Origin of the sequence: Actinomadura luteofluorescens, from assembly GCF_013409365.1 — a bacterium.
GTDB classification, from domain to species: domain Bacteria; phylum Actinomycetota; class Actinomycetes; order Streptosporangiales; family Streptosporangiaceae; genus Spirillospora; species Spirillospora luteofluorescens.
Genome location: NZ_JACCBA010000001.1, coordinates 1,934,350 through 2,048,044 on the forward strand (window position 1 = coordinate 1,934,350; position 113,695 = coordinate 2,048,044).

Annotated in this window: 101 protein-coding genes and 1 pseudogene (2 of these 102 running past the window's edge); 41 read left to right on the plus strand and 61 right to left on the minus strand. The window is 72.3% G+C overall.

The genetic code is table 11. The features are described from left to right. On the plus strand, window positions 1-372 hold the 3' portion of the coding sequence (locus BJY14_RS08820) for a nuclear transport factor 2 family protein (RefSeq protein WP_218905222.1). Its footprint begins 33 nt before the window's first position; 372 of the gene's 405 nt are visible here — the last part of the coding sequence; its start codon lies off the left edge, out of view; it ends in the stop codon at window positions 370-372. Between the two features lie 502 nt (window positions 373-874). Here the strand turns inward: BJY14_RS08820 and holA are convergent. The 4 genes from holA to BJY14_RS08840 form a co-directional block, all read right to left on the minus strand. Further along, window positions 875-1,828 carry a DNA polymerase III subunit delta gene (gene holA, locus BJY14_RS08825; RefSeq protein WP_179843158.1) on the minus strand — a complete coding sequence of 318 codons (954 nt, stop codon included), beginning with the start codon at window positions 1,826-1,828 and terminating at the stop codon, window positions 875-877. Window positions 1,829-1,950: 122 nt separating this feature from the next. Next, window positions 1,951-3,879, minus strand: coding sequence for a ComEC/Rec2 family competence protein (locus tag BJY14_RS08830; protein WP_246395850.1), 1,929 nt, complete (start codon window positions 3,877-3,879; stop codon window positions 1,951-1,953). A gap of 713 nt (window positions 3,880-4,592) precedes the next feature. Beyond that, complete coding sequence (locus BJY14_RS08835; protein WP_179843160.1) at window positions 4,593-5,306, minus strand: ComEA family DNA-binding protein; 714 nt, start codon at window positions 5,304-5,306, stop codon at window positions 4,593-4,595. A 67-nt stretch (window positions 5,307-5,373) separates the two neighbouring features. Beyond that, window positions 5,374-6,663 carry an MFS transporter gene (locus tag BJY14_RS08840; RefSeq protein WP_312879078.1) on the minus strand — a complete coding sequence of 430 codons (1,290 nt, stop codon included), beginning with the start codon at window positions 6,661-6,663 and terminating at the stop codon, window positions 5,374-5,376. An 89-nt stretch (window positions 6,664-6,752) separates the two neighbouring features. Here BJY14_RS08840 and BJY14_RS08845 point away from each other — a divergent pair, with 89 nt between their 5' ends. Then, window positions 6,753-7,502 (plus strand): helix-turn-helix domain-containing protein, encoded by a 750-nt coding sequence (locus BJY14_RS08845; protein ID WP_179843162.1) that lies wholly within the window; start codon window positions 6,753-6,755, stop codon window positions 7,500-7,502. Window positions 7,503-7,514: 12 nt separating this feature from the next. Here the strand turns inward: BJY14_RS08845 and BJY14_RS08850 are convergent, their stop codons facing one another. The 3 genes from BJY14_RS08850 to hflX form a co-directional block, all read right to left on the minus strand. Beyond that, complete coding sequence (locus BJY14_RS08850; RefSeq protein WP_179843163.1) at window positions 7,515-8,360, minus strand: DegV family protein; 846 nt, start codon at window positions 8,358-8,360, stop codon at window positions 7,515-7,517. A 35-nt stretch (window positions 8,361-8,395) separates the two neighbouring features. Beyond that, window positions 8,396-9,610 carry an imidazolonepropionase gene (hutI, locus tag BJY14_RS08855; RefSeq protein WP_141577361.1) on the minus strand — a complete coding sequence of 405 codons (1,215 nt, stop codon included), beginning with the start codon at window positions 9,608-9,610 and terminating at the stop codon, window positions 8,396-8,398. Between the two features lie 453 nt (window positions 9,611-10,063). Further along, a complete protein-coding gene (gene hflX, locus BJY14_RS08860; protein ID WP_179843164.1) occupies window positions 10,064-11,500 on the minus strand; it encodes a GTPase HflX in 1,437 nt (478 codons plus the stop codon). Window positions 11,501-11,719: 219 nt separating this feature from the next. Between hflX and aceB the strand changes: the two genes are divergently transcribed. From aceB to BJY14_RS08880, 4 genes are all read left to right on the plus strand, one after another. After that, complete coding sequence (aceB, locus tag BJY14_RS08865; protein WP_179843165.1) at window positions 11,720-13,327, plus strand: malate synthase A; 1,608 nt, start codon at window positions 11,720-11,722, stop codon at window positions 13,325-13,327. 110 nt (window positions 13,328-13,437) lie between these two features. Continuing rightward, complete coding sequence (locus BJY14_RS08870) at window positions 13,438-14,877, plus strand: FAD-linked oxidase C-terminal domain-containing protein (protein WP_179843166.1); 1,440 nt, start codon at window positions 13,438-13,440, stop codon at window positions 14,875-14,877. Then, window positions 14,877-16,073, plus strand: a complete 1,197-nt coding sequence (locus BJY14_RS08875; RefSeq protein ID WP_179843167.1) for an FAD-binding oxidoreductase — start codon at window positions 14,877-14,879, stop codon at window positions 16,071-16,073. Before BJY14_RS08870 ends, BJY14_RS08875 begins: the two co-directional genes overlap by 1 nt. After that, entirely contained in the window at window positions 16,073-17,359 is a 1,287-nt protein-coding gene (locus BJY14_RS08880) for a (Fe-S)-binding protein (protein ID WP_179843168.1), read from the plus strand. The genes BJY14_RS08875 and BJY14_RS08880 overlap by 1 nt, the downstream gene beginning before the upstream one ends. On the opposite strand, the gene BJY14_RS44995 is transcribed toward BJY14_RS08880, so the two are convergent. Further along, complete coding sequence (locus BJY14_RS44995) at window positions 17,340-17,717, minus strand: hypothetical protein (protein ID WP_246395852.1); 378 nt, start codon at window positions 17,715-17,717, stop codon at window positions 17,340-17,342. The genes BJY14_RS08880 and BJY14_RS44995 overlap by 20 nt on opposite strands. 173 nt (window positions 17,718-17,890) lie before the next feature. On the opposite strand from BJY14_RS44995, the gene BJY14_RS45000 reads away from it, so the two are divergent. Beyond that, the gene (locus tag BJY14_RS45000; RefSeq protein ID WP_246395854.1) at window positions 17,891-18,187 is read left to right on the plus strand and encodes a hypothetical protein; all 297 of its coding nucleotides are present in this window, start codon (window positions 17,891-17,893) and stop codon (window positions 18,185-18,187) included. A gap of 3 nt (window positions 18,188-18,190) precedes the next feature. On the opposite strand, the gene BJY14_RS08890 is transcribed toward BJY14_RS45000, so the two are convergent. The 5 genes from BJY14_RS08890 to BJY14_RS08910 form a co-directional block, all read right to left on the minus strand. Further along, on the minus strand, window positions 18,191-19,864 hold the full coding sequence (locus tag BJY14_RS08890; RefSeq protein WP_179843169.1) for an ABC transporter family substrate-binding protein: 1,674 nt from the start codon (window positions 19,862-19,864) through the stop codon (window positions 18,191-18,193). Next, window positions 19,861-21,663 carry a dipeptide ABC transporter ATP-binding protein gene (locus tag BJY14_RS08895; protein ID WP_179843170.1) on the minus strand — a complete coding sequence of 601 codons (1,803 nt, stop codon included), beginning with the start codon at window positions 21,661-21,663 and terminating at the stop codon, window positions 19,861-19,863. The genes BJY14_RS08890 and BJY14_RS08895 overlap by 4 nt, the downstream gene beginning before the upstream one ends. Beyond that, entirely contained in the window at window positions 21,660-22,469 is an 810-nt protein-coding gene (locus BJY14_RS08900) for an ABC transporter permease (RefSeq protein WP_179843171.1), read from the minus strand. Before BJY14_RS08900 ends, BJY14_RS08895 begins: the two co-directional genes overlap by 4 nt. After that, window positions 22,466-23,458: an ABC transporter permease gene (locus BJY14_RS08905; RefSeq protein WP_179843172.1), complete on the minus strand. Its 993-nt coding sequence runs from the start codon at window positions 23,456-23,458 to the stop codon at window positions 22,466-22,468. The genes BJY14_RS08900 and BJY14_RS08905 overlap by 4 nt, the downstream gene beginning before the upstream one ends. Window positions 23,459-23,551: 93 nt before the next feature. Then, the gene (locus tag BJY14_RS08910) at window positions 23,552-24,535 is read right to left on the minus strand and encodes a hypothetical protein (RefSeq protein WP_312879080.1); all 984 of its coding nucleotides are present in this window, start codon (window positions 24,533-24,535) and stop codon (window positions 23,552-23,554) included. Window positions 24,536-24,634: 99 nt separating this feature from the next. On the opposite strand from BJY14_RS08910, the gene BJY14_RS08915 reads away from it, so the two are divergent. Both BJY14_RS08915 and BJY14_RS08920 read left to right on the plus strand, forming a co-directional pair. After that, entirely contained in the window at window positions 24,635-25,246 is a 612-nt protein-coding gene (locus tag BJY14_RS08915; RefSeq protein WP_179843173.1) for a TetR/AcrR family transcriptional regulator, read from the plus strand. Window positions 25,247-25,492: 246 nt separating this feature from the next. Continuing rightward, the gene (locus tag BJY14_RS08920; protein ID WP_179843174.1) at window positions 25,493-27,454 is read left to right on the plus strand and encodes a sensor histidine kinase; all 1,962 of its coding nucleotides are present in this window, start codon (window positions 25,493-25,495) and stop codon (window positions 27,452-27,454) included. A 233-nt stretch (window positions 27,455-27,687) separates the two neighbouring features. Here the strand turns inward: BJY14_RS08920 and dapF are convergent, their stop codons facing one another. Both dapF and miaA read right to left on the minus strand, forming a co-directional pair. Beyond that, window positions 27,688-28,488 carry a diaminopimelate epimerase gene (dapF, locus tag BJY14_RS08925; RefSeq protein WP_179843175.1) on the minus strand — a complete coding sequence of 267 codons (801 nt, stop codon included), beginning with the start codon at window positions 28,486-28,488 and terminating at the stop codon, window positions 27,688-27,690. An 8-nt stretch (window positions 28,489-28,496) separates the two neighbouring features. Then, window positions 28,497-29,408: a tRNA (adenosine(37)-N6)-dimethylallyltransferase MiaA gene (gene miaA, locus BJY14_RS08930; protein ID WP_179849255.1), complete on the minus strand. Its 912-nt coding sequence runs from the start codon at window positions 29,406-29,408 to the stop codon at window positions 28,497-28,499. Between the two features lie 121 nt (window positions 29,409-29,529). Between miaA and BJY14_RS46430 the strand changes: the two genes are divergently transcribed. Beyond that, the gene (locus BJY14_RS46430) at window positions 29,530-29,862 is read left to right on the plus strand and encodes an antitoxin (protein ID WP_218905231.1); all 333 of its coding nucleotides are present in this window, start codon (window positions 29,530-29,532) and stop codon (window positions 29,860-29,862) included. Between the two features lie 210 nt (window positions 29,863-30,072). On the opposite strand, the gene miaB is transcribed toward BJY14_RS46430, so the two are convergent. Then, window positions 30,073-31,614: a tRNA (N6-isopentenyl adenosine(37)-C2)-methylthiotransferase MiaB gene (gene miaB / locus BJY14_RS08940; RefSeq protein ID WP_179843176.1), complete on the minus strand. Its 1,542-nt coding sequence runs from the start codon at window positions 31,612-31,614 to the stop codon at window positions 30,073-30,075. A gap of 271 nt (window positions 31,615-31,885) precedes the next feature. Between miaB and BJY14_RS08945 the strand changes: the two genes are divergently transcribed. The 5 genes from BJY14_RS08945 to BJY14_RS08965 all read left to right on the plus strand — a co-directional run bounded on the left by BJY14_RS08945 (window position 31,886) and on the right by BJY14_RS08965 (window position 37,476). Continuing rightward, entirely contained in the window at window positions 31,886-32,608 is a 723-nt protein-coding gene (locus tag BJY14_RS08945) for an amino acid ABC transporter ATP-binding protein (protein WP_258939152.1), read from the plus strand. Window positions 32,609-32,646: 38 nt separating this feature from the next. Then, the gene (locus BJY14_RS08950; RefSeq protein ID WP_179843178.1) at window positions 32,647-33,516 is read left to right on the plus strand and encodes a glutamate ABC transporter substrate-binding protein; all 870 of its coding nucleotides are present in this window, start codon (window positions 32,647-32,649) and stop codon (window positions 33,514-33,516) included. Window positions 33,517-33,625: 109 nt separating this feature from the next. Further along, entirely contained in the window at window positions 33,626-34,309 is a 684-nt protein-coding gene (locus tag BJY14_RS08955; protein ID WP_179843179.1) for an amino acid ABC transporter permease, read from the plus strand. Then, on the plus strand, window positions 34,306-35,289 hold the full coding sequence (locus BJY14_RS08960) for an amino acid ABC transporter permease (RefSeq protein ID WP_179843180.1): 984 nt from the start codon (window positions 34,306-34,308) through the stop codon (window positions 35,287-35,289). The genes BJY14_RS08955 and BJY14_RS08960 overlap by 4 nt, the downstream gene beginning before the upstream one ends. 174 nt (window positions 35,290-35,463) lie before the next feature. Next, complete coding sequence (locus tag BJY14_RS08965; protein ID WP_179843181.1) at window positions 35,464-37,476, plus strand: S9 family peptidase; 2,013 nt, start codon at window positions 35,464-35,466, stop codon at window positions 37,474-37,476. On the opposite strand, the gene BJY14_RS08970 is transcribed toward BJY14_RS08965, so the two are convergent. From BJY14_RS08970 to recA, 4 genes are all read right to left on the minus strand, one after another. Next, window positions 37,477-38,709, minus strand: a complete 1,233-nt coding sequence (locus BJY14_RS08970) for a glycerophosphodiester phosphodiesterase family protein (protein ID WP_179843182.1) — start codon at window positions 38,707-38,709, stop codon at window positions 37,477-37,479. 117 nt (window positions 38,710-38,826) lie between these two features. After that, entirely contained in the window at window positions 38,827-40,398 is a 1,572-nt protein-coding gene (gene rny / locus BJY14_RS08975; RefSeq protein WP_179843183.1) for a ribonuclease Y, read from the minus strand. A 562-nt stretch (window positions 40,399-40,960) separates the two neighbouring features. Then, window positions 40,961-41,479, minus strand: a complete 519-nt coding sequence (locus tag BJY14_RS08980) for a regulatory protein RecX (RefSeq protein WP_179843184.1) — start codon at window positions 41,477-41,479, stop codon at window positions 40,961-40,963. 154 nt (window positions 41,480-41,633) lie between these two features. Further along, window positions 41,634-42,752, minus strand: coding sequence for a recombinase RecA (recA, locus tag BJY14_RS08985; RefSeq protein ID WP_179843185.1), 1,119 nt, complete (start codon window positions 42,750-42,752; stop codon window positions 41,634-41,636). A gap of 243 nt (window positions 42,753-42,995) precedes the next feature. Here recA and BJY14_RS08990 point away from each other — a divergent pair, with 243 nt between their 5' ends. The 3 genes from BJY14_RS08990 (at window position 42,996) to BJY14_RS09000 (ending at window position 45,507) form a co-directional block, all read left to right on the plus strand. Further along, entirely contained in the window at window positions 42,996-43,865 is an 870-nt protein-coding gene (locus BJY14_RS08990; protein ID WP_179843186.1) for an ATP-grasp domain-containing protein, read from the plus strand. Window positions 43,866-44,031: 166 nt separating this feature from the next. Further along, the gene (locus BJY14_RS08995) at window positions 44,032-44,346 is read left to right on the plus strand and encodes a hypothetical protein (RefSeq protein ID WP_179849256.1); all 315 of its coding nucleotides are present in this window, start codon (window positions 44,032-44,034) and stop codon (window positions 44,344-44,346) included. A gap of 3 nt (window positions 44,347-44,349) precedes the next feature. After that, complete coding sequence (locus BJY14_RS09000) at window positions 44,350-45,507, plus strand: glutathionylspermidine synthase family protein (RefSeq protein ID WP_179843187.1); 1,158 nt, start codon at window positions 44,350-44,352, stop codon at window positions 45,505-45,507. A 7-nt stretch (window positions 45,508-45,514) separates the two neighbouring features. Here the strand turns inward: BJY14_RS09000 and BJY14_RS09005 are convergent, their stop codons facing one another. Next, on the minus strand, window positions 45,515-45,709 hold the full coding sequence (locus tag BJY14_RS09005; RefSeq protein WP_179843188.1) for a DUF3046 domain-containing protein: 195 nt from the start codon (window positions 45,707-45,709) through the stop codon (window positions 45,515-45,517). A gap of 10 nt (window positions 45,710-45,719) precedes the next feature. Continuing rightward, the gene (locus BJY14_RS09010; protein ID WP_179843189.1) at window positions 45,720-46,997 is read right to left on the minus strand and encodes an alpha/beta hydrolase; all 1,278 of its coding nucleotides are present in this window, start codon (window positions 46,995-46,997) and stop codon (window positions 45,720-45,722) included. A gap of 162 nt (window positions 46,998-47,159) precedes the next feature. Here BJY14_RS09010 and BJY14_RS09015 point away from each other — a divergent pair, with 162 nt between their 5' ends. Further along, a complete protein-coding gene (locus BJY14_RS09015) occupies window positions 47,160-51,803 on the plus strand; it encodes an ATP-dependent helicase (RefSeq protein WP_179843190.1) in 4,644 nt (1,547 codons plus the stop codon). 77 nt (window positions 51,804-51,880) lie between these two features. Here BJY14_RS09015 and BJY14_RS09020 read toward each other — a convergent pair. Next, window positions 51,881-52,618 (minus strand): annotated as a pseudogene (locus tag BJY14_RS09020) (DMT family transporter); the annotation flags it as partial. 137 nt (window positions 52,619-52,755) lie between these two features. Here BJY14_RS09020 and BJY14_RS09025 point away from each other — a divergent pair. Beyond that, window positions 52,756-53,328 (plus strand): TetR/AcrR family transcriptional regulator, encoded by a 573-nt coding sequence (locus tag BJY14_RS09025; RefSeq protein ID WP_179843191.1) that lies wholly within the window; start codon window positions 52,756-52,758, stop codon window positions 53,326-53,328. Here BJY14_RS09025 and secA2 read toward each other — a convergent pair. Then, window positions 53,309-55,642 carry an accessory Sec system translocase SecA2 gene (gene secA2 / locus BJY14_RS09030; protein WP_179843192.1) on the minus strand — a complete coding sequence of 778 codons (2,334 nt, stop codon included), beginning with the start codon at window positions 55,640-55,642 and terminating at the stop codon, window positions 53,309-53,311. The genes BJY14_RS09025 and secA2 overlap by 20 nt on opposite strands. Window positions 55,643-55,877: 235 nt before the next feature. Here secA2 and BJY14_RS46435 point away from each other — a divergent pair, with 235 nt between their 5' ends. Continuing rightward, window positions 55,878-56,012 (plus strand): hypothetical protein, encoded by a 135-nt coding sequence (locus BJY14_RS46435; protein ID WP_258938661.1) that lies wholly within the window; start codon window positions 55,878-55,880, stop codon window positions 56,010-56,012. A gap of 79 nt (window positions 56,013-56,091) precedes the next feature. On the opposite strand, the gene BJY14_RS09035 is transcribed toward BJY14_RS46435, so the two are convergent. Next, on the minus strand, window positions 56,092-57,315 hold the full coding sequence (locus BJY14_RS09035; protein ID WP_179843193.1) for an ROK family transcriptional regulator: 1,224 nt from the start codon (window positions 57,313-57,315) through the stop codon (window positions 56,092-56,094). Window positions 57,316-57,568: 253 nt separating this feature from the next. Between BJY14_RS09035 and BJY14_RS09040 the strand changes: the two genes are divergently transcribed. From BJY14_RS09040 to BJY14_RS09055, 4 genes are read left to right on the plus strand one after another with little or no spacing between them, the layout of a single operon-like run. After that, window positions 57,569-58,840 (plus strand): extracellular solute-binding protein, encoded by a 1,272-nt coding sequence (locus BJY14_RS09040; RefSeq protein ID WP_179843194.1) that lies wholly within the window; start codon window positions 57,569-57,571, stop codon window positions 58,838-58,840. A 22-nt stretch (window positions 58,841-58,862) separates the two neighbouring features. Further along, window positions 58,863-59,834, plus strand: a complete 972-nt coding sequence (locus tag BJY14_RS09045; protein ID WP_179843195.1) for a carbohydrate ABC transporter permease — start codon at window positions 58,863-58,865, stop codon at window positions 59,832-59,834. Continuing rightward, window positions 59,831-60,670, plus strand: coding sequence for a carbohydrate ABC transporter permease (locus BJY14_RS09050; protein WP_179843196.1), 840 nt, complete (start codon window positions 59,831-59,833; stop codon window positions 60,668-60,670). The genes BJY14_RS09045 and BJY14_RS09050 overlap by 4 nt, the downstream gene beginning before the upstream one ends. Beyond that, window positions 60,667-62,124 carry a glycoside hydrolase family 3 protein gene (locus tag BJY14_RS09055; RefSeq protein ID WP_312879082.1) on the plus strand — a complete coding sequence of 486 codons (1,458 nt, stop codon included), beginning with the start codon at window positions 60,667-60,669 and terminating at the stop codon, window positions 62,122-62,124. The genes BJY14_RS09050 and BJY14_RS09055 overlap by 4 nt, the downstream gene beginning before the upstream one ends. Window positions 62,125-62,805: 681 nt before the next feature. On the opposite strand, the gene BJY14_RS09060 is transcribed toward BJY14_RS09055, so the two are convergent. Next, window positions 62,806-63,189 carry a tautomerase family protein gene (locus tag BJY14_RS09060; protein WP_179843197.1) on the minus strand — a complete coding sequence of 128 codons (384 nt, stop codon included), beginning with the start codon at window positions 63,187-63,189 and terminating at the stop codon, window positions 62,806-62,808. A gap of 97 nt (window positions 63,190-63,286) precedes the next feature. Here BJY14_RS09060 and BJY14_RS09065 point away from each other — a divergent pair, with 97 nt between their 5' ends. The 3 genes from BJY14_RS09065 to BJY14_RS09075 all read left to right on the plus strand — a co-directional run bounded on the left by BJY14_RS09065 (window position 63,287) and on the right by BJY14_RS09075 (window position 65,552). Further along, window positions 63,287-63,751, plus strand: a complete 465-nt coding sequence (locus BJY14_RS09065; RefSeq protein WP_179843198.1) for an RrF2 family transcriptional regulator — start codon at window positions 63,287-63,289, stop codon at window positions 63,749-63,751. 1 nt (window position 63,752) lies between these two features. After that, entirely contained in the window at window positions 63,753-64,544 is a 792-nt protein-coding gene (locus tag BJY14_RS09070) for a DNA-formamidopyrimidine glycosylase family protein (protein WP_179843199.1), read from the plus strand. A gap of 129 nt (window positions 64,545-64,673) precedes the next feature. Then, window positions 64,674-65,552 (plus strand): LysR family transcriptional regulator, encoded by an 879-nt coding sequence (locus BJY14_RS09075; protein WP_179843200.1) that lies wholly within the window; start codon window positions 64,674-64,676, stop codon window positions 65,550-65,552. Here the strand turns inward: BJY14_RS09075 and BJY14_RS09080 are convergent, their stop codons facing one another. The 5 genes from BJY14_RS09080 to BJY14_RS09100 all read right to left on the minus strand — a co-directional run bounded on the left by BJY14_RS09080 (window position 65,553) and on the right by BJY14_RS09100 (window position 69,460). Beyond that, complete coding sequence (locus tag BJY14_RS09080; RefSeq protein WP_179843201.1) at window positions 65,553-66,053, minus strand: hypothetical protein; 501 nt, start codon at window positions 66,051-66,053, stop codon at window positions 65,553-65,555. Window positions 66,054-66,138: 85 nt separating this feature from the next. After that, window positions 66,139-66,606 carry a Dps family protein gene (locus BJY14_RS09085; protein WP_179843202.1) on the minus strand — a complete coding sequence of 156 codons (468 nt, stop codon included), beginning with the start codon at window positions 66,604-66,606 and terminating at the stop codon, window positions 66,139-66,141. A 127-nt stretch (window positions 66,607-66,733) separates the two neighbouring features. Further along, a complete protein-coding gene (locus BJY14_RS09090) occupies window positions 66,734-67,087 on the minus strand; it encodes a helix-turn-helix domain-containing protein (RefSeq protein WP_089313015.1) in 354 nt (117 codons plus the stop codon). Between the two features lie 111 nt (window positions 67,088-67,198). Further along, a complete protein-coding gene (locus BJY14_RS09095; RefSeq protein WP_179843203.1) occupies window positions 67,199-68,494 on the minus strand; it encodes a CinA family nicotinamide mononucleotide deamidase-related protein in 1,296 nt (431 codons plus the stop codon). A 453-nt stretch (window positions 68,495-68,947) separates the two neighbouring features. After that, window positions 68,948-69,460 (minus strand): DUF1990 domain-containing protein, encoded by a 513-nt coding sequence (locus BJY14_RS09100; RefSeq protein ID WP_179843204.1) that lies wholly within the window; start codon window positions 69,458-69,460, stop codon window positions 68,948-68,950. Between the two features lie 87 nt (window positions 69,461-69,547). Between BJY14_RS09100 and BJY14_RS09105 the strand changes: the two genes are divergently transcribed. Then, entirely contained in the window at window positions 69,548-70,333 is a 786-nt protein-coding gene (locus BJY14_RS09105; protein WP_179843205.1) for an MOSC domain-containing protein, read from the plus strand. 21 nt (window positions 70,334-70,354) lie between these two features. On the opposite strand, the gene pgsA is transcribed toward BJY14_RS09105, so the two are convergent. The 8 genes from pgsA to BJY14_RS09145 form a co-directional block, all read right to left on the minus strand. After that, window positions 70,355-70,948 carry a CDP-diacylglycerol--glycerol-3-phosphate 3-phosphatidyltransferase gene (pgsA, locus tag BJY14_RS09110; RefSeq protein WP_179843206.1) on the minus strand — a complete coding sequence of 198 codons (594 nt, stop codon included), beginning with the start codon at window positions 70,946-70,948 and terminating at the stop codon, window positions 70,355-70,357. Then, entirely contained in the window at window positions 70,945-72,393 is a 1,449-nt protein-coding gene (gene rimO, locus BJY14_RS09115) for a 30S ribosomal protein S12 methylthiotransferase RimO (protein ID WP_179843207.1), read from the minus strand. The genes pgsA and rimO overlap by 4 nt, the downstream gene beginning before the upstream one ends. Before the next feature lie 101 nt (window positions 72,394-72,494). Continuing rightward, entirely contained in the window at window positions 72,495-73,247 is a 753-nt protein-coding gene (locus tag BJY14_RS09120; protein WP_179843208.1) for a helix-turn-helix domain-containing protein, read from the minus strand. A gap of 143 nt (window positions 73,248-73,390) precedes the next feature. Then, the gene (locus BJY14_RS09125) at window positions 73,391-76,045 is read right to left on the minus strand and encodes a DNA translocase FtsK (protein WP_179843209.1); all 2,655 of its coding nucleotides are present in this window, start codon (window positions 76,043-76,045) and stop codon (window positions 73,391-73,393) included. Window positions 76,046-76,135: 90 nt separating this feature from the next. Continuing rightward, complete coding sequence (locus BJY14_RS09130; protein ID WP_179843210.1) at window positions 76,136-77,821, minus strand: ribonuclease J; 1,686 nt, start codon at window positions 77,819-77,821, stop codon at window positions 76,136-76,138. Continuing rightward, complete coding sequence (gene dapA, locus BJY14_RS09135) at window positions 77,818-78,756, minus strand: 4-hydroxy-tetrahydrodipicolinate synthase (RefSeq protein WP_179843211.1); 939 nt, start codon at window positions 78,754-78,756, stop codon at window positions 77,818-77,820. The genes BJY14_RS09130 and dapA overlap by 4 nt, the downstream gene beginning before the upstream one ends. A gap of 155 nt (window positions 78,757-78,911) precedes the next feature. Next, window positions 78,912-79,133, minus strand: coding sequence for a hypothetical protein (locus tag BJY14_RS09140; protein WP_179843212.1), 222 nt, complete (start codon window positions 79,131-79,133; stop codon window positions 78,912-78,914). Window positions 79,134-79,271: 138 nt separating this feature from the next. After that, entirely contained in the window at window positions 79,272-80,306 is a 1,035-nt protein-coding gene (locus tag BJY14_RS09145; RefSeq protein ID WP_179843213.1) for a glycoside hydrolase family 18 protein, read from the minus strand. A gap of 238 nt (window positions 80,307-80,544) precedes the next feature. Here BJY14_RS09145 and BJY14_RS09150 point away from each other — a divergent pair, with 238 nt between their 5' ends. Continuing rightward, on the plus strand, window positions 80,545-80,721 hold the full coding sequence (locus BJY14_RS09150; RefSeq protein ID WP_179278875.1) for a hypothetical protein: 177 nt from the start codon (window positions 80,545-80,547) through the stop codon (window positions 80,719-80,721). On the opposite strand, the gene BJY14_RS09155 is transcribed toward BJY14_RS09150, so the two are convergent. After that, on the minus strand, window positions 80,711-81,700 hold the full coding sequence (locus tag BJY14_RS09155) for a DMT family transporter (protein WP_179843214.1): 990 nt from the start codon (window positions 81,698-81,700) through the stop codon (window positions 80,711-80,713). The genes BJY14_RS09150 and BJY14_RS09155 overlap by 11 nt on opposite strands. On the opposite strand from BJY14_RS09155, the gene BJY14_RS09160 reads away from it, so the two are divergent. After that, window positions 81,699-83,090: an aminotransferase-like domain-containing protein gene (locus BJY14_RS09160; protein ID WP_179843215.1), complete on the plus strand. Its 1,392-nt coding sequence runs from the start codon at window positions 81,699-81,701 to the stop codon at window positions 83,088-83,090. The genes BJY14_RS09155 and BJY14_RS09160 overlap by 2 nt on opposite strands. A gap of 34 nt (window positions 83,091-83,124) precedes the next feature. Here the strand turns inward: BJY14_RS09160 and BJY14_RS09165 are convergent, their stop codons facing one another. After that, entirely contained in the window at window positions 83,125-83,478 is a 354-nt protein-coding gene (locus tag BJY14_RS09165) for a VOC family protein (RefSeq protein WP_179843216.1), read from the minus strand. After that, window positions 83,475-83,723: a hypothetical protein gene (locus BJY14_RS09170; protein ID WP_179843217.1), complete on the minus strand. Its 249-nt coding sequence runs from the start codon at window positions 83,721-83,723 to the stop codon at window positions 83,475-83,477. Before BJY14_RS09170 ends, BJY14_RS09165 begins: the two co-directional genes overlap by 4 nt. Before the next feature lie 106 nt (window positions 83,724-83,829). Between BJY14_RS09170 and BJY14_RS09175 the strand changes: the two genes are divergently transcribed. Genes BJY14_RS09175 through BJY14_RS09190 form a run of 4 tightly spaced genes read left to right on the plus strand, consistent with a single transcriptional unit; the run spans window position 83,830 to window position 87,635 of the window. Then, window positions 83,830-84,423, plus strand: coding sequence for a CGNR zinc finger domain-containing protein (locus tag BJY14_RS09175; protein WP_246395856.1), 594 nt, complete (start codon window positions 83,830-83,832; stop codon window positions 84,421-84,423). Window positions 84,424-84,475: 52 nt separating this feature from the next. Continuing rightward, a complete protein-coding gene (locus tag BJY14_RS09180; protein ID WP_179843218.1) occupies window positions 84,476-85,036 on the plus strand; it encodes a GNAT family N-acetyltransferase in 561 nt (186 codons plus the stop codon). A 48-nt stretch (window positions 85,037-85,084) separates the two neighbouring features. After that, window positions 85,085-86,734 (plus strand): MFS transporter, encoded by a 1,650-nt coding sequence (locus BJY14_RS09185; RefSeq protein ID WP_312879084.1) that lies wholly within the window; start codon window positions 85,085-85,087, stop codon window positions 86,732-86,734. A 34-nt stretch (window positions 86,735-86,768) separates the two neighbouring features. Continuing rightward, window positions 86,769-87,635: a 1,4-dihydroxy-2-naphthoate polyprenyltransferase gene (locus tag BJY14_RS09190; protein ID WP_179849260.1), complete on the plus strand. Its 867-nt coding sequence runs from the start codon at window positions 86,769-86,771 to the stop codon at window positions 87,633-87,635. Here the strand turns inward: BJY14_RS09190 and BJY14_RS09195 are convergent. Beyond that, window positions 87,599-88,630 (minus strand): hypothetical protein, encoded by a 1,032-nt coding sequence (locus BJY14_RS09195; RefSeq protein ID WP_179843219.1) that lies wholly within the window; start codon window positions 88,628-88,630, stop codon window positions 87,599-87,601. The two genes, BJY14_RS09190 and BJY14_RS09195, sit on opposite strands and share 37 nt — an antisense overlap. A gap of 300 nt (window positions 88,631-88,930) precedes the next feature. Continuing rightward, complete coding sequence (locus tag BJY14_RS09200; protein ID WP_179843220.1) at window positions 88,931-89,605, minus strand: uracil-DNA glycosylase; 675 nt, start codon at window positions 89,603-89,605, stop codon at window positions 88,931-88,933. Window positions 89,606-89,718: 113 nt separating this feature from the next. Between BJY14_RS09200 and modA the strand changes: the two genes are divergently transcribed. Together modA and ftsH are read left to right on the plus strand one after the other, a co-directional pair. Then, on the plus strand, window positions 89,719-90,498 hold the full coding sequence (modA, locus tag BJY14_RS09205; RefSeq protein ID WP_179843221.1) for a molybdate ABC transporter substrate-binding protein: 780 nt from the start codon (window positions 89,719-89,721) through the stop codon (window positions 90,496-90,498). Between the two features lie 114 nt (window positions 90,499-90,612). Then, complete coding sequence (gene ftsH, locus BJY14_RS09210; RefSeq protein ID WP_312879085.1) at window positions 90,613-92,676, plus strand: ATP-dependent zinc metalloprotease FtsH; 2,064 nt, start codon at window positions 90,613-90,615, stop codon at window positions 92,674-92,676. Window positions 92,677-92,863: 187 nt separating this feature from the next. Here the strand turns inward: ftsH and BJY14_RS09215 are convergent, their stop codons facing one another. Then, window positions 92,864-93,703, minus strand: coding sequence for an SCO6745 family protein (locus BJY14_RS09215; RefSeq protein WP_179843223.1), 840 nt, complete (start codon window positions 93,701-93,703; stop codon window positions 92,864-92,866). 101 nt (window positions 93,704-93,804) lie between these two features. Here BJY14_RS09215 and BJY14_RS09220 point away from each other — a divergent pair, with 101 nt between their 5' ends. Further along, window positions 93,805-94,683, plus strand: a complete 879-nt coding sequence (locus tag BJY14_RS09220; protein WP_179843224.1) for a sigma-70 family RNA polymerase sigma factor — start codon at window positions 93,805-93,807, stop codon at window positions 94,681-94,683. On the opposite strand, the gene BJY14_RS09225 is transcribed toward BJY14_RS09220, so the two are convergent. From BJY14_RS09225 to rimP, 16 genes are all read right to left on the minus strand, one after another. Continuing rightward, complete coding sequence (locus BJY14_RS09225; RefSeq protein ID WP_179849261.1) at window positions 94,671-95,210, minus strand: transglutaminase-like domain-containing protein; 540 nt, start codon at window positions 95,208-95,210, stop codon at window positions 94,671-94,673. The genes BJY14_RS09220 and BJY14_RS09225 overlap by 13 nt on opposite strands. Then, the gene (dapB, locus tag BJY14_RS09230) at window positions 95,210-95,947 is read right to left on the minus strand and encodes a 4-hydroxy-tetrahydrodipicolinate reductase (protein ID WP_179843225.1); all 738 of its coding nucleotides are present in this window, start codon (window positions 95,945-95,947) and stop codon (window positions 95,210-95,212) included. The genes BJY14_RS09225 and dapB overlap by 1 nt, the downstream gene beginning before the upstream one ends. A gap of 36 nt (window positions 95,948-95,983) precedes the next feature. Continuing rightward, a complete protein-coding gene (locus tag BJY14_RS09235) occupies window positions 95,984-96,607 on the minus strand; it encodes an FMN-dependent NADH-azoreductase (protein ID WP_179843226.1) in 624 nt (207 codons plus the stop codon). 91 nt (window positions 96,608-96,698) lie between these two features. Continuing rightward, on the minus strand, window positions 96,699-98,015 hold the full coding sequence (locus tag BJY14_RS09240; RefSeq protein WP_179843227.1) for a M16 family metallopeptidase: 1,317 nt from the start codon (window positions 98,013-98,015) through the stop codon (window positions 96,699-96,701). Window positions 98,016-98,106: 91 nt separating this feature from the next. Continuing rightward, a complete protein-coding gene (locus tag BJY14_RS09245) occupies window positions 98,107-100,443 on the minus strand; it encodes a polyribonucleotide nucleotidyltransferase (protein ID WP_179849262.1) in 2,337 nt (778 codons plus the stop codon). A gap of 270 nt (window positions 100,444-100,713) precedes the next feature. Beyond that, on the minus strand, window positions 100,714-100,983 hold the full coding sequence (gene rpsO, locus BJY14_RS09250) for a 30S ribosomal protein S15 (protein WP_021599383.1): 270 nt from the start codon (window positions 100,981-100,983) through the stop codon (window positions 100,714-100,716). A 191-nt stretch (window positions 100,984-101,174) separates the two neighbouring features. Then, window positions 101,175-102,116, minus strand: a complete 942-nt coding sequence (locus BJY14_RS09255) for a bifunctional riboflavin kinase/FAD synthetase (protein ID WP_179843228.1) — start codon at window positions 102,114-102,116, stop codon at window positions 101,175-101,177. A gap of 136 nt (window positions 102,117-102,252) precedes the next feature. After that, the gene (gene trhA, locus BJY14_RS09260; RefSeq protein WP_308206455.1) at window positions 102,253-102,921 is read right to left on the minus strand and encodes a PAQR family membrane homeostasis protein TrhA; all 669 of its coding nucleotides are present in this window, start codon (window positions 102,919-102,921) and stop codon (window positions 102,253-102,255) included. A gap of 126 nt (window positions 102,922-103,047) precedes the next feature. After that, on the minus strand, window positions 103,048-103,917 hold the full coding sequence (truB, locus tag BJY14_RS09265) for a tRNA pseudouridine(55) synthase TruB (protein WP_179843229.1): 870 nt from the start codon (window positions 103,915-103,917) through the stop codon (window positions 103,048-103,050). A gap of 103 nt (window positions 103,918-104,020) precedes the next feature. Further along, entirely contained in the window at window positions 104,021-105,271 is a 1,251-nt protein-coding gene (locus tag BJY14_RS09270) for a DHH family phosphoesterase (protein ID WP_312879086.1), read from the minus strand. Next, window positions 105,268-105,786 carry a 30S ribosome-binding factor RbfA gene (rbfA, locus tag BJY14_RS09275; RefSeq protein WP_179843230.1) on the minus strand — a complete coding sequence of 173 codons (519 nt, stop codon included), beginning with the start codon at window positions 105,784-105,786 and terminating at the stop codon, window positions 105,268-105,270. Before rbfA ends, BJY14_RS09270 begins: the two co-directional genes overlap by 4 nt. An 82-nt stretch (window positions 105,787-105,868) precedes the next feature. Then, entirely contained in the window at window positions 105,869-106,165 is a 297-nt protein-coding gene (locus BJY14_RS09280; protein ID WP_376770038.1) for a DUF503 domain-containing protein, read from the minus strand. Window positions 106,166-106,394: 229 nt separating this feature from the next. Then, window positions 106,395-109,502 (minus strand): translation initiation factor IF-2, encoded by a 3,108-nt coding sequence (infB, locus tag BJY14_RS09285; protein WP_179843232.1) that lies wholly within the window; start codon window positions 109,500-109,502, stop codon window positions 106,395-106,397. A gap of 108 nt (window positions 109,503-109,610) precedes the next feature. Then, entirely contained in the window at window positions 109,611-109,952 is a 342-nt protein-coding gene (locus tag BJY14_RS09290) for a YlxR family protein (RefSeq protein WP_312879089.1), read from the minus strand. Next, window positions 109,918-110,967, minus strand: coding sequence for a transcription termination factor NusA (gene nusA, locus BJY14_RS09295; protein ID WP_179843234.1), 1,050 nt, complete (start codon window positions 110,965-110,967; stop codon window positions 109,918-109,920). Before nusA ends, BJY14_RS09290 begins: the two co-directional genes overlap by 35 nt. Window positions 110,968-110,992: 25 nt before the next feature. Next, complete coding sequence (gene rimP / locus BJY14_RS09300; RefSeq protein ID WP_179843235.1) at window positions 110,993-111,715, minus strand: ribosome maturation factor RimP; 723 nt, start codon at window positions 111,713-111,715, stop codon at window positions 110,993-110,995. A gap of 267 nt (window positions 111,716-111,982) precedes the next feature. Between rimP and BJY14_RS45010 the strand changes: the two genes are divergently transcribed. The 3 genes from BJY14_RS45010 to BJY14_RS09315 form a co-directional block, all read left to right on the plus strand. Continuing rightward, on the plus strand, window positions 111,983-112,957 hold the full coding sequence (locus BJY14_RS45010) for a ferritin-like domain-containing protein (RefSeq protein WP_246395858.1): 975 nt from the start codon (window positions 111,983-111,985) through the stop codon (window positions 112,955-112,957). Window positions 112,958-113,036: 79 nt separating this feature from the next. Beyond that, window positions 113,037-113,396 carry a hypothetical protein gene (locus BJY14_RS09310; protein ID WP_179843236.1) on the plus strand — a complete coding sequence of 120 codons (360 nt, stop codon included), beginning with the start codon at window positions 113,037-113,039 and terminating at the stop codon, window positions 113,394-113,396. Window positions 113,397-113,491: 95 nt separating this feature from the next. Further along, window positions 113,492-113,695, plus strand: the 5' end (the start) of a protein-coding gene (locus tag BJY14_RS09315) for a TRM11 family SAM-dependent methyltransferase (RefSeq protein WP_179843237.1). The gene runs 861 nt beyond the window's last position; the window shows 204 of its 1,065 coding nt (coding positions 1-204); its start codon is at window positions 113,492-113,494; its stop codon lies off the right edge, out of view.

Consider the following 113,695-nt stretch of genomic DNA (forward strand, 5'->3'; position numbering starts at 1 on the left):
ATGCAGCAGCGTTGGCTCGGCCACCCGACCGCTCACATCGGCGATCTCCTCGCCGACGACGCCGTCATCGAAACCCCGTTCGCACCCCCGGGCCAGCCGACCAGATTCGAGAGCAAGCGACAGTTCCTGGAGCTCACCGCCCCGCAGCGGACCGCGTTCCCCGTCCGGTTCGACGACTGCCGCACCATCGCCGTCCACGACACCCGCGACCCGAACACGATCGTGGTGGAGTACGAACTGACCGGCACGAACACCAACACGGCCAAGCAGTCCACGGCCACATTCATAGCCGTCCTCACAGCACGCCAAGGCAAGGTGGCCCTATGGCGCGAATACCAAAACACCCTGGCCATCATGCAGGCCCTCACCTAACCCAGCCAGACCCTCAACCCCCCGCCCCCACCAAAACAAGCCACGCAGATCGCACCAAAACCATTAACACTCACACGATCACGCCGGCCGTCAAAACCACCTCTAAAGCCCCCGGCCCCGGCGCCCGCACCAGAACGGGCCACCCCCCTCAGAGAACAACGAACCGTCGGCACCCATCCCGATCGCCCCAGCATCAAAGCCGCCCCGAAGCCATGGACTCGGTGCCATCCACCATGGCAAACCCGCCGAACTCCAGCATCCAGCGAAGTCAGCCCGCTCTCCCACCCAGGGCGCGCCGGAACGCCCATTCCGCGCTTGACCCCTTCAACGACCTAAGCGACAGCGGTCAACGCCCACGCGACCGACCAAAGCCGCGACTTCCCTAGCACCCGATCGGCCTTCCAAAGGCGCGTGCCGGACACACAGAACTTGGGACGCTCCGCGGAACCACCTGCGCTAAAGGGCGGCAACACAACTTCGCTCGCCAGACCAGATCAGCAGGTCAACCGCGGGCGGCGACAATCCGCGCGACAGTCTTCTCCAGAGCGTAGGCGGGGTCGGCGGCACCGCCCTTAACCTCCTCGTCGGCCTCAGCGACAGCGGTCAACGCCCGCGCAACTCCATCACCGGACCAGCCCCGCAACTGCCTCTGCACCCGATCGATCTTCCACGGCGGCATGCCCAGATCCTTGGCCAGGGCCGCTCCTCGCGCGCCGCGGGGTGCACCGCCGACCTTCGCCAGTCCGCGCACGCCCTGGGCGAGCGCGCTGACGATCAGGACGGGCGCCACGCCCGTCGCGAGGGCCCAACGGAGCTGCTCGAGGGCCTCGGCGAGCTGCCCCTCGATCGCCTTGTCCGCCACGGTGAAGCCGCTGACCTCCGCGCGTCCCCGGTAGTAGCGGGCGATGGCCGCATCGTCGATCTTGCCGCCGGTGTCGGCGACGAGCTGGCTGCAGGCCGCGGCCAGCTCGCGCAGGTCGTTGCCGACGGCCTCGATCAGCCCCCGCGCGCCGTCCGCCGAGATCTTCCCGCCCGCCTTGCGGATCTCGCTCCGGACGAAGTCGACCCGCTCGCCGGCCTTGGTGACCTTCGGGCACGCGATCTTGCGCGCCTTGAGCTTCGTCAGCCCGTCCACCAGTGCCTTCCCCTTGGCGCCGCCGGGATGGACGGCGACGAGCACGACGTCCTCCGCCGGAGCCTTGGCGTACTTCAGCACCTCGGCCGTCAGGTCCTTGCCCAGATCCTGCGCCGACCGCAGCACCAGCACCTTCCCGCTGCCGAACAGCGACGGCGACGTCAGCTCCGAGATGCGACCGGGCTCCAGCGCACCGGGCGCCAGATCGATGACCTCGATCTCCGGATCCCCCGCTCGCACGGACGCGACGACGTCCCCGATCGCCCGCTCCACGAGCAGCTCTTCGTCACCGACGACCAGAATGATGGACTCAACCGACACCCCTGCAGCATGCCACGCCCCACTCACCCCTGCGCCCAACCGCAAGGATCGCCCGCAGCAGCTGACGGGCGGGCGGTGGAGCGTTGATGTCCAGGATTACCTGGGCTCGCGTATTTGGCGGGTCAGTGGCGGGGGATGGTGGTGAGGCCGGATGGGGTGCGGGCTATGGCTATGTCGCCTTCCTTGTCGGTGCGGTGAGTTTGGATGTGGAGGCGGTGCAGGAGGGCGAGGGTGGTGGCGGACGGGTGGCCGTAGTCGTTGTGGGCGCCGACCGAGATCAGGGCGATGGACGCGTGGGCGGCGGCCAGGAAGGCGGGGTCCTGGCTGCGTGAGCCGTGGTGGGGGACCTTCAGCACCTGAACGCGGGGGACGCTCCCTTCGAGGACGCGTTGTGCCTCCAGTTCCACGTCGCCGGAGAGGAGGGCGCTGAAGCCCGGTTTGCGGGCGACGAGGACGACGCTCGCGTTGTTGATCGTGGTGCCGTCGTCCTCGGGCGACAGGGCGGGGGCGGTGGTCAGCGGGGCGAGGACGGAGAGGGTGAGGTCTCCGACGCGCCACTGCTGGCCGGTCGCGGCGGGATCGATCCGGAGGCCGGAGGTGTGGCGCGCCTCGCGGCCCGAGGTGCGGGGCGTGATCAGCACCTCGCGGACGGTGCGGCCGTGGCGCACGCCGGAGATGCCGTTGATGTGGTCGGCGTGCGGGTGGGTCAGGACGAGGAGCGGGACGTCGGTCACGCCGAGGCGGTGAAGGCAGCGGTCCACCGGAGTGGCGTCGGGGCCCGCGTCCACTACGACGGCTTGGCCGGGGCCCGCCGACAGGGCCAGGGCGTCGCCTTGCCCGACGTCGCAGGCGACCATCTGCCAACCGGGCGGCGGCCATGAAGGGGCGATGACGCGCAGGGCGACGACCCCGACGAGGACACCGATCATGGCTGCGGCCGCGAGGAGGCGGAGGCGGTGGCTGCGCAGGGCCAGGGCCGCTGCCCCTGCGCCGAGGAGGAGCGTGGTGCCCAGGGCACCGCTGGCCCAGGGGATCGTCGCGTAGGGCAGCGAAGCGGCGGTGCGCGCGACCCAGATGATCCAGCCGACGGCCAGGCCGGCGGGCCACACGATCACGCGCGCGAGCGGCAGGGAGAGCGGCGCGGTGACCGTGGCGAGGGCGCCCAGGATGGTGGCGGGGGCGACGGCCGGGGCCGCGAGCAGGTTCGCGAACACGGAGACGACGCCGACCTCTCCGGACAGCATCACCAGGACGGGTGCGACGGCGACCTGGGCGGCGGCCGCGACGGCGAGGGCCGCCGCGAGCGGGCCCGGCATCCGTCGGGCGAGCCGCTCGCGCCAGGGCGGGGCCAGGACGAGCAGACCGGCCGTCGCGAGGGCCGACAGCGCGAACCCGTAGGAGCGCGCCAGTTCCGGGTCGATGAGGACGAGGAGCAGCACCGCCGCGGCCAGGACGGGGAGGCCCTGGCGCTGCCGTCCGGTGAACAGCGCCAGGAGGCCGATCAGGCCCATGACGGTGGCCCGGAGGACGCTCGGTTCGGGGCGGGCGACGACCACGAACGCGCACACCGCGAGGACGGCTACGGGTGGGGCGCGGCGCCGTCCGAGCCCGGCGAGGCGGCACAGCCCGAGCACCGCCCCGATGACGATCGCCAGGTTCGCGCCGGAGACCACGAGGAGGTGGGTGAGCCCGGCGGTCCGGAACTCCTCCGCGAGTTCCGGGTCGAGGCGCGAGGTGTCGCCGACGACCATCCCCGGAAGTACGGCGCGCTTGTCGGGCGGAAGCCGCGCCACGGCCGCTCGCAGCTTCGCCCGCACGTGCTCCGCGGCGCGCTGGATCTTGGACGGCGGCCCGAGGAAGGTCGGCGGCCCGCGCACGATCACGACCGCGGCGAGCAGATCGGGGCCCCTGGGCGGCACGAAACGGCCGCGGAGCCGCACGCGCATGCTGGGAATCGAGCGGAGCCAGCGGGGATCCGCGGCGATCAGAAGCACCGGGACCCGGACCTTGCTCCGCTCGACGGCCTCCGCGCGGGCGCGAATGATGATCATCGGTCGGCCGTTCCCCGGCTTCGCCTGCGGGTCCCCGGTCACCACGGCCTCGGCGGTTGCGGACCGCTCTGCACGGGCCAGGTCGCGCACGGGTCCCGTGCCGACCGCGGTCGTCCGCAGCGCCACCCCGCAGGCCGACGCCGCAGCACATGCCAGCGCCGCCCCCGCAAGAAGCCGCCACGCACCACCCGATCGCCGCGCCAAGCCGCCCTCCAGCCGCCACGCGGCTGGAAGACGGCCGAGAAAGCGTCCGCTCCGGTCCATGATCGCCCGCCGTCCACCACCTCCATCCAGCCGACGCGTGGGCGCAGAAGGCTGGCTGAAGAAGCGTCCACGCCGACGAACGGTCGTCCGGCCCGCGGTGCCGCCATTTGGGTGGTGGTTGGGTGCAGAGTGCGGGTTGTAGGGGCTTCCAGGGCGGCTGGTGTTTGTGTGCTGGGTGGGGCTTGTTTGTGGGCTTTGTGTGGGGGTGGGAGGCTCGTCGGGAGGGCCTTCTTGATGGCTCGCGCTTGCGGTTCGGGGTGTGCTGTCGTTCGGGGGGTGCGTCGCGGGTGGGGGGCTTGCGGGGGTTAGTCGGTGGGTGGTCAGGAGGTAGAGGGACGCGGCGGCGGTGGTGGCTGCCAGGACGTAGATGAGGGGCTGGGGCAATCCCAGGGTCGCGGCGGCGGCTAGCCAGGTGGCGAGGGCCGGGGCCAGGAGGCGGAGGTCGTGGCTCATACGCGCACCATCGTCTTCAGGTCGGCGAAGCGGTGGGCGCCGATGCCGCTGACGTCCTGGAGTTGCTCGACGGAGCGGAAGCCGCCGTGCTGGGTGCGGTAGGCGACGATGCGCTGGGCGAGGACGGGCCCCACGCCGGGAAGGTCGTCCAGTTGGTCGGGGGTGGCGGCGTTGAGGTCGAGCGGGGCGCCGGGCGCCCCCGGGACGGTCGTGGTCGCGGCGCCGGGCGGCGGTGGCGGCGGTGACGGTGCGCGGACGCCGACCGGGATCTGTTCGCCGTCGACCAGGGGGCGGGCCAGGTTGAGGGTGCCGGTGTTCGCCCCCGGAAGGACGCCGCCCGCGGCCTTGATGGCCTCGGCGACGCGGGAGCCGGGCGGCAGGGTGACCACGCCCGGGTGCCTGACCTTGCCGAGAACGTGGACGAGCACCGGGGAGGACGCCGCGGCCGCCGGACTGGCCGACAGGGTGGGGCGCGGTTCGCTGAGGGAGGCGGTCGCCGCGGGGGCCGCCGGTTGGGGGCGCGGGCGGGCGAGCCAGAGATATCCGGCGGCGACCAGGGCGGCGAGCACGCCGACGAGGATGAGCATGCGGACGTGGGAGCGGTCGGGCGTCGCGCGTAACCGGGCCGCCGGCGGAGCGTCGTCCGGGGCGGCGGCCGGCTTCCACCGGCCCGTGAGGGTGTGCAGGCGGTCTTCGGTGTCGGGTCTCATGGAGCTTGACGTTAAGGAGGCCGGGCGGGCGGGAGTGTGGGGTTGGGAAAGTGTGGATAACTCTGGGTCAGCGGCGCCGAGACGCTGCGGCGGCGAGGACGAGCAAAAGCGCCAGCAGGGCCGTGACGTGGGTCAACGTGCCGGGCGATGAGAGGTAGACCCCGCCGAAGACGGCGATCGCGAGGACGTTCGACAGCAGCACGCCCGTGTTGGTCAGGGCGGAGACGGACGAGGCCTGGGCCGGACCCACGGCTCCGGTGATCCGATCGACCAGGGGGCTGAAGCCTGCGGCGTGACCGAATCCGGCGGCGTACAGGAGGGGGAGCGACGAGAGCGTCGGCCAGCCGTCCTGGGTCAGGAAGGCCAGTGCGGACGCGGCGGCGGCGAACGTGAGCAGTCCCCAGGCCGGAAGATTCGTCCTCATCGGAAGGGGCAGGCGTGTCCATCCCAGGCCCGCCGTCGCGAAGCCCGCCGTGTACGGGAGGAACGTGAGCCCGGCGTGGAGCGGTGAGAAACCAAGGACGTTCTGTAGGTAAAGCGCGAGCGCGAAGAGGAAGCCGCTGTAGGCGCCCATCACCGCGCAGGAGGCGAAGAGGCCGGATTTGATGAAGGGTCTGCGCAGCACCGAGAGGTCCAGAAGCGGTGACGCCGTTCTCAACTCGTAGACACAGAAGATGGTGAGCACGACGCATCCCGTCGCCATGGACGGCCACGTCCACGGCGGCCAATGCTGCTCCCTGCCGAGTACCAGCGGGACGACGAGCGCGACCATGCCGCAGGAGAGGAGTACGACGCCGGGCAGGTCCAGGCGGACGGCCTTCCTGTGCTCCGGCGGCATCAGACGTGGTCCGATGGCGAGAAGCGCGGCCCCCACAGGGACGTTCACCAGGAAGATGGGGCGCCAACTGCCGCCCAGGGTCACGATGACGCCTCCTGCCACCTGGCCCAAGGCAACACCCAACGCTAGGACCATCGAGTAGAGGCCGAGTGCACGCGCCCTGGCCGCCCCCTCGAAGGACAGCTGAATCAAGGACAGAACCTGCGGCAGCAGGAGTGCGGCGGCGGCGCCCTGGCAGACCCTTGCGGCGACGAGGACGGCACCGGTCGGCGCCAGCCCGCATGCCAGCGATGAGGCTGTGAAGCCGAACAACCCAAGGAAGAACATCGTGCGGTGGCCGTAACTGTCGCCCAGCCGCGCGCCCGTGACCACGAGGACTGCCAAGGCGAAGACGTAACCGCCCGTGACGAGTTGCAGTAGAGAACCGGACGCGTGCAGCCCTTCCGCGATGTCGGGCATCGCCACCGCCACGATGGAGCCGTCCATCGAGACCATCGTCTGCCCCGTGAGCAGCACCACCAGGAGCCATCGTCTGACCATTCCGCGAGTGTGCGGGGCGGCCGCAGAGCGGCGCTTGAAGATGTTTGCCCCTGCGTACGATGGCGGGCATGCGCGAATCGACCACCGTGGCGGAGACGGACGATTTCGCCGTCCACGCGGTGCGTTGCACGGGGCACCGGCCCGGATGGTCGGAGCCCGAGCCCTTCACCGGGGATCAGATCGTCCTGGTGCGGGCGGGACGGTTCCGCATGCGGTCGCGTCACGGACGCGCTGTCATCGACCCCACCCTGGGCTACACCCAGATCGTGAATGAGGAGGGCCAGTTCGCGCATCCCGCAGGCGGCGACGTGTGCACGGCCATCACGCTCTCCCCCGGCCTGTGGCGCCGCCCGTCCGGGACGGTCAGGGTCAGCGCGCGCGCAGACGTGGCGCATCGCCTCCTCCTGCGTTCTGGTTCCGATGTCGCCTTCGAGACGGCGGAGCGGCTCATGGAGCTTCTCGCGCACCTCGCCGTGGACGAGCAGAGCGGGAAGCGACGCGCCCTGGTCGACGAAGCACGCGAGGCCATGGCGAGCGGCCATCGGGAGGCGTCCGGGCTCGTCTCGCTGGCGCGCCTCCTGGAGGTCTCCCCCTCCCACCTGAGCCGGACGTTCCGCCGCGAGACCGGCATGTCCGTCACCCGGTACCGGAACAGGATCCGGGTCGGGCGCGCCCTGGACCGCCTGGAGCGGGGCGAACGGGACCTGTCCGGGCTCGCCGCCGATCTCGGCTTCGCCGACCACGCGCATCTCACCCGGACGGTCAGGGAGGAGACCGGTCGCACGCCGACCGTCCTCCGCCGCCTCCTGCGGCCCTGACGCTCTCGCGGGTCAGAGCTGCGGTGCGATGACGACGCCCAGCATGCCGGGGCCGACGTGGGCGCCGATGACGGGGCCGACCTCGCCGACGTAGACGTCCACGACGTGCGGGACGCGTTCGCGCAGCCGGGCGGCGAGCGCCTCGGCGCGGGCGGCTGCGGCGAGGTGCTGGACGCCGAGGTCGACGCGCCGGCCGCCGGCCTCGGCCACGGCCAGTTCCTCCAGCCGGGCCAGCGCCCGCGAGGACGTGCGGACCTTCTCCAGCGGCGCGATGAGGCCGTCGTTGATCTCCAGGAGCGGTTTCACCATCAGCGCGGAGCCCCACAGGGTCGCGGCGGCGCCGATCCGGCCGCCCCTCCGCAGGTGCTCCAGGGTGTCGACGTAGATGAGGGAGCGGGTGAGCCCGGCCCGGCGGGTGGCGGCGGACACGGCGTCGGCGGCGGACCCGCCCGCCATCGCGGCGGCCGCCGCGGAGAGGGCGGCGAATCCGAGGCCCATGCCGATGGTCCCGCTGTCGACGATCCGGACGGGCACGGCGGCGTCCTCGGCGGCGAGCCGCGCCGCCTCGACCGTCCCCGACATGGCGGAGGCCAGGTGCACGGAGACCACCTCGCGCGCGCCCGCGGCGGCGGCGGCCTTGTAGGCGTCCGCGAACCGCTGGGGCGCGGGACGGGACGTGGTGACGGGGTGCCATTCCTTCAGCGCCCGGGCGGCTTCGGCGGGGCTGATGTCGCCTTCGTCCCGGGTGGTGCCGCCGACGGCGATCTGCAGGGGGACGACGGTCAGCCCGTGCCGTTCGGCGAGCCCGGGGGGAAGGTAGGCGGTGGAATCGGTGACGACCGCGACCGCGCTGCCCATGCCGGCGACACTACCCGCGGCCGCGCCGTCCTCCGTCAGGGCTGGACGGGGACGCCGCCGCGCCAGATGCGCAGGGCGCGGAGCCCGAACGCCCAGGCGAAGGCGCCCTCGTGGTCGGCGTCCCACAGGACGATGTCGGCGAGCATGCCCGGGGCGAGGGAGCCGCGGTCGCCGACGCGCAGCGCGGCGGCTCCGCCGAGCGTGGCGGCGCGCAGGGCCTCGGTCACGCTGAGCCCGAACATCGCGACCGACAGCCCGATGACGAGGGGCATGGAGGTGATGCCGCACTGGCCGGGGTTGTGGTCGGTGCCGAGGGCGACGGTGACGCCGCGGTCGAGCATCTGCCGGACGGGCGCGGGGGCGCGGCTGCTGTTGAGGGAGCTGCCGGGGCAGACGGTGGCGGTGACGCCGGCGTGGGCGAGGGCCTTGATGTCGTCGTCGTTGGCCTGGGTGAGCAGGTCGGCGGACGCGCAGCCGACCTCGGCGGCGACCTGCGCGGCGCCGATGCGCTCGTTGGCGCAGGCGTGCATGCGGGCCTTGAGGCCGGCGCGCTTGCCGGTGAGCAGGAGGGCGCGGGCCTCCTCGGCGGTGAAGTGGCCCTCGTCGCAGTAGACGTCGATGGAGTCGGCGCCGGCGACGGCGGCGTCGCCGGCCCACAGGCGGACGGCCTCGATGTAGTCGCGGCGGCGCCCGAAGAACTCGGGCGGGAGGATGTGCGCGGCGAGGAACGTGGCGTGGATGCGGGGCATGGAGGGCTCGCCCTCCAGCGACCGCAGCATCCGGATGTCGGCGAGCTCGCCGTCGCGGGTGAGGTGGTAGCCGGTCTTGGCCTCGACGGTGGTGGTGCCGGCGAGGATCCACTGGCGGAGCCGTTCGCGGACGCCGTTGCAGAGCGTCCAGGGGTCGGTCCCTCGGGTGACGGTCACGGTGGAGTTGACGCCGCCGCCCGCCGCGGTGATGGCCGAGTGGGACGAGCCGCTGGTGCGCATGGCGAGCTCGGCCCAGCGGTTGCCCGCGTAGACGGGGTGGGAGTGGGCGTCGATGAGACCGGGGGTGACGAGGCCGCCGCCGAGGTTCTCGACATGGTCGACGTCGACGATGTCGTCGATGATGCCGGGGACGCTCTGCGGGAGGTCGGAGGCGGGCCCGGCCCAGACGACGCGGTCGTCGTGGATGAGCACCGCGGCGTTGCTGCAGACGTCGGTGCCCGTCCAGAGCCTGCCGATGTTCGTCAACAGCCGTACCGTCATAGGGTCACCGACCTGGATGGGGCCATGCGCACGTGAGCGCGGTGCAGGATGCCGTGGGGCGACGGCGCGGGCCGCGGGCCCTCGGTCGAGCGTTCGGACCTGCCATGGTTGGGCCACCTGCTCTCGATCCGAAACGCCGGCTGGGTGCCGGCGACTCCACCGTGGGAGGGTCGGGTGGCCGGGGGGCCACCGTTGGCAACGAGACCGGAGATATCGGTTTCGTCACGGTAGTGCACGGAACGTCCGTCCGACAACCTCTGATCGCAGCACATCGACACCCATCACCCCGCCCCTTAGCTCTACGACGGTACGGATTTCAACCGCACCGTCAAGCGGATTGGACAAGCTGTCACCGTTCGGCGACCAGTAGGGGTCTTCGGACGTCCCCGAACCGGCTGCTCGACCCGTCCCAAACCCACCGGGCCCTGTGGAGGCACCCGGTGGGTCAGAGACTCACGCGGTCGGGGAGACGGTCTCGTACCGGGCCAGTTCGCCCGCGAGGTCGGCGGGCATGCGAGCGTGCAGGACGGTGCCCTCGGCGACGTGCTCCTGCTTGAGCACCTCGCCGCGCTCGTGCACGCGCGCGACGAGGTCGCCGCGCTCGTAGGGCACCACGACGTGCAGTTCGCTCTCCAGGCCCGGCAGGTCGGCCTCGATCGCGGCGCGCAGCTCCTCGATGCCGAACCCGGTGCGGGCCGACACGACGACGCTGTGCGGCTCGCGGCGCTGCAGGCGGGCGATCGCGAGCTCGTCGGCCGCGTCCGCCTTGTTGATCACGATGATCTCGGGGATGCGGTCGGCGCCGATCTCGCGCAGCACCTCGCGGACGGCGTCGATCTGCGCCTCGGGATCGGCGTCGGAGCCGTCGACGACGTGCAGGACGAGCCCGGCGTCGGTGACCTCCTCCAGCGTCGAGCGGAACGCCTCGACGAGCTGGTGCGGCAGGTGCCGGACGAACCCGACGGTGTCGGCCAGGGTGAAGGCGCGGCCGCCCGGCGTCTCGGCGCGCCGGACGGTGGGGTCGAGGGTGGCGAACAGCGCGTCCTCCACCAGCACCCCGGCGCCGGTGAGCCGGTTGAGCAGGGACGACTTGCCCGCGTTGGTGTAGCCGGCGATGGCGACGGCGGGCACCTGGTGGCGGCGCCGCTCGCCGCGCTTGGTGTCGCGGGCCTTGGACATCTCGGCGATCTGGCGGCGCAGCTTGGCCATCCGGGTGCGGATCCGCCGCCGGTCCAGCTCGATCTTGGTCTCGCCGGGGCCGCGGCCGCCGATGCCGACGCCGCCCGCGGCGCGCCCGCCGACCTGCCGGGACAGGTTGCCGCCCCAGCCGCGCAGCCGCGGCATCAGGTAGTCGAGCTGCGCGAGCTCCACCTGCGCCTTGCCCTCGCGGCTCTTGGCGTGCTGGGCGAAGATGTCCAGGATCAGCGCGGTCCGGTCGATCACCTTGACCTGGACGGTCTCCTCCAGGTGCCGCAGCTGGCTGGGCGCCAGCTCGCCGTCGCAGATGACGGTGTCCGCACCGGTGGAGATCACGATGTCGCGCAGCTCCGCGGCCTTGCCGGAGCCGATGTAGGTCGCCGGGTCGGGGCGGGACCGGCGCTGGGAGAGCCCCTCGAGCACCTGCGAGCCCGCGGTCTCGGCGAGCAGCGCCAGCTCGCGCAGGGAGTTCTCGGCCTCCTCGGCCGTCCCCTCCGTCCAGACGCCGACGAGCACGACCCGCTCCAGCCGGAGGGACCGGTACTCGACCTCGGTGACGTCGGTCAGTTCGGTGGACAGGCCCGCGACACGGCGCAGTGCCCGCCGGTCCTCTAGGTCGAGCTCGCCCGTCAGGGGCTCGTACTCGATGTCGTCAGGAGTCTGGGTCTGGTCTGCAGAGAAAGGTTGCGTCATATGTCCTCGTAGAACGCCGCTTCGCGGCCGTATCTTCCCCGCGATCGTCTCACGCGCCGTCCCCCGAGGTCACCTGGTTATCACCCGGTTTCCCCTTGGGTTGACGCAAGCGCGCGCGGGGAGGTCTGCAGGGGACCCTGCTTTGACCGGCCTCCGTACCGGCGAGTACCGTTCTCCACACAACAGAAGTCGAATTTCGCTATACGAAAGGGCGGGCAGATGGCTGGACTGGAAGGCATCGAGGTCACCGGACCCCTCGGCGAGCGGTACGAGGAGATCCTGACCCCCGAGGCGCTCGGCCTGCTCGCCGCCCTGCAGCGCGAGTTGGGCGCCCGCCGCAAGGAGCTGCTGGAGGCGCGCGCGGAACGCCAGCGCAAGCTGTCCGCGGGCGGGACCCTCGACTTCCTGCCCGAGACCGCCGGCGTCCGCGGCGACGACGCCTGGCGCGTCGCCGCGCCCGCGCCGGGCCTGGAGGACCGCCGCGTCGAGATCACCGGCCCGACCGACCGGAAGATGACGATCAACGCCCTGAACTCGGGCGCCAAGGTGTGGCTGGCCGACTTCGAGGACGCCAACACCCCGCTGTGGAACAACATGGTCGAGGGGCAGCTCAACCTGCGCGACGCCCTCGACCGCACCATCGACTTCACCGACGCGAAGAGCGGCAAGTCCTACGCGCTGAAGGACGACGGGGAGCTCGCGACGATCGTCGTCCGGCCGCGCGGGTGGCACATGGAGGAGAAGCACCTGCTCGTCGACGGCGAGCCCATGTCGGGGTCGCTGTTCGACTTCGGCCTCTACTTCTTCCACTGCGGCCGCAGGCAGCTGGAGAAGGGCAAGGGCCCCTACTTCTACCTGCCGAAGATGGAGAGCCACCTCGAGGCGCGGCTCTGGAACGACGCGTTCAACCTCGCCCAGGACGCCCTGGAGATCCCGCGCGGCACCATCCGCGCGACCGTGCTGATCGAGACGATCCCGGCCGCGTTCGAGATGGAGGAGATCCTCTACGAGCTGCGCGACCACTCCGCCGGCCTGAACGCGGGCCGCTGGGACTACCTCTTCTCGGTGATCAAGAAGTTCCGGGACCGGGGCACCGACTTCGTGCTGCCCGAGCGCAACGCGATCACGATGACGGCGCCGTTCATGCGGGCCTACACCGAGCTGCTCGTCCGGACGTGCCACAAGCGGGGCGCGCACGCGATCGGCGGCATGGCGGCGTTCATCCCGTCCCGCCGCGACGAGGAGGTCAACCGGGTCGCGCTGGAGAAGGTCCGCGCCGACAAGACCCGCGAGTCCGGCGACGGCTTCGACGGCTCCTGGGTCGCCCACCCCGACCTCGTCCCGGTCTGCCGCGAGGTGTTCGACGGCGTCCTCGGCGACCGGCCGAACCAGCGCGACCGGCTCCGCGAGGACGTGCACGTCTCCGCCGCCGACCTGCTAAACGTCAGGGCCACCCCCGGCGAGATCACCGAGGCGGGCCTGCGCAACAACATCGACGTGGCGCTGCGCTACCTGGCCACCTGGCTGGACGGCGCCGGCGCGGTCGCGATCCACAACCTGATGGAGGACGCGGCCACCGCGGAGATCTCCCGCTCCCAGGTGTGGCAGTGGATCTACAACGGCGTCGCCACCGCGGAGGGCCAGAAGATCACCAAGGAGTGGGTGGAGCAGCTCCTGGACGAGGAGCTCGGCAAGATCCGCGAGGAGCTGGGGCAGGCGTACAACGAGCCCCGCTACGACCAGGCCGTGGAGCTCTTCAAGGAGGTCACGCTGGCCGACGAGTACTCCGAGTTCCTCACCACCCCGGCCTACCAGCAGTTCCCGTAGGGAGTCCGGCTCCGGAGGCGTTCGCGGACCGTCCGGGAAAGGTGTTCCGGACGGTCCGCCGGGCCTTGCGGCGGGTCGGCGGGCGGGGGATCGTGGAGAGGATGGAGAGCATGCTCACGACGCTCGGGCCCCGGCTGGAGGCGCTGCTCGGAGCCGACCGGGTGATCACCGATCCGGTGCGGCTGCGCACCTACGAGTGCGACGGCCTCACCAACCACCGGTCCACGCCCGGCGTCGTGGTGCTGCCCGACACGGCCGAGCAGATCGCCGCGATCGTGCGGGAGTGCGCGGCGGCCGGGATCCCCTACGTCGCGCGCGGTTCGGGCACGGGCCTGTCGGGCGGCGCGCTCCCCCGCGCGGACGGCGTGCTGATCGTCACGTCCCGGATGAACCGGATCCTGGAGATCGACATCCCGGGGCAGCGGGCCGTGGTGGAGCCCGGCGTGATCAACCTGGACGTGACGCGGGCCGTCCGCCGGCACGGTTACTACTTCGCGCCCGACCCGTCCAGCCAGCAGATCTGCTCGGTGGGCGGGAACGTCGCGGAGAACTCCGGCGGCGCGCACTGCCTGAAGTACGGCTTCACCGCCCACCACGTGCTGGCCTGCGAGGTCGTCACGCCGGACGGCGAACTGGTGGAGCTGACGGCGGACGGGCCCGGCTACGACCTGCTCGGCGTGTTCGTCGGGGCGGAGGGCACGCTCGGCATCACCACCAAGATCACGGTGCGGCTGACGCGGGTCCCCGAGACCGTGCAGACGCTGCTGGCCGCCTTCGGCTCGATCGAGGCGGGCGGCGCCGCGGTGTCGGCGATCATCGGCGCGGGCGTCGTCCCGGCCGCGATCGAGATGATGGACGCCCTGGCGATCGAGGCGGCCGAGGCGGCAGTGCGCTGCGAGTACCCGCCGGGGGCCGGCGCGGTGCTGATCGTGGAGCTGGACGGCCCGGAGGCCGAGGTCGCCGCCCAGTTCGCCGAGGTGGAGCGAATGTGCCGGGACGCGGGCGCCTTCGAGATCCGCATCGCCGCCGACGACGCGCAGCGGGCGCTGATCTGGAAGGGGCGCAAGTCGGCGTTCGCGGCCGTGGGCCGGATCAGCCCGGCCTACCTCGTCCAGGACGGCGTCATCCCCCGGACGGTGCTGCCGGACGTGCTGGCCCGGATCGACGCCCTGTCGGCCGAGTCGGGCGTGCGGGTCGCGAACGTGTTCCACGCGGGGGACGGCAACCTGCATCCGCTCGTGCTGTTCGACGACGCCGAGCCGGGCGCGGAGGAGCGCGCGGAGGAGGTCTCGGGCGCGATCCTCGACCTGTGCATCGAGCACGGCGGCTCCATCACGGGCGAGCACGGGGTCGGTGTGGACAAGGCCCGCTACATGCCGCGCATGTTCACCGACGCCGACCTGGACACGATGCAGATGGTCCGCTGCGGCTTCGACCCCGCGGGGCTGTGCAACCCGGGCAAGGTCTTCCCCACCCCGCGGCTGTGCGGGGAGGTGCCCGGCAAGCGCAAGGGCCCGCACCCGTACGAGGGAAAGGCGGACATCTTCTGATGCGGCCCCTGGACGCCCTGGCGAAGGTCTGCGGCGACGTACGGCCCGGTGAGCCCGCCGAAGGCGTGCTCGGCGTGGAACCCGCGCTCGTCGCGGCGCCGAAGAACGTGACCGAAGCCGCCGACGTCATGCGCGTGGCCGCCGAGAACGGTCTCGCCGTCGTCCCGCGTGGGGCCGAGACACGCCTGGACTGGGGCGAGCCCCCGGAACGCTGCGATCTGCTCATCGACACCCATCGGCTCGACGAACTCGTCGAGCACACGGCCGGGGACCTCGTCGCCAAGGCGGAGGCCGGGCTCCCGATGGAGGAGTTCGCCGAGAGACTGGCGGAACGGGGGCAGCGGCTCGCGCTCGACGTCCCGCTGCCGGGTTCGACGGTCGGCGGGACGATCGCCACGAGCGCCGCCGGTCCCCTGCGCACGCTCTACGGGACGCCCAGGAACCTCGTCATCGGGCTCACGGTCGTCCGGGCGGACGGCCAGGTCGCGCGCTCGGGCGGCAAGGTCGTCAAGAACGTCGCCGGGTACGACCTGGGGCGGCTCTTCTGCGGCTCCTACGGAACGCTCGGCCTGATCGTGGACGCCACGTTCCGCCTGCACCCGACCCCGGATGCGACCGCTTACGTGACGTGCGCCGTCGACGGGCCGGAGGACACGCACGACGCGGTCCAGACCGTCCTCCACTCCCCCGTTGCCCCAAGCGCGGTCGAATACATCGGTCCAGGGACGGTCGCGGTCTTCCTCGAAGGCGTTCCCGACGGTGTCACCACGCGCGCTCGGCAGATCGCAGAACTCCTAGGCGACAAGGCCGAGATCTCCGATACCGCACCGGACGGCTGGGGCCTCTACCCGGACGGCACCACCCTCATCGACATCGGCGCACCGCCGCCCTCGCTCCGGGACGTCATCACCACGCTAGGGCCGGAAGCCGCCGCCACCTGGAGCGCCAGCGGGCACGGGCACGTGGGTCTTCCCGCCGAACTCGGCCCGAACGAGGTGGCCGACGTCCTCGGCCGTCTACGGGACGTGCTGAAGCGGCACCGCGGTCACGCCGTCGTCCGCTACGCGCCGCAAGAGGTGCGCGACGAGATCGACCTGTGGGGGCCGGTTCCGGCGCTGACACTGATGCGGCGGGTCAAGGACCAGTTCGACCCGGATCACCGGCTGTCCCCGGGCCGTTTCGTGGGAGGGATCTGATGAGCGACCAGGACGACCTCCCGAAGCTGCTCGACGACTGCGTGCACTGCGGGTTCTGCCTTCCGACGTGCCCCACCTACGTGCTGTGGGGCGAGGAGATGGACTCTCCCCGGGGCCGCATCCATCTGATGCAGCAGCACGCTGACGGCGAGCCGCTCAGCGGGCCCATGGTCGAGCACTTCGACCGCTGCCTGGGATGCATGGCGTGCGTGACGTCCTGCCCGTCCGGTGTGCAGTACGACCGGCTCATCGAGATGACCCGCGCCGACGTCGAACGTGAACACCCCCGTTCCCTGAAAGAACGCGCCATACGGGAGATGGTCTTCCGGCTGTTCCCGTACAAGCGGAGGCTCCGCGCCCTGCGAGGCCCCCTCCGCGCCTACCAGAAGTCGGGTCTGGACCGACTTGTAAGGCTCAGCGGCGTTCTGGAACGGATCTCGCCGTCCCTGGCGGCGATGGAACGGCTCGCGCCGCCCCTCGGCAAGGCGCCGAGGCTGCCCGAGCGGGTCGCCGCACGCGGGGAGCGCCGCGCCACGGTCGGGATGCTGACCGGATGCGTCCAGGGCGAGTTCTTCCCGGGCGTCAACGCCGCCACGGCCCGCGTGCTGGCGATGGAGGGCTGCGACGTCGTCATCCCCAAGGGCCAGGGGTGCTGCGGCGCGCTGTCCCTGCACTCCGGGCGGGAGGAGGAGGCCCGCGCCTTCGCCCGCCGGACGGTCGAGACCTTCGAGTCCGTCGACGTGATCGTGGTGAACTCCGCGGGCTGCGGGTCCGCGATGAAGGAGTACCGGACGCTGCTCGCCGACGACCCGGAATGGTCCGCGCGGGCGGAGGCGCTCTCGGCCAGGACCCGGGATCTGGCCGAGTACCTGGTGGAACTCGGGCCGCGGGCGGAGCGGCGGCCGCTTCCGGTCACGATCGCCTACCACGACGCCTGCCACCTCGCCCACGCCCAGGGCGTGCGGAGCCAGCCCCGCGAACTGCTCGCCGCGATCCCCGGGCTGACCGTCCGCGAGATCGCCGACCCCGACATCTGCTGCGGTTCGGCCGGTACCTATAACCTGTTCCAGCCGGAGGCCGCCGGAGAACTCGGCGACCGCAAGGCGGTGAACGTGGACGCCACCGGAGCCGAACTGCTGGTCGCCGCCAACCCCGGCTGCTCGATGCAGATCGCGACGGCGCTGCGCCGGCGCGGGGCCGCCATCGCGGTCGCGCACACCGCGCAGGTGCTGGACGCCTCCCTGCGGGGACTTGGCCGCGACGCCCTCACCGCGCGCGGTTCGTAGCCCGCAGACCGGGACCGCCGACGATCCGGCCGTCGGGTATCGTGACCTGCCCGCCGTGGGCAGGGACACGCCGACCGAGCCGGAGAGGGCCCGAAGGAGCACCGACGACCATGTCCGACAGCCGCCAGCCGTACCGCTCGCACCGCCGCAGGAAGAAGAGCCACGCGGGGAGGCTCGGGCTCGCGGGCGCCCTGACCGGTGCGGTCGGGATCGCCGCGGTGGCCGGGGCGATCGTGGTCCTGAGGCCCGGCGACGGCGACGGCGCGGGCTCCGCGCCGCCCAGCCTCGCCAGCCAGGGCGACGGCGCGGTGGGCTCGTCCGTGCCCGCTCCGAAGGCCGGCCCGCCGGTCGGCTTCACGACCCCGGAGGGCTACGGCTACAGCCTCGCCGCCGTCATGGCGGGGACGTCCCGGCAGCCGCTCGGCGCCACGCAGGCCCCCGCCGTCCGGGACGACCTACGCCTACGCCGACTACGTCCTCACCAACAGCCGGCGGCGGCCGGTCCTGCTGGACTTCCCCGCCGACCTGTTCATGCCGAAGTCGCAGGTCCCGTCGTCGGCGCAGGAGCGCTGCATGCCGCAGGCGGGCATCCCGGACGACATGTGCACCCTCCCCAACCACAGCAAGATCACCGCGCGGATCGGCGCGTCGAAGGCGCCGGTCGAGGACGGCGGCGACACGATGATTCCGGCGGGCGCCTCCTACGTGGTCCGCATCGCCTCCGACCTTCCGGTCAAGGAGGACCTCTCCGCCGACGACCTGCGCCTCTACGTGTGGAACGCCCGTTTCACCAGCGACCGCAAGGGCGTCCGGCTCGCCTTCCCGTGAGTTTCACCGGCCGGTGAAACCGATGTCCTGATAAGCGGGCTTCAGGAAGCCGCCGGCCCCCACGTTGGCGAGGTCCGCGCGCACTGCGACGAGCTGGGGCCGCTGATACAGCGGCAAGACCGACGCCTGCTGCCAGATGAGCCGGTCGGTTCTGTTCACCAAAACCTTGGCCCTTTCCGGGGCGATCTCAGCGATGGCCTTGTCCATCGCCGCGTCGATGGCGGCACTGCCGATCCGCGAGTAGTTCTGCTGAACGTTCCGTCCGCGCGGCCGTGCGAATACCGCTTTCATCTGTGAGACGGGGAACGAGGTACCGAGCCAGGAGAACGAAACGATGTCCATGTTCCCCGGCGTGACGTACCGCTCGAAGACGTCGTCTGCGGGAACTACCTCGATGTCCACTCGGACGCCTATGCGTTCGAGCAGCGCGCGCGTCAACTCTCCTTCCCGCCTGCTGATGGGGACCCCTGAGGGGACCACGAACCGAAGCGCGAGCGTGCGTCCCGCTTTGGCGCGGTACTTGCCTCGCGGCATCCAGCCCGCCTCGGCCAGGAGCCGTCCGGCCCGCGCCGGGTCGTACGTGCCGAATCCGCTGGAGTTGTCCTGGTAGCCGGCCTGGGTGTTGACGTAGAAGTGGTTGCCGAGCGTCTGGACAGGTACGCCGAGGCCTGACAGGTCGGATCGCGCGATCACGCGCCGGTCGATGCCGAGCATGACCGCCCGACGCACCCGGACGTCGGACAGGACGGGTCCGGCCGCGTTGAACGTGAAGTTCCGCCAGTCCGGCCCGCCGGCTCTCCGCACGGCGGCGCCGCCGACTCCCTGGACGCGCTGCAACGCATCCGCGTCGAGGCCGATGTCCATCAGGTCGATCTCGCCGTTGGCAAAGGCGCCGGGCATCGCGCTGGTGTCCATGGTGCGATACACGATCCGGTCGAGTTTCGCTGGCGCGCCCCACCAGGCCGGGTTCCGCACCAGGGTCACCGTCTTGGCCGTCTGGTCGATCCGCTGAAATCTGAACGGCCCGGCTGTGACGGGTAAGCGGCCCATCCAGCCCATGTTGAACGCGCGTGGGCTCGCGTAAGCGGCGGCCGGGTAAAGGGGACTGAACAGGCTCTGCCAGTCCGAGTACTTATGGGAGAACGTCACCTCGACCGCATGTTCATCGGCGCCGCGTTGGACTCGCTCGATCTGCCGGTATCCGGTGACGGTCGAGACCTCGTAGCGCGGGTCGCGTCCAGACAGGGCATGGGCCTGCGCCCGAAAGTCGGCATAACCGAGTGGCCTGCCGTCGGACCATTTAGCGCGCGGGTTGAGCCTGTAGGTCACGGTCTGCCCGTGCCTGGTCGGCTTCAACGTGGCCGACTCCAGATACTCCGGCACGGGATGCGGGACGGCCTTCTCGTCGGCACGCATCAGATACGGAAGAACGCCCTGGATGACGTGCTCGACCGCGCCCTTGGCGCCGTTGACGTGGTTGGTGTTCCACTGGGACGGGAACTCGGGGAGCGGCCAGCGGAGCGTCCCGCCGTTCACGACGCGGTCGCGCGGAGTCGGATTCACATCCGCCGCGGGCAGCGCCCGGGACGCATCGGAAGTCGACGCCTCCGGGGCACGGCACCCGGCGCCGGTCAGGAGCACGATCCCAAGAAGGGCTGCGGTGAGAACCTGTTTCATCGCTCTGCCTTCGCCTGAACGAGCGGGTGGTGGCAGGCGACGGAGTGATCCGCCGCCATGGCACGCGGCATCGGGTCGTGGTCTTCGCATAAGCGCCTGTCGTCGGGGGCGAGCGTGGCGTAGTGCGGGCAGCGAGGGCGGAGCCTGCATCCCAAGTGCCCGACCGTGGGGTCGGACGGGTCACCGTCCAGAAGGAAGAAGCGAGACCGTTTCCGTTCTGGGCAGGGCGAGGGCATCGCGTCCAGCAGTGCCTGCGTGTAGGGATGCGCTGGAGCCCCATACACATCGGCGACTGACCCGATCTCAACTACGCGACCCATCTGCATCACAGCGATCCGGTCGGCGAAGCCTCGGACCAGCCCGAGGTCGTGGGTCACGAAGACGCACGCCAGGCCCAGCCGCACCCGAAGGTCGCTCAGCAGTTCCATGACGTCCGCTCGCACGGCGGCGTCCAACGCAGACACAGGCTCGTCCAGAAGCAGAAGACGCGGTTCCAAGGCGAGCGCTCTGGCCAGGGCTACGCGCTGCCGTTGCCCGCCCGAGAGCGCATGCGGGAAGCGCCTCGCATGGCCGTGCTCCAAGCCCACCAGTGCGAGGAGTTCCTCCACACGACCACCGCTCGGCATGCGATGCGTGATGAGCGGTTCGGCGATGATGTCGGCCACCCGCATACGCGGGTTCAGCGAGGCGTACGGGTCTTGGAACACGACCTGGACCTCCTTGCGCAAAGCCTTCCGATCGCAGGCGCGCAAGGCGGCCGTGTCCTTCCCCAAGACGGTGACGCGTCCTTCTTGCGGACGCGACAACCGCAGAATCTCCATCAACGTCGTGGTCTTGCCGGACCCCGACTCCCCCACCAGCGCGAGCGTCTCGCCCTCACGGACGTCGAAGCTCACACCGTCCACGGCACGCGCCTCCCCGGCCCGCCGCCTTAGCAGCGTCCCCTTGAAGAGGGGATGGTGACGGACCAGGCCGTCCACCTGGAGAACCACTGGCCGCCCTGGCCGAGCACGAGGAACCAGCGCATCACCCGTTCGCGGCCACGAACTCAGCAGGCGGCTCGTATACGGCATCTGGGGGCGAAGAAGAACCTGCTCCACTGGGCCCGTCTCCACCACTTGTCCTTCGTGCATCACCATCACGCGGTCCGCGAAGCCGGCGACGACGCCCAGATCGTGGCTGATCAGCAGGATCGCGGCTCCGGTCGCCTCCCGGACGCCCCGCAGGACGTCCAGCACCTGCGCCTGGACGGTCGCGTCGAGGGCCGACGTGGGCTCGTCCGCCACGATCACGACCGGGTCGTTGGCGATGGCCATGGCGATCGCCACGCGCTGCCGCATCCCGCCGGAGAGCTCGTGCGGGTAGGAGCGCGCCCGCCGGGCCGCGTCCGGAACGCCGGCCAGTTCGAGCAGGTCCACGGCACGCGAGCGCGCCGCCGCACGGCTCACCGCCGAGTGGATCCGGACGGCCTCGGCCACCTGCCGGCCCACCGTGCGGACGGGCGAGAGCGCCGACAGCGGATCCTGGAAGATCATCGCCAGCTCGTCGCCGCGCACCCGCGAGAGCTCCGCGTCGGTCCGGCCCAGCAGTTCCCGGCCGCGCAACCGCACAGAGCCCGTCACACGCGCCCCCTCCGGCGGCAGCCCCATCAGCGCGAGCGCGAGCGCGGTCTTGCCGGCGCCCGACTCGCCGACGATCCCGAGCACCTCCCCTGCCCCGACCGAGAAGCTCACACCGCGCAGGGCGAACGCGCCCGCCGCGTAACCCACCGCCAGGTCGGCGACCCGCAGAACCGTCAACGCCCGGCCTCCGGGTCGAGCGCGTCCCGCACCCCGTCACCGAGCAGGTTCACCGCGACGACGATCAGGACGAGCAGCCCGGCGGCGAACCCGAACGCCCACGGATGCGCGGTCGCCCCGCCCTGGCCGTCGGCGATGACCGTGCCGAGCGAGACGTCCGGCGGCCGCACCCCGAACCCGAGGTAGGACAGCCCGCTCTCGGCGACGATCGCGACGCTCACGTTCAGGCTCGCGTCCACGGCCAGCAGCGACGCCAGCCCGGGCGCCACATGCCGCGCGACCAGCCGCGGCGCGCCGACGCCGAGGAACCGCGCGGCCAGCACGTGCTCGCGCTCCCGCAGGCGGAGCGTCGCGGCCCGCACCGCGCGGGCGGTGACCATCCACATGAACGCGGCCAGTGCCGCCGCGAGCACCGGCCACCCTCCGGTGACCCGCGGCGCCAGGACGGTCACGATCAGGAAGGACGGGAGCACCAGCAGCAGATCGGCGCCCCACATCAGCACCTGGTCGACGCGTCCGCGCAGGAACCCGGCCGCGGTCCCGACGGCGGCGGCGAGTCCGGTCGACAGGAGGGCGGCGGTCAGGCCGACCAGGAGCGAGTTCTGCGCACCGCGCAGGGTGAAGGCGAAGACGTCCCGCCCGCTCTGGGTCGTGCCGAGCCAGTGGCCGCTGGACGGCCCCTGCCGGAACGCCGCGAAATCCGTCTCGTCCCATCCGCGCGACGACACGAGCGGCCCGCCGAAAGCCAGGAGGAACAGCAGCACGAGCAGGATCGCCCCGGTCACCATCCGAAGACCGGCTCTCATGGCATGCCTCCCGCGCGGACGCGGGGGTCCAGCGCCGCGGCCAGCACGTCGGACGCGAGGGCTGCCAGGAGGACGGCGCAGGCGGCGAGGCCTTCGATGGCGGCGACCGCGTTGACGTCGCCGCGCGAGATGGAGTCGACGAGCCACTCCCCCAGCCCGTGCCGCCCGAAGGCCGTCTCGGTGAACACGCCGCCGAGGAGCACCAGACCGGTCGCGTAGGCGAGATAGGCCGTCATCGGGACGAGCGCGATCCGGAGGCCGTGCCGCAGCAGCGCGTCCCGCCGCCGGAGCCCCCTGGCCCGCGCGGCGAGCACGTGATCGGCGTGCAGCACGTCCAGCATCAGGCCGCGCTGGTAGCGGGCGTGGAAAGCGAGCTGGCCGAGCGCGATCGTGGCCGTCGGCAGCAGCAGGCGGCGACCCCGATCCGCGAGATCCCAGAGCGCGCCGCGGGACGCCTCCGGCGCGGATTCGCCCACCCAGACGAACACCCGCATCCCCAGGGCGTCGTTGGCCTCACCGGCAACGATCTGTAGGAGCACCGCCAGGACGAACACGGGAACGGCCAGCAGCAGATAGGAGCCGCCGGAGATCAGCCTGTCGGCCGCCCTGCCGTGCCGGATCGCGGCGTGGGCGCCCAGGGCGACCCCCATGACGCCTCCCAGGACGGCCCCCGGAACGACCAGGCGCAGGCTCACTCCGAGCCGGCGCCACAACTCGGCGTCGACCGGCTCGCCGTCGAACGTCCGGCCTAAGTCACCGTGCGCGACGCCGCCGGCCCAGGTGAGATACCGCTCGGCCAGGGGCGTCCGGTCATCCAGGTTGAGCGCGCCGAGCCGCGCGTCGATGACGGACTCCGGCGGACGGGGCGCGCGGTCTTCAAGACCGGCCCGCGGATCGAGCGCCGCGGCGGCGAGCAGGTAGCCGAGGCTGGCGGCCAGCACGGCCAGCGCCGCATGGTTCGCCAGCCGCCGCACCATGAACGTCGCCACCCTCTGCCCTCCGCACACCACCCAGAAGTCACCGAATGCTATTGATCGACCACGGAACGCGCATAGGTTTCGGCAGGAGTCACGCCTCGGAGGTCATGCGAGCGCGGGTTCGCGGCCGTGCTCGGCTTCGCCGGCCGAACGCCCCCGCAGACCGCCGACGACCACGAGCACGAGACCGGCGGCGGCCCAGGCGGCCAGGACGGTGAGCGGGCCGGCGCCTCCGGCGCCGTCGAAGAACGCCGCCGACCGCAGGAGGGTGGCCGAGGCACCCGGCGGCAGGTACTGGCCGATCGCACCCCAGGGCTGCGGCAGCAGCTCGGGTGCCGATGTCGCCCCCGACAGAGGGTTTCCGAGCAGCAGCAGCGTGAGCGCGCCGAGGCCGAATCCGGCGCGGCCGATGGCGGCGGCCAAGCCGACCACGGTTCCGCTCACCGCGAGGACGGTCAGCGCCATGACCCCGGCGAGCGTGATGTAGGAGCCGGGAAGCAGCGAAAGCCAGCCCTGCGCGATCCAGGCGACGTCCAGCCCGCCCAGCACGGCGAAGATCGCCGTACCTGCTGTACGCCAGGCGAGGGACGGGATGGCGAACGTCAGCAGCACCGCGCCCGCGAGCCCCGACATGACCAGCGGGAGCGCGAGAGCGCCGAAACCGGCCCCACGGGGGTCGTCGGAGTCCGCGGCGACCACGTCCTGGACGGGCGAGGACACCGGGGCGCCCCCGGGACGGAGCTGTGCCGCCATCGCGCCGAGCTGCTGGGCGACCAGCGGGGAGGCGGCGGAGGCGGTGAGCACCTTCGGGCCGGACGGCGCCGTGACGACGGCGCCGTAGGCCTCGCGATCCGCGATCGCCGCGCGCGCGGCGGCCTCGTCCGGAGCGGTCCGGACGTCGAAGGCCCCCGGCCGCTCACGGTCGAGCAGGCCGGCGACCACGGCGGCCTGCGGACCGGTCACGACGATCGGGACGTCACGCGGCGCCGTCCGCGCGGCGGGCCACGAGAAGGCGACGACCATGACGAGCTGCAGCAGCGCCGCGCCGAGGGCCACGCCGACGGCGCGCGCGAAGGGGGAAGTCCGCACGATCTCCTCCAAAAAACGAATGTCCGTTCTCTTTAGCGGGGAGCCTCGCACCCTCCTCCGGAACTTGTCAAAAATGAACGTTCGTTTTAGATTGGCTCCATGCCGAGAGTCAGCGCGGAGCACCTGGAGCGCCGCCGCCGCCAGATCCTCGAATCGGCGCGCACCTGCTTCATCCGCAAGGGCATCCACGCGACGTCCATGCAGGACATCTTCGCCGAGGCCGGGCTCTCCGCCGGTGCCGTCTACCGGTACTTCAAGAGCAAGAACGAGATCATCGAGGCGAACATCGCGACCGTGATCGGCGACCTGCGCGCGTTCTTCACCGCGCTCGCCGACAGCGACCCGCTGCTCCCGGTCGACGAGATGGCCGAGCGGTTCGCCTCCCGGGTCGTCGCCCTGTCCGGCGAGGACGGCCCGCTCCGGCTCGCGCCGCAGGCCTGGGCGCTCGCCACGCACGATCCGGAGATCGCCGCGTACGTCGCCGACAACGTGGCCGCACTGCGCGACACCTGGACCCGCTACATCCGCCGGCTGGTCGACGCCGGGCACCTCCCCGCCGACACCGACGCCGTGGCCGCCGGGAAGACGCTGTTCGCGCTCTTCCCCGGCTTCCTGATACAGCGCCTGCTGCTCGCGGACTTCACCCCCGAGGACCTGAGGCGCGGCGTGAAGGCGCTGACGCGCGAGAGCATGTTGACTCGGGCGTCCTGACCCGCGCCCTCCCCGCAGCCCGACACGCCCGGGAGTCCGGGGCGCGGCCATGACTGGCCGCTGACCTGCACCTTCCGTTCATCTCGGACGTTTCCCCGGCTACCATCACGGCACGCCCGCAGGCACCGCGACCGGAAAGCTCTCCGCCCGACCGGTTCGGCGGTGTCCTGAGGCGGACGCGGTTTGGACTGCGCCACAGGGAGCTGGGCGTTTTAGCATTCCATTACTTTCGGGCGGGGAGTGTGCATGGGGACGGAAGAGCACGACCGCGGAGCGGGGCGCGTGGGCGCCCTCCTCGCGCTGACCGCGGTCGCGTCCGTCGCCGCGTCGCTGGTCATCGGCGCCCGGCTGCCGCCCGACCTCCGGATGGTGTGGTGGCATCCCGAGATCCTGGTCGCCCTGGCCTGGACGCCCGTGGGCGCCGTCCTGCTGCGGCACCGGCCGGGGCTGACGGTCGCCTGGCTCATGGTCGGCGCGGGTTTCAGCGCGTCGCTGTACGTGCTGGCGCTCAACCTCGGCCCCTGGTCGGAGCTCCACCACTGGCCCGGAGCCGGATTCGTCCAGTGGCTCGCCGTCTGGCTGTGGGCCGTTGACACCTACGCCCTGACACTCGTGCTGCCGCTGATCTTCCCGGACGGCCGGCTGGTGTCGCGCTGGTTCCGGCCCGCCCTCGCCCTCGCCTGCCTCGTCCCGGTCGTCGTCTGCGTGCACCTGACGATCGACCCGGACGTGCGCCGCTGGCACAACGGGGTCTCGGTCTACCCGTTCGAGCGGATCCCGGTCCCGATCAGCGCGGTCATCGTCATCGCCCTGGCCGCGGGCCTGTTCTCGGTGGCCGTGCGGTTCGTGCAGGCGCCGCCGGACGTCCGCCGGCAGATCGCCTGGGTGGTCTACCCGGGCCTCATCGCCGAGGCGATCATCTTCGCGGGCGAGAACAGCCCGATCGGCGACCCGCTGCGCGACCTCACGATCGTCGCCGTCCCCATCTGCATCGCGATCGCGATCACCCGCTACCGGCTGTACGACATCGACCTCGTGGTCAGCCGCACCCTGGTGTACGCGGGCCTCGTCGTCGTCATCACGGGCGTGTACTTCGCGCTCGTCGGCACCGCGAGCCTGCTGGCCCACGGCCGGGGCACCCTCGCCGGGCTCGCCGGGGCGATCGTCGCCGGCGCGGTGTTCGAACCCGTCCGGCGGCGGCTGCAGCGCATGGTGGACGGGTTCATCCATGGCGAGCGCGACCCGTACCGGATCGCCGACCGGCTGAACCGGCGGCTGCAGACCGCCGCGAACCCGGGCGCCGCGCTCGCCGTCGCCGCCGAGGTGGCGCGCTCGGCCCTGCACGCGACCGGCGTCACGATCGAGGTGCTGGACCGCGACGGCCGGACGGTCTCGGCGGAGGACGGCGTGCTCGGCGAGCGCCCGCAGCTCATCCCGCTGGTGTGGCACGGGGAACCGGTGGGGCGCCTGCTGTTCGGCGTCACCCGCACCCCCGACGCGCGCCTGTCGAACGTCCTCGCCCGCAACCTCGCCGAACTGGCGAACGCGGCGCGGCTCTCCGCGGACGTCCAGCGCTCCCGGGAGCACATCCTGCGCACGCGGGAGGAGGAACGGCGGCGGCTGCGCCGCGACCTGCACGACGGGCTCGGGCCGACGCTGGCCAGCCTCGCCATGACGGTGGACGCCGCGCGCATCACGCTGAGGACCGACCCGGAGGCGGTCGACGGGCTGCTGGAGGAGTTGCGCGCCACCATGGGGCGCACCATCGGCGACATCAGGGAACTCGTGTACGGCCTGCGTCCGCCCGCCCTGGACGACCTCGGGCTGGAGGGCGCGATCCAGGCGCTCGGCGGCGTCGTCGCCGCCGGTGACGGCCCGCAGGTGGACGTGCGCGTCGAGGGCGACCTCAAAGGGCTGCCGGCCGCCGCTGAGGTCGCCGCGTACCGGATCGTCCAGGAGGCGCTGACGAACGTCCATCGGCACGCCAACGCGGGCTGCGCCGAAGTGCGGCTGCATCTGAACGGGGATCTGCACGTGACCGTGGACGACGACGGCGTGGGGCTTCCCGACCATGTGCGTTCGGGCATCGGCATGTCGTCCATGCGCGAGCGTGCGGCCGAACTCGGCGGGTCCTGCACGGTCGGGCCCGGTGCCAAGGGCGGGACGCTGGTGCGCGCCCGGCTGCCGGTCAACGGCGTCTCCCCCTGAGCCGCCCCCTCCCGGTGGGAGGGCCGGTGACCGCCCCCCGCCAAGAAGGTCGCCACCGGCCCTCAGGCTCCGTACGGGCCCGGGGCTCCCATCCCGGTCCATACGGGCCATTCACCAGAGGGTGTGCAAGAGAGAAGTTATGCGGCGGAAGGTCCCGCCGGAGAGGGACAGTTGTCCCGTCTGTGCCGGGACCGCTCCGGGACCGGAACAACCCCAGGTAAGGCGCCCGTCCCCTAGAGCCAGCCGGGCCGCGTCTCGCCCTCGGCGACCAGGACGGCCGGGCCCTTCAGGTAACTGGTCTCGCGGTCGAGGACGACGGTCACCCGGCCGCCTGGGACGTCCACGGTCCATTCGGAGCCGTCGGCAGCGCCCCGGGCGGCAGCCGCGGCCACCGCGACGGTCCCGGTGCCGCAGGACCGGGTCTCGCCGGAGCCCCGCTCGTACACCCGCATCTCGACGTGCCGCTCTCCGACGCTGCGGAAGAACTCGACGTTCACCCCCGCGGGGAAGACGGCCGGGTCGAAGTCAGGTGCGCGCGACAGGTCCAGGGCGGCTACGGGCTCGGTGACGCGGCACGCCAGGTGGGGGTTGCCGACGCTGACCCGCTCCCCCGCGAAGCTCGCGCCCGCCAGGCTCGCCTCCGCCTGACCGAGAAGCTCCGGCCGGCCCATCTCCACGCTGACGTCCCCGGACGGGCCGAGCATCACGCGGCGCAGGCCCGCGCGGGTGGCGAGGTCCCACTCCCCGGGCGGGGCGAGGCCCGCGTTGACCAGGTAGCGGGCGAAGACGCGCACCCCGTTGCCGCACATCTCGGCGATGCTGCCGTCGGCGTTGCGGTAGTCCATGAACCACTCGGCGTCGGCGTCGACATCGGTGGCCTTCGTCCGGACCGCGCGCAGGACGCCGTCGGCGCCGATCCCCGCCCGCCGGTCGCAGAGCCGCACGACGGCCTCCGCGGTGAGGTCCAGGACGCCGTCCGGATCGGGGAGGATCACGAAGTCGTTCTCGGTGCCATGCCCCTTGACGAACCGCATGCCCCCGATCATAGGGGGTCCGGGGCCTCCCGGCTCACGAGGGCCAGAGCACGATCGACCAGGTCGGGGGCATCGTAGGGCAGCCAGTGCACGCGCTTGTCGCGGCGGAACCAGGACTCCTGGCGGCGGGCGAAACGCCGCGTCGTCCGGACGGTGTCCTCCCGCGCCCGCTCCTGCGTCCACTCCCCCGCCAGGAACCGCAGCACCTGCGCGTAGCCGAGGGCGCGCCCGGCGGTCAGGCCGTCCCGCAGGCCCCGCTTCTCCAGCTCCCGGACCTCGTCGACCAGGCCCGCCTCCCACATCCGCTCCACCCGCAGGGCGATGCGCTCGTCGAGCTCCTCGCGGGGCACGCCGAGCCCGATCTGCACGACGTCGTCGTAGCGGTACCGGTGCTCGGGCAGGGTCGCGGTGAACGGGCGCCCGGAGATCTCGATGACCTCCAGGGCCCGGACGATCCGGCGGCCGTTGCTCGGCAGGATCGCCTCCGCCGCCGCGGGGTCCAGGCCGCGCAGCCGCTCGTGCAGCGGGCCTGGCCCGACCCGCGCCAGCTCCTCCTCCAGTCGCCCCCGCACTGCCGGGTCCGTCCCCGGGAACTCCAGGAGGTCGAGGGCGGCGCGCACGTACAGCCCGGACCCGCCGACCAGCACGGGCAGCCGCCCCCGGCTCCTGATCCCGGCGATGGCCTCGGCGCTCAGCCGCTGGTACTCGGCGACGCTCGCGGTGACCGTGACGTCCCAGACGTCCAGCAGATGGTGCGGGACCCCGCGCATCTCCGCAGCGGAGAGCTTCGCGGTACCGATGTCCATACCGCGGTACAGCTGCATCGAGTCGGCGTTGACCGCCTCGCCGTCCAGCCGGAGGGCCAGCTCGACGGCCAGGTCGGACTTGCCGGCCGCCGTGGGCCCGACGACCGCGATCACATGCGGGGCATTGGAAGAGGTCACGGGATTGATTGTGGCAACAGAACGGGTATGGCCGGAATGAACGGGTGCCGCGCCGTGCCCGCGGCGCCGAAGCGGCCGAGGGATCCGGGGGGATTCGATGTCGATCGTCGACAAGGTCAAGCAGATGCTCGGGCAGCACTCCGACAAGGCCAAGCAGGGCGTCGAGAAGGCCGGTGACATGTTCGACCAGCGCACCGGGGGCAAGCACGCCGAGAAGGTCGACCGGATCCAGGAGCAGGCCGGCAGGTACATCGACCGCGAGAGCGGCCAGCCCGGCGGCACGGGCGGTCCGCACGGCGAGACCGGCGACCAGCCCGGCCAGCCCGGCGGCACGGGCGGTCAGGCCGAGGGACCGGGCGGCCAGCCCGGCGGAACAGGCGGCCACCCCGAAGGACCGGGCGGCCAGCCCGGCGGCGGAACAGGCGCCTAGGGCCCGTCCCGAAGTGGCCTCGGCCACGCGCGCGAACGCGTGACCTGGCCGGTGGAGCGACGCCGGAGGCGAGCGGAACCGGGCAGATCGCGAAGCGATGCCGCGTTCGCCCAGTACCGGTCACGCAGCGAGCCGCAAGGCGAGCGCAGTGGGCCGCAAGGCGAGCGCAGTGGGCCGGGACTTGGAAACACAGCCGGGTGACGTTGGGGTTCAGGGGCAGGTCGAGCAGCCTGGCGCGGACGCGGCGGGCTGGGCCGGACGCCCGATCGACGGCATGCCCAGCGACACGCCCGCTGCGCCGCCGCTCCCGCCCTGCCGGGCCTCCCACGCGTCGCCGGCGCGCGTCCGGCGGACGCCCAGCGCGGGCTTGTCGGCGACCAGGTGGTGCGGCGCGGCGTAGGTGATCTCGACGGTGACCATGTCGCCGGGGCGGACCGGCTCCTCCGGCACGCCGAAGTGGACCAGGCGGTTGTCGGGCGCCCGCCCCGACAGGCGGCGCGTCGCCTCGTCCTTGCGGCCCTCGCCCTCGGCCACCAGGACCTCCAGCGTCCGGCCGAGCTGCGCGCGGTTCTCCGCCCAGGAGATCTCCTCCTGGAGCTCGATCAGCCGCTCGTACCGCTCCTGGACGACCTCCTTCGGCAGCTGGCCGTCCATGGTCGCCGCCGGGGTGCCCGGGCGCTTGGAGTACTGGAACGTGAACGCCGAGGAGAACCGGGCCTCCCGCACCACGTGCAGGGTCTCCTCGAAGTCGGCCTCGGTCTCGCCGGGGAAGCCGACGATGATGTCGGTGGTGATCGCCGCGTCCGGGATCGCGGCCCGGACCTTCTCGATGATGCCGAGGTAGCGCGCCTGCCGGTACGACCGGCGCATAGCGCGCAGCACCGCGTCCGACCCCGACTGCAGCGGCATGTGCAGGGACGGCATCACGTTCGGCGTCTCCGCCATCGCGGCGATGACGTCGTCGGTGAAGTCCTTGGGGTGGGGCGAGGTGAACCGGACCCGCTCCAGGCCCTCGACGCCGCCGCAGGCGCGCAGCAGCCCCGCGAACGCCGACTGCCCGCCCCCGGTCATCGCGCGGACCTCGTCCGGCGCGCCGGACAGGGCGCCGAAGCCCGAGCCGTAGGCGTTGACGTTCTGCCCGAGCAGCGTGATCTCCAGGGCGCCCTCGGCGACCAGCGCCTCGACCTCGGCGAGGATCTCCCCGGGCCGGCGGTCGCGCTCCTTGCCGCGCAGGGACGGGACGATGCAGAACGTGCAGGTGTTGTTGCACCCCACGGAGATCGACACCCAGGCGGCGTAGGGGGACTCGCGGCGCGTCGGCAGCGTCGAGGGGAAGGTCACCAGCGACTCTTCGATCTCGACCTGCGCCTCTTCGCGCACGCGCGCGCGTTCGAGTAGAGCGGGCAGCGACCCGATGTTGTGCGTGCCGAACACCACGTCCACCCAGGGGGCGCGCTTGACGATGGTGTCGCGGTCCTTCTGCGCCAGGCAGCCGCCGACGGCGATCTGCATGCCGGGGTGCCCGTCCTTGACGGGCCGCAGGTGGCCGAGGTTGCCGTAGAGCCGGTTGTCGGCGTTCTCCCGTACCGCGCAGGTGTTGAACACGACGACGTCGGGCTCGGCCTCCCCCGCGCGGACGTACCCGGCCGACTCCAGCAGCCCCGACAGACGCTCGGAGTCGTGGACGTTCATCTGGCACCCGTAGGTACGGATCTCGTACGTACGGGGAGCCGTCTCCATTGGCGCACTCATGACAGTCATCCAGGTTACGGGCCCGGCGGGACACGGCGGAACGGGCGGGGCGCCCCGCCGCCGCCTTTCATGATCACTCTCCGCCACGACCGAACCCCGTCCGACGTGGGTATTCGTGATCGTATCGGTACCGCGCGGCAACTCGGGCACTACAACCGATGACATAAAGTCCGTGCCCATGACGGACAGCGAAAGCGGGCCCGAGCTCACCGAGGCCGGGCCGGAGGACTCCACCCCGGAGCCGGCAACCGTGGGTGACCGGCCGCTCGTCGTGGTCGAGCACGTCAACAAGCACTACGGCGAGCTGCACGTCCTCAAGGACATCAACCTCACCGTGAACTCGGGCGAGGTCGTCGTCGTCATCGGCCCGTCCGGCGGCGGGAAGTCGACCCTGTGCCGGTCGATCAACCGCCTGGAGCCGATCGACGACGGCACGATCCTCGTGGACGGCAAGGACCTGCCCAAGGAGGGCAAGGAGCTGGCGAAGCTCCGCGCCGACGTGGGCATGGTGTTCCAGTCGTTCAACCTGTTCGCCCACAAGACGATCCTCGAGAACGTCATGCTCGGGCCGGTGAAGGTCCGCAAGCAGGGCAAGCAGGAGTCGCAGAAGCACGCGATGGAGCTGCTCGACCGGGTCGGCATCGCCAACCAGGCCCACAAGTACCCCGCGCAGCTGTCCGGCGGGCAGCAGCAGCGCGCGGCGATCGCGCGCTCCCTCGCGATGCGCCCCAAGGTGATGCTCTTCGACGAGCCCACCTCGGCGCTGGACCCGGAGATGGTCAACGAGGTCCTGGACGTCATGACGGGACTGGCCCGCGAGGGCATGACGATGATCGTCGTCACGCACGAGATGGGCTTCGCCCGCCGCGCCGCCCAGAAGGTCGTGTTCATGGCGGACGGCCAGATCGTCGAGGAGAACACCCCCGACGAGTTCTTCACCAACGCGCGGACCGAGCGCGCGAAGGACTTCCTTTCCAAGATCCTCACGCACTGAGCCGCGGGGCTCCGGCAGAGAGCAGAGGTAGGACGAGTATGCGAGTACGTCGTTTCGGCGCCCTCATCGGGGCGGGGATGGCGCTGTCGCTGGCGCTCAGCGCGTGCGGCAGCGACACCGAGAAGACCGAGGCCAAGACGGTCGTCCAGAAGGCCAAGGACGACAAGAAGCTGACCATCGGCATCAAGTTCGACCAGCCGGCGCTCGGCCTGAAGAAGCCCGACGGCAGCTTCGACGGCTTCGACGTCGACGTCGCCAAGTACATCGCGAAGTCGCTCGGCGTCCCCGAGAACGGCATCACGTTCAAGGAGACGACCTCCGCCAACCGCGAGTCGTTCCTCGGCGGCGGGCAGGTCGACCTCGTGGTCGCCACCTACTCCATCACCGACGCGCGCAAGTCGCAGGTGACCTTCGGCGGGCCGTACTACGTCGCCCACCAGGACACGATGGTCAAGGCCGACAACGGCAGCATCAAGAAGGCCACCGACCTCAAGGGCAAGAAGCTCTGCAAGGCCGCCGGGTCCAACTCCTTCCGCCGCATCACCGAGGGCCCGCCGGACGGCAAGCTGAACATCAAGGGCGTCACGCTGGTGGACGCCTCCAGCTACTCCGAGTGCGTGAGCAAGCTGAAGTCCGGCGCCCTGGACGCGGTCAGCACCGACGACCTGATCCTGGCCGGCTTCGCCAACCAGCAGAAGGGCTCCTTCAAGGTCATCAACGACCCCTTCACCGACGAGAAGTACGGCGTCGGCCTCAAGAAGGGCGACACCGAGACCTGCGAGGCCGTCAACAAGGCCGTCACCCAGATGTACTCCGACGGCACGGCCAAGACCCTGCTGGAGAAGCACTTCGCGGGCACCGGGCTCAAGCTCGTCACGACCGCCCCGCAGATGGAAGGCTGCGCCTGATCCAGGGCCGCGACTGACGCCCGTCACGCCGGCGCGTCCCCGAAAAGCAACGCCGGGGGCGCGCCGACCTGGCCTGACTCCCGCTGGAACGTGATGAAACAGCTGAGCAATGTTTGACTTCAGCCCGTTCTTCGACAACTTCGACGAGATCCTCCAAGGGTTCTGGGCGACCCTGCGCCTCGCGGCCGCCGCGGCGGTGCTGTCCCTGATCATCGGGACCTTCCTGGCGAGCTTCCGGGTCTCGCCGGTGCCGGTGCTCCGCGCGTTCGGCACGGGTTACGTCAACGTCGTGCGCAACACGCCGCTCACCCTGGTGCTGCTGATGTGCAGCCTGGGCCTGAACGACATCCTCGCGCTGAAGTTCTCCGAGAACTCCTCGACGACCTACTACTGGTGGGCGGTCCTCGGCCTGTCGGCCTACACCGGGGCCTTCGTCTGCGAGACCCTCCGCTCGGGCATCAACACCGTCCCGCTGGGCCAGGCCGAGGCGGCCCGTTCGATCGGGCTGACCTTCACCCAGTCGCTCCGCATGATCATCCTGCCGCAGGCGTTCCGGGCGATCATCGCCCCGCTGGGCAGCGTGTTCATCGCGATGATCAAGAACACGACGGTGGCGGCGGCCGCGAGCTACGCCGAGGTCGCGCTGGTCACCAAGACCATCATCGACAAGCCCACGTTCGCCAACGGGGTCATCCCTCTCTTCCTCGGCGTCTCGGTCGGCTTCCTGATCCTCACCCTGCCGACCGGATACTTCTTCGGCTGGCTCGCCAAGCGGATGGCGGTGGCGCGATGAGCAAGGAAGCGACCGTTCTCTTCGACATCCCCGGGCCCCGTGCCCGGACGCGCAACGCGGTCCTGACCGCCGTCGTGTCGATCGTGTTCGCCGCCGTCCTGGCGGCGCTGGTCTGGCGCCTCAGCGACAAGGGCCAGTTCGAGGAGAAGCTCTGGACGCCGTTCCTGAAGTGGACGGTCTGGAGGCACCTGCTCCTGCCCGGCCTGATGAACACGCTGAAGGCCGCCGTCGTCGCCACCGTGCTGGCGCTGCTGTTCGGCATCGTGTTCGGGCTGGCCCGGCTGTCGGACCACTGGTGGGTCCGCGTCCCGGCCGGCGCGGTGGTCGAGTTCTTCCGCGGCATCCCGCTGCTGATCCTGATCTTCCTGGCGTTCTTCGTCCCCAACAAGATCAGCCCCGCGATCGCCGAGTCGCAGTTCGGCACCCTGCAGCGCTTCTCGGTGGACTACTTCTTCTCGATCTTCGGGGTGGAGATCAACGCCGGGACGGTCACGGTGCCCGCGTTCGCCGCGGTCGTGTTCGGCCTGACGATGTACAACGGCTCCGTGCTCGCCGAGGTGGTGCGGGCGGGCGTCCTTTCGATCCCGAAGGGGCAGTCGGAGGCCGCCTACTCCATCGGGCTCCGCAAGAACGGCGTCATGCGGCTGGTGCTGCTGCCGCAGGCCATCACGGTGATGATGCCGGCGATCGTGAGCCAGATCGTCGTCCTGCTCAAGGACACCGCCCTCGGGTTCATCATCGCCTACGGCGAGTTCCTGCAGGCCGGCTTCAAGCAGGTGCCCGCGAACTACAGCAACAACGTGCTGCAGGCCGGCATCGTCGTCGCGGTCATCTACATCGCGATCAACATGTCGCTGAGCCGCGTGGCCACCTGGCTGGAGGGCCGCAGCCGCCGCAGCCGCAAGACCGAGGCCAAGACCATGGGCTCGGGCGGCCCCGCCCCCGTGGCCGGGGTCGGGGTGACCCAGCAGACCGTCTGACGGTCCGTTCGCCCGCGAAGGGCGCCGCCGGTTCCGGCGGCGCCCTTCGCCGTCCCCGGGGCGGGGGAACCCTGGTGTTACCGGCGGGTTTCCAGGGGACGAGCTTGTATCTTTCCGACCTCAAACGGCCCGTCATGGCCCCAACCGATCCCCGTATGCGGGACGATTCCTGTTATGACCGCTCGTGCGACCCTTCCCTACGGCTCATGGCCTTCACCCATCTCTGCGGCCGATGTCGCCCGCGCCCGGCTGCGCCTCAGCTTCCCCACCGTCGCGGGCGACGACGTGTGGTGGCAGGAGACGCGGCCCGAGGAGGGCGGGCGGGCCACGGTCATCCATCTGAAGGACGGTCACCGCACCGAGCTGCTGCAGGCGCCGTGGGACGCGCGTACCCGCGTCCACGAGTACGGCGGGCGGTCGTACCTGCCGATCCGCACCGCCGCGGGCTGGTCGGTCGTGTTCTCCAACTACGAGGACCAGCGGCTGCACCGCCTCGACGAGGGCGACCCGAAGCCGTACCCGCTGACGCCCGAGCCGGCCGTCCCCGCGGGGCTGCGGTACGCCGACTACGTCCTGTCCCCGGACGGGACGGAGGTCTGGTGCGTCTGCGAGGGCCACATCGCCGAGCCGGCGGTCCCCGAGGGTGAGCAGGGCGCGGAGGAGCAGCCCGTCACGGGCATCCGGCGCGCCATCGTCGCCGTCCCCCTGGACGGAAGCGCCGCCGGTGACGCCGGCGCGATCCGCGAGCTGGTGTCGGGCGCGCAGTTCTACGCGGGCCCCGTGCCGTCCCCCGGCGGAGGGCACCTGGCATGGGTCCAGTGGAACCACCCCCGCATGCCCTGGGACGGCACCGAGGTGCGCGTCGCGGCGGTCGAGGACGGCGCGGTGGTCGCCCCCCGCACGGTCAAGGGCGGTCTCACCGAGTCGGCGCTGGCGCCGCTGTGGCGCGACGACGAGTCCCTCTACGTGATCTCCGACTGGCCCGGGTGGTGGAACATCTACCAGGTCGGCCTGCACGGGGAGTCCGCGCAGGCGCTCTACCCGGCCGAGGAGGAGTTCGCCGCGCCGCTGTGGCAGCTCGGCGGCATGCCGTACGCGCTGCTCGGCGACGGGCGCCTCGCCGTCCTGCACGGCGAGGGCGACATGCGGCTCGGCGTCTACGACACCGACACCCTCGACCTCGTCGACCTGGAGGTCCCCTACGAGCACTGGGCGCCGCAGCTGTCCACGGACGGCTCGACGATCGTGGGGATCGCCGGCAGTCCCGACCTGCCGGCCTCGGTGGTGCGGGTCGACACCACGACCGGGCGCGTCGAGGGGCTGCGGCGGGAGCGGGCCGAGCTGCCCGACGTCGCGTACCTGTCCCGGCCGCGCGCCGAGCGCCTGGAGGGGCCGTTCGGACGTCCCGTCCACGCCTACGTGTTCCCGCCGACCAACCCCGAGGCGGCCGGTCCGGCCGACGAGCTGCCGCCCTACGTGGTGTTCGTGCACGGCGGGCCCACCGGGCGGGTCTCCACGGTGCTCGACATGGAGCGCGCGTACTTCACCAGCCGCGGCATCGGCGTGATCGACGTCAACTACGGCGGGTCGGCCGGCTACGGCCGCGCCTACCGCGAGCGGCTGCGCCGCCAGTGGGGCGTGGTCGACGTCGAGGACGCCGTCGCCGCCGCCCGCGCCCTCGTCGACGGAGGCATCGCCGACCCGGCGCGGCTGGCCATCCGCGGCGGCTCGGCCGGGGGCTGGACGACGCTCGCGGCGGTCACGCAGACCGACGTGTTCAAGGCCGCCACGTCCTACTTCGGGATCAGCGACCTGCAGCGCTTCGCCGAGAGCACCCACGACTTCGAGTCCCACTACCTGTTCGGCCTCATCGGCCCCCTCCCCGGCTTCGAGCGCGCCTACGAGGAGCGCTCGCCGATCAACCGCGCCGACCGGACGGCCTGCCCCGTCCTGCTCCTGCAGGGGCTGAGCGACCCGATCGTGCCGCCGGACCAGTCCGAACGGTTCGCGCAGGCGCTGGCCGACAAGAAGATGCCGTACGCCTACCTCACCTTCGAGGGCGAGTCGCACGGCTTCCGCAAGGCCGACACGGTCATCCGCTGCCTGGAGGCGGAGCTGGCGTTCTACGGGCAGACCCTCGGGTTCGAGCCCCGCGGCGTCGAACCCGTCGACCTCAAGGTCGGCTGATCAGGGGACGATGTAGGAGGAGATGTCGAGCAGCGTGTGGTCGGCCTGGAAGAACGACACCGTGTCGCCTGAGGTGTTGTTCAGGAAGCCGGCCGTCAGGCCGTTGTAGTAGGCGTCGGGACGGTTCGTGCCAGGGCCGACGTAGACGCGCAGCAGGCTGCCGGGCGGGATGACGTATCCCGAGCCGATCCGCATCAGGTTGCTCGCCTGGTCGCGCAGGTAGCCGCCGCTCACGTCGACCGGCCTCGACGTCGTGTTGCGCAGCACCACGTGCTCGCTCTTCTCCGGCTGGGCGTCGTCGCCGCTCGGATCGGGGAAGACGCTGTCGATCACGACGCCGTTCGCGCCGGGGAAGGGCGTCCGGCCGTCCAGGATCCGCCGCGTGGTGGCGGGGAAGTTCGTCGCGAGCCAGTCGTAGCCCTGGTTCGCCCCCATGGAGACCTCGGCCGGGCTGTCCACCGGGTCGCTGAACACCTTCAGCCCCTTGGCGTGCGCGCGCCTGACGTCGTCGGCACTGGTCGCCCTGGGGTGCGCGTACACGCTGACCGTCCAGCCCGCGAGCGCCGCCAGCTCGTCGTCGGAGAGCATCTTCCCGCCGGTCAGGTAGGAGAGCTGCACCTTGGGCGCGGACGCGTGGAACTCCTGGAGCGCCGTCTGGTCGCGCGAGTGGACGTGCACCCGGTAGGCCCCCGACCTGAGCGTCCCGCCGTCGGTGAGCCGCGCCGCGTTCAGCTCCTCGGCGAGGAGCGTGGCGATCCCGGGGCTGTTGGCGGGCGCCTTCAGCTCCAGGCTGAGACCGGTGTCCCTGCTCCTGACGGCGAGCAGCTCCTTCAGGGTGGGCACCCGCTGGCCCGCGTACCGGGCGTCGAACCAGGACCCGGCGTCCAGCCGCTTGATCTCGTCCAGGGTGAACTGGCCCACCCTCCAGGGCGCCCGGTCGGGGAAGACCTGCTCCACGTCGGTGGTCCGGGCGAGCGTGTCGTCGTGCAGGAGCACGATCCGCTTGTCCGCCGTGAGCTGCACGTCGCCTTCCAGGACGTCCGCCCGGTCGCGGACCCCGTCGCGGTAGGACGCGAGCGTCTCCTCGGGGGCCTGGCCCGGCGACCCGCGATGCCCGACGATCACCGCGTGCGCGCGCTTGCCCGCGGCCTGCGGCGCGGCCTGCGCGCTGCCCGCGAAGGCGAGGGCGGCGGCCAGCACGGCCCCGCCCCCGATCATGGCGATCCTGTTCACGAGATCCTCCCGCCTGGAAATGACTTGATCATCACCGCGGAAGCTTGCGAACACCAGACCGGCCGCTTAATTTCCCCCGAACCCCAACAAACCGCCCGGCTGCCGGGTCGCGGCCGGTCAGCGGGCGAACTCGATCGCCCGGGACTCCCGGACGACGGTGACCCGGATCTGGCCGGGATAGGTCAGCTCGTCCTCGACCTGCTTGGCGATGTCGCGGGCGATCACCTGGGCCTGGATGTCGTCGACCGCGTCGGGCTTCACCATCACCCGGATCTCGCGGCCCGCCTGCATCGCGAAGACCTTCTCCACGCCCTCGTGCCGGTCGCGGGCGATCTCCTCCAGCCGCTCCAGCCGCTTGACGTAGGCCTCCAGCGACTCGCGGCGCGCCCCCGGCCGGCTGCCGCTCACCGCGTCGGCGGCCTGGGTGAGCACGGCCTCCACGGTCCGGACCTCGACCTCGTTGTGGTGCGCCTCGATCGCGTGGACGACGTCCTCGTGCTCGCCGTAGCGGCGGGCGATCTCGGCGCCGATCAGCGCGTGGCTGCCCTCCACCTCGTGCGTGAGCGCCTTGCCGATGTCGTGCAGCAGCGTGCACCGCTTGGCGACCTCCACCGGCAGCCGCAGCTCGCCCGCCATGATGCCGGCGATGTGCGCGGACTCGATCAGGTGCTTGAGCACGTTCTGCCCGTAGGACGTCCGGTACCGCAGCTGGCCGAGCAGCGCGATCAGCTCCGGGTGCATGTCGGCGATGCCGACCTCGACCAGGGCGTCCTCGCCGGCGCGGACGCACAGCTGCTCGACGTCGCCGCGGCTGCGCTCGTAGATCTCCTCGATCCGCTGGGGGTGGATCCGGCCGTCCAGGACGAGCTTCTCCAGCGTCAGCCGCCCCACCTCGCGCCGCACCGGGTCGAAGCAGCTCAGCAGCACCGCCTCCGGGGTGTCGTCGATGATGAGGTTCACGCCCGTGGTCGACTCGAAGGCGCGGATGTTGCGGCCCTCGCGGCCGATGATGCGGCCCTTCATCTCGTCGCTCGGCAGGTGCAGGACCGACACCACCGACTCGGCGGTCTGCTCGCTGGCGACCCGCTGGATCGCCAGCGTCACGATCTTGCGGGCGCGCTTGTCGCCCTCCGCCTTCGCCGCGTTCTCGATCTCCCGCACGATCGGGATGGACTCGCGCTTCGCCTGGTTCTCCATCGCCGCGACGAGTTCGCCCTTGGCCTGCTCGGCGGTCAGCCCGGCCGCCTGCTCCAGGACCTTGCGCCGCTCCTCGGCGACGCCGTCGAGCTCCTGCCCGCGGGCCTCCAGCGCCTTGCCGGTCTCGGTGAGCCGTCCCTGCCACTCCTCCAGGCGGCGCACCTCGGCGTCCAGCCGCTGCTCCCGCTCCGCGAGGCGCGCCTCACGGCGCTCCAGGTCCTCCCGGACGGTGCGGAGGTCGTCCCGCAGGGTCCGGCCCTCCTCGTCGAGCTCCGCGCGTCCCGCGGCGGCGGCCTGCTGCGCCTCGCGCTCGGCCTCCTCCAGGACGGCCCGCGCGTCCTTCGCGGCCTTCGCCCTGATCTCGTCCGCCTCGCCCTGCGCCCGGGCCATCTCGGCCGCGGCCCTGCCGGGCGTGCCGGGACGCCGCACCAGGACGATCACGAGAGCGACCAGGGTCACCAGCAGCGCTGCACCCAGCAGGACGCTCTCCATGAGGCAGATCCTTCCTCGCCGCGGGCCCGTCCGGACTACGGGGCCCTGCCTAGCGAGGATTTACTCGCGCACACGGATGCACGACATCGCGGGACGACGCAGCGGCGCGCCCCGGCGACTCGGCCGGATCCGGTCGACGAACGTGTCCTTTATGCCTCTCAGCTGCTGGAACGTGCTCGGTCGTATGGCAATCCGCGAGACGCGGAGTAACTCCTCACTGCCGTAACGGTAAGCGGCACAGAGGTAATGAGCAAGCAAACGACGGGCATTCCGGACTAACCGAACGTCGACGTGACTCCTTCCTTACCGCCTCCCCTGACCCCCGCCCCCCACCCCGACCTGCACCATCACACCCCCGCCACCCCACACCCCCGAACCGCCCTCAAACCCCCACCCCCGACATCCCCGGCGTGTCGCACCCCGCCCGGCCACACGCCGCCAACGCGGGCGGGGCGGACGGGAGAGGGTGCGCGTGGGCTGATCGGCGAAGGCTGCCGGGGGCCGTGTCGCCGCCGGCCATGGGCGGCTCGGGGGCTGGCGGGGTGTTGGTGGTGGGGGTGGGTTAGTCGGGAGGGGTGGGGAGGTTTTCTGGGTCGGTGCCTTCTTCGGCCAGGGCTTCCTTGACCACTCGGTAGGAGAGGGAGGGTGAGTAGCCCTTGCGGGCGAGCATGCCGACCAGGCGGCGCATGCGCTTGGCGGGGTCGGCGCCTCGGGTGGCCGGGAGTTTGCGGGCCACCAGGGCACGGGCCGTCTGCTCCTCCTGGGCCGGGTCCAGGGTCTCCACGGCGTCGTTGACGGCCTCGGCGGGGACGCCGCGGCGGCGGAGTTCGGCGGCCAGGGCCCGCTTGGCCAGGCCTCGTCCGGCGTGCCTGGACTGGACCCAGGCCTGGGCGAAGGCCTCGTCGTCGATGAGGCCGACGTCGGTGAAGCGGGCCAGGACGCGTTCGGCGACGTCGTCGGGGATCTGCTTGCGGTGCAGGGCGTCTGCCAGCTGGGCCCGCGTGCGGGGGGAGGCGGACAGCAGGCGCAGGCAGATCTCGCGGGCCCTCGCCTCCGGGTCGCTCTCGCGTGCGGCCGTCATGGGGGGCCGGCCGGCGCGGGGGCCGTGGGAGCGGCGGCGCCATCGGGGAAGTTCCGGGCACCGGTCGTGCGGTGCCGGGTAAGGCGCCGCCGCCCTGCATACGAGATCATCGCTTACTCTTCGTCAAGAGTCACCCGTCTCGGGAGATTCCTTGTCAGGAATCACCCGCCTTGGCCGCCTTGGCGCCGCGCTTCGCGGCGGGGGCCTTGACCGGGGCGGGGGCGGGCGGCTCGGACGTGGCGCCCGGGGCTGCGGCGGGCTCGGCCTCCTTGTCGACCTTCGGGCCGATGCCGAGCTTCTCCTTGATCTTCTTCTCGATGCCGTCGGCCAGGTCGGGGTTGGCCTTGAGGAAGTTGCGGGCGTTCTCCTTGCCCTGGCCGAGCTGGTCGCCGTCGTAGGTGTACCAGGCGCCGGACTTGCGGACGAAGCCGTGCTCCACGCCGAGGTCGATCAGGCCGCCCTCGCGGCTGATGCCCAGGCCGTAGAGCAGGTCGAAGTCGGCGACGCGGAACGGCGGGGCCATCTTGTTCTTGACGACCTTGACGCGGACGCGGTTGCCGACGGCCTCGGTGCCGTCCTTGAGCGTCTCGATGCGGCGGACGTCGAGGCGGACGGAGGCGTAGAACTTCAGCGCGCGGCCGCCGGTGGTGGTCTCCGGGGAGCCGAACATGACGCCGACCTTCTCGCGGAGCTGGTTGATGAAGACGGCGGTGGTCTTGGTCTGGTTGATCGCCCCGGTGAGCTTGCGCAGGGCCTGCGACATGAGGCGGGCCTGGAGGCCGACGTGGCTGTCGCCCATCTCGCCCTCGATCTCGGCGCGCGGCACCAGCGCGGCGACGGAGTCGATGACGACGATGTCGATCGCGCCGGAGCGGATCAGCATGTCGGTGATCTCCAGGGCCTGCTCGCCGGTGTCGGGCTGGGAGACCAGCAGGGCGTCGATGTCGACGCCGAGCTTGGCGGCGTACTCGGGGTCGAGCGCGTGCTCGGCGTCGACGAAGGCGGCGATGCCGCCCATCTTCTGGATGCTCGCGACGGCGTGGAGCGCGATGGAGGTCTTGCCGGAGCCCTCGGGGCCGTACACCTCGACGACGCGGCCGCGCGGCAAACCGCCGATGCCGAGGGCGATGTCGAGGGAGATCGCGCCGGTGGGGATCACCTCGACGGGCGCCCGCGCCTCCTCGCCCATCCGCATGACCGACCCCTTGCCGAACTGCCGCTCGATCTGGGCGAGTGCGGTCTCGAGAGCCTTCTCCCGGTCGTTCGCTGCCATTGAGATGTCCTTCTCGTTGAGATGTGTCGGCTCTCGGCCGCTGCTTGCGATGTCGAGGGCGACGTTACGGCGGGCCACCGACACTTTCGACCCCGGCGCGGTTCGAGGACGCCGCCGCGGGCCCGGGCCAGCTTACCGAACATCCGTTCGATCATCGTCCCGCATGCCGATTTGCGGCGGAATCTCCGTGCGATCGATGGTCCCGACCCCGTAACCTGGCGGGGTTGACGGAGGGTTCCAATCATGACGCTGACCGTCCTCTTCTGCGTCGATCCGCTCCATCCCCGGCGCGTTGACCCCCACTTCGCCCGCGAGGCCGCGGCCGTGCGGGACCACTACGGCGAGATCGCCCTGATCGACCACGACGCGCTGCGGCGCGGGGACGTCGAGGACGCGATCGACGCGGCGCCCTCCGACCTCGGCCCCGTCTGGTACCGCGGATGGATGCTCTCTGCGGAGGAGTACGGCGCGATGGCCGCCGCCCTGAAGCGGCGCGGAACGATGCTCCTGACGCACCCGGACGACTACCGCCGCGCGCACGAGCTGCCGGGATGGCACGACACGTTCGCCGGGCTCACCCCGCACAGCGTGTGGCGCCCTCTCGGCACCGGCCAGGATCCCGGCCCCCTCGGTGAGCTGGGCGAGCTCGTCAGGCCGCTGCGCGGCGGGCCCGGCGTGGTCAAGGACTACGTGAAGTCGTGCAAGCACGAGTGGGAGGAGGCGTGCTTCGTCCCCGACGTGAAGAACCTCGCGCGGCTGCACGACGTCGCGGCGAAGATGGTCGCGCTGCGCGACGACCATCTGGCCGGCGGTCTCGTCGTGCGGGAGTTCGAGCAGTACGACGGGGAGGGCGAGGCGCGCGTGTGGTGGGTGGACGGCGAACCCACGCTGGTCGGCCCCCACCCGGACAGCCCCGGCGTGGAGCTCGATCCGGACCTTTCCGCGGTGGCCCCCGCCGTCCGCGCGCTGGGGTGCCGGTTCATCACCACCGATCTGGCCCGCCGCACGGACGGCGCCTGGCGCGTCGTGGAGGTCGGTGACGGCCAGGTCAGCGACCTGCCGTCGTCCGTGGACGCGATGGACCTCTACGCGCACCTTCCTGTGCCGGAATAACGTCCGTACAGGATGATGCGGCGTGTTATCGAACCAGATTAGGGTTCTCACCGTCTCATGACCTGTGGCCCCAGGCCGCCGATCGACCCCTCCGCGAGAAGGACGTGCTGTCTTGCCCCCTCAGGAGCCCACTCGCCGGCTCAGCTCCCGCGCCGTGAAGGTGGGGATGGTGAGCGCCCTGTCACTGACCCTCGTCGCCTGCGGCTCCGGTTCGACGACGGCGCGATGCGTGGACCGCAACGCGCCGGCCAAGGGCAAGAGCGGGTACAAGGTCGTCCCGGACAACAACTGCAACAGCGGCGACATCGACAACGGGGCCAACAACGCCTACAACCGCTACTTCTGGTACTACGGCGGGAAGAGCCGGTCCGGCTTCGTGTCCGGCGGCAGCCAGTACCGCCCCTCGGGGAAGATCAAGTCGAGTGGCGGGCGGACGCTGAGCCGGGGCGGGTTCGGCGGCGGCGGCAAGGGCGGGAGCTGAACCGTGCGCCGTGTCCGTTCCGCACCGCGCGAGGGCTGGGCCGAGAAGGTCGAGGAGCACGGCCTGGCCTTCCACCGCACCGCGCACCCCGAGCATCTGACCCGGCCCTACTGGGACGAGTCGGTCCACTACGTCTTCGACATGGACGAGGTGCTGGCCCTCGAAGCCGTCGTCGAGGAACTGCACCGGATGTGCCTGGACGTGGTGGAGCACGTCGTGTCTACCGGTCGCTACCACGTCCTCGGCATCCCCGACTGGGTGGCGCCCCTGATCGAGGAATCGTGGCGGCGCGGCGACCCGCACCTGTACGGGCGGTTCGATCTGCGCTACGACGGCCAGGGGCCCGCCAAGCTCCTGGAGTACAACGCCGATACGCCGACCGCGCTGGTGGAGAGCGCCGTCGTCCAGTGGTACTGGCTCCAGGAGACCCATCCTGGGGACGACCAGTGGAACTCCATCCACGAGCGGTTCGTGGCGCGCTGGAAGGAGATGGCGCCCACCGTGGGCGGCGGGCCCGTCCACTTCGCCTGGACGACCGGCGACGAGACCGGCGAGGAGGTCATGACGATCGCCTACATGCAGGAGACCGCGGAGGAGGCGGGCCTGCCGGGTGTGGCGATCGCCATGGAGGACATCGGCTGGGACGCCGAGCGGAGGCGGTTCGTCGATCTCGACGAGCGGGAGATCGGGACGCTCTGCAAGCTCTACCCCTGGGAGTGGATCGTCGCCGAGCCGTTCGGGCGCAACATCCCGGGGACGCCCACGTCGTGGATAGAGCCCATCTGGAAGATGGTGCTCTCCAACAAGGCGCTGCTCGTCCTGCTCTGGGAGCTGTTCCCAGGTCACCCCAATCTGCTGCCCACCTACCTGAACACGCCGTCGAACCTGACGTCCTATGTGCAGAAGCCGCTGCTCGGGCGAGAGGGCGCGAGCATGCGCATCGTCACGCCGGACGGTTCCGAGCAGCGGACCCAGGGCGACTACGGCGCGGAGGGATTCGTCTTCCAGGAGTTCTGCGCGCTGCCGGAGTTCGACGGCGAGCACCCCGTGCTCGGCGCATGGGTGGTTCACGACGGGGCCGCCGGGATCGGCATCAGGGAGACGTCAGGCCTCATCACCGACGACACGTCGTCGTTCGTCCCGCACCGCATCCCGCTCTAGCGGCCCCCTAGCGCAAGGTCGAGGGGACGTCGAAGGTCGCGACGACGGCCTGCCAGACCTTCTTGGCGGATTCGCCCTCGGCGAAGGCCTGCTCGATGGTGCGGCCGCCTAGTTCGGCCATGACGTAGTCCTTGGCCACGCTCTCGGCATAGTGCTCGCCGAACTGCTGGTTCATCCGATCCCAGAAGAGTGTTAGCCGCACATGACCCACGCTATCCGACGGATGGTTCCCCCAGGGACCGCGTCACCTCGCCGGGGACCTCGGGCGCGCGGCCTTGGCGGTACTGGCGGTGCAGGCCCGTCAGATACCGTTCGACGCCTTCGATGACCCGCGCCGTCCGGTAGGAGGGGAAGACGTCGAATCCGTGCTGGGCGCCCTGCATCTCGGCGTAGAGCACGGGCGAGTCGGAGACCTTCCGCAGCCGTTCGACGAACTGGCGGGCCTCGACCGCGGGGATGAGCGAGTCCCGGCTGCCGTGGATGACGAAGAAGGGCGGCGCGTCTTCGCGGAGGTAGGTGACCGGGGACGCCTTGGCGTACGCCTCCTGATTCTCCGCGAAGGGCTGCTTGACGACCATCCGTTCCATGAGGCGGGTGGTGCCGAAGGGGCGGGGAAACGTTCCCGGCTCGAAGAAGTTGTAGAAGCCGTAGAAGGGGACGGCGCCCTGCACGGTGGTGTCCGCGTCCTCGAAGCCCGGCTGGAATTCGGGGACGTTCGCGGTCAGTGCCACCATCGCGGTGAGGTGCCCGCCGGCCGAACCACCGGTCACGCAGAGGTAGTCGGGATCTGCTCCGTACTCCTCTGCGTGCTCCTTGTACCAGGCGACGAAGTGCTTCAGGTCGATCAGGTGCTCCGGCCAGGTGGCGCGCGGGCTGAGCCGGTAGTTGACGTTGAAGCCGACCCATCCCTGGACGGCCATGTGGTTGAGCAGCGGCAGCCCTTGCTCCCGCTTGTCGCCGATCACCCAGGCTCCGCCGTGGATCTGCATGAGGCCCGGGCGCAGCTCTCCTTCGGCGCGTTCCCCGGCGGGGTGGAAGACGTCCAGTTTCAGGCGCAGGCGGCCCTCCTGCCGGTACACGACGTTGCGTTCGACCCGCACGCCCTCGCGGGGGACCAGGCACAGCGGAGGGACGATCAGGTGTCCGAGCGGGTAGCGCGGTGCGCCCTCCGGGTCCAGTTCGAGGGGAGCGCCGCTGTCCCGCAGAGTGACGACCGTCCTGCGGGACGCCGCGAGGGTGGCCGCGACGCCCGCCATGCCGAGGACCGCCAGGACGAGCCCGGTCCAGCCCGCCCAGCCGTCCAGTCCCCCGAAGGCCGCGGCAAGGGCCGTGATTGCGGCCCAGGCGACCAGGACGTGCGGCGCCAGTTCGATCGTGAGCCAGCCCGCGAAGAAGCTCCCCACGAGCAGGACGGGGCTGCGCCGCGGGGCATGGGCGTTGGCGGCCGTCAGGGCGAACAGGAGGCCCAGGGCGAGGAGGACGTAAGGCATCGCGACTCCCTTGCGAAGCGTTGGCCTGCCCGCCCCACCTTGCCCATACAAGCGCTTGCTTACAATAGGTTCCGCGGGGGACGCCCGGTTCACCTCCACCCCGATGCTGTGACGCGCGCCACGCCCGCGCATTCTGTCCGACGCGCAAGGCAGTATGGCGCTATGGGCGGTGACGTGCTCGAACGCTTCTCCCCGGCGACCCGTGCCTGGTTCACCGGGGCGTTCGCCGCACCCACTCCCGCGCAGGCCGGAGCCTGGGACTCCATCGCCGGCGGCGACAACACGCTGGTCGTGGCGCCGACCGGGTCCGGCAAGACCCTCGCGGCCTTCCTGTGGTCCCTCGACCGGCTCGGCACCGAGGCCGTCCCCGAAGACGCGCTGCGCCGCTGCCGCGTCCTGTACGTGTCGCCGCTGAAGGCCCTCGCCGTGGACGTCGAGCGCAACCTGCGCGCCCCGCTGACCGGCATCCGCCACGCGGCGCGCCGCCTCGGCCTGCCCGAGCCCGACGTCCGCGTCGGGATGCGGTCGGGCGACACCCCCGCCGACGAGCGCCGCCGGCTGGCCGTCAAGCCGCCCGACATCCTGATCACGACACCGGAGTCGCTGTTCCTGATCCTCACCTCGCGGGCGCGCGAGTCGCTGCGCGGGGTGGAGACCGTCATCGTCGACGAGGTGCACGCCGTGGCGGGCACCAAGCGCGGCGCGCATCTGGCGCTGTCCCTCGAACGCCTGGACGCGCTTCTCGAACGTCCCGCCCAGCGGATCGGCCTGTCGGCGACGGTCCGTCCCGCGGACGAGGTGGCGGCGTTCCTGGGCGGCCCGAGGCCCGCCGCCGTCGTCCAGCCGCGTTCGGAGAAGGTGTTCGAGCTCGACATCGTCGTCCCGGTGGAGGACATGGGCGAGGTCGGCCAGTTCGTCGACGACTCGGGGGCGCCCGACCCCCGCCAGCGCAGCATCTGGCCCCACGTCGAAGACCGCTTGCTCGACCTCATTCAGGCGCATCGCTCGACGCTCGTGTTCGCCAACTCCCGGCGCCTGGCCGAGAGGCTGTGCGGACGGCTGAACGAACTCGCCTACGAGCGCTCGACCGGCGAACCCCTGGCGGAGGACCACTCCCCCGCGTCCACGATGGCCCAGGCGGGCGCGGCCAAGGGAGCGCCCCTGGAAATCGCCAGGGCGCACCACGGCTCGGTGTCCAAGGAGGAGCGGGCCGGTATCGAGAACGCTCTGAAGGAGGGCCGCCTGCCCGCGGTCGTGGCGACGTCCAGCCTGGAACTGGGCATCGACATGGGCGCGGTCGACCTGGTCGTCCAGGTGGAGTCGCCGCCGTCGGTCGCCAACGGCCTCCAGCGGGTCGGGCGTGCCGGCCACCAGGTCGGCGCCGTGTCCAAGGGCGTCATCTTCCCCAAATACCGGGGCGACCTCGTGCAGACGGCCGTGGTGGCCGAGCGCATGCGCGGCGGTGAGATCGAGGAGCTGCGGTACCCGCGCAACCCTCTCGACGTCCTGGCCCAGCAGATCGTCGCGATGGTCTCCATGGACGAGTGGACGGTCGACGAACTCGAATCCCTCGTCAAACGCGCCGCCTCCTACGCCACGCTTCCCCGGTCGGCGCTGGAGGCGTGCCTCGACATGCTCGCCGGGCGCTACCCCAGCGACGAGTTCGGCGAGCTCCGCCCGCGCCTGGTCTGGGACCGCGTGACCGGGGTGCTGCGCGACCGTCCGGGCGCCCAGCGTCTCGCCGTGACCAGCGGCGGGACGATCCCTGACCGCGGCCTGTTCGGGGTGTTCCTCGTCGGCGAGAAGGCGTCGCGCGTCGGCGAGCTCGACGAGGAGATGGTGTACGAGTCGCGCGTGGGGGACGTGTTCGTCCTCGGTGCGAGCTCATGGCGGATCGAGGACATCACCCCCGACCGGGTGCTCGTCTCCCCCGCACCGGGCCAGCCCGGCAAGCTGCCGTTCTGGCACGGCGACACACTGGGGCGTCCGGCCGAACTGGGCCGCGCGCTCGGCACGTTCACCCGGGAGCTGGCCGAGCTGTCCCAGCCGGAGGCGCGGGCCCGCGTCGCCGCGTCCGGGCTGGACGACTGGGCCTCCGCCAACCTCGTCTCCTACCTGACCGAGCAGCGAGAGGCCACCGGCCACGTACCCGACGACCGCACGATGGTGGTCGAGCGGTTCCGCGACGAGCTCGGCGACTGGCGCATGGTCGTCCACTCGCCGCTGGGCGCGCGCGTGCACGCGCCCTGGGCGCTCGCCATAGCCGGGCGCCTGCGCGAGCGGTACGGCGTCGACGCGCAGGCCATGCACGCCGACGACGGCATCGTCATCCGCATCCCCGACATGGACGAGCCTCCCGGCCTCGACCTGGCCGTCTTCGACGCCGACGACATCGAACGCATCGTCGTCGACGAGCTGGGCGGTTCGGCGCTGTTCGCCGCCCGCTTCCGCGAGTGCGCGGCGCGCTCGCTGCTGCTCCCCCGCCGCCGTCCCGACAAGCGCATGCCGCTGTGGCAGCAGCGCCAGCGCGCCGCGCAGCTGCTGGCCGTGGCGAGCAAGTACCCGTCGTTCCCGATCGTGCTGGAGACCATGCGCGAGTGCCTGCAGGACGTGTTCGACGTCCCGGGCCTGGTGCAGCTGATGCGCGACATGTCCGGACGCAAGGTCCGCATGGTGGAGGTGGAGACGTCCGAGCCGTCCCCCTACGCGCGTTCCCTTCTGTTCCACTACGTCGGCGCCTTCATGTACGAGGGCGACTCGCCCCTGGCGGAGCGGCGCGCCCAGGCCCTCGCGCTCGACTCGGCGCTGCTCGCCGAACTGCTCGGCCAGGCCGACCTGCGTGAGCTGCTCGATCCCGACGCCGTCACCGAGACCGAACGCGAACTCCAGCGCCTCGCGGCCGACCGCCGCGCCCGCGACTTGGAGGGCGTCGCCGACCTCCTGCGCGCCCTCGGTCCGCTCAGCACGGCCGAGGCGGCCGAGCGCACGCTCCCCGCGAGCCTCGGCGCCCCAGACGAGACCGCGGCCGGTGACGGCGAGGCCGCCGCGGTCGGCGGTCCCGTCCCGGACGCGGTGCTCGTCCAGGTGTCGCGGTGGCTGGCGGAGCTGGAGGCGACGCGGCGGGCGATCCGGGTCCGGATCGCCGGGCAGGAGCATTGGGCCGCGATCGAGGACGCGGGCCGGCTGCGGGACGCGCTCGGCGCACCGCTGCCGGTGGGCGTCCCGGAGGCGTTCCTCGAACCGGTCGCCGACCCGCTCGGCGACCTGGTCTCCCGGTACGCGCGCACGCACGGGCCGTTCCGGGCGGCCGAGGCCGCCGCGCGCTTCGGGCTGGGCGTCGCCGTGGTCGTCGAGACGCTGCGGCGGCTGTCGGGCGCGGGCCGGATCGTCGAGGGCGAGTTCCTGCCGGTCGGGTCCGTGGCGGGCCCGCTGACGACCGAATGGTGCGACAGCGGCGTGCTGCGGATGCTGCGGCGCCGTTCCCTGGCACGCCTGCGCGCCGAGGTCGAACCGTCCCCGCCGGAGTCGCTCGGCCGGTTCCTGCCGGCGTGGCACGGCATCTCGGGCGGGTCGCGGCTGCGGGGCATCGACGCGCTCGTGCAGGCGATCGAGCAGTTGCAGGGCGCGGCGGTGCCCGCGTCCGCGCTGGAGTCTCTGGTGCTGCCGTCGCGGGTGCCCGGCTACACCCCGGCCATGCTGGACGAGCTGACGTCGGCCGGCGAGGTCGTGTGGGCCGGCCAGGGCGGGCTGCCGGGCGGCGACGGCTGGGTGGCGCTGTACCTGGCCGACACCGCTCCGCTGCTCATGCCGGGCCCCGCGGAGATCACTCTCACGCCCGTGCACCAGGCCGTCCTCGACGCCCTCGGCGACGGGGGCGCGCTGTTCTTCCGGACTCTGTCCGACCGCGTGAACAGGCAGGCCAGCGCCAACGACGCCGACCTCGTCACCGCCGTGTGGGACCTGGTCTGGGCCGGCCACCTCACCAACGACACGCTGGCCCCGCTGCGGTCCGCGCTCGGATCGGGCCGTCCGACCCACCGTTCCCGGACGACGCGCCGCGGACGTCCCGTCCTGCCGTCCCGGACGGGTCCGCCCACGGTCGCCGGACGCTGGTGGCCGCTCCCCGAGCGCGAGCCCACCGCGACCCTGCGCTCGCACGCTCTCGCCGAAGCGCTCCTGGAGCGGTACGGCATCGTCATCCGAGGCGCCGTCGCGGCCGAACGCACTCCTGGCGGGTTCTCCGCCGTGTACCCGGTCCTGCGCGCGTTCGAGGAGACGGGCCGTTGCCGGCGGGGCTATTTCGTCGAGGGCCTGGGAGCCGCCCAGTTCGCGCTGCCGGGGGCCGTCGACCGGCTCCGCGCGCTCCGTCCGGCGACGGCCACCGCCCCGGACGACATCTCCGCCCTCTGGGAGGCTCCCCGCAAGCCCGGGGTCCGCGCGCTCGTCCTGGCGGCGGCCGATCCTGCCAACCCGTACGGCGCGGCCCTGCCCTGGCCGGAACGCGCCGACGAGGTCGCCAGCGGCCACAAGCCGGGCCGCAAGGCGGGCGCGCTGGTCGTGCTGGTCGAGGGCCGGCTCGTCCTCTATGTCGAGCGCGGCGGGCGGACGCTCCTGACCTGGGACGACGACCCGGAGGTCCTGCAACCGGCCGTCGACGCCCTCGCCCTGGCCGTCCGCGAGGGGGCGCTCGGCAAGCTGACCGTGGAGCGCGCCGACGGCGAGGCGATCAGCGACTCCCCGCTGGCCGCCGCGCTGGAGTCGGCCGGTTTCCATCCCACGCCGCGCGGGCTGCGGCTGCGCTCCTGACCGCCCGTGCCCCAGAGGGCGACGGTCACGGCGGCGGCGCACACCAACACTCCGAGAAGTGACGGCAGGGTGAGGGTGCTGCCGAACATCAGCCAGCCCCACAGCATCGTCGTGGGCGGGGTGAGGTAGAGCAGGGCCGACACGCGAGCGACACCCGTCCGCCGGACGTTGACCCAGTACAGCCCGTACCCGCCGAACATCGCCAGCACGACGAGGATGGCCATGGCCGTCCAGAACGCGGGGTCGGCCGGAGGAACCAGTGAGCCGTCCGCACCGGCGAAGCCGGAGAACAGCACCGCGCTCACGCCCGCCTGGACGGCCAGGGCCTCCGGCAGTTCCAGGGAGGGGCGCGTGCGGCGTTCCACGAGGGTGGCGCCGACGAGGGAGAGCATCGCGGCGAACGGAAGCGCGTACGCCCAGGCCGGAGCGTCCGCGCTCAGGTCGCCGCCGACGACGAGCGCGACGCCGCCGAGCCCGGCGGCGAACCCGGCGAGCTGCCGGCGGCCGACCGGTTCGCCGAGCACGGGCGCGGCGAGCGCGACCGCGACGAGCGGCTGCAACGCGGTGATGAGGCTGTTGATCCCCGCCGCGACGCCGTGCTCGGCGGCGAGGAAGACGCCGGAGAGGTAGCCGACCTGTCCGAGCGTCCCGATCAGGGCGTGCAGGGCCAGGTCGCGGGGCGGGATCCGGCGGCGCCGCCACAGCAGCCACATGCCGAGCGCGCCCGCGCCGATGATGAACCTCCAGGCCAGCAGGGCGCTCGCGGGCGCGCTCCGGGTGCCGAGCTCGGCGCCGACGAACCCGGAGCTCCACATGACGACGAAGGCGGCGCCCAGCAGGGCGTCCGATCGGCGGATGTCCACGGACCCTCCTTAGGTATACATACCGGTATACCTACACAGTAGCCATACCGGTATGTATACTCGACGTCACCCCTGCGGAAGGAGCCGCGATGCCCGTGCACGACCGGCCGCTCACCCCCGCCGCCCGGCGGGTCCTGCAGACCGCGAGCGAGCTGTTCTACGAGCGCGGCATCGGCTCGGTCGGCATGGAGCTGATCGCCGCCGAGGCGGGCGTCACGAAGAAGACCGTCTACGACCGCTTCGGCTCCAAGGACGCGCTGATCCTGGCCTACCTGCGGGCCCGCGACGAGCGGTGGCGCGCCTTCACGACCGGCCGGATCGCCGAGGCCGCCGGCGCCCGCGAGCGGGTGCTCGCCACGTTCGACGCCCTCGGCGAGTGGCTGGCCACCGAGTCCGGGCGCGGCTGCTCGATGGTGAACGCCTGCGCCGAACTGCCCGACCCGTCCCACCCCGTCCACGGGGTGGCCGCCGAGCAGAAGGCGTGGGTGCGCGCCCTCTACGCGGACCTGGTCGGCGACGGCGCGCTGGCCGACCAGCTGCTCATCCTGCACGAGGGCGCGGTCGTCGCGTTCAGCGTCGCGGGCGTGCGCGACGCCTCGGCCGCCGCCCGCGCCGCGGCCGAGGCGATCGTGCCCCGCGCGCTCAGCGCCGCCGCCCCCTGAACATGTTGATCAACCCGCGCAGGGCCCGCTCGTCCAGGGACCCGAACGGGTTGTCGTGGACGAGGTAGGTCCAGGTCGCCGAGGGCCGCTTGAGCCCCGCGGAGTCGAGGTCGACGCCGTCCGCCGAGGCGGTGAGGGCCTCGAAGGCGGCCGCGGACCGCTTCCGCGCGTCGCCCAGGAGCCGCTTGCCCGCCGGGACGGCCTCCCGGTTGAACTCGACCAGCGGGTCCAGGCCCCGGCCGAGCGAGCGCAGGTGGATGCCCTCGCGCAGGTCGGCGAGGAAGGCCAGGTGCTCGGCCCAGCAGCGGTCCAGCTGGAACAGGACGATCTGCCGCGCGGCGGCCGCCACCGCTTCCGCGCCCGCGATCGCGGTGAGCTCGGCGTGCCGCTCCGGAGCGTCGGCCGCCATGGCCGCGTCGGCGGCGTCGCCGTTCAGGACGGCGTCGCGCTCGGCGAGCACCTCCCGCCGCTGGAGCCCGATCAGGTGGTTGTACCGCCACGTGTTGCGGTGCAGTTCCAGGTCGACGCCCTCCGCGACGCGCTGGGCGTGGCCGACGATCCAGTGCGCGCCCTTGCCGGTGATGAGCCCGTCGTCACCGGCGGGCTCCTTCGACTCCTCGTCCGGCGCGTAGCGGGTGACGAGGTCGTCCTGGAGGCTGGTGAAGAACACCGAGCCGCCGGGGTCGCCCTGCCGCCCGGCCCGCCCTCGGAGCTGGTCGTCCAGGCGGCTGCTGTGGTAGCGGCCCGTCCCGATGACCAGCAGGCCGCCCGCCCGCGCGACCCGGTCGTGGTCGGTGCCGTCCCGCTCGGCCGGGGCCGTGCCCGGGACGGACGGCGAGGGGCTGCCGCCCAGCCGGATGTCGGTGCCCCGGCCGGCCATCTGCGTGGAGACGGTGATCGCGCCGTACGCGCCCGCCTCCGCGATGATCGCGGCCTCCTCGGCGTCGTTCTTGGCGGTGAGCACGACCCGGTCGAGCCCGGCGCGGGACAGGCGGCGGGCGAGCCGCTCGGACTCGGCGACGTCGCCCGTCCCGACCAGCACCGGGCGGCCGGCGGCGTGCGCGGCGGCGATCTCCTCGACGATCGCGACCTCCTTGTCGGCGGCGGTCGCGTAGAGGCGGTCCGGCTCGTCGTCGCGGACGCACGGCCGGTTCGGCGGGACGACGGCGATCGCCAGCGAGTAGAACTCGGTCAGCTGCCCGGCGACGGCCATCGCGGTGCCCGTCATGCCGCACCGGACGGGGTAGCGCCCGATCAGCTCCTGCACGGTGATCGAGTCGAGGATCTCGCCGCTCGGGGAGGCGTCCAGGGCCTCCTTCGCCTCGACCGCGGCCTGCAGGCCGTCCGGCCAGCGCTGCAGCAGGGCGACCCGCCCCCGCGACTCGCTGACCAGCTTCACCGCGCCGTCCCGGACGATGTAGTCCACGTCGCGGTGCAGGAGGACCTCCGCGTGCAGGGCAACGTTCACCGCGGTGAGGACCGCGAGGTTCTCCGGCGCGTAGAGGTCGAGCCCGAGGACGCGTTCGACCTCGCGAGCCCCGGCCGCCGTGAGCTGGACGTTGCGCGCCTCGTCGTCGGTGGAGTAGTGCAGCCCGGGGCGCAGCCGCCGGACCAGGTCGGCGTGCCGCGGGTCGGCGGAGCCCGAGTCGTCGGCGCCGGCGAGCACGAGCGGGACCATGGCCTCGTCCACCAGCACCGAGTCGGCCTCGTCGATCAGCGCGACGGACGGCTCGGGCAGCACGAGGTCGGCGGCGCCGGTGGCGAGCCGGTCCCGGAGCAGGTCGAACCCGACCTCGCTGACCGGCGCGTACGTCACGTCCGCCCGGTAGGCCTCGCGCCGCTCGGCGGGAGTGGACGACTGGCCGACCCAGCCGGCGGTGACGCCCAGCATCGCGTAGAGCGGGCCCATCCACTCGGCGTCGCGCCGCGCCAGGTAGTCGTTGACCGACATCACGTGGACCCGGTGGCCGCGCAGCGCGTACCCGGCCGCCGCCAGGGCGCCCGACAGGGTCTTGCCCTCGCCGGTCGCCATCTCCGCGACGTGCCCGGACAGCAGCGCGAGCGTCCCGATGAGCTGCACGTCGAAGGGCCGCTCCCCGAGCGTCCGGCGGGCGGCCTCCCGGCCGAGGGCGCACAGCTCCGCGAGGTCCTCCTTCTCGCGGAGGGCGGACGCGGCGGCGGTCAGCTCCGCGTCCGGCAGCTCCCGGACGCGGGACTCGCGCGCCGCCGCCTCCTCCACCAGGGCGCGCAGCGGCTCCAGATCGACGCTTCCCGGCTTCTGGACGAGGCGGCGCAGCCGGTCACGCAGCGCCATGGCGTCCCCTCGGTTCGTCGCTCACTGTTCCCCCCAACGGGCGGGTCGAAGTCGGCGTTCCCATGATCTCAGCGCGGTGGTCCCGGAGGTGCCGGGGGCGGGCCTCCGCTGTTGGTCTGACCTCGAATTCATTCCTCGGGCGGATCCCCTCCGGCCCTTTCGTTTGAGAGCATGGCCGCATCACGGGGTTTGCGGTGGCCAAGGGGAAAGCGCCACCGCGGAACGGGGTTTCGGCATGACACCTACGGCACGCAAGGCCGCCGCTCTCCGGCGCAAGCGTCAGATCATCAGCCAGACCGTCATCGACCGCGCGCTGAACGACCCTCGGCGTCATCCGGAGGTCGCCGTCGCGGCGGCGTCCGCCAAGTAGGGGAACGGTCCACCGCGCGATCGGGAAGCGCCTCCACCCGGCGGGCGGGGGCGCTTCCCGCTTTCGCGGACGCGCCTTCCTACGATGCCCCCGCGGCCGAGAAGACGTCGTCGCGGGCCTGCTCCAGCGCCGCGTGCAGGGCGCCGCGCAGGACGGGGTTGCCCTTCACGCCGGTGACGGCGACGGCGGGGCGGGTCGGGCTGATCCGGCCGACGATCGACTCGATGCGGGTGGCCAGCGGCCCTCCCCCGGCCCGGCCGAGGCTCCCCGACAGCACCACGAGCCCGGGGTCCAGGACGATGTTGACCGAGGTCACGCCGTAGGAGATCCGGTCGGCGAGCTCGTCGAGGAACGGGCCGCCGCGGTCCTCGTCGGCGGCGGCCGCGCGGACGCAGTCCACGGCGGTCGGCTCGGCGATGCCGTGCTCGTGCGCGAGGGCGCGGACCGCGTCCGCTCCCACCAGTGCCCCGTAGCCGCCGGCGAGCGTCGGGATGCCCCAGGTCCTCGACTCGGTGACGCCCTCGTCCTGCGCCGCGCGCCGGGCCGCGCCGACCGGCAGCGGCGCCCCGGGGACGGGCAGGTAGCCGATCTCCCCCGCGCCGCCCCACCGGCCGCGGTGCAGCCGTCCGCCCAGCATCACCGACAGGCCCATGCCGCGGTCGAACCACATCAGCGCGAAGTCGTCGGCGTCGCGCGCGGCCCCGTAGGCCCGCTCGGCGATCGCGGCGAGGTTCACGTCGTTCTCGATGATCACGGGGCGGCGCAGGTCGGTGCGCAGCGCGGCGAGGACGCCCTCGTGCCAGGCGGGCAGGTCGAAGGAGAACTGGACGTCGCCGGAGCGCGGGTCGACGACGCCGGGCGTCCCGATGACGAACGCGCTCAGCTTCGACACCGCGACCTTGGCCGAGCGGCACGCCTTGACGACGGCGCTGTGCACCATCTTCACGGGATCGTCGGCGCCGTTCGGGTCCACGGTCACCTGGGCGACGATGTGCCCGGTGATGTCGGCGACCCCGGCGGTGACCCCGTCCGGCCCCACCTCCAGGCCCGCGACGTACGCGCTGGACGGGACGACCGCGTAGAGCGCGGCGTTCGGGCCCCGCCCCCCGGCCTGCTCCCCCACCACCGAGACGAGACCGCGCTCCTCCAGCCGGGACAGCAGCTGGGACGCGGTCACCTTCGACAACCCGGTGTGCTCGCCGATCTGCGCGCGGGTGAGCGGGCCCTGCTCGACGAGCAGGTCCAGCGCCGCGCGGTCGTTCAGCTCACGCAGCAGCCTCGGCGTTCCCGGGCGTCTTGCCATTGCGACCCCTGATGTCTCAATCCGCTAACGAGCAGTTTTGTTTAGGAAAGTTTCTTGTTAGTTTACGCCCAAGCGCCGACCGGCACGGTACCCCGGGTCGGGGGCGCCCGCAGAGCGCGGACTGGCGAGCAGGGCGCCCGCGAGCGATGCGAACGCGAGAGGGGCATGGCTGGGACCCTAAAGGGTCCGCGCCGTCCCCACTCGCACCGCAGGCCACAAGGCCGCGCGAGGCGATGCCGGAAAGGAACCCCCAGTGAAGTACATCAAGGTTGCGGCCGTGACGGCCGCGATCGCCCTGGCCGCGACGGCCTGCGGCGGCGACGGCAAGGACGGCGACGCGGGCGACGGCAAGGACCCGGCGCAGCTCAAGGTCTGGATGATGGGCGACGGCACGCCCGAGCAGACCAAGTTCCTCGACGGGGTCGAGGCCGAGTTCAAGCAGAAGCACCCGAACACCGACGTCCAGGTCAAGTACGTGCCGTGGCCGCAGGTCGCCACCACCTTCCAGAAGGCGGCGGCCGGCGGTGAGGGCCCCGACGTCACCGAGCTCGGCAACACCGACGTCCAGTCCCACATCGAGCAGGGCAGCCTGGCCGACATCTCCGACCAGTTCAAGGGGTGGGCGGACGGCAAGACGCTGAACAAGACCGCGCTCGGCAACGACACCGCGGACGGCAAGACCTACGCGGTGCCGTGGTACGGCGGCGTGCGCGGCGTCTGGTACCGGACGGACTGGTTCCAGGAGCTCGGCATCCAGCCGCCGAAGACGTGGGCGGACCTCACCGCCGCCGCGAAGAAGGTGCAGGGCTCCAAGAAGGTCCCCGGCATCGGCATCCCGAGCGACCAGACCAACGCGCTGCTCAGCTTCGTGTGGGGCAACGGCGGCGAGGTCGCCGTCGACGACGGCAAGGGCGGCTTCAAGGGCCAGCTCGACCAGCCGCAGGCCGTCGAGGCGGTCAAGTACTACGCCGGGCTCGTCACCACCGAGAAGGTCGCCCCCGAGAAGTACGTCGGCAAGAACGAGCTGGAGGGCCCGCAGCGCGACTTCGCGCTCGGCAAGCTCGGCATGTACGTCGACGGCAGCTGGGCGCTCAAGGAGATGAAGAAGATCTCCGAGAAGAACGCCGACAAGTGGGGCGTCTTCCCGATCCCGACCAAGACCGGCGGCAACGCCCCGGTCATGGCGGGCGGCTCCGACCTCGCGGTCTGGAACGACAGCAAGGCCAAGAGCGCGGCCTTCGACTACATCACCGTCCTGAACAACGCCAAGAACGCCCAGGGCTGGGCCGACTACAGCGGCTTCTCCTCCATGCGGTCGGACGTGAAGTTCTCCGACCCCAAACTGGAGGTCTTCACCTCGATCGCCGGCAACACCAAGTTCCCGCCGATCAGCTCCGGCTGGGGCGAGTTCGAGCAGGCCAAGAAGGTGCTGCCGAACGCCGTCAAGGCGGTCATGCAGGGCAAGTCCGCCGAGGAGGAGATGAAGAAGGCCAACGAGCAGGCCAACACCCTGCTGAACCCGTAGCACCCGGCTGATCGGAACGTCCATGCTCGACACCGCTCCCGCGGTGCGGAAAGCGCCCGGCCGGAGAACGTCCGGCCGGGCGCGGCCCCGCCGCAGGCCCCGCTTCGGGCCCTACCTGCTGATCGCGCCCACCGTGGCCGTGATCGCCGTCCTGATGTTCTGGCCCATGATCCAGATCGGGATCATGTCGTTCCAGAAGGTCGGCAACCGCCAGCTGCGCGGCGAACCGGCCGAGTCGGTGGGGACCGAGAACTTCGAAAAGATCTTCAACGACCCGTTCTTCTGGCAGACCCTCCGGCACACCGTGCTGTTCGCCGTCGTCGCGGTGTCCCTGACCCTGGTCGTCGGGACGCTGGTGGGGCTGCTGCTCAACAAGCTCGGCAAGCGGATGTCGAGCTTCGTCGCCGGCGGCGTGATGGTCGCCTGGGCGACCCCGCCGGTCACCGCCGCGATCATCTTCAGCTGGCTGTTCGGCACCACCGGCGGCCTGGTCAACTGGTGCCTGGACCTGCTGCCGGACTTCCTGGTCGGCGGCGGATGGAACGACTACAACTGGTTCGCCACGCCGCTGTCCACCTACACCGTCCTCACCGTGTGCGTCGTCTGGCAGGCGTGCCCGTTCGTCGCGGTGTCGGTGCTGGCCGGGCTGAAGAGCGTCCCGGGCGAGCTGTACGAGGCCGCCAGGGTGGACGGCTCCGGACCGTGGCGGACGTTCTGGAGCCTCACCTACCCGATGCTCAAGCCGATCTTCCTCGTGCTGGTCGTCATGTCGATCATCTGGGACTTCAAGGTCTTCACGCAGCTGTTCATCATGGCCGGGATGGCCAACCGCGACGCGTTCAACCTGTCGCTGTACGGCTACTCCGAGGCGTTCGGCTCGCTCAATCCGAAGCTCGGGATGGGCTCGGCGATCGCGCTCGTCCTCACGCTCATCCTGCTCGTCGTCACCGCCCTCTACGTGCGGGTCATGGTCCGTCAGGGGGAGACCCGATGAGGCGCCTGCCGCGCAAGCTGCTGCTGAACGGGACGGGCCTGCTCGTCTTCGTGATCGCGGTGTTCCCCGTCTTCTGGATGGCCTCCACCGCGTTCAAGCCCAACACCGAGATCTTCAGCACGACGCCGAAGCCGCTGCCGTCCCATCCGACGCTGGAGCACTTCGACCTGGTCCTGAACGGCGGCATCGCCGAGGTCTCCTTCTGGGAGTACTTCCGCAACAGCGCGATCCTGGCGCTCGTCACCGTCCTCGTGTCGGGGCTGCTCTCGCTCATGGCCGCGGTCGCCGTCGCCCGCTTCCGGTTCCGGTTCCGCACCACCTTCCTGATCATGCTGCTGGTGGTCCAGATGGTCCCGTGCGAGGCGCTGGTCATCCCGCTGTTCCTCGACCTCAAGCAACTGGACCTGCTGAACAGCCTGGCCGGCCTCGTCATCGTCTACATCGGCTTCGCCGTCCCGTTCGCGATCTGGATGCTGCGCGGCTTCGTCGCCGCCGTGCCGCGCGAGCTGGAGGAGGCCGCCGCCATCGACGGCGCGGGCCCGGTCCGGACGTTCTTTCGCGTCATGCTCCCGCTCGTCGCGCCCGGACTGGTGGCGACCAGCATCTTCTCCTTCATCACCGCCTGGAACGAGTTCATCTTCGCGTTCACGTTCCTGGACGACCAGACCAAGTACACCCTGCCGATCATGCTGCAGTTCTTCTTCGGCCGCAGCGGCAACGCCTGGGGGCCCATCATGGCAGCGTCCACGCTGCTCACCATTCCCGTCATCGCCTTCTTCCTGATCGTCCAGCGCCGCATGGTGTCCGGGCTCACCGCCGGGGCGGTGAAGGGGTGACGACCGACGACATCGCGACCACGGCGGAGATCGCCCGGCTCGCACGCGGCACGCTGCTGCCGTCCTTCCCCGGCCCGACCGCGCCGAGCTGGCTCCTCGACGAGCTGGAGGCCGGGCTCGGCGGCGTCACGCTGTTCGCGCTCACCGGCAACGTCCCGAGCCCGGAGTCGCTGGCCGCGCTCACCGCGCAGATGCGCAAGGCCGGCGACCCCTTCATCACGATCGACGAGGAGGGCGGCGACGTCACCCGCCTCGGCGGCCACGCCACCGGCAGCCCCTACCCGGGCAACGCCGCGCTCGGCGCCGTCGACGACCCCGAGCTGACCCGCCGCATCTACCGCTCGCTCGGCGCCGAACTGGCCGAGGTCGGCGTCAACTTCAACTTCGCGCCGTCGGTGGACGTCAACACCGCCGACGACAACCCCGTCATCGGCACCCGCTCGTTCGGCTCCGACCCCGCGCTGGTCGCACGGCACGCCGCAGCCGCCGTCACCGGCACCCAGGAGGCGGGCGTCGCCGCCTGCGCCAAGCACTTCCCCGGCCACGGCGCGACCGTGGACGACTCCCACCTCGGCATCCCGCTCGTCGACGCCGACCTGGACCTGCTGGACCGGCGCGAGCTCGTCCCGTTCCGGGCGGCGATCGCGGCCGGCACCCGCGCGGTGATGACCGGGCACCTCAACCTGCCCGGCATCACCCGCGGGGCGCCGGCCACCCTCTCCCCCGAGGCGATCACCGGCCTGCTCCGCGAACGGCTCGGCTACCAGGGCGTGATCGTCACCGACGCGCTCGACATGCAGGGCGCCAGCGGCGCTATCGGCATCCCCGAGGCATCCGTCCGGGCCCTCATCGCGGGCGCCGACCTGCTGTGCCTCGGCCCGCACGAGCACGCCGAGACCGTCGAGGCCACCCTCGCCGCGGTCGACGAGGCCGTCCGGACCGGGCGCCTCCCCCTCGCCAGGCTGGCGGACGCCGCCGAGCGCACCCGCCTGCTCAGGGAATGGCTCGCCGGGCACAGCCCCGCCGTCATCGACCGGCCCGCCGGCCTGGAGGCCGCCCGCCGCGCCGTCCGCGTGACGGGAGCGCTGCCCGGCTGGACCGGGGCGCCCCTCGTCGTCGAGACCGAGTCGACCGGCAACATCGCGGTCGGCCCGACCCCCTGGGGACTGCACCCGTGGGCGCCCGACGCCCTCCGGACCGACGGCGCGGACGGGACGGCGGACCACGTCTTGGACCGTGCCAAGGGCCGCGGGCTCGTCATCGTCCTCCGCGACGCGCACCGCCACGCCGCCCAGCGCGCCCTCACCACGGCCCTGCTCACCGCCCGCCCCGACACCGTCGTCGTCGAAATGGGCCTCCCCGTCTGGCGCCCCCACTCCGCCGTCTACCTCGCCACCTACGGCGCCGCCGCCGCCAACGCCCAAGCAGCCGCCGAACTACTGGGGTTGTGTTGATTGCAGTGCCCTTGCAATGCCCTCCTCCTTCGGGCCCGGAGGGCCCTCCATCGTCGGGCACTGCGGCGATCGCTGGCATCGCTCCGGCTCGCCTTGCGGCTCGCTGCGCGATCAGGTTCTCGCTTCGCCCGAACCTGCCTTCGGACGCGATCGCGGCCCCCAACTTTCGCGGGGTCGCAGTGCCGACTGAGGTCGTTGCAGTAGCGGGTACCGGTCAGCGGGCAAGGGGCGCCGCCTGGCCAGCCCTCGCTTCGCTCGTAATTACTTCGGGCGCGATCGCAGCTGGTGAGGTCAACCGCGTACCTGCCGCGGGGCTGACATAGCCGCGCGGCCTTCAAGACCACGGCGCGTCCGCCGGACAAGAGCCCGGTTCCGGCGGGCGCGCCGTGCTCATTGCCTTTTTCTCCTCCTTCGGGCCTAGCGGCCCTCCATCGTCGAAAAACGCGGCGATCGCTGGCATCGCTCCGACTCGCCTTGGCGGCTCGCTGCGCGATCAGGTTCTTGCTTCGCTCGAACCTGCCTTCGGACGCGATCGCGGCCCCCAGGTCGCTGCGGGGTCGCGGTACCGGCTGAGGTCTCCGCAGTAGCAAGTGACGGTTCACGCCCGGCCGCGACAGCAGCCGCGCGGCCTTCAAGACCACGGCGCGTCCGCCGGACAAGAGCCCGGTTCCGGCGGGCGTGTCACATGAGGTACTGGGCCTGGCCGTGGCCGAAGGACCAGTCCGCCGGGGTGTTCTCGTGGACGACTATGAAGACGTTGTGGGGGGCTACATCGGCGCGCTCGTGGGCTAGGGCGCAGATGCTTGCGTAGAGCTTCCTCTTCTGGCCGTCGGTGCGGCCGGCGCGCATGGTGATGTCGATGTAGACGATGCCGTCGTCGCGGGGGATATCCAGGTAGGTGCCGTGGCGGAGCGTGCCGGTCGTGCCGTCGTGGCTGGTCAGGATCTGGAAGCGGTCGTCGGCGGGGAAGCCGATCGATTCCATGAGGGCCTGGTGCACCGCGTCTCCGAGTGCTTCCAGTCGGCTCGGGGGCATCCGGAGGGCGTCTATGCGGACCAGCGGCATGTCGGTGTCCTCTCCGTCGGACTGTACATACTAGTGGGTACAGTCTGGTGTGGCGGGCGAAACCCAAGTGGTCCTATCGGCAAGGGATAATGCGAATATGCGATTGTCCGCCCGGGTCGACTACGCGCTGCGTGCTTCCGCCGAGCTGGCGGTCGCCGGGAGTCATCCGGTGACCGCGGTCCAACTCGCCGAGGCCCAGCAGATACCGCCCAAATTCCTGGAGAACATTCTCGGCCAGCTGCGCCGGTCCGGGCTCGTCCGGAGCCAGCGGGGGCCCGAAGGCGGCTACTGGCTGGCACGCCCGGCCGAGCGGATCTCGCTGGCCGACATCATCCGCGCGATCGACGGGCCGCTGCTCGGCGTGCGGGGCGAGCGGCCCGAGCACGTGGGGTACGAGGGGCCCGCGCGGTCCCTGCAGGAGGTGTGGATCGCGCTGCGCGCCAGCGAGCGGTCGATCCTGGAGCAGGTCACGCTCGCGCACATCGCCGCCGGGGAGCTGCCGGCGCCCGTCCAGAAGCTGACCGAGGACCCGTCCGCCTGGGAAAGCCCCTCCCTGATCTGACATGCCCGAGGGCGACGTCGTCTGGCAGACCGCCCGGCGCCTGCGGGAGGCGCTCAAGGGGCGCGTGCTGACGCGCTCGGACTTCCGCGTGCCGAGGTACGCGACGGCCGACCTGCGGGGGCGGACCGTTCTGGACGCGGTCTCGCGCGGCAAGCATCTCCTCGTCCGGGTGGAGGGCGGGCTGACCGTCCACACCCATCTGAAGATGGAGGGGCGCTGGCAGATCCGCAGGGCCGGGCCTCCTCCGCGCGACCACCGGGTGCGGCTCGTGCTGGCGAACGCGCAGTGGCAGGCGGTCGGGTACTCGCTCGGGGTGGTCGAGTTGCTGCGCACCGAGGAGGAGGGCTCGGCGGTCGGGCACCTGGGGCCCGATCTCCTCGATCCGGCGTGGGGGCCGGAGATGGCGGCCGAGGCCGCCGCGCGGCTGGCGGAGACACCGGAGCGGACGATCGGCGAGGCGCTGCTCGACCAGACGAGGGTCGCCGGAATCGGCAACGTCTACAAGGCCGAGGTTCTGTTCCTGCGGGGCGTGAACCCGTGGACCGCCGTGGCGGACGTTCGCGACATTCCGGGGCTTGTGCAGCTCTCTCACCGGCTTCTGGAGGCCAACAAGGAGCGGCACGGCCACATCACGACCGGTGACCTGGGGCGCGGCCGGGAGCACTGGGTGTACGGGCGCGCCGGACGCCCCTGCCGGAGGTGCGGCACCCGCGTCGAGCGGGCGGAGCACGGTGAGCGCGCGACGTTCTGGTGCCCGCACTGCCAGCCGGTCGGCGCCCGCCCTGCCCCCTGAGAGTTCAGAGCGGGTCGCCGCCTTCGCGGGTCGCCGGATCCTGCGCCCGTGTGGAGATCGTGCGTCTCGGGGTCGTTCCAAGTCAACTCTCGGGTTTTGTTGGGTAGGCCCTCGGTCTAGCTTGGATGTGTGACGTTGGATGATCTCCGTGTTTTCGTGGCGGTCTGTGCGGCGGGGAACCTGAGCGCGGTGGCGCGGGATCTGTCGTGCAGCCAGTCGGCCGTCAGCCAGCACGTCAAGCGCCTCGAACGCGAGACCGGGCTCGTGCTGCTGGAGCGGCGCCCGCGCGGGGTGGTGCCGACCCGTGCGGGGCGCGTCCTGCATGAGGCTGCGAGGGAAGGCATCGCCGGGCTGGACGCCGCCCTGCGTCAGCTCGATGACCTGCGCCGGGGGGTGGGGGGCACCGTTCGGGTCGCGACGGGCGCCACGACCGTGCGGCACTTCATGGCGGCGGGGGTGGCGGAGTTCCGCAGGCGGCATCCCGAGGCGGCGCTCCAGTTCGAGACCGCCGGGTCGAGCCGCCGGTGCCTGGAGGCGGTGCGCTCGCACACGGCCGATCTCGCGTGGGTGACGATCGGGCCGCCGCTGGAGGGCGTCGAGCAGCGGGCGTCGTGCGAGCTGCCGTGGATGCTCGCCGTGCACGCCGGCGATCCGCTGGCCGCGCGGGCGTCCGTGGCGCTGGGCGACCTGGCCGCGATCCGCTACATCGAACTGCCCGCGCATTCGACGTCCCGCGTCCATCTGGAGATGCATCTGGAACGCCACGGCGTGCGCCTCACGTCCACCACGAGCGTCGCCGACTGGGACACCGCGCTCCTGCTGGCCGAGCTGGACCTCGGCCAGGCGATCCTGCCCGCCCTGCCGGGGTGGGGAGGAGGGTCCGGGGACGTCCGGCTGGTTCCGATCCCGGAACTGCCGCCGCTCACCGCCGGATGGGCGACGCGCCGCTGGGACGCCCTCAGCCCGCTCGCCGTGGAGTTCGCCGAGACCGTCCTGGCACATCTCTGATCAGCGCACGGTCACCTGGCCGTTCACGACGGTCAGCACCGCCTGCGGGGCGCCCCTGCCGCAGTGGGGGCCGTTCGGGAACGTGGCCTTCGGTGTGACGTCGAGGCGATGCGTCAGGTAGGTCCGGCCCTTCGCGTCGCGCAGCTTGAGCGTGACCTGGACGGGCGCCTCGGGCAGCCCGTCGAGCCGCGCGAAGCCCGCCTTGCCCCCGTCCGGGGACGCGGAGGCGCCGCAGGCGGCGTCGGGTCCGTCGCCGTCGCAGCCTGTCGAGACGGACTTCGAGGTCGGGTTCAGCCGGATCCGGGGCTCCTGGCACTTCCCGCCCCAGCACGCCCGCAGGGACGCGGCCGCGAGGCGGGAGCCGTCGGGAACGATCAGGTTCAGGCCGGGCTCGGACCCGATGAGCGTGCAGGGCCGGTCCGCACCTCCCGCCTCGCCGCCGCAGGCGGCCAGGGCGAGCAGGGCGGCGGTGAGCGGCAGGGCTCGGGAGAGGGGACGCATCCCCCATGATCGGCAGATGGCGGGCCGGAACGCGGCGGAACGCGAAAAACCCCGGCCCTCGCCGGGCCGGGGTTCTCGTCGCGGTTCAGGTCTGCGCCTGGAACATCCAGTGCTGCTTCTCGAGCTCGGCGGTGATGCTGATGAGCAGGTCCTGGGTGACCGGGTCCGGCTCGTCGGTCGCCGCGATGCGCTCCCGGAACCGGGCGATGATCTGCGCGAGGATGTCGGTGATCGCGGCGACGACCTTGTCGTCGGCGAGGCGGCCGGCCTCCAGCTGCGGGATCGTCGTGCGGTCGGCGACCGTGCGGACGCGGCCGTCGGGGCTCGCCCCGATCGCCACGGCGCGCTCGGCCACGTCGTCCTGGCCGCCGCGGGCCAGCGCGACGACCTCGTCGAGGTGCTCGTGGACGACCTTGAAGTTGCGGCCGGTGAGATTCCAGTGCGCCTGCTTGGCGACGAGTGCGAGATCGATCAAATCGATGAGAGCGCCCTGCAAAGCGTCCCCGGCGGCCTTCATCGCCGCCTCGTTGAGCGGGCTCTTGACCGACGCCATGAACGGGCTCCTTCCGCATCGTTACGGTTATCCGTTACAACACGGGAAGGTCCCCGGAAATGCCGGGTCCATGCCGTGAGGCCGCGCACACCCGCGGCCCGGGTCGGGGCATGGACGCCGGAAACGGTCAGGCGGCGACCATGTCGGCGCGAAGCTCGCCGGTGATCTCCTCCGGGGTCTCCGGAATGCTCTCGGCGGAGATGCGCTCGTGCTCCGGCGCTCCCGCCATGACGGGCTCGTGCTGCAGCTCGGCGAGGGCAAGCTGATCCGCGACTTCCCTCAGCACATGCGACAGCGGGACGCCCAGGGCTTTGCAGATAGAGGACAGCAACTCCGAAGAGGCCTCTTTCTGACCCCGCTCGACCTCGGAGAGGTAGCCGAGTGACACCCGCGCGGCCGCGGACACCTCACGGAGGGTGCGTCCCTGGCGCAGCCGCAGCTGCCGCAGTACGTCACCGAGCAGCTGGCGAAGCAGGACCATCGTCTCGCTCCCTCCCTCAGTTCGGACCATCTGCCGGTTCCACCGTACCCGCCTTGGCGGTGGCCGTGGCAGACCGTTGATTTCGTGTTCGCTCGGAACGTAACGCTGTAATCAGCCCCGATCTTCCCGATCTGCCCGAGCCTCCCCGCTCTCGTCCTCGGCGTCAAGTCCCAGCAGCCGGCGTCTCAGCAGCTCAAGCGCGTGCACGACGGTCATCCTCCTGATCACCGCGCGGATCTCCGGCCCCGTGCCGGGCACCGGGAGTCTCGGCGCGACGACCGTGAGCGAGTCTCCAGGTCCGGCCAAGCCGGCATAGACCGTTCCCACGGGACGGCCGTCCTGCGGGTCGGGGCCGGCGACGCCCGTCACCGCGAGCCCGTAGGTCGCGCCGAGCGCGTCCCGGACCCCTGCGGCCATCCCGGCGGCCACGTCCGGGTGGACGGCCCCGTGCTCGGCGAGCAGGTCGCCCGGGACGCCGAGCAGCCGCCGCTTCAGATCGGTCGCGTAGGTCACCATGCCGCCCGCGTAGGTGCCGGACGACCCGGGCGTCGCGGTCAGCTCGGCGCCGATGAGGCCGCCGGTCAGCGACTCGGCCGTGGCGACGGTCTCGCCCCGGTCCAGCAGCAGCCGGTGCACGACCAGGCCGAGCGACTCGTCATCGACGCCGTAGACCGACGGGCCGAGCAGCTCCCGGACGCGCGACTCCACGCCCGCCAGCCGTCCGGCGGCGTCCCGGCCGGCCACGGTGATGCGGATCTTCACCTCGGCGGGGTCGGGCAGGTAGGCGAGCTTCACCCCGTCCATCGCCTCCACCTCGGCGAGGCGGGTCGCGATGACCGACTCCCACAGCCGGGCGGTGCGCAGCGTGCGGCGCGCGACGGAGGGCAGCCCGGCGATCTCCGCCAGCTCCGGCAGCACGACCTCGTCCATGATCGTGCGCATCTCGAACGGGACGCCCGGCAGCGCGTAGACGACCCCTCCGGGCAGCTCGACCCGCAGGCCCGGAGCCGAACCCGCAGAGTTGGCCAGCAGCCGCGCGCCCTCGGGGACGTCCGCCATGCGCAGCGCCATCGGCTGCAGCTCCCGGCCCGCCCGGGCGACCCGCTCGCGCAGCCGCCGCTCCAGCGCGGGGTCGCGGACGAGGGCGACGCCCGCTGCCTTGGCGAGCGCGTCGCGCGTCACGTCGTCGTAGGTGGGGCCGAGCCCGCCGGTGGTGATGACGGCGTCGGCCCGGTCGAGCGCGGACGCCACCGCCGCGACGATCACGTCCAGCTCGTCGCCGACGACCACGCTCCGGGTGACCTCGACGCCGTGGTCGGCGAGCCGGCGGCCGAGCCACGCAGCGTTCCCGTTGATGGTGTCGCCGAGGAGCAGTTCGTCCCCGACGGTGAGCAGTTCGACCCGCATCGCGTCCCCGTCCGTCCGCGCCGCGCGGGATCCGCCCCCCGCGCGAGCGTCCTCGAATCTACCGGCGCGGGCCCGCGACGGGCCCGGCGGACGGCCGGTTCACCGGAAAAACCGACCGAATGAGGACGCCGCAGACTCCGCCCCTTCACACCGGCCCCACCGGCATAACGCTTTTCCGTCGTCGTGAAATGAGGCGGCCGCGTTTATGTCCGCCGCGCCCGGACCGCGCCGGACGCTGCGCGCGGCCGGGGCACCGCCGGGGGCGCGCATCGTCGCCGCATGTCACCGGCCCCGGAGGCCGACAATGGCGGGAAGCGCAGGTCACATTGTGAGTCAAAACTCATTCCGTCGATTCGTGCACGGGGACGCCGGCAGGGATAATCGAATAGCGCGGGCACCCCAAAAGCGGGGCCGCGGGGCCACGACCGGGGTGGGCGTGGTCCCGCGGCCCACCTAAACCCGCGACAGGCGGCGCAGCACGGCGCCGCAGCGGCGTGCGTAGGACCGCTGGAACATCCGTCCGAGCGGGCCCGCCAGCTTCGCGGCCGCCGTCGCCGGGCGGCTGAACGCCGTGACCGTCAGCCACACGTCGCCCTCGTCGTCCAGGTGGACGACGAACGACTCCTCGCCCGACTGCGGGTGGCCCGGGAGCGTGCCGTACGCCCATCCGGCGTAGCGCTCCTCCTCGCGCGTCCACACGATCCGGCAGGGCGCCCTCAGGCGCAGTGGCCCGGCGCCCAGTCCGATCACGACGCTCACTCCGGGCGCGGCGCGGGGCGCCGACGCCTCCACCCGGACCGGCAGGGCCCGGTGCATCCAGAACTCCATGACCGCGTCCGCGGCGTTCTGGAACGCCGCCGGTCCCCTCCCGACGAGCATCCGCTGCCGCATGTGCCGGTAGCCGGCCGGGCGTTCGGCGTCGCGGGTCGCGCCCACCTCGGCGTAGGTGAAGTCCTGCGCGTCCATGCCCTCCGGCCTCCAAGCTGACGAATCCGCGTCAAGTATCGCCCGTACGCCTGGCCACCGGGCGAGCAGGTCCGTAACGTCCGGCGCATGATCGCCGTTGTCGCCGGGCTGAACGTCTTTCCGATCAAGAGCGCGGGGGCGGTTCCGGTCGCCGAGACCGAACTGACGCCCCAGGGGCTGCGCCACGACCGGGAGTTCATGCTCGTCCGCCCCGACGGGCGGCATCTGTCGCAACGGGAGGTTCCCGAGCTGGCACTGCTCAGACCCGGGTTCGACGGTGTGAAACTCGTCGTCCGCACCCCGTTCGCGGCCGCTCCCCTGGTGTGGGAGGCGGTGGACGGCCCCGCCCTCGACGTCACCGTGCACCGCCGCCCGTGCCAGGGAGTGGACCAGGGCGACGAGGCGGCCGGTTGGTTCTCCGAGACCCTGGGACTCCCCTGCCGTCTCGTCCGCTTCACCGGGACGCGCCCCACCGCGCTCGGCGGAGGCACCCTGACGTACGCCGACGGCTACCCCGTCTCGGTCCTGTCGGACGAGTCGCTCGACGACCTGAACCGGCGGGCGGACGCCCGGCTCCCGATGGCGCGCTTCCGTCCCAACATCGTCCTGCGCGGCCTCGGCCCCTACGGCGAGGACTCCGTCACGCGGCTGCGCGGAGACCGCGTGGAGATCGAGCTCGTCAGGCCGTGCGGCCGCTGCGTCATCATCAACACCGACCAGGACACCGCCCGCCGGTCTCCCGAGCCGCTGCGCGCCCTGGCCCGGTACCGCACCGAACGGTTCGACGGCACTCGCGAGATCATGTTCGGCAGGCTCGGCGTCCCTCGCGCGCCCGGCGCCCTTCGCGTGGGCGACGAGCTCACCGCCTCCTGACGGTCCGGGAAGCGCCGGCGTTCAGGAAGTCCCGCCGGACGTGCGGCGCATGCGCCAGGCCTGGACGACGTAGTCGGCGCCGGTGACGACCGTGACGATGAGGGCCGCACCCATCGTGACCCAGCGCAGGTACTCGAGCGGGCCCGGGAGGATGTAGAAGCCGATGGCGAGGACCTGGAGCATCGTCTTCAGCTTGCCGCCCTTGCTCGCCGGGATCACGCCGCGGCGGATCACGACGAACCGCATCACTGTGATGCCGATCTCGCGGACCAGGATGGCGGCGGTCACCCACCACCACAGCTCGCCCATCACCGACAGGCTGATCAGCGCCGCCCCGGTGAGCGCCTTGTCCGCGATCGGGTCGGCGATCTTGCCGAAGTCGGTGACGAGGCCGCGCGCCCGGGCGATGTCGCCGTCGATCTTGTCGGTGATCGAGGCGACCGCGAACACGGCGAAGGCGGCGAGCCGCCAGCCGGTGCCGTCCAGGAAGAACAGCCAGACGAAGAGCGGCACCAGCGCGATCCTGAGCAGGGTCAGCGCGTTGGCGATGTTCCAGACGCCGGCCTGTGGCGGATCCGGCGCGCCCGCGACCGGCTCCGGGGTGCCCGCGATCACGAGACGTCCGCGATGAGGTCCACCCCGTCGCTGCCGACGACCCGGGCCTCCACGATGTCGCCCAGGGCGAGGCCCTCGCCGCGGACCAGGACCGTCCCGTCCACCTCGGGCGCCTGGTGCTCGGCGCGGCCCTCGAAACCGCCGTCCGGCTCCGCGTCCCCCGCCGGCTCGGCCTTGTCCTCCAGCAGGACGCGGACCACGGAGCCGACGCGGTCCTCGGCGCGCTGCGCGGTCAGCTCCTCGGCGAGGCCGGACAGCTCCTCGACGCGGGCGGCGACGTCGGCGGGGTCGAGCTTGCCGTCCAGGTTCGCGGCCTCCGTGCCCTCCTCGTCGGAGTAGCCGAACACGCCGACGGCGTCGAGCCGGGCGGCCGACAGGAACTCCACCAGCTCCTCGAAGTCGTCCTCGGTCTCCCCCGGGAACCCGACGATGAAGTTGGAGCGCACGCCCGCCTCGGGCGCCAGCGCGCGGATCTGGTCCAGCAGCCCGAGGAACCGCTCCCGGTCGCCGAACCGGCGCATCGAGCGCAGCACGGGGCCGCTCGCGTGCTGGAAGGACATGTCGAAGTACGGCGCGACGCCGGGCGTGCCGCAGATCGCCTCGATGAGGCCGGGGCGCGTCTCGGCGGGCTGCAGGTAGCTGACCCGCACCCGCTCGACGCCGTCGACGGCGGCGAGCTCGGGCAGCAGCTTCTCCAGCGCCCGCAGGTCGCCGAGGTCCTTGCCGTAGGACGTGGAGTTCTCGCTGACGAGGACCAGCTCGCGGACGCCGTGGTCGGCGAGCCAGCGCGCCTCCTCCAGCACCTCCGCGGGCGGGCGCGACACGTACGCGCCGCGGAACGCCGGGATCGCGCAGAACGTGCAGCGCCGGTCGCAGCCGGACGCCAGCTTCAGCGGCGCGACCGGGCCGCCGCCGAGACGCCGCCGCAGCACCCGCGGACCGGACGCCGGGGCCACGCCGTCCGGCAGGTCGTCCTGCCCGCCGTGCCCGGGCACGACGACGCGGGAACCGTGCGCCGGCCGCTCCACCGGGCTGATCGGCAGGAGGGTGCGGCGGTCGCGCGGAGTGTGCGCGTCGCGCCTGCGTCCCGCCATGACGTCGTCGAGGCGGTCGCCGATCGCGGTGTAGTCGTCGAAGCCGATCACCGCGTCGGCCTCGGGGAGCGCCGCGGCCAGCTCGCTGCCGTACCGCTCGGCCATGCACCCGGCGGCGACGACCTTGGCGCCGGAGTCGTGCGCCGCCAGCAGCGTGTCGATGGAGTCCTTCTTGGCGGCCTCGATGAACCCGCAGGTGTTGACGACCACCACGTCGGCGCCGTCCGCGCCGTCAGCACCGTCCGCCAGGTCCCAGCCGGCGTCCTCGATGCGCGCGGCGAGCTCCTCGGAATCGACCTCGTTGCGGGCGCAGCCGAGCGTGATGAGTGAGACCTTGCGGCGAGTCGACATGCCCCTAAGGTAATGGGCCCTCGCTCCGAAGCCGACCATCGGCCCGCGCCGTCCTTGCGGGAACGTCCCGGCGGGCGGCGGACCGGGCCGCCCCCTCCGGATCAGGCCGACTCGGGGTCGCCGCGGTCGAAGGTCAGCCGCTGGACGCCCTTGCCCTTGCCGGGCGAGCCCAGGTCCTTGCCGTTGACGATCAGGTTGACGCTGCCGCCGACGCCGATCACCAGCCGGACCTTCTTCTTGGCGCTGAAGCTCTTCTGGTCGCCCTCGCGGATCATCCCGCTGAACAGCGGCCTGCCCTTGTCGCCCTGGACGTTCAGCCACGTCGTCCGCTTCGCCTCGACCCGCACCTCGACCTTGGTGCGCGGCGCCTCCGCGACCGGGGCGCTGCTCTTCGGCGCGGGCGGCGTCGCGGACGGGGTGGACGGCGCGGGCGTCCCGGCGACCTGCCGCGCGGTGCGCCGCTCGCCGCCGCCGCCGTGCCCGACCACCTGGACGATCCCGTAGATGACCACGAGCGCGAGAGCGAGCGCCATCGCGGCGCTCCAGTTCGGCGACCGGCGCTCGCGGAACGCGACCGGCTGCTCCGGCTCGAACGCCGACACCGCCGACACCGGCTGCGGGGCACCGCCGTGCGCGGCGTCGAACTCGGCGACCAGCGGTTCCGGATCGATGCCGATCACGCGCGAGATGCTGCGGATGTGGCCGCGGGCGTAGAAGTTGCCCCCGCACGCGGAGAAGTCGTCGGCCTCCATGCTGCGGACGACGGTCTCGCGTATGCGCGTCTGGAGGCTCACCTGTGTCACCGAGAGACCGGCCCGCTGACGCTCCTCCGCCAAGGTCTCACCGATGCTCACGCCGGGCCTCCTCTGAGGAGCTCGTGGCCGATCTCGCTTGACTGTGAAACCAGTCTAGGAACGGGGGTGCCCGTTCGGCGACTGCCAACACGTTCGAAACAGGGCAAGATTTCGCATCATTCCGCAATGCCCCGGCACCGCGCTCAGCCCCCGCCGCGCAGTTCCGCGAGCACCCCGGGGAGATCGTCGGGCTTGGCCAGCACGTCCCGCGCCTTGGAGCCCTCGCTGGGGCCGACGATGTCGCGGCTCTCCATGAGGTCCATCAGCCGCCCGGCCTTCGCGAATCCGACGCGCAGCTTGCGCTGCAGCATCGACGTCGACCCGAACTGGGTCGACACGACCAGCTCGATCGCCTGGACGAGCAGGTCCATGTCGTCGCCGATCTCCTCGTCGATCTCCTTCTTCGGCGCGCCGGCCGCGGCGACGTCCTCCCGGTAGCTCGCCTCCATCTGCCCCTTGCAGTGGTCGACGACGCTGTGGATCTCCTTCTCGGAGACGTAGGCGTTCTGGAGGCGCATGGGCTTGCTCGCGCCCATCGGCAGGAACAGCGCGTCGCCCTGCCCGACGAGCTTCTCCGCGCCCGGCTGGTCGAGGATGACGCGGCTGTCGGACAGCGAGGAGGTCGCGAACGCCAGCCGGGACGGCACGTTGGCCTTGATGAGCCCGGTGACGACGTCGACCGAGGGCCGCTGCGTCGCCAGGACCAGGTGGATCCCCGCGGCGCGGGCGAGCTGGGTGATGCGGACGACCGAGTCCTCCACGTCGCGCGGCGCGACCATCATCAGGTCGGCCAGCTCGTCGACGATGACGAGCATGTACGGGTACGGGGTGTAGACGCGCTCGCTGCCGGGCGGCGGGACGAGCTTGCCCGCCTTCACCGCCTTGTTGAAGTCGTCGATGTGCCGGTACCCGGACGCGGCCAGGTCGTCGTAGCGGCGGTCCATCTCGCCGACGACCCATTCGAGGGCCTCGGCGGCCTTCTTCGGGTTGGTGATGATCGGTGTGATGAGGTGCGGGATGCCCTGGTACATCGTCAGCTCGACCCGTTTGGGGTCGACGAGGATCATCCGCACCTCGTCGGGGGTGGCGCGCATCAGGATCGAGGTGATCAGGCCGTTGATGCACGTCGACTTGCCGGCCCCGGTGGCGCCCGCGATCAGGATGTGCGGCATCTTCGCCAGGTTAGCCACGACCGTGCGCCCCTCGACGTCCTTGCCGAGCCCGACGATCATCGGATGGTGCTCGTTGGTCGCGGCGGGCGAGCGCAGGACGTCGCCGAGGCTGACGATGTCCTTGTCGGTGTTGGGGATCTCGACGCCGATCGCGGACTTGCCGGGGATCGGGGAGATGATGCGCACGTCGGCGCTCTTCACCGCGTAGGCGATGTTCTTGGTCAGCGCGGTGACCTTCTCGACCTTCACCGCCGGGCCGAGCTCGATCTCGTACCGGGTGATCGTCGGGCCCCGGGTGAACCCGGTGACCTGCGCGTCGATGTCGAACTGCTCCAGCACGCCGGTGAGCGCGTTCACCACCGTGTCGTTGGCCTTGGTGCGCGGCTTGGAGACGCTGCCGGGCCGCAGCGCCGTCGGGTCGGGCAGCACGTAGATCTCGCCGGACGACGACAGCGGCAGCTGCTCGGTGCGGCGCGGCGCCGGCGTCGGGTCGCGCACCTCGGGTTGCTCGGCCCCGGCGGGCTCGGCCGGATGATCGGCGGACATCGGGTCGGCGGACATCAGATCGGCTGACATGGACTCGCCGGCGACGTGCTCGTCCATCGGCTCGTCGGCGGGCGGGGCCGGCGGCGGGACCTGCGCGCCGAACGGGTCGGGCTCGAACAGCTCGTCGGCGAGGTCGCGGCGGGGCCGTTCGGCCTTCTTCGGCCGGTCCTCCAGCAGCGGCGTGTCGTACGGCTTGGAGTGCTCGCCGACCTCCAGCTCGTCGCCGTCCTCGGTCTTGTTCTTGCGGCGCCGCTTCTTCGGCGCGCCCTCTTCCCCGGCCTCTCCCTCGGAGGGGCGTTCGGGGCGGCTCTGCAGCGTGGCCAGCGCCCACAGGTCGGCGACCCGCTCGGGCACCTTCGCGATCGGCGTCGCGGTGACGACCAGCAGCCCGAACCCGGACAGGAGCAGCAGCAGCGGGACGGCCACCCACCCGCTCAGCGCCGCGTCGAGCGGGGCGGACACGAGCCAGCCGACCACGCCACCGGACTCGCGGACGCCGTTCATGTCCTTGGCGGGGGACGGGACGCCCGCGGCGATGTGCAGGATGCCGAGGACGCCCACGGCGAGCGCGGTGATGCCGATGACGACGCGGCCGGTGTCCTCGTGGTGCTCGGGGTGGCGCAGCGTCCGCCACGCCAGCAGCGCCAGCAGCACGGGCAGGACCATCGCCATGATGCCGAGCCCGCCGCGCACCACCTTCTCCAGCGCGATGGTGACGACGCCGTCGGGCCGGAACCAGGTGACGGAGGCCAGCACGATGGACGAGCCGAGCAGCGCCAGCCCCAGCCCGTCGCGGCGGTGCTCGGGGTCGAGGTTGCGGGCCCCGTTCCCGTAGGCGCGGAACACCGACCCGACCGCGACCGCCGCCAGCAGGTACAGCTTGAACAGGAGCTTGAAGAACCCGAGGACCGCCTGGGGGATCGGGTCGGGCTTCTGCGGGGGGCGCCCGCGGCCCGAGCCGCGGCCTCCCTTGTTGGTGCCGCTCGGTCGCTTCCGGGGGGTCGTACCTGCGGGCTTGCGAGCCGCCGTGCCCCCCGCACGCGAGGAGGGTTTCGCGCCTCCAGACGCACGTGTGGCCATGGTTATGAGAGTAACCAAGGACCCTCGCGGTTCCCGGGATGGCGGCGGGGCGTGTCGGACGGACGGCCGCGGCCGTCCGTCCGACGGGCGCTACACCTCGACGACCACCGGGATGATCATCGGTCGGCGGCGGTAGTTCTCGCTGACCCACTTGCCGACCGTGCGCCGGATCAGCTGGCTGAGCTGGTGCACGTCGTTCACGCCATCGCCGGCGGCGTCCCGCAGCACGCCCTCGATCCGGGCGATGACCTCGTCGAAGTCCTCGTTGACGATGCCGGCGCCGCGGGCGTGCACCTCGGGCCCGGCGACGAGCTTGCCCGAGGTGGAGTCGAGGCCGATGACGATGGAGACGAACCCCTCCTCGCCGAGGATGCGCCGGTCCTTCAGGGAGGTCTCGGTGACCTCGCCGACCGACAGGCCGTCCACGTACACGTACCCGGCGGGCACCGCGCCGACGATCTTGGCCTGGCCGTCCAGGAGGTCGACGACGACGCCGTCCTCGGCGATGACGATGCCGTCATCGGGCACGCCGGTGAGCGCGGCGAGCTTGGCGTGGGCGCGCAGGTGCCGCCACTCGCCATGGATGGGCATGAAGTTCGCCGGCTTGGTCACGTTGAGCACGTACAGCAGTTCGCCTGCCGAGGCGTGCCCGGACACGTGCACGAGCGCGTTGCCCTTGTGGACGATGCGGGCGCCCCACCGGGTGAGGCCGTTGATGACGCGGTTGACCGCGTTCTCGTTGCCCGGGATCAGCGACGACGCCAGCATCACGGTGTCGCGGTCGGTGATGCGGATCGAGTGGTCGCGGTTGGCCATCCGCGACAGCGCCGACATCGGCTCGCCCTGCGACCCGGTGCACACCAGCACGAGCCGGTCGCCGGGGATGTCGTCGATGACCTTCTGCTCGACCATGATGTCGTCGGGGACGTTCAGGTACCCGAGTTCGCGCGCGACGCCCATGTTGCGGACCATGGAGCGCCCGACGAAGCAGACCTTGCGGCCGTTGGCGACGGCGGCGTCCAGGACCTGCTGGACGCGGTGGATGTGCGAGGCGAAGCAGGCGACGATGAGCCGCCCCTGCGCGGTGCGGAACACCTCGTCCACGACCGGCCCGATGTTGCGCTCGCTGGTGACGAAGCCGGGCACCTCGGCGTTCGTCGAGTCCGACATCAGCAGGTCGATGCCCTCGGCGCCGAGCCGCGCGAACCCGGGCAGGTCGGTGAGCCGGCCGTCCAGCGGGAGCTGGTCCATCTTGAAGTCGCCGGTGTGCAGGACGAGCCCGGCGGGCGTGCGGACGGCGACGGCGAGCGCGTCGGGGATCGAGTGGTTGACGGCGAGGAACTCGCAGTCGAACGGCCCGAAGGTGCGGCGCTCCCCCTCCACGACCACGTCGGTCACCGGTTTGATGCGGTGCTCGGTGAGCTTGGCCTCCAGCAGCGCCAGCGACAGCCGCGAGCCGACCAGCGGGATGTCGCGGCGCTCGCGCAGCAGGTACGGGACGGCGCCGATGTGGTCCTCGTGGCCGTGCGTGACGATCACGGCCTCGATGTCGTCCAGCCGTTCCCTGATGTACTCGAAGTCGGGCAGTATCAGGTCGACGCCGGGCTGCTCGGTCTCGGGGAAGAGCACGCCGCAGTCGACGATGAGCAGGCGTCCGCCGTACTCGAACACCGTCATGTTGCGGCCGATCTCCCCCAGCCCGCCGAGCGCGACGATCCGCAGTCCCCCCTTGGGCGGCGCGGGCGGTTCCGAAAGCTCCGGGTGAGGATGGCTCACCGGGCGACCTCCGGGATGACGACCTCAGGCACTTTGACTCCCCCTATCGTGAGGTCTTCGCGCAGGCGCGCCGCGAACTCCGGCGAGGCCTCCACCAGCGGCGCGCGGAGCGGGCCGCCTCCGGGGAGGCCGAGCAGGTTCAGCGCTGCCTTGACGGCGATGGCGCCCTGCGTACGGGTCATGATGGCGGCGACCACGGGCAGCAGGCGCCGGTGGATCTCCAGTGCCCGCCCGTGCTCGCCGGCGCGGTATGCGTCGATCATCTCATGGAGCTCGACTCCGACCACATGGCCGACCACGCTGACGAACCCCGCCGCCCCGACCGACAGCCAGGGGAGGTTGAGGTTGTCGTCGCCGGAGTACCAGACGAGGTCGGTCTCGGCCATCACGATGGACGCGCCGAACAGGTCGGCCTTGGCGTCCTTGACGGCGACGATCCGCGGGTGCTCGGCGAGCTGCAGGAGCGTGTCGTTCTGGATCGGCACCCCGGCGCGCCCCGGGATGTCGTACAGCATGTTGGGCAGCGCCGTCGCGTCGGCCACCGCCGTGAAGTGGCGGACGAGGCCCTCCTGCGGAGGCTTGTTGTAGTACGGCGTGACCACGAGCAGGCCGTGCGCGCCCGCGGCCTCGGCCTGCCGCGCGAGTTTCAGGCTGTGCTCGGTGTGGTTCGTCCCGGCACCGGCGACGATCACGGCGCGGTCGCCGACCGCCTCGATGACCGCCCGCAGGAGTTTGCTCTTCTCTTCGTCGCTCGTCGTGGGCGACTCGCCTGTCGTGCCGTTGACGACCAGGCCGTCGTGGCGCCGCTCGTCGACCAGATGGGTCGCGAGGCGCGCGGCGCCGTCGTAGTCGACGCCGCCGTCCGGCAGGAACGGGGTGACCATGGCGGTCAGCATCCGTCCGAACGGAGCGCCAGTGGATGTGCTGGGTGCCATGCAACGAACGGTACCGTTCCGGCCGTTCCACTTGGACCCGCAGGTCGAAGCGGAACGGGATAAATCGGGAGGAAGCCGCCGCCACACGCTCGGGGGTACGCGTGGCGGCGGCTCCCACAACCGTCATCGTGGCACGCAAATGCCGCGTTACGGGGTCAGTCCGGCCACGTCCCGGACTCGGTTGGATAACGTGACCCCGCGGTCATCTCCTGGAGGCGGACGCGGAGCTCCTCGACGTCGTGCGTGCGCACGAGGTCGTTCCCCCGGACGGCCCACCATTGCCCGGAACCGCCCCGGCCGATCCGCCAGTCGGCGAACTCGGCGGCCAGTTCGCCGATACGGTCGGCGTCGTGCCGCGCGGACTGCTGAGTACCCATCGGCCGTCCCCACTTCCCTTGCCATCCGCTTGTAGAGGCTTGACCTTCCGCACCCTCCACTACCCCCGGGATTGTGCGGGTATCCACCCCTTTTTACCTGGGGAAACGCGAGTTTCGGAACGTCGCAGCAGGGGTTTCTCAGCCGCCAAAACTTCCTGTCGCTCGGGGTAGCCAGGTGGCGCGATAACGTGACCATTCGGCCGGGCTCGTCGTCCAGTCCGCGTACACGCCGACGCCGTACGGCCGCCTGGGCGGCCGCTTGAGATCCTCGACTCCGCGCCGGACGCCGCGCAGGGCGCCGGGCAGGTCCTCCGCCCAGTCCATGAGGGGCCGGTAGGTGGGGACGCCCATGAAGACCGTCGTGCGGTCGCCGATGAGCTCCAGCGTCGTGCGGGTGTGCCGGGCGAAGTGCCAGCCGGCGAGCGAGCGCGTGGGCAGCGACACGTCGTAGGTCATGATCGCGACCTGGTCGGCGCGGTCGGCGACGGCGCGCAGGAAGTCCTGGGTGGGGCGCGGCGGATAGTGGAACTTCCCCGTGCGGGGCAGGAGCGCCTTGTATACCGGCTGGCCCGCGTCCAGGAGGGTCTGCTGCTCCAGCGCCACCGACACCAGCTTCCCCTTCGACCGGGTCAGCTCGCGGGTGGCGTCCATGAGCGCGAGGAAGGCGCGGTCGTCGGGGTAGATCGGCTCGAAGTCGTAGTGGATGCCGTCGAACCCCAGGTCGAGGAAGGCCGCGTCCGTCCTGAGCACCCTCGCCCGCACGGCCGGGTCGTCCAGGTCGATGACGCCCTTGCCGTCCACCACCCGGATCTGCCCCAGGTACGCCTGAGCGCGGACGCCGGGCGCGTACTCGTGCACGGCGGCGAGGAGCTGCCGCGCGTAGCGGTACTTGGCCTCGGGCACGGTGCCGTCCGCCTCGAACGGCCCCGCGTGGAAGAAGACGTCGGTGATGCGGTTCTCTTTCAGCAGCTCTCCGAGCGCCCGGTACTCGGCGTCGCTGTGGGGCTCCCCCACCCACTGGTGGCGCGCCCAGAGCGCGTTGGCCTCGGTTCCGCGCGCCTGAGGTTCGGGTTGCCACCACACCCAGGCCCCGGCGAGCACCAGCGCGGCGAGGCCGAGCACGTACCCCGCCGCCCATCCCAGAATCCGACCGAACCGCCCCAGAACGCGCATCACGCAATCATGTCGGAAGAGCCGGACGCCAGGCGCGTGCCGTCCCAGCGGCGCCCCAGCCGCGTCCCACGATCCGTCCATAAAACGATCATGGTTGGGGCGTGATCGCGCGCCGCGCGCGGCGGCGGTTGACAAGAGGGGAACCTTGTATGCACGAGGCGGCTCGTGGTGTCGGCCCGTTGGTCTCGATGGGGAGCCGCCCGGTCCTTACCGTCCACACGGATGGAGGTCAACCGGCATGCGAGTCCCACCGAGGCAGGGTGAGCCCCGCCCCCTGATCAGCACGCGGGCCCTCGTGATCGTCCTCGTGGCGATCGGCGCCGCCGCGCTCGCCGCCGCCGCACCGGATCTGGCGATCCCGATCGGGGTCGGCGTGGCGGTCATCACGCTCCTGGCCCAGATCGTCAAGGACTGATCCCACCGCGTCGCGCACGCCCGGCGGGCACGCCGGCCGCACGGACCTGCGCGACGTCGGGCAGGGTGCGCCGGATGCGGGCGCGCTGGGTGACGGCCACGCAGACCAGCACGGCCACGGCGGCCAGCGCGGTCGTGGCGTCGATCCGTTCGCCGAGGAGGACGCCCGACCAGAGCAGCGTGAGCATGGGCTGGGTGAGCTGGACCTGGCTGGCGCGGGCGATCCCGGCCCGCGCCAGGCCCTCGTACCAGGCGAAGAAGCCGAGGTAGGCGGAGAAGACGGACACATAGCCGAAGCCGAGCACGGCGTGGGCCGTCCAGACGGGGTGGGTGGTGGCCAGCAGCCACCCGGTGACCGGGACGGTGACGGGGGCGGCCAGGACGAGCGCCCAGGAGATGACGCGCCAGCCCGGCATGTCGCGGGCCAGGCGCGCACCCTCGGCGTAGCCGGCCGCGCAGGTGAGCAGGGCGGTGAACAGCAGCAGGTCGGCGGGCGTCACGTGGCCCGCACCGCGGACGAGGGCGAAGGCGGTGACGCAGGCCGCGCCGGCCGCGCTCGCGAGCCAGAAGGCGCGGGAGGGCCGCTCCCCCGCGCGCAGGACCCCGAGGACGGCGGTGGCGGCGGGCAGCAGCCCGACGACGACGGCCGAATGGGCGGAGGAGGCGCCGTGGTCGAGCGCGAGCGTGGAGAACAGCGGGAAGCCGAAGACCACTCCGGCGACGACGACCGCGAGGCTCGCCCACTGCCCGCGGCGCGGCGGGCGCGCTCGCACCGATAGCAGTGCGACGGCGGCGAGGACGCTCGCGGCGGCGGAGCGGCCGATGCCGATCACGTACGGGTCGAGCCCTTCGAGCCCGAAGACCGTGGTCGGGATGGTGAGCGAGAAGGTCAGGACGCCGAGTGCCGCGAGCCCCAGGCCCGCCCGGGAGGTGGTGGCCGCTATCCGCCGGGGGGCAGTAGCGCTATCTTTTGTTCTCATGAAAGACGATAGCAGTGTGGCGACGCTGGCCGGCAGGCTGCGCGCGGAGGTCCGCCGGATGAGCCCCGGCGAGCGCCTCCCGTCGAGCCGCGCGCTGGTCGAGCGGCACCGGGTCAGCCCGGTCACCGTGTCGCGGGCGCTCGGACTGCTGGCCGCCGAGGGCCTGGTGGTGACGCGCCCGGGCAGCGGGGCGTTCGCCGCGCCGAGGGCCCGGGCCGCCGCGGAACCGGCCGACTTCGGCTGGCAGGCGGTGACGCTCGGCGACCGGTCCGTGGACCCGTCGGGGATCTCGTGGCTGCTCACCCCGGCGCCGGACGGCGTGGTCCCGCTCAGCGGCGGCTACCTGCACCCGTCGCTCCAGCCGGTTCGGTCGCTCGCGACGGCGGCGGCGCGGGCGGCCCGGCGCCCGGACGCGTGGGAGATGCCGCGGCTCGGCGGCGTGCCCGAACTGCGCGCCTGGTTCGCCCGCACGATCGGCGGCGGCGTCTCCCCCGCCGACGTGCTGATCACGAACGGCGGCCAGCAGGCGCTGACGACCGTGCTGCGGGCCCTGCTCCCACCGGGCGCCCCGGTACTGGTCGAGTCGCCGACGTACCTGGGCGCCCTGGCGGTGGCGCGGGCGAGCGGGCTGCACCCGGTGCCCGTCCCGGTGGACGCGGACGGCGTCCGTCCCGACCTGCTCGCCGAGGCGTTCGCGATCAGCGGTGCGCGCGTGTTCTACACCCAGCCCGCCTTCCACAACCCGACCGGCACGGTGCTGGGGCCCGAGCGGCGCGAGCGGGTGCTGGACGTCGCGCGCGCGGCGGGCGCGTTCGTCGTGGAGGACGACGTCGCCCGGCACCTCGGCATCGACGCGCCCCCGCCGCCGCTGATCGCGCAGGACGCCGACGGCCGGGTCGTGCACGTCGCCTCCATCACCAAGGCGACCGCGCCCAGCATGCGGGTGGCCGCGGTGGTCGCCCGGGGGCCGGTCGCCGAGCGGATCCGCGCGACGCAGCTCGTCGAGGAGTTCTTCCCCGCCAGGCCGCTGCAGGAGACGCTGCTGGAAATGGTCAGCTCGCCGGGGTGGCCGCGCCACCTCCGGGCCGTCCGGGCCGCCCTGCGCTCGCGCCGGGACGCGCTCCTCACGGCGCTCGCCTGCGACCTGCCGGAGCTGCGGCCGAACCGTCCGGCGGGCGGTTTCCACCTGTGGGTCCGGCTGCCGGACGGCGTGGACGACACCGCGCTGGCCGAGGCCGCGCTGCGCGCGGGCGTCCTGGTCAGCGCGGGACGGCCGTTCTTCCCCGCCGAAGCCCCCGCCCCCCACCTGCGGATCAGCTACGGGACGGCGGCCTCGGAGGCGGAGCTGGCCGAGGGCGTGCGCCGCCTCGCCTCGGTTCTGCGGTCTTAGGGCTCGGTTCTGCGGTCTTAGGGCCGTCCCGCGGTCATGGGGCGGTGCAGAAGCAGAACTCGTTGCCCTCGGGGTCGTGCCAGACCTGGAACGGATGCGCCGGGTTCCCCATGGGCCCGGCGGCCGGGGTCGCGCCGAGGCGCTCCGCCCGCTCGCCGGCGGGGCGGATGTCCGGGACGTCCAGGTCCAGGTGCAGCCGGTTCTTGATCTTCTTGCCCTCGGGGACGCGCTGGAACGACAGGATCGGCCCGCCCGCCCCGAGCGGCTCCAGGTCGAGCCAGTCGTCGCTGCGCGCCGTGGTCTTCATGCCGAGCAGGCCGCCCCAGAAGGCCGCCATGGCGCCCAGGTCGGCACAGTCGATGACGAGGTTGCCCACCTTGGGGTTCATCGCACGACCTCCGCCGGGCGGGCGGGGCGCGCCGCGGCGCGGGCGCAGTACGGGGCGGGAGGCGTGGGCCGCACCAGCCCGCCGACCCGGTCGCGGACCCAGGCCCGTTTCCGGGCGGAGCGCTTCTGCGCCCGCGCACGGGCGGTGAGCCTCGCCTCGACGATGTCGGCGTGCAGGCGGGCGTACTCGCGTTCGGCCCAGGCATGGCGCTGCGCGAGCACCGCGAAGTACGGCAGCTCGTTCATGGTCGTCCTCCCGATCGTTGACACCACCTAAACCGTAATGCCGGTGTCATGGGTCACGCAACCAGTGAACGCTTTATGCCGGTGTTGACGCTTGGTAGAGTTCCCCATGGACGAGCAGGAGGGCGCGATGACCGGCACCGGCACGGGCGAGGACCCGGCGGCCGCGGTCGACCCGGCCCTGCTCCTGGCGGACTTCGTCAACACGCTCGACGTCGAGTCCGCGAGCGACGAGATCGCCACGCCCGCCGGACTCGCCGGATGGCTCGCCGGACGGGGGCTCGTTCCCTCCGGGGCCGCGGCCGTCGACTCCGACGTCCGCACCGCCGTCGCCCTGCGCGAAGGGCTCCGCGAGGCCATGGAAGCCCACCACGGGGCCCAGGAGGCCGACATCCCAGACGATCTGGAGGACGTGCTGGCCGCCCTGCCGCTGCGCGTCACCCTGACCGGTCCGCGTCCCGCGCTCGTCCCGCTCGACCCGCCGGGCGCCACCGCCGCCGGCCTGGCCCGGATCGCCGCCGCCGTCATGGACTCGGTCGCCGCCGGCACCTGGCCGCGCCTGAAGACCTGCCAGGTCGACACCTGCCGCTGGGCGTTCCTGGACACCTCCAAGAACCGCTCGCGCTCCTGGTGCTCGATGAAGGTCTGCGGCAACCGCGCCAAGACGCGCGCCTACCGGGCACGGCGGCGCGCCCCCGCGTAGCCGGCCCTCGCTAGGGTGGGCCGGTATCCCGGCGAGAGGACGTGAGCACGGCATGGCGGATGTGGGGGTGCGGCCCGCGCGGCGCGCGGACGCGGCCGCCGTCGCCGGCATCCAGGTGCGGGCCTGGCGGCACGGGTACCGCGACCTGCTGCCGGCGGACGTCCTGAGCCAGGTGACCGGCGACGCCGCGGTGGAGGTGTGGCGCGACAAGTGGGCGGAGGCGGCGACCGCGCCGCCGAGCCCGCGGCACCGGCTGCTGGTCGCGGTGGCGTCCGACCTCGTCGTGGGCTTCGCCGCGCACGCCCCGGCCGAGGACCCGGGCCTCGACCCGTCCGGCACCGCCGAACTGATCACCCTGCTGGTCGACCCCCTGCACACGCGCGCCGGGCACGGCAGCCGGCTGCTCGCCGCCACCGTGGACCTGCTCCGCGACGACGGCTTCACCACCCTGATCTCATGGGTGTTCGAAGGCGACGAGGTGACGCGGTCGTTCCTCGGCTCGGCCGGGTGGGCGCCCGACGGGACGGCCCGGACGCTCGACATGGGCGAGCCCGTCCGGCAGATCCGGCTGCACACCGACATCAGCGCCGCGCCGGACGAGACCGGCTCCTAGCGAGGGGTCGGTGAGGCGCACGGGCGATCCGGCCATATCTTGGAGGTCGTGCCCGAGTCCGCTTTCCTGACGCCGCCCCGTGCCTCCGCACCGGCGCCCTCCGGCCGGCATCGCCGGCTGGGCCTGGTCGTGATGAGCCTCGGCGTCTCGCTGGTCGTGGTGGACGCCACCATCGTGGGCGTGCTGCTGCCCCGGATCGTCTCCGACCTGGGCCTGTCGACATCGGGCGCGGAGTGGGCGACCTCGGTGTACTCGCTGGTGTTCGCCGCGCTGCTCATCCCGTTCGGGCGGGCGGGCGACCTGGTCGGGCGCCGCCGGATGTTCGTGCTCGGGGTCTCGGTGTTCGCGGCGGCGAGCCTCGCCGCCGCACTGGCCCCCGGCGGCGCGGCCCTGATCGGCGCGCGGGCACTGCAGGGCGTCGGCGCCTCGATGCTCATGCCGGCGACGCTGTCCACGGTGAACGCGGTGTTCACCGGTCGGGACCGCGCCGTCGCCTTCGGCGTCTGGGGCTCGATGATCAGCGGCATGGCGGCGCTCGGGCCGCTCGCGGGCGGAGCCCTGGCCACCGGCGGCGGCTGGCGGTGGGCGTTCGGGGTCAACCTGCCGCTCGGCGCCGCCCTGATCGCCGGAGCCCTGCGGTACATGCCCGAGACGCGCGCGCCCGCGCCGGGCGGCGTGCGGCGCGGGATCGACTGGGCGGGCGGCGCGCTGGCCGCCCTCGGCCTCGGCGCGCTCGTGTGGGGGATCATCGAGGGGCAGACGTACGGCTGGTGGGCCGCGACGCGCCCGTTCACCGTCGGCGCGTTGCGCTGGCCAGAGACCGCCCTGTCCCCCGTCCCCGCGGTCCTGGCGATCGGCGCCGTGCTGATCGCGGCGCTGGTCGTGGTCGAGCGGTCCCGGGCGGCGGCGGGACGGCCCGTGATGCTCGACCTCGCGCTGTTCCGCGTCCCCAACTTCCGGCGCGGCAACCTGACCTCCGCGCTGATCAACGTCGGCGAGCTCGGGCTGCTGTTCGTCCTGCCGCTGTTCCTGCTGGGCGTGCACGGCACGAACCCGCTGCAGATCAGCCTGGCGATCCTGCCGCTGGCCGTCGGAGCGTTCGTGTCCGGCGGATGCGCGGGCAGGCTCGCCGACAGGCGCGGCCCCCACCGGATCGTGCAGATCGGCCTGGTGCTGGAGGTCGCCGCGGTCCTCGGGCTGGCGCTCACCGTCTCCGCGACCACGGGCGGGCTCGGGCTCGCGCCGTGGATGCTGCTGTACGGGCTGGGCCTCGGGCTGACGTCGGCGCAGCTGGCGAACGTCTCGCTCGCGGACGTCCCGCCCGCGCAGTCGGGCCAGGCGTCCGGAACCCAGTCGACGGCCCGGCAGGTCGGCGCGGCCCTCGGCATCGCCGCGATCGGGACGGTGTTCGCGACGAGCCTCGGGCACGCGATGACCGACCGGCTGGCGGGCTCGGCGCTGAGCCCGGAGCGCCGGGCGGCCCTCGCCCACGACCTGCGGCACAGCGCCGGGACCTCCGGACGTGATCTGCACGACACGCCCGGGCTGGCCGCCGAGGCGCACGCCGCGGACGCCAGCCTCGCCGTCGCGACCAGGAACGCGGCCCTGACCACCGCGGCGATCCTCGCCCTCGGGCTCGGGCCCGCGCTGCGCCTGCGCCCGAGCACTGATCTTCATCGGGAAGAATCGAAGCGCTAGTCCCCCTGTCGTCCCACGAGAACAAGCGGTGACTGTGGCCACGCTCTCCCAATGGGTCGCCGGATCCCGGCCCCGCACCCTGCCCGCGTCCCTCGTTCCCGTCGTCGTCGGCACCGGCGTCGCCGTGGGCGAGGGCGACCCCGTCTGGTGGCGCGGCGTCCTCGCCGCCGTCGTCGCTCTCGTGCTGCAGATCGGGGTGAACTACTCCAACGACTACAGCGACGGCATCCGCGGCACCGACGAGGACCGCGTCGGCCCGCTGCGGCTCGTCGGATCGAAGGCCGCCCCGCCCAAGCAGGTGCTGGCCGCCGCGCTCGGCTGCTTCCTCGTCGCCGCCGTGGCCGGGCTCGTCCTGGCCGCCGTGACGACGTGGTGGCTGCTGCTCGTCGGCGCGTTCGCGATCCTCGCCGCCTGGTTCTACACGGGCGGCAAGACGCCGTACGGGTACCGCGCGCTGGGCGAGGTCTCGGTGTTCGTCTTCTTCGGCCTCGTCGCCGTCGTCGGGACGACCTACGTCCAGATCGAAGAGCTGCCGTGGGAGGCCTGGGCGGCGGCGGTCCCGATCGGGCTGCTGGCGTGCGGGATGCTCGTCGCCAACAACCTGCGCGACATCCCCACCGACCGGGAGTCGGGCAAGCGGACCCTCGCCGTCCTGCTGGGCGACCGCTGGACCCGGATCCTGTACGCGGCGTGCACCGCGCTGCCGTTCATGTTCGCCCTGGCCCTGGCGGCCCCGCACCCGTGGGCGCTGCTCGCGCTTCTCGCGGCGCCGCTGTCGCTGCCGCCGACGCAGAAGGTGCTGAACGGCGCGGCCGGCCCCGCCCTGATCCCGGTGCTCGGCGAGACCGGCCGGCTGCAGATCGCCTACGGCGTGCTGCTGGCGGTCGGCCTGGCGCTCTGACCCTCGGCCAGAGCGCTCCGGCTCTCGGCCAGCAGGACCGCGCCCGTCAGGCCGGTGACGAGCCCGGCGAGCACCCCGGCGAGGGCGACCAGGCCCGTGGCGGACGCGGCGTCCGGCGCCAGGAAGCCCGGCCGGCCGAGCACCACGAGCAGCCCGTAGAGGGACGCCGCGAACATGGTGCCGGACCCGGCCCAGGCGACGGCGAGCGGCACCGCGAACCGGCCCGGGCGCGCCGCGCGCCGGACGATCAGCACGAGCGCGGCCGCGGCGGCGACCGCCAGCAGTCCCTCCACACCGTCGGCCAGCTGCTGGGCCAGATTCCGGTCGGCGGCCTCGCGGCCGTGGAGGCCCGCCGTCCCTCCGAACGCCCAGTAGAGCTGCGCGGCGGCGAACACCGCGGCCGGGACCGCCGCACCGCGTGCCAGGAGCACCTGGAGCGCATGGGTCGGGCCCTTGGGGACGCTCCTGGTGCGGATCTCGAACGTCCGCGGCCACCGGTCGCGCGCGTACAGGACGAACGCCGTCAGCAGCCCGATGCCCTGCACGGTGAAGCCCGCGTAGACGACCCCGTACACCCAGCCCTGGAGCGCGTTGCCGTCGCCCGTGAGCGGCTCGGACGAGAAGAGCGTCTGCAGGAGCGTCCCGAGTGGCACGGCGAGGACGATCGGCGCGAGCAGGCCCACCGCGACCCAGATCGGCGCCAGCACCAGCCATGCCGGGATCCGGCGGCCCCAGCGGAAGGTGAACGCCGCCGCCACCAGCACGGCCGCCGCGTCCATGCCCAGGGTGATCGCGTTGCCCACGTACAGCGCGGAGCCCTCGGCCGCGGCGGGGTCGTTCCAGCCGGCCGTGCTGCCCGCGAGCCACGCGATCTTGATGGTGAGGTAGGGGACGCACGCGGCGATCGTCACCGCGCAGACGGCCAGGCGGGCGCGCCCGGGGCCGCCGCGGGCAGCGAGCGTCGTCACGGCGGGCCGGTGAACTGAAACGGTCATGGACCGACGATCCACCGGGCCGCCCGCCTCGCGCCTCCCGCCGCGGAGGGAGAGCGGCCGCACCGCTCCCCCGCGGGGGTGAGGCTGTGTTTCCACGTCCCGGCCCACTTCGCTCGCCTGGCGGCTGTGTTTGCACAGTCCCGGCCCACTTCGCTCGCCTGGCGGCTCGCTACGTGACCGTGCCTGGGCGAACGCGGCATCGCTTCGCGATCTGCCCGGTTCCGCTCGCCTCCGGCTTCGCTGCACCGGCCAGGTCACGCGTTCGCGCGCGTGGCCGAGGGCTTTTCGAGACGGGGACTACTAGGCCCAGTCGATCTCGGCGCGGCCGGCGTCGACGAGGGCCTTGTTGACGGCGCTGAACGGGCGCGTCCCGAAGAACTTCTTCGCGCTGAGCGGGCTCGGGTGCGCCGACTCGATCACGGTGTGCTGGGGACCGGTGACCAGGCGGGCCTTCTTGCGGGCGTAGGCGCCCCAGAGGACGAAAACAACGCGCTCGCTCTTGTCGTTCAGCGCGCGGATCGCGGCGTCGGTGAAGTCCTCCCAGCCCTTGCCCGCGTGCGAGCCCGCCTCGCCGCCCCGGACGGTCAGCACCGCGTTCAGCAGCAGGACGCCCTGGTCGGCCCAGCGGGTCAGGTCGCCGGACACCGGCGCGGGGACGTCGAGATCGGCCGCCAGTTCCTTGTAGATGTTGCGCAGCGACGGCGGAAGCCGGACGCCCTCGCGCACGCTGAAGCTCAACCCGTGCGCCTGGCCGGGGCCGTGGTAGGGATCCTGGCCGAGGATCAGGACGCGGGCGCCGTCGAACGGGCAGTGCCGGAACGCGTTGAAAAGGTCCTCGCGCGGCGGGTAGACGGTCTGCGCGTCGTACTCCCCCGCGACGAACGCGCCCAGCGCGGCGGTGCCGATCGGGTCGAGCAGCGGGTCGAGCCGCTCCCGCCAGTCGCCGGGCAGCAGTTCCATCAGGTCGAGGGACATCGTCGGGCCTCCGAGAAACGTGATCTCCAGTTGCCCGGAACACTAGTGCGAGCCTCTGACACGCCAGGGCCGAATCCAGGGACTCCGACCCCCCCAACCCTAGGATGAGACAAATGCCCGATTCCCCCCATCGGCGGCGCCTTCGCGCGTCCGCGCTGCTCGCGGCGCTCGTCCTGCCCGCCCTCGGCGCGGGCTGCGGCGGCCCCTCCGGGCCGGTGACGCTCACCGTCCTCGCGACCTCCTCGATGACGGAGGTGCTCGGCGAGATCGGTGAGGCCTACCACCAGCAGAACCCGGACGTCAGGCTGCGCTTCGCGTTCGGCGGGACGCCGGAGATCGCCGACCGCGTCGCCGAGCACGAACCCGCCGACGTCCTGGTGACGGCCGACGGCCCCAGCATGGACGAGGCAGCCGAGTACCTGGGCGGGCGCCGCCGCGTCATCGCCCGCGACACCCTCACGATCGCGGTCGGGCCGGGCAACCCCCGCCGGATCCGGGACCTGCGAGACCTGGCGCGGCCGGGCCTGCGGGTGGTCGTCGGCGCCGGCACGGTCCCGGTCGGCCGCTACACCCGCCAGGTCCTCGCCAAGGCGGGCGTGACCGTCCGGTGGAGCAGCGAGGAGATCGGCGCACGGGCCGTCCTGGACCGGGTCCGCGCAGGCGAGGCCGACGCGGGCATCGTCTTCGTCACCGACCTGAACTCGGCCGGGATCGCGGCGAGCAGCGTGCCCATCCCGGCGGCCCAGAACGTCACCGCGTCCTTCCCCGCCGCGGTCGTCCGCGACAGCGGCCACGAGGACGCCGCGAACGCGTTCGTGGCGTGGCTGGTCACGCCCGACGCTCAGCGGCTGTTCAACAAGTACGGCTTCGTCACACCATCCGCTCCCCAGTGACCCTCGGGGAACGGATGAGAGCCGACTTCCGTTTACCTCCCCGGAGCCCCCCAGGGCTCGGGAACACCTGATCGCCCCGGCCTCCGGGGCGCGTTGTACGGGGAGATGCGACACGTGCCGGACCAGCGACCCGCGCCACAGCCCGACGGGACACCGAACGGGACGCCGCCGCACGCCGGCGCGCAGCGCTCCGGCACGGCCGAGCCCGGCCGACGCCAGTCCGTGCCGCCCCGCAGCGACCCGGACCAGCCCTGGCGCGCCGAAGGCGTCCCCGACCGGCGGGAGAAGCGGCCGCGCGGCCTGCGCGCGGGCGGCTGGAAGCCGAACCGGAACAACGCGGTCTTCTGGGCGCTGCTGCTGGCCGTCTTCGGGCTGAGCTACGTCTCCATGCACCTCACCGGCCAGAAGGAGCGGGTGACGGTCCCCTACACGGCGTTCACCCAGCAGGTCGCCGCCGGGAACGTGAAGGACGTCTACACCAAGGGCTACCAGATCCAGGGCCAGCTGAAGAGCAAGCGGCCGGTGCCGGGGCACGCGGAGAAGACCTACTCCTCGTTCGAGACGCTGCGCCCCGCGTTCGCCGACGACAAGATCTACACCGAGATGGTGGCCAAGGGCGTCGAGGTCGAGGCCAAGCCGGTCAACGAGGACCGCGGCCTGCTCGCCAACCTGCTGCTGTCGCTGCTGCCGACCCTGCTGTTCGTCGGACTGTGGATCGGCGTGATGGTGTGGCTGCAGCGTCGCATGTCCGGCGGGGGCGGCCTCATGGGCGGCTTCAACCGCTCCCCCAAGCCCGTGGCCGCGGACGACAAGCGCGCCACGTTCGCCGACGTCGCCGGCATCGACGAGGTCGAGGCGGAGCTCAGCGAGATCGTCGACTTCCTCAAGGACCCCGGCAAGTACCGCCGGATGGGCGCCCGCGTCCCCCGCGGCGTGCTGCTGACCGGCGCGCCCGGCACCGGCAAGACGCTGCTCGCCCGCGCCGTCGCGGGCGAGGCCGACGTCCCGTTCTACTCCGCGGCCGCGTCGGAGTTCATCGAGATGGTCGTCGGCGTCGGCGCCGCCCGCGTCCGCGAACTGTTCACCGAGGCCCGCAAGACCGCCCCCTCGATCATCTTCATCGACGAGATCGACACCATCGGGCGGGCGCGCGGCGGCGGCGCCAGCATGGGCGGCCACGACGAGCGCGAGCAGACCCTCAACCAGATCCTCACCGAGATGGACGGCTTCTCCGGCTCGGAGGGCGTCGTCGTCATCGCGGCGACGAACCGTCCCGACATCCTGGACCCGGCCCTGATGCGCCCCGGCCGGTTCGACCGGCAGGTCGCGGTGTCCCCGCCCGACCTGGACGGGCGCGTCGCGATCCTCGGCGTCCACACCCGCGACGTCCCCCTCGCCGCCGACGCCGACATCCTCTCGGTGGCGAGGATGACGCCCGGGATGACCGGCGCCGAGCTCGCCAACCTGGTCAACGAGGCCGCCCTGCTCGCCGTCAAGCGCGAGAAGGACGCCGTGGACATGGACGACTTCCAGACCGCCCTGGAGAAGGTGCAGCTCGGCACCCGGCGCTCCCTGGTCATGCCGTTCGAGGAGCGCCGCCGAACGTCGTACCACGAGTCCGGGCACGGCCTGCTCGGCATGCTCCAGCCGGGCGCCGACCCCGTCCGCAAGATCACGATCGTGCCGCACGGCCGCGCGCTCGGCGTCACCGTCTCCACCCCCGACGACGACCGCTACGCCTACGACGAGCGCTACCTGCGCGGCCGTATCATCGGCGCGCTCGGCGGCATGGCCGCCGAGGAACTGGTCTTCGGCGTGATCACCACCGGCTCGGAGAGCGACCTGGAGCAGGTCACCAAGATCGCCCGCGGGATGGTGGGCCGCTGGGGCATGTCCCAGAAGATCGGCCCCCTGTCGATCCTCCCGGCGGACGGATCGGACCCGATGGGCCAGTACGCCGCCCAGGGCACCCTGGACGCCGTCGACCTGGAGGCCCGCCGGATCGTCGACGAGTGCTACGCCGAGGCCCTGGAGACCCTCCGCACCCACCGCGACAAGCTGGACTCCCTCGCCGCCGCCCTCCTGGAGGCCGAGACCCTCGACGAGTCCGCCGCATACGCCGCCGCCGGCGTGGACCGCACCATCCGCGAGGTGGACCTCTCCAAATCCCACCGCTGACCCGCCCCTTCACCCGTGTCACCCCAAGGTGTTCACCGGCCGATACCGCGTCCGGCGACTACCTGGAGGCGGTGAGCTGGGAGTTCGGTGAGGCGGTCAAACTGCCGGAGCCGTTCGGCCTGGAGATCACCACCGACGAGTGGGAGCCCTGGCAGCGCGGACAGGGCTGAGGGGCGTCTGCTCGCTCTTAGGCGGGTCTGGGAAGGCCTATGGGGTTGGGGAACGGCATCTCGCTCGCCAGGGCCCTGGTGGCCGGTAGGAGCGACTCGTAGAGCATGCGGGGGTCGGCCAGGACGGCGTAGGGGGCTGCCGCCAGTTCGTCGGTGCGCTGCTCGATCCGCGCTTTCAGAGCGCGTCCGGCTTCTGTCGCCTCTGTCTCGGCGACGAGGCCGCGTCGGGCGAGGGCTTCGGCTGCCTCCGCCCACTCCTCGGGCGACCAGCCGCGGCTTTCATGGAAACGATCCGGGGGCACCACGCCCAGGGCGGACACCAGGACGTTCGCTTCCAAGCCGCTCAGGCCCTCGGCGGTGAGAAGGGCGACGTGCCCGTCCCCGCGGTGCTCGCGCAAGGACGTGGTCGCCTGCCAGAGGGCTTCCACCGGGTCCTCTGGAACGGGCAGATCACGGTTGGCGGCGAACAAGGGGCGGCCGGAGCCGTCCGCCGCCGTCACGACCTCTTGCAAGAGCGGCGCCGCCTCTGCCGCAACGTCCTCGATGCCGGGAAAGACCCTGCGAAGGGCACGCCCTGCCGCGTCGCTCCGGGCGGCGAGGATGCTCTCGGGGGACGCGAAGTCCCACGCGTCCGGGATCGCCCGCCGTACGCGGGCCGGGTGGAAGCCGAAGAAGGTCGCCTCGATCGTCCCTGCGGAGACCCGGCCGAGCGGGGCCCCGCGACTCCCGAAGTAGCCCATCCAGAAGCCCTTGAGACCGACGTCCTTGTTGGCCGTCCGGCATTCCTCGGCGAAATACGTCACCGCGTGCAGCGGCTCTATGACCTTCCACATGTCCCGCGCGAAAGTCGCATCCACCTGCCGAACGCTAGGCCTGCCCCAGTTCCCGCACAACCCCGGTCACATTCGGCTCGCGGCGTCCGTCAGTGTGGTGACCTAGGGGCACAGAGGGGGACGTGATGGACGAGCGCGAGTTCCTGGCCGAGCGGTTCGAAGGGCACCGCACGCATCTGAAGGCCGTCGCCTACCGGATGCTGGGCTCGCTCGCGGAGGCCGACGACGCCGTCCAGGAGGCCTGGCTCAAGCTGAGCCGCTCCAACGCGGGCGACATCGAGAACCTGGGCGGCTGGCTGACGACCGTCGTCGGACGGGTGTGCCTGGACATGCTGCGCTCGCGCACGTCCCGCCGCGAGGACCCGCTGGAGGAGCGCCTGCCCGACCCGGTCGTCAGCTCCTCCGCCTCCGACCCCGAGTACGAGGCGCTGGTGGCCGACTCGGTCGGGCTCGCGCTGCTGGTGGTCCTGCAGTCCCTCACCCCGGCCGAGCGGCTGGCGTTCGTCCTGCACGACACGTTCGGGGTGCCGTTCGAGGACATCGCGCCCATCGTGGGGCGGTCCCCGGCCGCCGCCCGCCAGCTGGCCAGCCGCGCCCGCCGCCGGGTGCGCGGGACGGCCCCGGACCCCGAACGCGACCCGGCCCGCCAGCGCGCGGTGGTCGACGCCTTCAACGCCGCGGCCAACAACGGCGACTTCGAAGCCCTCGTCGCCGTCCTCGACCCGGACGTGGTGCTGCGCGCCGACGTCGGCGCCGTCCCCGGCGGCTGGACGCAGGTCGTCGGCGCCGAGAACGTCGCCGGGCAGGCCATCAGCTTCCGCAGGACGACCCCGGGCCAGATCATGCACGCCCTGGTCAACGGGACCGCCGGCATCGTCTGGTTCGAGGGCGGGCGCCCGCAGTCCGTCCTGGCCTTCACGGTCGTGGGCGACAGGGTCACCGCGATCGACATCCTCGCCGACCCCGGCCGCCTCGCCGCCCTCGACCTCGTCTACCCCGGCTGACCCAGGGCGGTGGGAAGGGCCGCGACGCTGAGGGCCGTCATGCCCTTCAGAGCGTTGAGGACCGTAGGGTGCGGGGCCGCGTGGACCGTCGGGAGGATCGGGTCGTCCGGATAGGCCAGGGCGTCGGCGGACGCCGAGAAGCGCACGCCGGGGTCGCGGGGGTCGAGGCGAACCCACAGGTCGTCGACGAGAGCGGCGGCCAGGCCATGGACGAAGCCGGGGCGCTGCTGGTAGCACAGGCCCGCCTGGATTCCGCCCGCGCGCAGCAGCGCGACGTAGGCGTGGGACTGGGCGAAGCACAGGCCCGTGCGCTGTTCGAGGACGTCGGAGGCCCGCCACGGGACGCGGGTGTCGCCCGTGTCCATGGAGTGCGGGATCTGGTCGCGGACGTAGTCGAACGCCGCCCGGGCGTAGGCGATGTCGTCGCCGGTGCGCAGCTCCGAGGCGATCGCCTGGACGAGCGGGTGCTCGATGTCGATCGCCTCGGACGCGGCGAGGTAGTCCCAGGGTTCGGCGTCGAAGTCCATCACAGGCCGAGGAGCGCCTCGATGCCGACCGTGAGGCGGTCGAGCTCGGGGACCCTGCGGACGGCCAGCAGGACCCCGGGCATGAACGACTCGCGGTTCATCGAGTCGTGCCGGATGGTGAACAGCTCGCCGTGTCCGCCGAGGACCACCTCCTGGTGGGCGACGGCGCCGGACATGCGGACGGCGTGCACGCGGACGCCGTCCACGTCGGCGCCGCGGGCGCCCTCGACCCCGGAGGTGGTGGCATCCGGGGACGGGGCGACGCCCGCCTCGGCGCGGGCGGCGGCGACCAGTTCGGCGGTGCGGTAGGCGGTGCCGGACGGGGCGTCCGCCTTGTTCGGGTGGTGCGTCTCGACGATCTCGACGGACTCGAAGAACGGGGCCGCCTTCTGCGCGAAGTGCATCATCAGCACGGCGCCGATCCCGAAGTTCGGGGCGATCACCACGTTCCCGGACGACTCCTCGGTCAGCCAGGAGCGGACCGAGTCGAGCCGGGACGGGTCGAAGCCCGTGGTGCCGACGACGGCGTGCAGGCCGCGCTCGACGCACCACCGGAGGTTGTCCATGACGACGCCGGGGTGGGTGAAGTCGACGACGACCTCGGCGGCGGTCAGCGCGTCGAGCGGGTCGCCCTGGTCGACCGCGGCCACCAGCTCCATGTCGTCGGCGCCCTCCACGGCGCGGCACACCTCGGCGCCCATCCGGCCCTGCGCGCCCAGCACCCCGACCTTTGTCACGTGTTCCTCCTGGTTGGCGTCGCCCCGAGCCTATCGTCAGAAGCGCTTGCCGAGCTCGCGCGCCTCGGCGTGCGCGGAGCGGCGCCCGGTCTCGGCGTCGGCGGTGGCGAGGTTCGGGCGGAACTCGGCGGTGCTGATGTCGGTGACCCCCGTCCAGCGCAGCCAGCCCTCGAGGAACGGGGCCTGGTGGTCGCGGCCGAACGCGGGCCCGCGGCCCTCCCCGTAGACGGCGCTGGTGTAGACGACGGCCGCCTTCTTGCCCTCCAGCAGGCCGCTGTAGCCCTTCTCGGGGTCGAAGCGGAACACCCAGCCGGGCTGCGAGACGACGTCGATGAACTGCTTGAGGATGTAGGGGACGCTGGAGTTCCACATCGGGACGCTGAACAGGTAGCGATCGTAGGAGTCGTAGCGCTCGAAGACCTCCCGGGCGGCCCTCCACGCGGCGGCCTCCTCGCCGGACGGCGCGTCGCCCGCGAGCACGGTCATCTTGGCGTTGGCCCCGGCGGGACCGAAGGCGGGAAGGCCGGCCTCCCACAGGTCGAGGTGGTCGACGGCGTCGCCGTGGGTCTCGCGGTAGGCGTCCAGGAACGCTCCGGCCAGGGCCAGCGACTCGGACGCGGCGCCTCGCGGGGATGCGGAGATGTGCAGCAGACGGGACATGAGGGTCCTCTCACCTGAAAATACGGACCAAGGTCCGCTTACTCCTTCGGAGATTAGCGGACCCTGGTCCGTTTAACAAGTCAGCGGATCCTCAGGCTCCGAACTCGCGGTCCCCCACCGGGCCGATCACGGTGAGGGCCTGCGGGCCCGCCAGCACGTCGCGGGCGATGGCGCGGACGTCGTCGGGCGTGACGGCCTCGATGCGCGCCAGGACCTCGTCCACGGGCAGCAGCGACTCGTAGACCAGCTCGCTCTTGCCGATGCGGCTCATCCGGGAGCCGGTGTCCTCCAGGCCGAGGACCATGGCGCCGCGCAGCTGGCCCTTGCCGCGTTCCAGTTCCTCGTCGTCCAGGCCCTCGGCGGCCTTGGCCAGCTCGTCCCGGCAGATCGACAGGACCTCCTCGGCCTTGGCCGGCTGGCAGCCCGCGTAGACGCCGAAGACGCCGGAGTCGGCGTACTGGGCCGTGTAGCTGTAGACGGAGTACGCCAGGCCGCGCTTCTCGCGGATCTCCTGGAAGAGGCGGGACGACATGCCGCCGCCGAGCGCCGCGTTCAGCACGCCGAGCGCGAACCGGCGCTCGTCGGTGCGGGACGTGCCGGCGCCGCCGAGGATGATGTGCGCCTGCTCGGTGTCCTTGTCGATCACCACGCTGCGCGGGTCCAGGGGGACGGGCACGCCGTCCAGCCGCGGCGCGGCGGGCGCGGCGTCGCCGTGCAGGTGCTCGGCGAACGCCTCAGACACCAGCCGGACCACCTCGTCGTGGTCGATGTTGCCCGCCACCGACACCACCAGGTTGGACGGGACGTAGTGCTCCCGGTAGTAGCCGTGGATCCGGTCCCGGGACAGCGCGTTGATCGACTCCTCGGTGCCGAGGATGGGACGCCCGAGCGGGGTGTCGCCGTACAGCGCCGTGGAGAACTCGTCGTGGATCAGGTCGCCCGGGTCGTCGTCGCGCATGTGGATCTCTTCGAGGATCACGCCGCGCTCGGCCTCGACGTCCTCGGGCCGGTTCACCGACCCCGCCACCATGTCGGAGACCACGTCCACCGCGAGGGGCAGGTCGGAGTCCAGGACCCGCGCGTAGTAGCAGGTGTACTCCTTGGCGGTGAACGCGTTGAGGTCGCCGCCGACCGCGTCGACCGCCGCGGAGATCTCCAGCGCCGACCGCCGCCGGGTGCCCTTGAACAGCACGTGCTCCAGGTAGTGGCTGGCGCCGGCGTCGGCGGGGGCCTCGTCGCGGGAGCCGACCGCCGCCCAGATGCCGAACGCCGCGGAGCGCACGGTCGGCATCGTCTCGGTGATGATCCGCAGCCCGCCGGGCAGGACGGTGCGGCGGACCGCGCCGGCGCCGTCGGTGTGGATCGTGGTGGTGGTGCCGGGCTCCTGCGCCCTCGCCGGCAGGGTCACGTGTCGCTCACATTCGGTCGGGGGAAAGCGACCGGCCGGCCGGTCCGCAGCCTGGAGCGCTGCGGACCCGGCCGGCCGGTCATGGCCTTGATCAGGAGTTGCGCTGGCCGGAGTCGTCCGACCCGCGGCGGGTGCGGCGGCGCCGCGGACCACCGCGCCGGTCGCCGTCGTCGCGGCGCTCGCCGGAGTCACCGTCGGCGTCGCCGGACGCGGACTCGGCCTCGCCGCCGCCGTCCCCCTCGGCCTTCGCGGCGGACTCGCGCTCGACCACCTCGACCGGCACCAGCGACAGCTTGCCGCGCTGGTCGATCTCGGTGACCTCGACCTGGATCTTCTCGCCGACGCCCATGACGTCCTCGACGTTCTCGATCCGGGCGCCGCCGTGCAGCTTGCGGATCTGCGAGACGTGCAGGAGGCCGTCCTTGCCGGGCAGCAGCGACACGAACGCGCCGAACGTCGTGGTCTTGACGACGGTGCCGAGGAACCGCTCGCCGACCTCCGGCATGTGCGGGTTGGCGATCGAGTTGATCGCCTGCCGCGCGGCCTCGGCGGACGGCCCGTCGGTGGCGCCGACGTAGATGGTGCCGTCGTCCTCGATCGTGATGTCGGCGCCGGTGTCGTCCTGGATCGAGTTGATCATCTTGCCCTTGGGGCCGATGACCTCGCCGATCTTGTCGACCGGGACCTTGATCGTGATGATCCGCGGCGCGTTCGGGCTCATCTCGGCGGGCGCCTCGATGGCCTCCTGCATCACGTCCAGGATCGCCAGGCGGGCGCCCTTGGCCTGCTTCAGCGCGGCGGCCAGCACCGAGGCCGGGATGCCGTCGAGCTTGGTGTCCAGCTGCAGGGCCGTGATCAGGTCACGGGTGCCGGCGACCTTGAAGTCCATGTCGCCGAAGGCGTCCTCGGCGCCGAGGATGTCGGTCAGCGTGACGTACTCGTCGCCCTCGTTGATCAGGCCCATCGCGATGCCCGCCACCATCTGCCGGAGCGGGACGCCCGCGTCCAGCAGCGACATGGTGGACGCGCACACCGAGCCCATCGACGTGGAGCCGTTGGAGCCGAGCGCCTCCGACACCTGCCGGATCGCGTACGGGAACTCCTCGCGCGAGGGCAGCACCGGGATCAGGGCGCGCTCGGCGAGGGCGCCGTGGCCGATCTCGCGGCGCTTCGGGGAGCCGACCCGGCCGGTCTCGCCGGTGGAGTACGGCGGGAAGTTGTAGTTGTGCATGTAGCGCTTGGTGCGCTCGGGGTTCAGCGTGTCGATCGTCTGCTCCATGCGGAGCATGTTCAGCGTCGTCACGCCGAGGATCTGCGTCTCGCCGCGCTCGAACAGCGCCGAGCCGTGCACGCGCGGGATGACGTGCGCCTCGGCGGTCAGCTGGCGGATGTCCTTCAGGCCGCGGCCGTCCATGCGCAGCCCGTCGCGGATCACGCGCTCGCGGACCAGCTTCTTGGTGAGGGCGCGGTAGGCGGCGGAGATCTCCTTCTCGCGCCCCTCGAACTGCTCGGCGAGCTTCTCGGCGGCGGCCGCCTTGATCTCGTCGAGCCGGGACTCGCGCTCCTGCTTGCCGGCGATGGTCAGCGCCTGCGCCAGGTCCTGGCCGACGGCGTCGGTGACGGCGGCGAGCACGTCGTCCTGGTAGTCCAGGAAGACGGGGTACTCGGCGGTCTCCTTCGCGGCGACGGCAGCGAGGTCGCTCTGCGCCTTGCACAGCACCTTGATGAAGGGCTTGGCGGCGTCGAGGCCCTCGGCGACGGTCTCCTCGGTCGGCGCGGTCGCGCCCTCGCCGACGAGCTTGATGGTGTCGCGGGTGGACTCCGCCTCCACCATCATGATCGCGACGTCGCCGTCGGGCAGCACCCGGCCGGCCACGACCATGTCGAACGTCGCGCGCTCCAGCTCGGGGTGGGTCGGGAAGCCGACCCACTGGCCGTCGATCAGCGCGACGCGGACGCCGCCGATCGGGCCGGAGAACGGCAGGCCCGCCAGCTGCGTGGACATCGAGGCGGCGTTGATCGCCACGACGTCGTACAGGTGGTCGGGGTGCAGCGCCATGATCGTCTCGACGATCTGGATCTCGTTGCGCAGGCCCTTGGTGAACGACGGCCGCAGCGGCCGGTCGATCAGCCGGCAGGTCAGGATGGCGTCCTCGGACGGACGCCCCTCGCGGCGGAAGAACGAGCCGGGGATGCGCCCGGCGGCGTACATCCGCTCCTCGACGTCCACGGTCAGCGGGAAGAAGTCCAGGTTGTCCTTGGGCTTCTTCGACGCGGTGGTCGCCGACAGCACCATCGTCTCGTCGTCGAGGTAGGCGACGGCGGAGCCGGCCGCCTGCCGGGCCAGCCGGCCGGTCTCGAAGCGGATGGTGCGGGTGCCGAACGTGCCATTGTCGATCACGGCTTCGGTGCTCTGCGCACCGTCGATGCGCACGGCTTCTGTCACGGGAAACCTCCTCATGGGTTCCATGTCGGTCCTCGCGGCCGTTTCCCGTTGGCTGTCACGCTGCCGGTCTTCGATCGAAGCACCCGGATCGAGAGCGCCGCCGATACGGCGGAACGGATCCGGAAGCCACTACCGAGGACCGGCCCGCACCAGCGGTGTCCGCGAGGCTTGTCTGAAATTGGGGCCGGGGCCGGATGGGCCCGCCGACCATAAAAGGAAGGGAGTGGCCCGGCGGACCACTCCCTCACCCTGCTAGCGGCGCAGCCCGAGTCGCTCGATCAGCTGCCGGTAGCGGTTGATGTCCTTGTTCGAGAGGTACTTCAGGAGCCGGCGACGACGGCCGACCAGCAGCAGCAGACCGCGGCGGCTGTGGTGGTCGTGCTTGTGCTCCTTCAGGTGCTCGGTCAGATCGTTGATACGGCGCGTCAGCAGCGCGACCTGGACCTCCGGGGATCCGGTGTCACCCTCAGTGGTCGCGTACTCGGCGATGATCTGGTTCTTAGTGGCGGTGTCGAGCGACACGTGGCTCCTTCGATGGATTCGTCACCCGCAGATCCAGGCCCGGTGGGCGCTCGGGTCCGCATGGTGCGTGTTAAGAGGGTGGCCGCATGAGGGTGCAGCCAGCCGCGCCGGGGCCCTTCCCGGCGACTATTCACCGTACCACGGTGTGTTTACTGCAAGACCGGCCCGAGGGGCTCGCCCGGCGGCGGGGCTCAGGAGGTGATCTCGCGGGCGCGGGCGACGTCTCGGTGCATCTCCTCGATCAGCGCGTCCACGGAGTCGAACTTCAGCGTGTCCCGGATGCGGGCCGTGAAGTCGACGGCCATGTGCTCGCCGTAGAGGTCCAGGTCGTCGCGGTCCAGGGCGTAGGCCTCGACGGTCCGCTCCCCCGCGCCCTCGAAGGTCGGGTTCGTCCCGATGGAGATCGCCGCCGGCCAGCGGAACGCGGGGTAGCGGTCGGAGTCGCAGACCAGCCAGCCGCCGTAGACGCCGTCCGCCGGGATCTCCGTGTGCGGCAGCGTCTCCAGGTTGGCGGTGGGGAACCCGAGCGCGCGGCCCCGCTGGTGGCCGCGCACGACGACGCCCTCGACGCGGTGCGGGCGGCCGAGCGCGTGCGCGGCCGCCTCGACGTCGCCCGCGTCGAGGCGTCCCCTGATGTAGGTGGACGAGATCGTGTCGCCGTCGGCCACCAGCGGCATGCCCTCGGCCGTGAAGTCGTACTTCTCGCCGAGCTCCCGCAGCAGCGCCACGTCGCCCTTGGCCTTGTGCCCGAACCGGAAGTCCTCACCGACGATCACGTGGGCGGCGTGCAGCCGGTCGACCAGCACCGACTGGACGAACTCGTCCGGCGGCACCTTCGACAGCTCCAGCGTGAAGGGCACCACCACGACCGCGTCGGTGCCGAGGCCCTCCAGCAGCTCGACGCGGCGCCTGGTCGTGGCGAGCAGCGGCGGATGCGTGCCGGGCCGGACGACCTCGTCCGGATGCGGGTCGAACGTGATGACCACCGAGCGCAGCCCGCGGCGCCGCGCCTCCTCGGCAGCGGCCCCCACGATCCGCTGGTGGCCGCGGTGCACGCCGTCGAACACCCCGATGGTGATCACCGAACGGCCCCAGTCTGCGGGAACCTCGTCGAGGCCATTCCAGCGCCGCACCATGCTCTCCCTGCGTAGGACGTTCCCGTCGGGTACTTCTTGCCGTCCTCAAGAGTGCCATGCGGGGGCCGGGTTGGTCGCACCCAGGGGGCGTGGTGTGCGGCACCCGCCCCCTGGCGCGGGCCTGCGGACGCCCTCAGCCGGACTGGTAGACGACCAGGGACACCGCGATGTACTGCAGGACGTAGGCCGCCAGCGTGCAGGCGTGGAACACCTCGTGGAACCCGAACCATCTCGGGGACGGGTTGGGGCGGCGCAGCCCGTACACCACTCCCCCGACGCTGTAGCAGATCCCGCCGAGCGCGACCAGGAGGCAGGCGGCCAGGCCCGCTCCGGACAGGAACTGCGGCAGGAACAGCACCGCCACCCAGCCCAGGACGATGTACAGGGTGACGTAGAGGAAGCGGGGAGCGCCGATCCAGGTCGTCCGGAAGACGACCCCGGCGATGGCCCCGGTCCACACGATGGCGAGGACGGCCACGCGCACGCCGCCGTCCAGTGCCAGCACCGCGAACGGCGTGTACGTCCCGGCGATGATCAGATAGATGTTGGCGTGGTCGAAGCGGCGCAGCACCTCGATCAGCCGGTGCGACTGCTGCCGGTGGTACGTCCCCGAGATCCCGAACAGCATCCCCGAGGTCGCCACGTACAGGGCCGACGCCAGCCGCGCCTCCGGGCTCGGGCCCAGCGCCACCAGCACGAGCCCCGCGACGAGCACCGCGGGGAACGCACCGAGGTGCAGCCAGCCCCGCATGCGCGGCCGGGTGGGGGACGCCACCGGGGGATCGTCTTTCACCGTGGTCACGGACACCTCCTCACGAACCTACGCCTAAGTAGGTTACGCGACCGTAGGTTGGCGGCGCACCCGGGGTGCCGGGTGATGCTCGCCACGGACCGCGCCGCCCGCCCGGGTCAGGAGACGAACACCGGGTCAGGAGACGAACACCGCGAGGGACTTGGCGACCGGGCCCCGCTCCTCGACGAGCGCGAGCAGCGTCCCGTCCGGCGCGAAGACGCCCACCGGGCCCGGCCCGAGGCCGACGGCCGGCAGCCGCCCGCCGTGCGCGACCTTGCGAGCGTCGTCGTCGGAGACGTCCCGGCGCGGGAACACCGACGCGACGGCCTCGGCCATCGGCAGGATCTCCAGCTTCTCGCCCAGCCGGTCGAGCGTGCGCGCCATCGACAGGTCGTAGGGCCCGACGCGGGTGCGGCGCAGGGCGGTCAGATGGCCGCCGCAGCCGAGCGAGGCGCCGAGGTCGCGGGCCAGCGCCCGGATGTAGGTCCCCGACGAGCAGGACACCGAGGCGTCCACGTCGATCAGGCCGCCGTGCCGCCGGACGTCCAGGACCGCGAACTCGTCCACGGTCACCGGGCGGGCGGCCAGCTCCACGTCCTCGCCCTTGCGGGCCATCTTGTAGGCCCGCTCCCCGTTCACCTTGATGGCACTGACCTGCGGCGGGACCTGCTGGATCGTCCCGGTCAGCTCCGCGACGCCGGCCCGCAGCGCCTCCTCGGTGACGGCCTCGGCGGACGCGGTCGCGATGGTCTCGCCCTCGGCGTCGTCGGTGTTGGTCGACTCGCCCAGCCGGATCGTGGCGTCGTAGCCCTTGCGGGTCAGCGCGAGGTGCCCGAGCAGGCGGGTGGCCTTGCCGATCCCGAGGACGAGCACGCCCGTCGCCATCGGGTCCAGGGTGCCCGCGTGCCCGACCTTCCGGGTCTTCGCCAGCCGCCGCATCCTCCCCACGACGTCGTGCGACGTCCAGCCGGCGGGCTTGTCCACGATGACGAGTCCCGATTCCATGCTCTTGCTTCACCTCGAAGACGGCGGGCGGACGGAAGACGGCGATTCTAGCCGTCCCTCCGCCACGGCGCGGTTCGGCCGGCGGCGCCCCGGCGGCCGTTCGTCAGTGGTCGGAGGGCAGCAGGGCGCGCAGCCGGTCGAGCGCCTCGTCGACCGGCCCACCCCAGACGAAGCCCGCCATCTCCCGGTGACCGCCGCCGTCCAGCGCCGCGCACACCCTGCTCAGGTCGATGTGGCCCTTGGACCGGGCGGAGAAGTACCAGCGGCCGTCGTCGGTCTCCTTGCACACGACGGCGACCTCCGCCTCGTCGGTCCGGCGCAGCTGGTCGATGATGCCTTCGAGCTGGTCGTACGGCAGGCCGCGCCGGTCCTCGCGGGCGATCGCCGTCCAGACCAGGCCGCGGCCGCCGGCGGCGTCGCGCTCCAGCCGGGCCCGCGCCAGCGCCCCGGCGAGGACCTGCAGGTAGTCGAACGGAGCCCGGTCCCACAGCTCCCGGCTGACCGTCTCCGGCCGGACGCCCGCCGTCAGCAGCCGTCCCGCCAGGTCGTGCACCTCGGGAGTGGTGGAGGGGTACTTGAACGAGCCGGTGTCGCTGGCGAGCCCCGCGTACAGGCCCTGCGCGATGTCGCGGTCGAGCGGCACGCCGAGCCTGCGGATCAGCTCCTCGACCAGCACCGCCGTGGCGGCGGCGTCCGGGTCGACCAGCCGCACGCCGCCGAACCCGGTGTTGGAGGCGTGGTGGTCGATGACGATCAGGACGCCGGCCCGGTCGGCGGCGCCGGCGAGCGAGCCGAGCCGCGCCCGGCCCGCCGCGTCCAGCGAGATCATCAGCTCCGGGGCGCGCGGCATCCGGGCCGGCTCGACCAGCATCTCCTGGCCCGGCAGGAACCGCAGGATCGCCGGGACACCGAAGGGCTCCCCGAACGAGGCCAGGCAGCGCTTGCCGCACGCGCGCAGCGCCTGCGCGAGCGCCAGCATCGAGCCGAGCGCGTCGCCGTCGGGGACCACGTGGCAGGCGAGGCAGATCTCGCGGGCCCCGCGGATCAGTTCGACCGCGCGGTCCCAGTCGAGCTCGGCGTGCGCGCCGCCGGACCCCTCCGGCAACTCCGGCCGGGACGGTGGTGGACCGAACCCGGACGGTGGACCGAGCCCGGACGGGACGCCCGCCTCGAACGGACCGCCGGGCTTGGACTCAGGCGGCACGCCGGACGCCGACATCGCGCCGGCCTCGGCGTGCCCATCGGATCTGGGCGGTGGTCCCGGCTCGGAGAGGGCGCCCCGTCCGGACGGTGCGCCCGGCCCGCAGGGTGCGCCCGTCTCGGCGCGGATCGCGGTCTCGGCCGGGCCGTTCACGACGACGGGCGTCCGGAGCGGCCGTCCTCACCGTCCCCCGCGGCGTCGTGCGCGTCGAGGCCGTCCTCGTCGAGATCGTCGTCCTCGTCCTCGCCGGAGTCGGGCTCGCGGTAGGGGTTGGCGTCCCCCGCGGGGGAGGCGCCCTGCGCGGCCCTCGCCACCTCGGCGTCCTTGGCGCGGGCCTGGGCCAGCAGGTCGTCGATGTGCGCCGCGTTCTCCATCAGGGAGTCCATCACGAAGGTGATGCTGGGCGTGTGGCGGACGCCCGTCTTCCGGCCCACCTCCGACCGGATGACGCCCTTGGCGCTCTCCAGCGCGGCGGCCGTCTCGGCGCGCTCGCCGTCCGACCCGTACACCGTGTAGTACACGGTGGCGTCGCGCAGGTCGTTGGTGATGCGGGTGTCCGTCACGGTCACGAAGCCGAGCCGCGGATCCTTGATCCGCCTCTCCAGCATCTCGGCGACGATCTGCTGGATGCGGTCGGCGAGCTTGCGCGCCCGAGCTGCGTCCACCATGATCGCACTCCCTTTCTATGGTCTGAGCGGGAAGGTCGGTTCCCGCTCCTTCATTGTGGGGCGGCGCCCGCCCGCGCGCCCGTCAGTCCTCGCCGCTGAACAGACGCTGCCGGGCGGACAGCAGTTCGATCTCCGGCCGTCCGGCCACGAGCCGCTCGCACTGGTCGAGGACCTCCGTGCAGTTGGCCGCCGTGCCCGACACCACCGCCACCCCGATCTCCGCCCTGCGGTGCAGGTCGTGGTCGCCGGTCTCGGCGACGGCCACCGCCGGGAAGCGCTTGTGCACCTCGGCGATGACGGGGCGCAGGACCGACCGCTTCTGCTTCAGCGAGCGGACGTCCCCCAGCAGCAGGTCGAGCGTCAACGCACCCACGTACACCTGGTCGATCACCTCGGAGTCATCAGAGTTGGAACGACGGAGGTCATCCGCCGTGTTCCCAGCCTTCCCGGCGAACCAGAATGAGCTGGACATGACAGACGCCAGGCTAGAAGATCCGCCTGGCGTTCCGTCACCCGATTAACGATCACAGCGTCGGCGTGCCCGGAGGGGCCGCCGGGCCGGCCGCCCGCGCGGCCCCTCGCGGGGCCGCGCGGACCTGCCGTCCGCCTCAGTCGCGGGGCTTCTCCCGCATCTCGAAGCACTCGATGACGTCACCGAGCTTGATGTCGTTGTAACCGACACCGATGCCGCACTCGAAGCCCTCGCGGACCTCGGTCGCGTCGTCCTTGAAGCGGCGCAGCGACGACACCGTGAGGTTGTCGGAGACCACGACGCCGTCGCGGACGAGGCGGGCCTTGGCGTTGCGCTGGATGATCCCCGAGGTGACCATCGAACCGGCGACGTTCCCGATCCGCGGCACCTTGAAGATCTCGCGGACCTCGGCTGTGCCGAGCTGGGCCTCTTCGAACTCCGGCTTGAGCATGCCCTTGAGGGCCGCCTCGATCTCCTCGATCGCCTGGTAGATGATCGAGTAGTACCGGATGTCGACGCCCTCGCGGTCGGCCAGCTCCTGCGCGTTGCGCTCAGGCCGCACGTTGAAGCCGATGATGACCGCGCCCTCGGACGCCAGCGACAGGTTGACGTCGTCCTGCGTGATCGCGCCGACGCCGCGGCGGATGATCCGCAGGTTGACCTCGTCGCCCACGTCGATCTTGAGGAGGGAGTCCTCCAGCGCCTCGACGGAACCGGACACGTCGCCCTTGAGGATGAGCAGCAGCTCCTGCCGCTCGCCCCGCTCCAGGTCCTTGAACAGCTCTTCCAGGGAGCTGCTCTTGCGGCTCTTGAGCAGTTCGGCGTTGCGCTTGCGCGCGACCCGCTTGTCGGCGATCTGCCGGGCGATCCGGTCGTCCTCGACGACCAGGAAGTTGTCGCCCGCGCCGGGCACGGCCGCGAGGCCGAGCACCATCACCGGACGGGACGGGCCCGCCTCCTCGACGCTGTTGCCGTTCTCGTCGAGCATCGCCCGGACGCGGCCGTTGGCCACGCCGCAGACGATCGAGTCGCCGACCCGCAGCGTGCCGCGCTGGACCAGCACGGTCGCCACGGCGCCCCGGCCCTTGTCCAGGTGGGCCTCGATGGCCGAGCCCTGGGCGGGCATGTCGGGGTTGGCCTTCAGGTCGAGCGCGGCGTCGGCGGTCAGGACGATCGCCTCCAGCAGCCCGTCGATGTTGGTCCCCTGCTTGGCGGACACGTCGATGAACTGCGTGTCGCCGCCGAACTCCTCGGCGACCAGGCCGTACTCGGTGAGCTGCGCCCGGACCCGGTTCGGGTCCGCGCCCTCGACGTCGATCTTGTTGACCGCGACGACGATCGGGACCCCGGCCGCGGTGGCGTGGTCGATCGCCTCGGTGGTCTGCGGCTTGACGCCGTCGTCGGCGGCGACCACCAGCACCACCAGGTCGGTGGTGTCGGCACCGCGGGCACGCATGGCGGTGAACGCCTCGTGACCCGGGGTGTCGATGAAGGTGATCTTGCGGTCCTCGCCGTCGACCTCGGTCTCGACCTGGTAGGCGCCGATGTGCTGGGTGATGCCGCCGGCCTCGCCGGCCTGCACGTTGGCGTGCCGGACGGCGTCCAGCAGCTTGGTCTTACCGTGGTCGACGTGGCCCATGACGGTGACCACCGGCGGACGCGACTGGAGGTTCTCCTCGCCGCCCTCGTCCTCGCCGTACTCGATGTCGAAGGACTCGAGCAGCGCGCGGTCCTCGTCCTCGGGGCTGACGACCTGGACGTCGAAGTCCAGCTCGAGCCCGAGCGCCATCAGGTCGTCGGGGTCGACCGACTGGGTGGCCGTGACCATCTTGCCGAGGTGCATCATGATCGCGACGAGCGACGCCGGGTTGGCGCCGATCTTCTCGGCGAAGTCGGTCAGGGTCGCGCCCTGCGCCAGCCGGACGGTCTTGCCGTTGCCGCGCGGAGCCGAGACGCCGCCGGCGGCGGGCGCCTGCATGTTCTCGAACTCCTGGCGGCGCGCCCGCTTCGACTTGCGTCCGCGCGCCGGGCGCCCGCCGGGACGCCCGAAGGCTCCCTGCGTGCCGCCGCGACCGCGACCGCCGCCACCGGGACGGGGACCGAAGCCACCGCCGCCACCGGGACGACCGCCCGCACCCGCGCGGGGGCCGCCGAAGCCGCCACCGCCGCCGGGGCGACCGCCGCCACCGGGACCGCGACCGCCGCCGCCACCACCGGGACCGCGGCCACCACCGCCCGGACCGCGGCCACCGCCGCCGCCTCCACCGGGACCGCCGCGCCCGGGGGCGCCGGCCGGCCGCGAGGACGGCATGTTCATCGGGCTGGGACGCGGGCCGCCCGGCCTGGGCGGCATGCCGCCCGGGTTCGGGCGCGGGCCGCCGGCGCCGGGAGCGCCGCCCGGACGCGGGCCGCCGGGACGCGGACCGCCCGCGGGGCCACCGCCGCCACCCGGGCGGTCGCCGCCCGGACGGGGGCCGGGACGCGGCCCCGGCTTGGGCGCCTGGCCCATGCCGGTGTTGGTCGAGCTGAACGGGTTGTTGCCCGGACGCGGCCCACCGGGGCCACGACCGCCGCCACCACCGCCGCCGCCTTGGCGCGGGGCAGGACGCGGGCCGGGCTTGGGCGAGCGGGGACCCGGCTTCGGGCCGCCGGGCGCGCGGTTGCCCGCCCCGGTACCGGGACCGGCCGCGGGCGGGGCACTCGGCCCCTGTGCCGCGGGCGGGGCGCTCGGGCCCTGTGCCGCGGGCGCGCTCACCGGCGTGCTCGGCGCCGGCGGGACGGGCGGACGCGGCGCCGCCGGCTGCGGGCCGGGCCTGGGCGCGCCGCCCTGGCCGCCAGGTCCACTCTGGCCGGGAACACCCTGGCCGCCGGAGCCGCCAGGACCACCGGAACCACCGGGGCCGCCGGAACCACCGGGGCTCGGACGGGGCGCGGCAGGCCGCGGGCCCGGACGGGGCCCGGGACGCGCGCCGGCGCCCTGAGAATCGGAACCGCCGCCGGACTGACCCGGACGCGGCGGTGCCGACGGTCGCGGACCGGGCTTCTTGGCCGCGGCCCGTCGGTCGCCCTGCTTGGGGGCGGAAGAAGAATTTGAGAAGGCTTCTGTCAGCCTGCGAACGACCGGCGCCTCAATCGTGGAGGACGCCGACCGTACGAACTCGCCCATTTCCTGGAGCTTGGCCATGACGACCTTGCTCTCTACTCCGAACTCCTTGGCGAGTTCGTAAACCCGGACCTTCGCCACTGCACTCCCTACTCGGTCCGGGGGTGCGGCCTCCGGACCGTCGCTAACTTGCCGTACTCATCGCGGCGTGCTCATCGAGCGCTCATAGCAATCTCGACCTGCTTCCGACTAGACGTCGCTTACCATTCGGCCATCCTGCTGCTGCGCGGCTGGGGCCGCAAGTCGCTCCCGCAGCGGACCGGCGTCGAGCGGGCCCGGCAGGCGGAACGCCCGCGGGAACGCCCGACGCCGCTCTGCGAGTGCGAGACACTCCGGATCGGGATGCAGATGCGCACCCCGTCCCGGCAGCCGCCCACGGGGATCGGGGACGATGACGCCCTCGACCACCACCAGGCGCAGCAAGTCGGACTTGACCGTGCGAACCCGGCAACCCACGCACGTGCGAACAGGGGCCGCCCGGCCACGTCCCATGAGTCTACCGCGCCGAGGCGTCGGCGGGGCCTGTCGCATGCTCTCCTGACGCAGAAGATCCGGATTCGCCGGTTCCGGCCTCGTCCGGGGGCGTCTGTACCGGCTCGGTGTCGGACCGGATGTCGATCCGCCAACCGGTGAGCCGGGCGGCGAGCCGGGCGTTCTGCCCCTCCTTGCCGATGGCGAGGGACAGCTGGTAGTCGGGCACGACGACCCGGGCGACCCGGGCGTCGGCGTCGACCACCTCGACACTCGAAACACGCGCCGGGGACAGGGCATTCCCGACGAACTCCGCGGGGTCCTCCGACCAGTCCACGATGTCGATCTTCTCGCCGTGCAGCTCGCCCATCACGTTGCGGACGCGGCTGCCGAGCGGGCCGATGCAGGCCCCCTTGGCGTTCACCCCGGACTTGCGGGAGCGAACCGCGATCTTGGTGCGGTGGCCGGCCTCCCGGGCGATCGCCGCGATCTCCACGGTGCCGTCGGCGATCTCCGGGACCTCCAGCGCGAACAGCTTGCGGACGAGGTTCGGGTGGGTGCGCGACAGCTGCACCGACGGGCCGCGGTGGCCCTTGCGGACCTGCACCACGTAGGCGCGCAGCCGCTCGCCGTGCTCGTAGCGCTCGCCGGGCACCTGCTCCTGCGGCGGCAGGATCGCCTCGATCTTGCCGAGGTCGACCAGCACGCTGCGCGGGTCCTTGCCCTGCTGGATGATGCCGCTGACGATGTCGCCCTCGCGGCCCGCGTACTCGCCGAAGGTCAGCTCGTCCTCCGCGTCGCGCAGGCGCTGGAGGATCACCTGCTTGGCGGTGGTCGCGGCGATGCGGCCGAACCCCGTCGGGGTGTCGTCGTACTCGCCGACGGCGTTGCCCTCGTCGTCGGTCTCGGTCGCCCACACGGTCACGTGGCCGCTCTGCCGGTCCAGGTCGACGCGCGCCTTCGGCGCCGCGCCCTCCGTCCGGTGGTAGGCGATCAATAGGGCGTCTTCGATGGCCTTGACGGCCACGTCGAGCGAGATGTCCTTCTCGCTCTCCAGGCCCCGAAGGGCGGTCATGTCGATGTCCACGAGGTTCCCCCCTCTAGTCCGGCTGCGCCGGAGAACGCGATTCCTCGGCCGGCGACGAAGGCGCGAACTCCACCTGCACCCGGCCGCGCCCCAGCTCGCCCAGGCCGAACCGGCGCCGCACGGTCTCAGGCCCGGTGGTCTTCCCCTTCGGCGAGGACGACCCCCCGGACCCCCCGGCGGAGGACCTGGGCCCGGCGGCCTTGCCGCCACCGGCCCCGGCTCCCTTGCCCCGGCGCTTCTGGACGACCTCGATCTCAACGGCCTCGTCGTCGGCCGCGACCACGCGGCCCTCGATCTGGCCTCCCTCGGTCAGGGGCGCGACGATCAGCCGGCCGACGGCGCGACGCCAATGCCGCGGCTCGGTGAGGGGGCGGTCGACGCCAGGCGAGGTCACCTCCAGCACGTAGGGCGAGGTTCCCATGAGGTCGGATCCGTCGAGCAGCTCGGAGGTCGTCTCGCTCAGCCGGGCGATGTCGTCGAGGCCGATCCCGCCGTCGGCGTCGACGACGACCCTGACCAGCCGGCGGCGACCGGCGGGCCGCACGTCGACCTCCTCCAGGTCGTAGCCCGCCTCGGCCACCGCCGGCGCGAGCAGCCTGCTGAGGGCCGCGGCTGCCTCGTCGCGGCTCGGCCGGGCGGTGTCGCGCGGCGGGCGCGCGGGGCCGCGCGGCGGGGCCGCCTCCTCCTGCCGGCCGCGCCTTCCCTGAGCGCGGCCGCCACGGGACTCGACGCTCATGGGCCCTCCTCCTGTTGTTGTGCACGTGCGATCTGTTCGTTCGCCTGCGATGGCGGGGTCGCCGCTCGTCCGCCGACACCTCAAGACTATCGACAGCCGGGGACCGCGGCGGTCTTTCCGGCGGCTCTCCGGCGCGGCGGATATGGAATGCTTGAGCAGGCCTGATGGGCGCGTCCGCGGACCGCGGCCCCAGCGGGCCGCCGCCACCTCCGCCACCGGGTGAGGAGACTTCCTTTGCCAGAGGCCGCACCACCGCCGGGGCAAGTGATGTCACGCTCGACGCAGGCTCTGTCACGCCGCGCGTTGCTGGGCCGGGCCGCATTGCTGGGCGGCGGCGTGGTGCCGGTGCTGCCGTGGGTCGCCTCCTGCGCCGCGCAGGCCGCCCCGCGCGAGGACGTGCCGACGCTGGTGGGCGCGATCGCCGCCGAGCAGAACCTGATCGCCGTCTACGAGGCCGCGCGGTCGGCGGACACCTCGCGGGCCGGGCGCCTCGATCCCGTGCTCGCCCATCACCGCAGGCATCTGGCCGTGTTGAAGCGGCACTACGTCCCCGGCTCGGGAGACCGGGCGGACGAGGGCGGCGCCATCCCCTCGCCCGCTGCGGCGCAGGTTCCAGCGGGCTCCGCGGGCCTGGCGGCCCTGCGCGACATGGAGGACCGCGCGGCGCGGGGGCGCATGGCCGACGCCGCCAAGGCCGGTCCGGCGCTCGCGCAGCTGCTGGCCAGCATCGGCGCCTGCGAGGCCGGGCACGCCATGACCGTCAAGGGCGGGGCGCCGCCCGTCCGGTCGAGGTCGGACGCCGAGGCCCTGCAGGCCGCGCTGAGCGCCGAGCACGCGGCCGTCTACGGGTACGGGGTGCTCGGGGCCCGCCTGCGGGGCTCGCTCCGGCAGACCGCGAAGGACCTGTGGAACGTGCACCGCGCCCGGCGGGACCAGCTGGTCTCGATCCTGTCGGTCGCGCCGGCCGCCGCGGCGTCCGCCTACCGGCTGCCCGTCCAGGTCACCTCCGCCCGCAGCGCCGCGCAGCTCGCGGCGGCCCTGGAGGACGGCCTCGTGCCCGCCTACGTCGGTCTCGCGGGCGTCTCCTCCCCCGACCTGCGCGCCTTCGCCGCCGACAGCGCGCAGCGGGCCTGCGCGTGGGCGGCGCGCTGGCGGTCCAGGGCGGGCGCGGGGTCGCCGTCGGAGGCGTTCCCGGGGCTGCCGTCCGCGGCGCTGTCCCCCCGTCCCGAACCCGGTGAATGATCTTCAACACGCTGGGAACGAAGCGTCCGATAAGCGACGTTAGTCCCATTGCGGGATGACTTCGGGGGAGGGAGCCCACGTGACCACGAATCCGCAGCCGGGCAGGACGAGCGCCCTCGACGAACTGCGGGCCGTCTACCACGAGCAGCTGACCCGGCTGGCGGCCGAGCGCGACGCCGCGCGGCGCCAGGCGCGCAGGGCGCAGGCGCAGGCGGACGTGGCGCGGGCCGATCTCGCCAGCCTCAAGAGCCGCGTCGGGGAGCTGCTCAACGCCGCCGCGCGGCACCTTCCGGACCTTCCTCCGGTGGAGGGCCCGGACACGCCGGAGCTGCCCGCCGCCCAGGAGGGGCGGGCCCTGCCCGCCCCCGCCGATCCTGATCCGGAGCCGCCGTCCGAAACGGGCGGCACGCCCGGGGACCGCCCGGCCCGAGCGGCCTGACCGGGGAGGAGCGGCCCGTCCAAGGGCCGCGCGGAGACCGCCGGACGCGTCCGTGAGGGCGGTCCGCGCTCCCGAGGTCCAGTAGGGTCCACCAAATGACCGCGTACGGCCTTCTCGTCTCCCCCTCGCACAACCGGGTCTATGCCCAGGCCGCCGCCGACCTGGTGAAGGCGGAACTGGCGGTGTTCAGCGAACGGGCTCTCGGCGGACGCGTCCGCGACATCGAGGAGACCTCGATCGGCGGCGTCCCCTACGTGACGTTCTCCGCCGACGAGTTGACGGAGCAGGACGTGCGTCTC

Bases quoted from the DNA above. Each gene is read 5' to 3' on its own strand.
- BJY14_RS09090 (WP_089313015.1), bottom strand. From the start codon at position 67,087: ATGGTCCTGCTTCGCCAGCTGCTCGGTGACGTACTGCGGCAGCTGCGG.
- BJY14_RS09080 (WP_179843201.1), bottom strand. From the start codon at position 66,053: ATGCGTCCCCTCTCCCGAGCCCTGCCGCTCACCGCCGCCCTGCTCGCC.
- miaB (WP_179843176.1), bottom strand. From the start codon at position 31,614: ATGAGTGCGCCAATGGAGACGGCTCCCCGTACGTACGAGATCCGTACC.
- BJY14_RS08845 (WP_179843162.1), top strand. From the start codon at position 6,753: ATGCGCGAATCGACCACCGTGGCGGAGACGGACGATTTCGCCGTCCAC.
- BJY14_RS08995 (WP_179849256.1), top strand. From the start codon at position 44,032: ATGGTGAGCGCCCTGTCACTGACCCTCGTCGCCTGCGGCTCCGGTTCG.
- rbfA (WP_179843230.1), bottom strand. From the start codon at position 105,786: ATGGTGGACGCAGCTCGGGCGCGCAAGCTCGCCGACCGCATCCAGCAG.
- BJY14_RS09170 (WP_179843217.1), bottom strand. From the start codon at position 83,723: ATGAACGAGCTGCCGTACTTCGCGGTGCTCGCGCAGCGCCATGCCTGG.
- BJY14_RS09010 (WP_179843189.1), bottom strand. From the start codon at position 46,997: ATGCCTTACGTCCTCCTCGCCCTGGGCCTCCTGTTCGCCCTGACGGCC.
- dapA (WP_179843211.1), bottom strand. From the start codon at position 78,756: ATGGCACCCAGCACATCCACTGGCGCTCCGTTCGGACGGATGCTGACC.
- BJY14_RS09100 (WP_179843204.1), bottom strand. From the start codon at position 69,460: ATGGACGCGCAGGACTTCACCTACGCCGAGGTGGGCGCGACCCGCGAC.
- BJY14_RS46430 (WP_218905231.1), top strand. From the start codon at position 29,530: ATGTCGATCGTCGACAAGGTCAAGCAGATGCTCGGGCAGCACTCCGAC.
- BJY14_RS09025 (WP_179843191.1), top strand. From the start codon at position 52,756: ATGCCCGTGCACGACCGGCCGCTCACCCCCGCCGCCCGGCGGGTCCTG.
- BJY14_RS09015 (WP_179843190.1), top strand. From the start codon at position 47,160: ATGGGCGGTGACGTGCTCGAACGCTTCTCCCCGGCGACCCGTGCCTGG.
- BJY14_RS08890 (WP_179843169.1), bottom strand. From the start codon at position 19,864: ATGAAACAGGTTCTCACCGCAGCCCTTCTTGGGATCGTGCTCCTGACC.
- BJY14_RS08875 (WP_179843167.1), top strand. From the start codon at position 14,877: ATGCGGCCCCTGGACGCCCTGGCGAAGGTCTGCGGCGACGTACGGCCC.
- BJY14_RS09085 (WP_179843202.1), bottom strand. From the start codon at position 66,606: ATGGCGTCGGTCAAGAGCCCGCTCAACGAGGCGGCGATGAAGGCCGCC.
- rny (WP_179843183.1), bottom strand. From the start codon at position 40,398: ATGGAGAGCGTCCTGCTGGGTGCAGCGCTGCTGGTGACCCTGGTCGCT.
- BJY14_RS08915 (WP_179843173.1), top strand. From the start codon at position 24,635: ATGCCGAGAGTCAGCGCGGAGCACCTGGAGCGCCGCCGCCGCCAGATC.
- BJY14_RS46435 (WP_258938661.1), top strand. From the start codon at position 55,878: ATGACACCTACGGCACGCAAGGCCGCCGCTCTCCGGCGCAAGCGTCAG.
- BJY14_RS09195 (WP_179843219.1), bottom strand. From the start codon at position 88,630: ATGACCGTTTCAGTTCACCGGCCCGCCGTGACGACGCTCGCTGCCCGC.
- rimO (WP_179843207.1), bottom strand. From the start codon at position 72,393: ATGTCGACTCGCCGCAAGGTCTCACTCATCACGCTCGGCTGCGCCCGC.
- BJY14_RS08950 (WP_179843178.1), top strand. From the start codon at position 32,647: ATGCGAGTACGTCGTTTCGGCGCCCTCATCGGGGCGGGGATGGCGCTG.
- BJY14_RS08920 (WP_179843174.1), top strand. From the start codon at position 25,493: ATGGGGACGGAAGAGCACGACCGCGGAGCGGGGCGCGTGGGCGCCCTC.
- BJY14_RS08900 (WP_179843171.1), bottom strand. From the start codon at position 22,469: ATGAGAGCCGGTCTTCGGATGGTGACCGGGGCGATCCTGCTCGTGCTG.
- BJY14_RS08835 (WP_179843160.1), bottom strand. From the start codon at position 5,306: ATGAGACCCGACACCGAAGACCGCCTGCACACCCTCACGGGCCGGTGG.
- BJY14_RS09235 (WP_179843226.1), bottom strand. From the start codon at position 96,607: ATGTCCCGTCTGCTGCACATCTCCGCATCCCCGCGAGGCGCCGCGTCC.
- BJY14_RS09095 (WP_179843203.1), bottom strand. From the start codon at position 68,494: ATGCGGGTCGAACTGCTCACCGTCGGGGACGAACTGCTCCTCGGCGAC.
- BJY14_RS08965 (WP_179843181.1), top strand. From the start codon at position 35,464: ATGACCGCTCGTGCGACCCTTCCCTACGGCTCATGGCCTTCACCCATC.
- BJY14_RS09160 (WP_179843215.1), top strand. From the start codon at position 81,699: ATGAAAGACGATAGCAGTGTGGCGACGCTGGCCGGCAGGCTGCGCGCG.
- BJY14_RS09050 (WP_179843196.1), top strand. From the start codon at position 59,831: ATGAGGCGCCTGCCGCGCAAGCTGCTGCTGAACGGGACGGGCCTGCTC.
- BJY14_RS08830 (WP_246395850.1), bottom strand. From the start codon at position 3,879: ATGATCATCATTCGCGCCCGCGCGGAGGCCGTCGAGCGGAGCAAGGTC.
- BJY14_RS09060 (WP_179843197.1), bottom strand. From the start codon at position 63,189: ATGCCGCTGGTCCGCATAGACGCCCTCCGGATGCCCCCGAGCCGACTG.
- secA2 (WP_179843192.1), bottom strand. From the start codon at position 55,642: ATGGCGCTGCGTGACCGGCTGCGCCGCCTCGTCCAGAAGCCGGGAAGC.
- BJY14_RS09065 (WP_179843198.1), top strand. From the start codon at position 63,287: ATGCGATTGTCCGCCCGGGTCGACTACGCGCTGCGTGCTTCCGCCGAG.
- nusA (WP_179843234.1), bottom strand. From the start codon at position 110,967: ATGACCGCCCTTCGGGGCCTGGAGAGCGAGAAGGACATCTCGCTCGAC.
- BJY14_RS09125 (WP_179843209.1), bottom strand. From the start codon at position 76,045: ATGGCCACACGTGCGTCTGGAGGCGCGAAACCCTCCTCGCGTGCGGGG.
- BJY14_RS09140 (WP_179843212.1), bottom strand. From the start codon at position 79,133: ATGGGTACTCAGCAGTCCGCGCGGCACGACGCCGACCGTATCGGCGAA.
- BJY14_RS09220 (WP_179843224.1), top strand. From the start codon at position 93,805: ATGGACGAGCGCGAGTTCCTGGCCGAGCGGTTCGAAGGGCACCGCACG.
- BJY14_RS09105 (WP_179843205.1), top strand. From the start codon at position 69,548: ATGATCGCCGTTGTCGCCGGGCTGAACGTCTTTCCGATCAAGAGCGCG.
- BJY14_RS09180 (WP_179843218.1), top strand. From the start codon at position 84,476: ATGGCGGATGTGGGGGTGCGGCCCGCGCGGCGCGCGGACGCGGCCGCC.
- hutI (WP_141577361.1), bottom strand. From the start codon at position 9,610: ATGACGGTACGGCTGTTGACGAACATCGGCAGGCTCTGGACGGGCACC.
- BJY14_RS45010 (WP_246395858.1), top strand. From the start codon at position 111,983: ATGTCACGCTCGACGCAGGCTCTGTCACGCCGCGCGTTGCTGGGCCGG.
- truB (WP_179843229.1), bottom strand. From the start codon at position 103,917: ATGGAATCGGGACTCGTCATCGTGGACAAGCCCGCCGGCTGGACGTCG.
- recA (WP_179843185.1), bottom strand. From the start codon at position 42,752: ATGGCAGCGAACGACCGGGAGAAGGCTCTCGAGACCGCACTCGCCCAG.
- BJY14_RS09175 (WP_246395856.1), top strand. From the start codon at position 83,830: ATGGACGAGCAGGAGGGCGCGATGACCGGCACCGGCACGGGCGAGGAC.
- BJY14_RS09150 (WP_179278875.1), top strand. From the start codon at position 80,545: ATGCGAGTCCCACCGAGGCAGGGTGAGCCCCGCCCCCTGATCAGCACG.
- BJY14_RS08980 (WP_179843184.1), bottom strand. From the start codon at position 41,479: ATGACGGCCGCACGCGAGAGCGACCCGGAGGCGAGGGCCCGCGAGATC.
- BJY14_RS08870 (WP_179843166.1), top strand. From the start codon at position 13,438: ATGCTCACGACGCTCGGGCCCCGGCTGGAGGCGCTGCTCGGAGCCGAC.
- BJY14_RS09165 (WP_179843216.1), bottom strand. From the start codon at position 83,478: ATGAACCCCAAGGTGGGCAACCTCGTCATCGACTGTGCCGACCTGGGC.
- BJY14_RS09145 (WP_179843213.1), bottom strand. From the start codon at position 80,306: ATGCGCGTTCTGGGGCGGTTCGGTCGGATTCTGGGATGGGCGGCGGGG.
- BJY14_RS09070 (WP_179843199.1), top strand. From the start codon at position 63,753: ATGCCCGAGGGCGACGTCGTCTGGCAGACCGCCCGGCGCCTGCGGGAG.
- hflX (WP_179843164.1), bottom strand. From the start codon at position 11,500: ATGACGCAACCTTTCTCTGCAGACCAGACCCAGACTCCTGACGACATC.
- BJY14_RS09045 (WP_179843195.1), top strand. From the start codon at position 58,863: ATGCTCGACACCGCTCCCGCGGTGCGGAAAGCGCCCGGCCGGAGAACG.
- BJY14_RS09035 (WP_179843193.1), bottom strand. From the start codon at position 57,315: ATGGCAAGACGCCCGGGAACGCCGAGGCTGCTGCGTGAGCTGAACGAC.
- dapF (WP_179843175.1), bottom strand. From the start codon at position 28,488: ATGCGGTTCGTCAAGGGGCATGGCACCGAGAACGACTTCGTGATCCTC.
- BJY14_RS45000 (WP_246395854.1), top strand. From the start codon at position 17,891: ATGCCGAAGTCGCAGGTCCCGTCGTCGGCGCAGGAGCGCTGCATGCCG.
- BJY14_RS08990 (WP_179843186.1), top strand. From the start codon at position 42,996: ATGACGCTGACCGTCCTCTTCTGCGTCGATCCGCTCCATCCCCGGCGC.
- aceB (WP_179843165.1), top strand. From the start codon at position 11,720: ATGGCTGGACTGGAAGGCATCGAGGTCACCGGACCCCTCGGCGAGCGG.
- rimP (WP_179843235.1), bottom strand. From the start codon at position 111,715: ATGAGCGTCGAGTCCCGTGGCGGCCGCGCTCAGGGAAGGCGCGGCCGG.
- BJY14_RS08960 (WP_179843180.1), top strand. From the start codon at position 34,306: ATGAGCAAGGAAGCGACCGTTCTCTTCGACATCCCCGGGCCCCGTGCC.
- BJY14_RS09225 (WP_179849261.1), bottom strand. From the start codon at position 95,210: ATGGACTTCGACGCCGAACCCTGGGACTACCTCGCCGCGTCCGAGGCG.
- BJY14_RS09290 (WP_312879089.1), bottom strand. From the start codon at position 109,952: ATGCGACAGGCCCCGCCGACGCCTCGGCGCGGTAGACTCATGGGACGT.
- BJY14_RS09155 (WP_179843214.1), bottom strand. From the start codon at position 81,700: ATGAGAACAAAAGATAGCGCTACTGCCCCCCGGCGGATAGCGGCCACC.
- BJY14_RS09200 (WP_179843220.1), bottom strand. From the start codon at position 89,605: ATGTCCCTCGACCTGATGGAACTGCTGCCCGGCGACTGGCGGGAGCGG.
- BJY14_RS08955 (WP_179843179.1), top strand. From the start codon at position 33,626: ATGTTTGACTTCAGCCCGTTCTTCGACAACTTCGACGAGATCCTCCAA.
- modA (WP_179843221.1), top strand. From the start codon at position 89,719: ATGCCCGATTCCCCCCATCGGCGGCGCCTTCGCGCGTCCGCGCTGCTC.
- BJY14_RS08880 (WP_179843168.1), top strand. From the start codon at position 16,073: ATGAGCGACCAGGACGACCTCCCGAAGCTGCTCGACGACTGCGTGCAC.
- BJY14_RS08850 (WP_179843163.1), bottom strand. From the start codon at position 8,360: ATGGGCAGCGCGGTCGCGGTCGTCACCGATTCCACCGCCTACCTTCCC.